The organism is Pseudomonas sp. P9_2 (assembly GCF_034008255.1).
In the GTDB taxonomy this organism is placed as follows: domain Bacteria; phylum Pseudomonadota; class Gammaproteobacteria; order Pseudomonadales; family Pseudomonadaceae; genus Aquipseudomonas; species Aquipseudomonas synxantha_A.
The window spans coordinates 57,672-173,014 of the sequence record NZ_CP125376.1; the positions used below are offsets into that span (position 1 = coordinate 57,672).

103 protein-coding genes (1 of these 103 only partly in view) are annotated in these 115,343 nt (G+C 60.0%); 44 read left to right on the plus strand and 59 right to left on the minus strand.

What is annotated here, in order from left to right; all coding sequences use genetic code 11:
* From QMK52_RS00280 to QMK52_RS00300, 5 genes are all read left to right on the plus strand, one after another.
* Positions 1-1,266, plus strand: the final stretch of a protein-coding gene (locus QMK52_RS00280) for an efflux RND transporter permease subunit (protein WP_005785899.1). The gene continues 1,896 nt to the left of window position 1, outside the view; 1,266 of the gene's 3,162 nt are visible here — the last part of the coding sequence; the start codon falls outside the window, past its left edge; the stop codon is at positions 1,264-1,266.
* A complete protein-coding gene (adeC, locus tag QMK52_RS00285; protein ID WP_032877316.1) occupies positions 1,263-2,720 on the plus strand; it encodes an AdeC/AdeK/OprM family multidrug efflux complex outer membrane factor in 1,458 nt (485 codons plus the stop codon). The genes QMK52_RS00280 and adeC overlap by 4 nt, the downstream gene beginning before the upstream one ends.
* Positions 2,721-2,903: 183 nt before the next feature.
* Positions 2,904-4,154 carry an OprD family porin gene (locus QMK52_RS00290; RefSeq protein WP_194440272.1) on the plus strand — a complete coding sequence of 417 codons (1,251 nt, stop codon included), beginning with the start codon at positions 2,904-2,906 and terminating at the stop codon, positions 4,152-4,154.
* Positions 4,155-4,236: 82 nt separating this feature from the next.
* Positions 4,237-5,136, plus strand: a complete 900-nt coding sequence (locus QMK52_RS00295; RefSeq protein WP_005785886.1) for a polysaccharide deacetylase family protein — start codon at positions 4,237-4,239, stop codon at positions 5,134-5,136.
* A gap of 450 nt (positions 5,137-5,586) precedes the next feature.
* The gene (locus QMK52_RS00300; protein ID WP_194440271.1) at positions 5,587-6,510 is read left to right on the plus strand and encodes a hypothetical protein; all 924 of its coding nucleotides are present in this window, start codon (positions 5,587-5,589) and stop codon (positions 6,508-6,510) included.
* A gap of 66 nt (positions 6,511-6,576) precedes the next feature.
* Here QMK52_RS00300 and pcaC read toward each other — a convergent pair whose 3' ends face one another.
* The 11 genes from pcaC to pcaR form a co-directional block, all read right to left on the minus strand.
* Positions 6,577-6,969: a 4-carboxymuconolactone decarboxylase gene (gene pcaC / locus QMK52_RS00305; protein ID WP_005785883.1), complete on the minus strand. Its 393-nt coding sequence runs from the start codon at positions 6,967-6,969 to the stop codon at positions 6,577-6,579.
* Positions 6,970-6,979: 10 nt separating this feature from the next.
* Positions 6,980-7,771 carry a 3-oxoadipate enol-lactonase gene (gene pcaD / locus QMK52_RS00310; protein ID WP_194440270.1) on the minus strand — a complete coding sequence of 264 codons (792 nt, stop codon included), beginning with the start codon at positions 7,769-7,771 and terminating at the stop codon, positions 6,980-6,982.
* A 10-nt stretch (positions 7,772-7,781) separates the two neighbouring features.
* Entirely contained in the window at positions 7,782-9,146 is a 1,365-nt protein-coding gene (locus QMK52_RS00315; RefSeq protein ID WP_320403708.1) for a 3-carboxy-cis,cis-muconate cycloisomerase, read from the minus strand.
* A 10-nt stretch (positions 9,147-9,156) separates the two neighbouring features.
* Positions 9,157-10,452: an MFS family transporter gene (locus tag QMK52_RS00320; protein ID WP_122735419.1), complete on the minus strand. Its 1,296-nt coding sequence runs from the start codon at positions 10,450-10,452 to the stop codon at positions 9,157-9,159.
* A 211-nt stretch (positions 10,453-10,663) separates the two neighbouring features.
* Positions 10,664-11,230 carry a protocatechuate 3,4-dioxygenase subunit alpha gene (gene pcaG, locus QMK52_RS00325; protein WP_005785876.1) on the minus strand — a complete coding sequence of 189 codons (567 nt, stop codon included), beginning with the start codon at positions 11,228-11,230 and terminating at the stop codon, positions 10,664-10,666.
* Position 11,231: 1 nt separating this feature from the next.
* Positions 11,232-11,936, minus strand: a complete 705-nt coding sequence (gene pcaH, locus QMK52_RS00330) for a protocatechuate 3,4-dioxygenase subunit beta (protein ID WP_320403709.1) — start codon at positions 11,934-11,936, stop codon at positions 11,232-11,234.
* Between the two features lie 17 nt (positions 11,937-11,953).
* Positions 11,954-13,156, minus strand: coding sequence for a 3-oxoadipyl-CoA thiolase (pcaF, locus tag QMK52_RS00335; RefSeq protein WP_194440661.1), 1,203 nt, complete (start codon positions 13,154-13,156; stop codon positions 11,954-11,956).
* Complete coding sequence (locus QMK52_RS00340; RefSeq protein ID WP_005785870.1) at positions 13,153-13,932, minus strand: CoA-transferase subunit beta; 780 nt, start codon at positions 13,930-13,932, stop codon at positions 13,153-13,155. Before QMK52_RS00340 ends, pcaF begins: the two co-directional genes overlap by 4 nt.
* Positions 13,932-14,789, minus strand: coding sequence for a CoA transferase subunit A (locus QMK52_RS00345; protein WP_005785868.1), 858 nt, complete (start codon positions 14,787-14,789; stop codon positions 13,932-13,934). Before QMK52_RS00345 ends, QMK52_RS00340 begins: the two co-directional genes overlap by 1 nt.
* 270 nt (positions 14,790-15,059) lie before the next feature.
* Entirely contained in the window at positions 15,060-16,400 is a 1,341-nt protein-coding gene (locus QMK52_RS00350) for an MFS transporter (RefSeq protein WP_005785866.1), read from the minus strand.
* Between the two features lie 145 nt (positions 16,401-16,545).
* Positions 16,546-17,388, minus strand: a complete 843-nt coding sequence (pcaR, locus tag QMK52_RS00355; RefSeq protein WP_005785864.1) for a pca regulon transcriptional regulator PcaR — start codon at positions 17,386-17,388, stop codon at positions 16,546-16,548.
* Positions 17,389-17,954: 566 nt separating this feature from the next.
* Between pcaR and QMK52_RS00360 the strand changes: the two genes are divergently transcribed.
* Positions 17,955-18,155 (plus strand): hypothetical protein, encoded by a 201-nt coding sequence (locus QMK52_RS00360; protein WP_003189295.1) that lies wholly within the window; start codon positions 17,955-17,957, stop codon positions 18,153-18,155.
* Between the two features lie 333 nt (positions 18,156-18,488).
* Positions 18,489-19,964, plus strand: coding sequence for an inorganic phosphate transporter (locus tag QMK52_RS00365; protein ID WP_003189291.1), 1,476 nt, complete (start codon positions 18,489-18,491; stop codon positions 19,962-19,964).
* 254 nt (positions 19,965-20,218) lie between these two features.
* On the opposite strand, the gene ccoM is transcribed toward QMK52_RS00365, so the two are convergent.
* Positions 20,219-20,335: a cytochrome c oxidase subunit CcoM gene (gene ccoM, locus QMK52_RS00370; protein WP_019817835.1), complete on the minus strand. Its 117-nt coding sequence runs from the start codon at positions 20,333-20,335 to the stop codon at positions 20,219-20,221.
* A 143-nt stretch (positions 20,336-20,478) separates the two neighbouring features.
* Positions 20,479-20,640: a hypothetical protein gene (locus QMK52_RS00375; protein WP_005785860.1), complete on the minus strand. Its 162-nt coding sequence runs from the start codon at positions 20,638-20,640 to the stop codon at positions 20,479-20,481.
* Positions 20,641-20,773: 133 nt separating this feature from the next.
* Here QMK52_RS00375 and QMK52_RS00380 point away from each other — a divergent pair, with 133 nt between their 5' ends.
* From QMK52_RS00380 to QMK52_RS00390, 3 genes are all read left to right on the plus strand, one after another.
* Complete coding sequence (locus QMK52_RS00380; protein ID WP_005785858.1) at positions 20,774-21,646, plus strand: LysR substrate-binding domain-containing protein; 873 nt, start codon at positions 20,774-20,776, stop codon at positions 21,644-21,646.
* A gap of 91 nt (positions 21,647-21,737) precedes the next feature.
* Positions 21,738-22,208, plus strand: a complete 471-nt coding sequence (locus QMK52_RS00385) for a RidA family protein (RefSeq protein WP_005785856.1) — start codon at positions 21,738-21,740, stop codon at positions 22,206-22,208.
* The gene (locus QMK52_RS00390) at positions 22,205-23,386 is read left to right on the plus strand and encodes an aminotransferase class V-fold PLP-dependent enzyme (RefSeq protein ID WP_320403710.1); all 1,182 of its coding nucleotides are present in this window, start codon (positions 22,205-22,207) and stop codon (positions 23,384-23,386) included. Before QMK52_RS00385 ends, QMK52_RS00390 begins: the two co-directional genes overlap by 4 nt.
* Here the strand turns inward: QMK52_RS00390 and QMK52_RS00395 are convergent.
* Positions 23,383-23,724: a hypothetical protein gene (locus tag QMK52_RS00395; protein ID WP_005785853.1), complete on the minus strand. Its 342-nt coding sequence runs from the start codon at positions 23,722-23,724 to the stop codon at positions 23,383-23,385. The genes QMK52_RS00390 and QMK52_RS00395 overlap by 4 nt on opposite strands.
* 219 nt (positions 23,725-23,943) lie before the next feature.
* Between QMK52_RS00395 and rapA the strand changes: the two genes are divergently transcribed.
* Positions 23,944-26,790, plus strand: coding sequence for an RNA polymerase-associated protein RapA (gene rapA / locus QMK52_RS00400; RefSeq protein WP_320403711.1), 2,847 nt, complete (start codon positions 23,944-23,946; stop codon positions 26,788-26,790).
* A gap of 186 nt (positions 26,791-26,976) precedes the next feature.
* On the opposite strand, the gene QMK52_RS00405 is transcribed toward rapA, so the two are convergent.
* On the minus strand, positions 26,977-28,356 hold the full coding sequence (locus QMK52_RS00405; protein ID WP_320403712.1) for an MFS transporter: 1,380 nt from the start codon (positions 28,354-28,356) through the stop codon (positions 26,977-26,979).
* Between the two features lie 252 nt (positions 28,357-28,608).
* On the opposite strand from QMK52_RS00405, the gene QMK52_RS00410 reads away from it, so the two are divergent.
* Both QMK52_RS00410 and QMK52_RS00415 read left to right on the plus strand, forming a co-directional pair.
* Positions 28,609-28,977, plus strand: a complete 369-nt coding sequence (locus QMK52_RS00410) for a YkgJ family cysteine cluster protein (protein ID WP_032803342.1) — start codon at positions 28,609-28,611, stop codon at positions 28,975-28,977.
* Positions 28,978-29,115: 138 nt separating this feature from the next.
* Positions 29,116-31,380 carry a putative bifunctional diguanylate cyclase/phosphodiesterase gene (locus tag QMK52_RS00415; protein ID WP_005785845.1) on the plus strand — a complete coding sequence of 755 codons (2,265 nt, stop codon included), beginning with the start codon at positions 29,116-29,118 and terminating at the stop codon, positions 31,378-31,380.
* A gap of 280 nt (positions 31,381-31,660) precedes the next feature.
* On the opposite strand, the gene QMK52_RS00420 is transcribed toward QMK52_RS00415, so the two are convergent.
* Both QMK52_RS00420 and QMK52_RS00425 read right to left on the minus strand, forming a co-directional pair.
* Positions 31,661-35,857, minus strand: a complete 4,197-nt coding sequence (locus tag QMK52_RS00420; protein WP_320403713.1) for a dermonecrotic toxin domain-containing protein — start codon at positions 35,855-35,857, stop codon at positions 31,661-31,663.
* A 259-nt stretch (positions 35,858-36,116) separates the two neighbouring features.
* The gene (locus QMK52_RS00425; protein ID WP_005785840.1) at positions 36,117-36,422 is read right to left on the minus strand and encodes a DUF2288 domain-containing protein; all 306 of its coding nucleotides are present in this window, start codon (positions 36,420-36,422) and stop codon (positions 36,117-36,119) included.
* Between the two features lie 341 nt (positions 36,423-36,763).
* Here QMK52_RS00425 and QMK52_RS00430 point away from each other — a divergent pair, with 341 nt between their 5' ends.
* The 9 genes from QMK52_RS00430 to QMK52_RS00470 all read left to right on the plus strand — a co-directional run bounded on the left by QMK52_RS00430 (position 36,764) and on the right by QMK52_RS00470 (position 44,453).
* Complete coding sequence (locus tag QMK52_RS00430) at positions 36,764-37,891, plus strand: branched-chain amino acid ABC transporter substrate-binding protein (protein ID WP_032877333.1); 1,128 nt, start codon at positions 36,764-36,766, stop codon at positions 37,889-37,891.
* A 227-nt stretch (positions 37,892-38,118) separates the two neighbouring features.
* A complete protein-coding gene (gene livH / locus QMK52_RS00435) occupies positions 38,119-39,042 on the plus strand; it encodes a high-affinity branched-chain amino acid ABC transporter permease LivH (protein ID WP_003193535.1) in 924 nt (307 codons plus the stop codon).
* On the plus strand, positions 39,039-40,292 hold the full coding sequence (locus QMK52_RS00440) for a high-affinity branched-chain amino acid ABC transporter permease LivM (RefSeq protein ID WP_320403714.1): 1,254 nt from the start codon (positions 39,039-39,041) through the stop codon (positions 40,290-40,292). Before livH ends, QMK52_RS00440 begins: the two co-directional genes overlap by 4 nt.
* Positions 40,289-41,056 (plus strand): high-affinity branched-chain amino acid ABC transporter ATP-binding protein LivG, encoded by a 768-nt coding sequence (livG, locus tag QMK52_RS00445; protein WP_005785832.1) that lies wholly within the window; start codon positions 40,289-40,291, stop codon positions 41,054-41,056. The genes QMK52_RS00440 and livG overlap by 4 nt, the downstream gene beginning before the upstream one ends.
* Before the next feature lies 1 nt (position 41,057).
* Complete coding sequence (locus QMK52_RS00450; RefSeq protein WP_005785830.1) at positions 41,058-41,759, plus strand: ABC transporter ATP-binding protein; 702 nt, start codon at positions 41,058-41,060, stop codon at positions 41,757-41,759.
* Between the two features lie 240 nt (positions 41,760-41,999).
* Positions 42,000-42,296: a DUF2282 domain-containing protein gene (locus tag QMK52_RS00455; RefSeq protein WP_194440263.1), complete on the plus strand. Its 297-nt coding sequence runs from the start codon at positions 42,000-42,002 to the stop codon at positions 42,294-42,296.
* A gap of 23 nt (positions 42,297-42,319) precedes the next feature.
* The gene (locus QMK52_RS00460) at positions 42,320-43,198 is read left to right on the plus strand and encodes a DUF692 domain-containing protein (protein WP_148852407.1); all 879 of its coding nucleotides are present in this window, start codon (positions 42,320-42,322) and stop codon (positions 43,196-43,198) included.
* Complete coding sequence (locus QMK52_RS00465) at positions 43,195-43,971, plus strand: DNA-binding domain-containing protein (RefSeq protein ID WP_320403715.1); 777 nt, start codon at positions 43,195-43,197, stop codon at positions 43,969-43,971. The genes QMK52_RS00460 and QMK52_RS00465 overlap by 4 nt, the downstream gene beginning before the upstream one ends.
* Complete coding sequence (locus QMK52_RS00470; protein ID WP_320403716.1) at positions 43,968-44,453, plus strand: DoxX family protein; 486 nt, start codon at positions 43,968-43,970, stop codon at positions 44,451-44,453. Before QMK52_RS00465 ends, QMK52_RS00470 begins: the two co-directional genes overlap by 4 nt.
* On the opposite strand, the gene QMK52_RS00475 is transcribed toward QMK52_RS00470, so the two are convergent.
* Positions 44,450-45,358 (minus strand): LysR family transcriptional regulator, encoded by a 909-nt coding sequence (locus QMK52_RS00475; RefSeq protein WP_005785822.1) that lies wholly within the window; start codon positions 45,356-45,358, stop codon positions 44,450-44,452. The genes QMK52_RS00470 and QMK52_RS00475 overlap by 4 nt on opposite strands.
* Positions 45,359-45,463: 105 nt before the next feature.
* Here QMK52_RS00475 and QMK52_RS00480 point away from each other — a divergent pair, with 105 nt between their 5' ends.
* Positions 45,464-46,063 carry a short chain dehydrogenase gene (locus QMK52_RS00480; protein ID WP_005785820.1) on the plus strand — a complete coding sequence of 200 codons (600 nt, stop codon included), beginning with the start codon at positions 45,464-45,466 and terminating at the stop codon, positions 46,061-46,063.
* 33 nt (positions 46,064-46,096) lie between these two features.
* Here QMK52_RS00480 and QMK52_RS00485 read toward each other — a convergent pair whose 3' ends face one another.
* Positions 46,097-46,486, minus strand: a complete 390-nt coding sequence (locus QMK52_RS00485; protein WP_050989030.1) for a hypothetical protein — start codon at positions 46,484-46,486, stop codon at positions 46,097-46,099.
* Positions 46,487-46,621: 135 nt separating this feature from the next.
* Here QMK52_RS00485 and QMK52_RS00490 point away from each other — a divergent pair, with 135 nt between their 5' ends.
* Both QMK52_RS00490 and QMK52_RS00495 read left to right on the plus strand, forming a co-directional pair.
* The gene (locus QMK52_RS00490) at positions 46,622-47,293 is read left to right on the plus strand and encodes a COG3650 family protein (protein ID WP_005785817.1); all 672 of its coding nucleotides are present in this window, start codon (positions 46,622-46,624) and stop codon (positions 47,291-47,293) included.
* Positions 47,294-47,399: 106 nt separating this feature from the next.
* Entirely contained in the window at positions 47,400-49,013 is a 1,614-nt protein-coding gene (locus QMK52_RS00495; RefSeq protein WP_005785816.1) for an NAD(P)/FAD-dependent oxidoreductase, read from the plus strand.
* Positions 49,014-49,090: 77 nt separating this feature from the next.
* On the opposite strand, the gene QMK52_RS00500 is transcribed toward QMK52_RS00495, so the two are convergent.
* Entirely contained in the window at positions 49,091-50,185 is a 1,095-nt protein-coding gene (locus QMK52_RS00500) for a PLP-dependent cysteine synthase family protein (RefSeq protein ID WP_005785814.1), read from the minus strand.
* A 215-nt stretch (positions 50,186-50,400) separates the two neighbouring features.
* Between QMK52_RS00500 and nhaA the strand changes: the two genes are divergently transcribed.
* The gene (nhaA, locus tag QMK52_RS00505; protein ID WP_005785813.1) at positions 50,401-51,576 is read left to right on the plus strand and encodes a Na+/H+ antiporter NhaA; all 1,176 of its coding nucleotides are present in this window, start codon (positions 50,401-50,403) and stop codon (positions 51,574-51,576) included.
* 75 nt (positions 51,577-51,651) lie between these two features.
* On the opposite strand, the gene QMK52_RS00510 is transcribed toward nhaA, so the two are convergent.
* The 6 genes from QMK52_RS00510 to dinG all read right to left on the minus strand — a co-directional run bounded on the left by QMK52_RS00510 (position 51,652) and on the right by dinG (position 60,102).
* Positions 51,652-52,116: a glycine zipper 2TM domain-containing protein gene (locus QMK52_RS00510; RefSeq protein ID WP_003189251.1), complete on the minus strand. Its 465-nt coding sequence runs from the start codon at positions 52,114-52,116 to the stop codon at positions 51,652-51,654.
* 264 nt (positions 52,117-52,380) lie between these two features.
* Entirely contained in the window at positions 52,381-53,028 is a 648-nt protein-coding gene (gene pdxH / locus QMK52_RS00515; RefSeq protein WP_005785810.1) for a pyridoxamine 5'-phosphate oxidase, read from the minus strand.
* Positions 53,029-53,055: 27 nt separating this feature from the next.
* The gene (locus QMK52_RS00520; protein ID WP_005785808.1) at positions 53,056-54,201 is read right to left on the minus strand and encodes an OmpA family protein; all 1,146 of its coding nucleotides are present in this window, start codon (positions 54,199-54,201) and stop codon (positions 53,056-53,058) included.
* Between the two features lie 142 nt (positions 54,202-54,343).
* Positions 54,344-55,489, minus strand: coding sequence for an EstA family serine hydrolase (locus tag QMK52_RS00525; RefSeq protein ID WP_032881067.1), 1,146 nt, complete (start codon positions 55,487-55,489; stop codon positions 54,344-54,346).
* An 82-nt stretch (positions 55,490-55,571) separates the two neighbouring features.
* A complete protein-coding gene (locus QMK52_RS00530) occupies positions 55,572-57,869 on the minus strand; it encodes a beta-galactosidase (RefSeq protein ID WP_194440258.1) in 2,298 nt (765 codons plus the stop codon).
* Between the two features lie 88 nt (positions 57,870-57,957).
* Complete coding sequence (dinG, locus tag QMK52_RS00535; protein ID WP_005785803.1) at positions 57,958-60,102, minus strand: ATP-dependent DNA helicase DinG; 2,145 nt, start codon at positions 60,100-60,102, stop codon at positions 57,958-57,960.
* Between the two features lie 99 nt (positions 60,103-60,201).
* Between dinG and QMK52_RS00540 the strand changes: the two genes are divergently transcribed.
* Positions 60,202-60,666, plus strand: a complete 465-nt coding sequence (locus tag QMK52_RS00540) for a CopD family protein (RefSeq protein WP_005785801.1) — start codon at positions 60,202-60,204, stop codon at positions 60,664-60,666.
* A gap of 531 nt (positions 60,667-61,197) precedes the next feature.
* Here the strand turns inward: QMK52_RS00540 and QMK52_RS00545 are convergent.
* Positions 61,198-61,956, minus strand: coding sequence for a collagen-like protein (locus QMK52_RS00545; protein ID WP_078820485.1), 759 nt, complete (start codon positions 61,954-61,956; stop codon positions 61,198-61,200).
* A 188-nt stretch (positions 61,957-62,144) separates the two neighbouring features.
* Here QMK52_RS00545 and QMK52_RS00550 point away from each other — a divergent pair, with 188 nt between their 5' ends.
* The 14 genes from QMK52_RS00550 to pdeM all read left to right on the plus strand — a co-directional run bounded on the left by QMK52_RS00550 (position 62,145) and on the right by pdeM (position 77,100).
* Positions 62,145-62,642 carry a DUF6231 family protein gene (locus QMK52_RS00550; RefSeq protein WP_005785798.1) on the plus strand — a complete coding sequence of 166 codons (498 nt, stop codon included), beginning with the start codon at positions 62,145-62,147 and terminating at the stop codon, positions 62,640-62,642.
* 4 nt (positions 62,643-62,646) lie between these two features.
* A complete protein-coding gene (locus tag QMK52_RS00555; protein WP_320403717.1) occupies positions 62,647-63,117 on the plus strand; it encodes a YchJ family protein in 471 nt (156 codons plus the stop codon).
* Positions 63,118-63,138: 21 nt separating this feature from the next.
* Complete coding sequence (locus QMK52_RS00560; protein WP_005785795.1) at positions 63,139-63,621, plus strand: LEA type 2 family protein; 483 nt, start codon at positions 63,139-63,141, stop codon at positions 63,619-63,621.
* Positions 63,618-63,818 (plus strand): SEC-C metal-binding domain-containing protein, encoded by a 201-nt coding sequence (locus QMK52_RS00565; RefSeq protein ID WP_003189235.1) that lies wholly within the window; start codon positions 63,618-63,620, stop codon positions 63,816-63,818. Before QMK52_RS00560 ends, QMK52_RS00565 begins: the two co-directional genes overlap by 4 nt.
* A gap of 162 nt (positions 63,819-63,980) precedes the next feature.
* The gene (locus QMK52_RS00570) at positions 63,981-66,422 is read left to right on the plus strand and encodes a penicillin acylase family protein (RefSeq protein WP_320403718.1); all 2,442 of its coding nucleotides are present in this window, start codon (positions 63,981-63,983) and stop codon (positions 66,420-66,422) included.
* Positions 66,423-66,878: 456 nt separating this feature from the next.
* Positions 66,879-67,883, plus strand: a complete 1,005-nt coding sequence (locus tag QMK52_RS00575; RefSeq protein WP_320403719.1) for a ligase-associated DNA damage response exonuclease — start codon at positions 66,879-66,881, stop codon at positions 67,881-67,883.
* Positions 67,880-69,514, plus strand: coding sequence for an ATP-dependent DNA ligase (locus QMK52_RS00580; protein WP_320403720.1), 1,635 nt, complete (start codon positions 67,880-67,882; stop codon positions 69,512-69,514). Before QMK52_RS00575 ends, QMK52_RS00580 begins: the two co-directional genes overlap by 4 nt.
* Positions 69,515-69,734: 220 nt before the next feature.
* Entirely contained in the window at positions 69,735-70,514 is a 780-nt protein-coding gene (locus QMK52_RS00585; RefSeq protein ID WP_005785784.1) for a transporter substrate-binding domain-containing protein, read from the plus strand.
* Between the two features lie 56 nt (positions 70,515-70,570).
* The gene (locus tag QMK52_RS00590) at positions 70,571-71,299 is read left to right on the plus strand and encodes an ABC transporter permease (RefSeq protein WP_122735350.1); all 729 of its coding nucleotides are present in this window, start codon (positions 70,571-70,573) and stop codon (positions 71,297-71,299) included.
* On the plus strand, positions 71,296-72,006 hold the full coding sequence (locus tag QMK52_RS00595) for an ABC transporter permease (RefSeq protein WP_122735349.1): 711 nt from the start codon (positions 71,296-71,298) through the stop codon (positions 72,004-72,006). Before QMK52_RS00590 ends, QMK52_RS00595 begins: the two co-directional genes overlap by 4 nt.
* Positions 72,007-72,015: 9 nt before the next feature.
* Positions 72,016-73,134, plus strand: a complete 1,119-nt coding sequence (locus QMK52_RS00600) for a M14 family metallopeptidase (RefSeq protein ID WP_320403721.1) — start codon at positions 72,016-72,018, stop codon at positions 73,132-73,134.
* 13 nt (positions 73,135-73,147) lie between these two features.
* Positions 73,148-73,912 (plus strand): ABC transporter ATP-binding protein, encoded by a 765-nt coding sequence (locus tag QMK52_RS00605; protein ID WP_046071308.1) that lies wholly within the window; start codon positions 73,148-73,150, stop codon positions 73,910-73,912.
* Between the two features lie 57 nt (positions 73,913-73,969).
* Positions 73,970-76,450, plus strand: coding sequence for a ligase-associated DNA damage response DEXH box helicase (locus tag QMK52_RS00610; protein WP_320403722.1), 2,481 nt, complete (start codon positions 73,970-73,972; stop codon positions 76,448-76,450).
* Entirely contained in the window at positions 76,450-77,100 is a 651-nt protein-coding gene (gene pdeM / locus QMK52_RS00615; protein ID WP_005785771.1) for a ligase-associated DNA damage response endonuclease PdeM, read from the plus strand. The genes QMK52_RS00610 and pdeM overlap by 1 nt, the downstream gene beginning before the upstream one ends.
* 24 nt (positions 77,101-77,124) lie before the next feature.
* Here the strand turns inward: pdeM and QMK52_RS00620 are convergent, their stop codons facing one another.
* Complete coding sequence (locus QMK52_RS00620; RefSeq protein ID WP_005785769.1) at positions 77,125-77,322, minus strand: hypothetical protein; 198 nt, start codon at positions 77,320-77,322, stop codon at positions 77,125-77,127.
* A gap of 108 nt (positions 77,323-77,430) precedes the next feature.
* A complete protein-coding gene (dcd, locus tag QMK52_RS00625) occupies positions 77,431-77,997 on the minus strand; it encodes a dCTP deaminase (RefSeq protein ID WP_320403723.1) in 567 nt (188 codons plus the stop codon).
* Positions 77,998-78,385: 388 nt separating this feature from the next.
* Between dcd and QMK52_RS00630 the strand changes: the two genes are divergently transcribed.
* Positions 78,386-78,595: a cold-shock protein gene (locus QMK52_RS00630; RefSeq protein WP_002554837.1), complete on the plus strand. Its 210-nt coding sequence runs from the start codon at positions 78,386-78,388 to the stop codon at positions 78,593-78,595.
* Between the two features lie 148 nt (positions 78,596-78,743).
* On the opposite strand, the gene rpoS is transcribed toward QMK52_RS00630, so the two are convergent.
* The 8 genes from rpoS to QMK52_RS00670 form a co-directional block, all read right to left on the minus strand.
* Entirely contained in the window at positions 78,744-79,670 is a 927-nt protein-coding gene (rpoS, locus tag QMK52_RS00635; protein WP_413817856.1) for an RNA polymerase sigma factor RpoS, read from the minus strand.
* Between the two features lie 187 nt (positions 79,671-79,857).
* Positions 79,858-80,694, minus strand: coding sequence for a peptidoglycan DD-metalloendopeptidase family protein (locus tag QMK52_RS00640; RefSeq protein ID WP_005785763.1), 837 nt, complete (start codon positions 80,692-80,694; stop codon positions 79,858-79,860).
* A gap of 209 nt (positions 80,695-80,903) precedes the next feature.
* Positions 80,904-81,539, minus strand: coding sequence for a protein-L-isoaspartate(D-aspartate) O-methyltransferase (locus QMK52_RS00645; protein ID WP_010176736.1), 636 nt, complete (start codon positions 81,537-81,539; stop codon positions 80,904-80,906).
* Positions 81,540-81,580: 41 nt separating this feature from the next.
* Complete coding sequence (surE, locus tag QMK52_RS00650; protein WP_005785760.1) at positions 81,581-82,330, minus strand: 5'/3'-nucleotidase SurE; 750 nt, start codon at positions 82,328-82,330, stop codon at positions 81,581-81,583.
* Entirely contained in the window at positions 82,318-83,376 is a 1,059-nt protein-coding gene (gene truD / locus QMK52_RS00655; RefSeq protein ID WP_005785757.1) for a tRNA pseudouridine(13) synthase TruD, read from the minus strand. The genes surE and truD overlap by 13 nt, the downstream gene beginning before the upstream one ends.
* On the minus strand, positions 83,373-83,846 hold the full coding sequence (gene ispF / locus QMK52_RS00660; RefSeq protein ID WP_005785755.1) for a 2-C-methyl-D-erythritol 2,4-cyclodiphosphate synthase: 474 nt from the start codon (positions 83,844-83,846) through the stop codon (positions 83,373-83,375). Before ispF ends, truD begins: the two co-directional genes overlap by 4 nt.
* A gap of 54 nt (positions 83,847-83,900) precedes the next feature.
* On the minus strand, positions 83,901-84,746 hold the full coding sequence (gene fghA, locus QMK52_RS00665) for an S-formylglutathione hydrolase (RefSeq protein WP_320403724.1): 846 nt from the start codon (positions 84,744-84,746) through the stop codon (positions 83,901-83,903).
* 8 nt (positions 84,747-84,754) lie between these two features.
* Positions 84,755-85,867, minus strand: coding sequence for an S-(hydroxymethyl)glutathione dehydrogenase/class III alcohol dehydrogenase (locus QMK52_RS00670; protein WP_005785751.1), 1,113 nt, complete (start codon positions 85,865-85,867; stop codon positions 84,755-84,757).
* A 109-nt stretch (positions 85,868-85,976) separates the two neighbouring features.
* Here QMK52_RS00670 and QMK52_RS00675 point away from each other — a divergent pair, with 109 nt between their 5' ends.
* Together QMK52_RS00675 and QMK52_RS00680 are read left to right on the plus strand one after the other, a co-directional pair.
* A complete protein-coding gene (locus tag QMK52_RS00675) occupies positions 85,977-86,873 on the plus strand; it encodes a LysR substrate-binding domain-containing protein (RefSeq protein WP_005785749.1) in 897 nt (298 codons plus the stop codon).
* A 69-nt stretch (positions 86,874-86,942) separates the two neighbouring features.
* On the plus strand, positions 86,943-89,963 hold the full coding sequence (locus QMK52_RS00680) for a membrane-targeted effector domain-containing toxin (protein ID WP_005785747.1): 3,021 nt from the start codon (positions 86,943-86,945) through the stop codon (positions 89,961-89,963).
* Positions 89,964-89,966: 3 nt separating this feature from the next.
* On the opposite strand, the gene ispD is transcribed toward QMK52_RS00680, so the two are convergent.
* From ispD to tsf, 22 genes are all read right to left on the minus strand, one after another.
* Positions 89,967-90,677 (minus strand): 2-C-methyl-D-erythritol 4-phosphate cytidylyltransferase, encoded by a 711-nt coding sequence (gene ispD / locus QMK52_RS00685; protein ID WP_005785745.1) that lies wholly within the window; start codon positions 90,675-90,677, stop codon positions 89,967-89,969.
* Entirely contained in the window at positions 90,674-90,952 is a 279-nt protein-coding gene (gene ftsB / locus QMK52_RS00690) for a cell division protein FtsB (RefSeq protein WP_003189195.1), read from the minus strand. The genes ispD and ftsB overlap by 4 nt, the downstream gene beginning before the upstream one ends.
* Positions 90,953-91,123: 171 nt before the next feature.
* The gene (gene eno / locus QMK52_RS00695; protein WP_003189193.1) at positions 91,124-92,413 is read right to left on the minus strand and encodes a phosphopyruvate hydratase; all 1,290 of its coding nucleotides are present in this window, start codon (positions 92,411-92,413) and stop codon (positions 91,124-91,126) included.
* A 157-nt stretch (positions 92,414-92,570) separates the two neighbouring features.
* The gene (kdsA, locus tag QMK52_RS00700; protein WP_003189190.1) at positions 92,571-93,416 is read right to left on the minus strand and encodes a 3-deoxy-8-phosphooctulonate synthase; all 846 of its coding nucleotides are present in this window, start codon (positions 93,414-93,416) and stop codon (positions 92,571-92,573) included.
* A gap of 5 nt (positions 93,417-93,421) precedes the next feature.
* Positions 93,422-95,053 (minus strand): CTP synthase, encoded by a 1,632-nt coding sequence (locus QMK52_RS00705; protein WP_005785740.1) that lies wholly within the window; start codon positions 95,051-95,053, stop codon positions 93,422-93,424.
* Between the two features lie 273 nt (positions 95,054-95,326).
* A complete protein-coding gene (tilS, locus tag QMK52_RS00710; protein WP_194440222.1) occupies positions 95,327-96,646 on the minus strand; it encodes a tRNA lysidine(34) synthetase TilS in 1,320 nt (439 codons plus the stop codon).
* Positions 96,647-96,809: 163 nt separating this feature from the next.
* A complete protein-coding gene (locus tag QMK52_RS00715; protein WP_003189182.1) occupies positions 96,810-97,757 on the minus strand; it encodes an acetyl-CoA carboxylase carboxyltransferase subunit alpha in 948 nt (315 codons plus the stop codon).
* A gap of 128 nt (positions 97,758-97,885) precedes the next feature.
* Positions 97,886-101,407, minus strand: a complete 3,522-nt coding sequence (dnaE, locus tag QMK52_RS00720; RefSeq protein WP_032877369.1) for a DNA polymerase III subunit alpha — start codon at positions 101,405-101,407, stop codon at positions 97,886-97,888.
* 76 nt (positions 101,408-101,483) lie between these two features.
* A complete protein-coding gene (gene rnhB / locus QMK52_RS00725) occupies positions 101,484-102,116 on the minus strand; it encodes a ribonuclease HII (RefSeq protein WP_122735326.1) in 633 nt (210 codons plus the stop codon).
* Positions 102,113-103,252 (minus strand): lipid-A-disaccharide synthase, encoded by a 1,140-nt coding sequence (gene lpxB / locus QMK52_RS00730; protein WP_032877371.1) that lies wholly within the window; start codon positions 103,250-103,252, stop codon positions 102,113-102,115. Before lpxB ends, rnhB begins: the two co-directional genes overlap by 4 nt.
* Before the next feature lie 2 nt (positions 103,253-103,254).
* Positions 103,255-104,031: an acyl-ACP--UDP-N-acetylglucosamine O-acyltransferase gene (gene lpxA / locus QMK52_RS00735; RefSeq protein WP_005785728.1), complete on the minus strand. Its 777-nt coding sequence runs from the start codon at positions 104,029-104,031 to the stop codon at positions 103,255-103,257.
* Complete coding sequence (gene fabZ, locus QMK52_RS00740; protein ID WP_005785726.1) at positions 104,028-104,468, minus strand: 3-hydroxyacyl-ACP dehydratase FabZ; 441 nt, start codon at positions 104,466-104,468, stop codon at positions 104,028-104,030. Before fabZ ends, lpxA begins: the two co-directional genes overlap by 4 nt.
* A 111-nt stretch (positions 104,469-104,579) precedes the next feature.
* Entirely contained in the window at positions 104,580-105,635 is a 1,056-nt protein-coding gene (gene lpxD / locus QMK52_RS00745; protein WP_005785724.1) for a UDP-3-O-(3-hydroxymyristoyl)glucosamine N-acyltransferase, read from the minus strand.
* A 3-nt stretch (positions 105,636-105,638) separates the two neighbouring features.
* The gene (locus tag QMK52_RS00750) at positions 105,639-106,142 is read right to left on the minus strand and encodes an OmpH family outer membrane protein (protein ID WP_003172279.1); all 504 of its coding nucleotides are present in this window, start codon (positions 106,140-106,142) and stop codon (positions 105,639-105,641) included.
* Positions 106,143-106,187: 45 nt separating this feature from the next.
* Positions 106,188-108,575: an outer membrane protein assembly factor BamA gene (bamA, locus tag QMK52_RS00755; protein WP_005785722.1), complete on the minus strand. Its 2,388-nt coding sequence runs from the start codon at positions 108,573-108,575 to the stop codon at positions 106,188-106,190.
* A 74-nt stretch (positions 108,576-108,649) separates the two neighbouring features.
* The gene (rseP, locus tag QMK52_RS00760; RefSeq protein WP_005785720.1) at positions 108,650-110,002 is read right to left on the minus strand and encodes a sigma E protease regulator RseP; all 1,353 of its coding nucleotides are present in this window, start codon (positions 110,000-110,002) and stop codon (positions 108,650-108,652) included.
* 51 nt (positions 110,003-110,053) lie between these two features.
* Complete coding sequence (ispC, locus tag QMK52_RS00765) at positions 110,054-111,244, minus strand: 1-deoxy-D-xylulose-5-phosphate reductoisomerase (RefSeq protein ID WP_005785718.1); 1,191 nt, start codon at positions 111,242-111,244, stop codon at positions 110,054-110,056.
* On the minus strand, positions 111,241-112,047 hold the full coding sequence (locus QMK52_RS00770) for a phosphatidate cytidylyltransferase (RefSeq protein WP_005785716.1): 807 nt from the start codon (positions 112,045-112,047) through the stop codon (positions 111,241-111,243). The genes ispC and QMK52_RS00770 overlap by 4 nt, the downstream gene beginning before the upstream one ends.
* The gene (uppS, locus tag QMK52_RS00775; protein ID WP_005785713.1) at positions 112,048-112,803 is read right to left on the minus strand and encodes a polyprenyl diphosphate synthase; all 756 of its coding nucleotides are present in this window, start codon (positions 112,801-112,803) and stop codon (positions 112,048-112,050) included. It lies immediately after the preceding gene.
* A 17-nt stretch (positions 112,804-112,820) separates the two neighbouring features.
* The gene (frr, locus tag QMK52_RS00780; RefSeq protein WP_003189163.1) at positions 112,821-113,378 is read right to left on the minus strand and encodes a ribosome recycling factor; all 558 of its coding nucleotides are present in this window, start codon (positions 113,376-113,378) and stop codon (positions 112,821-112,823) included.
* Entirely contained in the window at positions 113,375-114,118 is a 744-nt protein-coding gene (gene pyrH / locus QMK52_RS00785; protein ID WP_003189161.1) for a UMP kinase, read from the minus strand. Before pyrH ends, frr begins: the two co-directional genes overlap by 4 nt.
* 210 nt (positions 114,119-114,328) lie before the next feature.
* Positions 114,329-115,192, minus strand: a complete 864-nt coding sequence (tsf, locus tag QMK52_RS00790) for a translation elongation factor Ts (RefSeq protein ID WP_005785711.1) — start codon at positions 115,190-115,192, stop codon at positions 114,329-114,331.
* Positions 115,193-115,343 lie beyond the last annotated feature (151 nt).

Below are 115,343 nucleotides of genomic sequence, written 5' to 3' on the forward strand. Positions count from 1 at the left end.
GCGTTCGTGATGCTCAAACCGTGGGATGAGCGTGATTCGACCCAATCGGTATTCGAAGTGGCCAAGCGTGCCCAGGGTTACTTCTTCGGGGCCTTCAAGGACGCCATGGTATTTGCCATCGTGCCGCCTTCGGTGCTGGAATTGGGTAACGCCACCGGTTTCGACGTGTTCCTGCAAGACCAGGGTGGCGTCGGCCACGACAAGCTGATGGCTGCACGTAACCAGTTCCTGGGCGCGGCGGCACAAAGCAAGGTGTTGGCGGGCGTACGTCCTAACGGCGTGAACGATGAGCCGCAGTACGAGCTGACCGTTGACGACGAGAAGGCCAGTGCCCAGGGCATCAGCCTCGCGGACATCCAGCAGACCCTGGCCATCGCCTTGGGTGGCAGCTACATCAACGACTTCATCGACCGTGGTCGCGTGAAGAAGGTGTATGTACAAGGTGACGCCGCCAGCCGCATGTCGCCGGAAGACCTGGACAAATGGTACGTGCGCAGCGACTCCGGGAAGATGGTGCCGTTGTCGGCCATCTCGTCGGGCCAGTGGATCTACGGTTCGCCCAAGCTTTCGCGATACAACGGTGTAGCGGCGATGGAAATCCTCGGTACCCCGGCACCAGGCTACAGTACCGGTGATGCGATGGCCGAAGTCGAACGCATTGCCAAAGAACTGCCGGCCGGTGTCGGCTATGCCTGGACAGGCCTGTCGTACGAAGAACGCCTGTCCGGCTCCCAGGCGCCTGCGCTGTACGCGCTGTCGCTGCTGGTGGTGTTCCTGTGCCTGGCGGCACTGTACGAAAGCTGGTCGATCCCGATCGCGGTGATTCTGGTTGTGCCACTGGGTGTGATCGGTGCACTGATCGCTACCAGTATGCGGGGCTTGTCCAACGACGTGTTCTTCCAGGTGGGCTTGCTGGTGACAGTGGGTCTGGCGGCGAAAAACGCCATCCTGATCGTGGAATTCGCCAAAGAGCTGCACGAGCAAGGCAAAGGCATTGTCGAGGCGGCTATCGAAGCGTCCCGGATGCGTCTGCGCCCGATCATCATGACGTCCATGGCGTTCGTGCTCGGCGTACTGCCGCTGGCAATTTCCAGCGGTGCCGGCTCAGGCAGCCAGCACGCGATCGGTACCGGCGTGATCGGCGGTATGATCACCGCCACTGTGCTTGCCATTTTCTGGGTGCCACTGTTCTACGCAACCGTGTCCTCGGCCGGCGAACGCAAAAAGAAAGACACTACTGAAACTCCTAAAGAGGCTGGCCAATGAGCAAGTCGCTACTTTCCCTAGCCGTCACGGCATTCGTGCTCAGTGGCTGCTCGCTGATACCTGACTATCAGCGCCCCGATGCGCCGGTGGCCGCACAGTTCCCGCAGGGGCCGGCGTATTCGTCGGCCCAGGCGCCGAACCAGGCCGCTGCCGAGCAGGGCTGGAAGCAGTTTTTCCATGACCCTGCCCTGCAACAGCTGATCCAGACCGCGTTGGTGAACAACCGTGACCTGCGTGTCGCGGCCCTGAACATCGACGCCTATGCAGCGCAGTACCAGATCCAGCGTGCCGACCTGTTCCCGGCGGTATCGGCCACCGGTAACGGCAGCCGTTCGCGCACCCCGGCCAAGCTGTCACAGACCGGCGAATCGTCTATCGCCAGCCAGTACTCGGCTGGCCTGGGGATCAGCTCTTATGAGCTGGACCTGTTCGGTCGCGTGCGCAGCCTGAGTGAAGAAGCACTGCAGAAGTACTTCGCCACTGAAGAAGCACGGCGCAGTACCCAGATCAGCCTGGTGGCGAGCGTGGCGAATGCCTACCTGACCTGGCAGGCCGACAAGGAACTGCTCAAGCTGACCCAGGACACTCTGGGTGCGTTCGAGCAGAGCTTCAAGCTCACCTCGCGCAGCAACGAAGTCGGCGTGGCCTCGGCGCTGGACCTCAGCCAGGCACGCACCTCGGTGGAAAACGCCCGGGTGCAACTGGCACGTTATACGCGCCAGGTGGCTCAGGACGAAAACAGCCTGACCCTGTTGCTGGGTACTGGCCTGCCGGCGAATATCGCCAGCAAGCCGCTATCCGATGACCTGCTCAGCGAAGTGCCTGCCGGCTTGCCGTCAGACCTGCTGCAACGTCGTCCCGACATTGTGCAGGCCGAGTACAACCTCAAGGCTGCCAATGCCAATATCGGCGCGGCCCGTGCGGCGTTCTTCCCCAGCATCAGCCTGACGGCCAGTGCCGGTACCGCCAGCCCAACCCTGGGCGGCCTGTTCAAAGGCGGTTCGGGTACCTGGGCGTTTGCCCCGCAGATCAACATCCCGATCTTCAACGCCGGTAGCCTGCGCGCAAGCCTGGACTACTCGAAGATCCAGAAAGAGATCAACGTGGCCAACTACGAGAAAGCCATCCAGACCGGCTTCCAGGAAGTCTCCGACGGCCTCGCGGCGCGTCAGACCTACAAGCAGCAACTGGATGCCCAACGTGGCTTCGTCGAGGCTAACCAGGATTACTACCGCCTGGCCGAGCGTCGCTACCGCATTGGTGTCGACAGCAACCTGACCTTCCTCGACGCCCAGCGCCAACTGTTCAGTGCCCAGCAATCGCTGATCACCGACCGCCTGGCGCAGCTGACCAGCGAGGTCAACCTGTACAAGGCCCTCGGCGGTGGCTGGAATGAGCAGACCGCCAAGAATGAGCCGTTGAAAGAACAAGCACCGCCATTGAAGTTGTTCTGATAGCGCGTGTGTAAGAAAACCGCTTCCCTTACCGGAAGCGGTTTTTTTATGCCTGGTTTTTTACCTCGCCAACTTGCGTTCGATCACCGCCCACAACCCGCCCTCCCCCACTTTCATCGCCCCTATACCGCCGCGCACCATGGCCGCCACCTGCATAAACCCAATAACAACAGGTCCAACGCCATGAGCACTTTTCACCCGCGCCAGCTGTTGCTGGCTGCCGCTGTCGGCAGTCTTGCCGTTCCTGCAATCGCCGAAGAACACGGTTTTCTTGAAGATGCCAGCGCCAACCTCAACCTGCGTAACTTCTTCTTCAACCGCAATTACACCAACCCGACCAAGGCCCAGGGTGGCGCACAGGAGTGGACGCAGAGTTTCATCCTCGACGCCAAGTCCGGCTTTACCCAAGGCACCGTGGGTTTTGGTGTGGATGTGCTGGGCCTGTACTCGCTCAAGCTTGATGGCGGGCGCGGCACGGGCGGCACTCAGTTGCTGCCGCTGGACCATGATGGCCGTCCGGCGGATGAGTTCGGGCGCCTGGGCGTGGCGTTCAAGGCGCGGTTTTCCAAGACCGAGGTCAAGGTGGGCGAATGGATGCCGGTGCTGCCGATCTTGCGTTCCGACGACGGCCGCTCCCTGCCGCAGACCCTGCGCGGCGGGCAGATTACCTCGAAGGAAATCGACGGCCTGACCCTGTATGGCGGCCAGTTCCGCGCCAACAGCCCGCGTGACGACGGCAGCATGAGCGACATGTCGATGTTCGGCAAAGCCGCCTTCACCTCCGACCGCTTCAACTTTCAGGGCGCCGAATACGCGTTCAATGACAAGCGTACCCAGGTTGGTGTGTGGAACGCCCAGCTCAAGGACATCTACAGCCAGCAGTATCTCAACCTGATCCACAGCCAGCCTGTCGGCGCCTGGACTCTGGGCGCCAACCTGGGGTTCTTCTACGGCAAGGACGACGGCAGCGCACGCGCCGGTAGCCTGGACAACAAAACCTGGTCCGGTTTGTTCTCGGCCAGGTATGGCGGCAACACCTTCTACGTTGGCCTGCAAAAACTCACCGGCAACAGCGCCTGGATGCGCGTCAACGGCACCAGCGGCGGCACCCTGGCCAACGACAGCTATAACTCGAGTTACGACAACGCCGAGGAAAAATCCTGGCAAGTGCGCCACGACTACAACTTCGCCGCCCTCGGCGTACCGGGCCTGACCTTGATGAACCGCTACATCAGCGGCAGCAACGTACACACCGGCACCGTCACGGACGGCAAGGAGTGGGGCCGCGAAAGTGAAGTGGGCTACACCGTGCAGAGCGGCGGCCTGAAAAACCTCACGGTGCGGTGGCGTAATTCGAGCATGCGCCGCGACTACAGCAACAACGAATTCGATGAAAACCGGTTGATCGTCAGCTACCCGATAAGTCTGCTGTGAACCGGCGCCGGACTTACTGTATGGTGCGCGCCTGCCGCTGCTGATCCCCCCAGCAGCGGCCTTTATCGAGCCTGCGTACCTGATGAAACCCTTTGCCGCAGCGAGCGTAGTGTTTGCCTTGGCCCTGAGCCTGAGCGGCTGCATCGGCGCGCCCATTGCCCTGACACCGGCAACCCAGCAACGCTTGCAAGCCCAGGCACCGATCCGCTTCCTGTTGACCTTCGATGACGGCCCAAGCGCCTCGGGCTACAACAACCCGAGCCGTTCGGTAGTGGCCGACCTGGCCAATAACCCGGTGTTGCCGGGGATCAAGGCGGTGTTCTTCCTGCAGACCGAAGCGGCCCGCTCAGGTGGCAGTTCTCGGGGGCGCAAGACCATGGAACGTGAATTCGCCGCTGGCCATGTCCTGGCCTTTCACACGGCGACGGCGTTTCATACCAATCACCGCTGGCTGAACGATGCAGAGCTGGAACGCACCCTTTCCGAAGGTACGGCAGACATTGCCGCCATCACCGGCACGCCGCCCATGCTGGTACGCCCACCGTTCTGGAACTACGACCGCCGTACCTTCGCCGCCTACCAGCGGCATGGCATGCACGTACTGCTGACGGACCTCAGCGCCAATGACGGCAAGATCTGGGGCTTCAACGCCAGCCCGCGCCGGCGGGCCAATTTGTATCGGCAGCTGTCGGTCGTGCGTGAGCGCATCGCGCTGGGTGAACTGCCGATGGTTGAAGGCGTGATACCGGTGGTAGTGACCTTCCATGACATCAACCGCTACACCGCCCGGCATATGCAGGAGTATTTGCAGATCCTGATGGACAGCGCGCGGATCAACGGTTTGAAGACCGGTGTCGAGCCGTTCTACACCGACCACGCCATGCTGGAACGCGCAGCACTGGCACGTACCGTGAAGGATGTGAATGAAGAGGTCCATCTGCCGGGTGTATGGAACTGGATATGGGATGCGGACTCACACTGAAAGCTACAAACAATTACAACAGTAAGATATTTAAGTCAGACAGGTAGTCCCATCCTGCCCCACCACGCCCACCTCATTAACCACCCACAGACCATAAGCCTTTTAAATACGTAGGAAAGTGAAACAAGTGGCGTTGGAACTCAGTACTCCTTCCCGCCCACTATCGGATCAGTAGTTCGCAAGACTTACCGCGCACTGCCCAACCTTCTCACGCTTGCCAACCTTTAAAAGGACTTAGTCATGTTGACAACTCCCTTACAGAACAACTATTCGCACAGCCTTTACAACCCTAACGAAAAATCCATTCACTGAGATAAAAAACACTCAGACTCCCCCCACCCACTGCACCGTAAAGAAAATAACTTTCTACCGGCGAACACCGCCAAATCTGCGCGCTTCGCGAAGGATCAGGTTGCTACCTCGCTGGCCGGCCAGCGTGTTAACTCCTCGATGGATAAACCCGTCAATTCCGCAGCCACTGCTCCAGCACAACAGCCCATGGAATCAAGCCCCATCACCGAAATGCCACGCGCCCTCACCAGTACCCCGACCACTCACACGTACGATAACGGTAACGTCAAGATCACCTCGGCAACGGCTCATGAAGGCAGTTTTCACGGCGTTCCCATGCTGCGCAACAAAGTCACCATCGAAACCGGTAATAGTGCAGACAAGGTTCACCTCAAGAGTCTTCCGGACATTGGGGTCGTCGCAGAAATAAACGGCAGGCGATACCTGTTACCGGTTCAGAATGCTGGCGGCATGACCGAGACCGTGGAAATAAAAACCAAGGGTGGCGATGACCACGTCACGATTGCAGACGACATCTGGTTCCAAACCACTGTGAGTCTTAACGACAACCACACGGTTTCCGGGACCAATGGCTATACCTCCGCCCCCGAGTCAGCGGGCGTGAAAACATTCTCGCAACCCGGAATCATCGCCATTGCACCTCACCTGCAAAAAGGCGCCGAGTTCAAACATGACGAGACCACATTCAAGTTCTCGCCAAACGCCAACCCAAGGCAGTTCGGCGACGGCGTCATGCAAATCACCGCCGGCAGCGGCAATGACACTATTCGTATCAGCGCAGCAGAAGACAATTCATTGTTAGCTGAAGTGAATGGGCAACAATTCCTCCTGCCTATTAAAAACGATCCAGCAGGTGGTTCCAGGCTGTTCATTCAAGCCGGAGACGGAGACGATAAAGTCACCATCGACTCTAATGTAAAGAACTATGCCTTTATCAACATGGGCGAGGGTAAGGCAGGCACTTTATACAGTGGCGGCGGGTTCGTTTCGGGTGAAGAAGAGCCCAATTTGAGGCAGCGCTATACCACGCAAAACTACAAACCTGTCGGGACCAGTGCCTGAACCCCACGCGAGCGTAATGTCATGAATACTGCCCGCCCGATGATCACAGGCGGGTCTTCTCGCCAATTACGCGCGCGATTCAACCCCGAGTTCATCCCACACCGACTCGGCCAAGTGAAACGTCGCATTCGCCGCCGGTATTCCGCAATAGATCGCACTCTGCATCAGCACTTCCTTGATCTCGGCGCGGGTCACACCATTGCTGGCGGCCGCACGCAGGTGCAGCTTGAGCTCTTCACTGCGGTTCATGCCGATCAACATGGCGATGGTGATCAGGCTGCGGGTATGCCGAGGCAGCCCGGGGCGCGTCCAGATATCGCCCCAGGCATGGCGCGTGATCATTTCCTGGAACTCGCTGTTGAACTCGGTCAAGGCATTGAGGCTGCGGTCGACATGGGCATCGCCCAGCACTTCGCGGCGCACCTGCAGGCCATCGGCGTAACGTTGTTTCTCGTCCACAAAACGCTCCTCAGCGAGCCAGCAGAAAGTTGATCACACGGTCGCTGAAGGCAGCGCCGGCTTGCACGTTGGACAGGTGCGCCGCATAGAACTCGGCGTACTCGGCGCCCTGCACATGGTGCTGGATAAAGTGGCTGCCAGCCGGCGGTGTCACCGCGTCTTCAGTGCCGGCAATCACCAGGGTCGGCACCTTGATCGACGACAGTTGCTCACGAAAATCCGCGTCGCGCACGGCGCCGCAATTGGCGGCGTAGCCCTCGGGCGATGTGGCCGCGAGCATGTCGGTGATCTGCTTGGCCTGGTGCGGGTTGGCCGCAGCGAAATCCGCGGTAAACCAGCGCGCAATCGAAGCATCGCGCAGCGCCACCATCGCAGCGGCGCCGTCACGCAGGACCATTTCGATGCGGGGGTTCCAGACCTCAGGCGTGCCGATCTTGGCGGCGGTATTGCACACCACCAGGCGCTGCAAACGCTCGCCGGCGTGGATGCCCAGCCATTGGCCGATCAAGCCGCCCATAGACAGGCCGCAAAAGTGCGCACGCTGGATATCCAGCGCATCCAGCAACGCAAGCACGTCGCGCCCCAGTTGTTCGATGCTGTAGGGCCCCTCGGTCACCAGGGACTTGCCGTGACCGCGGGTATCGAAACGCAACACGCGAAAATGCTCGGTGAACGCCGGGATCTGCACGTCCCACATGTGCAGGTCGGTGCCCAGGGAGTTGGACAGTACCAGCACCGGTGCATCCACCGGCCCATCCAATTGGTAATGCAGTTCGCCCTCGGCGAGTTGTACAAAAGCCACAGCGGTCTCCTCAGGCAGTCAACGCAAAGTGTTCAGTCACGGCACGCGTGACCCAGGTCTGGGCTTGGCCCAGGTAATGGGCCGGGTCGAGCAGGTGGTCCAGTTCAGCCGCTGACAACTCGGCAGTCACCTGGGGCTCATCCGCCAGCACGGCGCGCAAGTGACGCTGCTCGGCTACGGCGCGTTTGCAGCATTGCTCCAGCAGGTGGTGTGCGGTATCGCGGCCCAGGCGTTGGGCAAGCACGATGCTGACTGCTTCAGCCAACACCAGGCCCTGGGTCAGGTCGAGATTCTGCGCCATGCGCGCGGTATCGACCTCCAGCCCTTCACTCACCAGCAGCGCCTGTTGCAAGGCGCCGGACACCTGGCGGCAAATCTCTGGCAAGGTTTCCCATTCGGCGTGCCACAGGCCAAGGCTGCGTTCGTGCTCCTGGGGCATGGCGCTGAACATCGTCGCCACCAGGCCCGGCACGCGGGTGGCAGCGCTGATCAATACGGCGGCGCCTACGGGGTTGCGTTTGTGCGGCATGGTCGATGAACCGCCCTTGCCCGGCGCGGCGGGCTCAAACACTTCTGCCGCCTCGGTTTGCATCAACAGGCTGATGTCGCGTCCCAGTTTGCCGAGGCTGCCGGCGATCAGACCGAGTACGCTGGCAAATTCCACCAGCCGATCGCGCTGGGTGTGCCAGGGCTGTTCCGGCAAGCCCAGTTGCAACTCGGCGGCCAAGGCTTCGGCAACAGGCATGGCGTGTTCGCCGAGCGCCGCCAAGGTGCCGGACGCACCGCCAAATTGCAGCACCAACAGGCGCGGTTTCAATTCGGCAAGGCGCTGGCGACTGCGTGTCACCGCACCCAGCCAACCGGCGATTTTCATGCCCAGGGTGACCGGCGTCGCGTGCTGCAGCCAGGTGCGTCCGGCCAGGGGCACAGCGGCGTAACGCTGCGCCTGGGCAGCCAGCACGTCCCCCAGGCGCGCCAAATCCGCCTCGATCAACACCAGCGCCTGGCGCACTTGCAGCACCAGGCCGGTGTCCATCACATCCTGGCTGGTCGCGCCCAGGTGCACATAACGCTCGGCGTCGGCCTCTTCACTGGCGATCAACTTGCCCAGCGCCTTTACCACTGGAATCGCCGAATTACCCGCCGTGGCAATGGCCGCGCCAAGCGCATCGACGTCATACAGCGAAGCCAGGCACGCCTGGGCAATCGGCGCGACGGCAGCCTGGGGAATCAGCCCGACCCGAGCCTGGGCCCGGGCCAGCGCCGCCTCGAAATCCAGCATGCCCTGCAAGCGTCCCTGGTCACAGAACACTTCGGCCATGCTGGCGGCGGTGAAGTAAGCGTCGAACAGTTGATTGCTCGTGCGCAGCGTCATAACTCATCCCTTACAAATCGTGATGCAGGTACGCCGCCTGTTTAGGCAGGCGCAAGCTGAACAGGAAGGCCACCGCCATCATCGCAGTGACGTACCAATAGAAGGTGTTTTCCATACCGATGGATTTCAGGCTCAGTGCGACCACTTCCGCCGAACCGCCAAACACCGCGTTAGCCACGGCATATGCCAGGCCCACACCCAAGGCACGCACCTGGGGCGGGAACATCTCGGCTTTGACCAGGCCGCTGATGGAGGTGTAGAAGCTGACAATCGCCAGGGCCAGGGTGATCAGTACAAACGCCAGGAACGGGCTGGTCACGGTTTTCAGGGTCAACAGGATCGGCACGGTGAACAAGGTGCCAAGGCCGGCGAACCAGAGCATGGAGTTACGGCGTCCGATCTTGTCGGCCAACATGCCAAACAGCGGTTGCATGCACATGTACAGGAACAGCGCGCCGGTCATGATGTAGCTGGACGTCTTGGCGTGCATACCCACGGTGTTCACCAGGTACTTCTGCATGTAGGTGGTGAACGTGTAGAAAATCAGCGAGCCGCCGGCGGTGTAGCCAAGCACGGTGATGAAGGCTTTGCCGTGGTCACGGAACAGCGCGACGATACTGCCGGCGTCCTTGTCTTCGCGCATTTCCTTGCTGGTGGTTTCTTTCAGGGTGCGCCGCAGCAGCAGGGAGATCACCGCAGCAATGGCGCCGATCACAAACGGAATACGCCAGCCCCAGGCGCGCAGTTCTTCTTCGGTGAGGATCTGTTGCAGGATCACCACCACCAGCACCGCCAGCAACTGGCCGCCGATCAGGGTCACGTATTGGAACGAGGCAAAGAAACCGCGCTGGCCCTTGAGCGCAACTTCACTCATGTAGGTTGCCGTGGTGCCGTATTCGCCCCCCACCGATAAGCCCTGGAACAGCCGCGCCACCAGCAGCAGCGCCGGGGCCCAGGCACCGATGTCGTTATAGGTGGGCAGGAAAGCGATAACCAGTGAACCGGCGCACATCATCAGCACCGAGATCATCATCGAATTTTTGCGCCCGTGCTTGTCGGCCACCCGGCCAAACAGCCAGCCGCCGATCGGCCGCATCAGGAACCCGGCGGCGAACACACCGGCGGTGTTGAGCAGTTGCACCGTGGGGTCGTCCGAGGGGAAAAACGCCGGGGCGAAATAGATTGCGCAGAAGGCGTAGACGTAGAAGTCGAACCATTCGACCAGGTTGCCGGAGGAAGCCCCGACAATCGCAAAAATCCGTTTGCGGCGTTCTTCTCCGGTGTAGTGACTCGTTGTTGTTGTCATGGTTTTTTACTCAGTGGGAACGGTTATAGCCTAGACATACTTTGCAACAACCATGTTCCGCAGCAGACTTTTGGGTATGTAGTGACTGGGAGGGCCTCATCGGGAGCAAGACCCCTCCCACATTTGACCGAGTTGTCTGAACTCTACTCGGTCAGTGTGGGAGGGGCGGTGCGACGATTCGACTTGCCCCCGATGAGGCCCTACAGCCAACTCAGTAATCGAAGAACACCGTTTCCTTGTCTGTCCCCTGCAAAATCACATTCCACTGATACACACCCTGCGCATCCGCCTTGGCAATCAAGGTGCTACGACGCTCAGCCGGTACACACGCCAACAGCGGGTCATCGCCGTTGAGTGCCTCACCGTCAAAATAAATCCGCGTGAGCAAGTGCTTTACCAACCCACGGGCAAACACCAGTACCACCAGATGCGGCGCCTGAGTCGTGCCTTTCAATCCCGGCACACTGCCTGGCTTGATGGTGGTAAAGCGGAAGCGCCCCTCGGCATCCACCGGCACCCGGCCAAAACCTTCAAAGTGCGGATCGACCGCCTTGTCTTGCTCGTCCTCAGGGTGGTCATATTTACCGGCAGCATTGGCCTGCCAGACTTCCAGCATGGCGTCGTTGACGACATCACCGTTGCCGTCCACTACCTGGCCGCTGATCGCCACGCGCTCGCCGAGTGTGGCGGCTACGGTCATGTCTTCACGGTTCAGCCAGGTCAGGCCGATGTGGTAATACGGCCCGACGGTGTGGGACGTGGTCGCGTTGAGTGTCATCTCATTTCTCCATCGGCGTGGCGTCGCGGCCGCGCAGGACGATGTCCCAGCGGTAACCGAGGGCGTAGGAAGGGACGGTTTTTTCCAGGTCGAAACGCGCGATCAGGCGTTCCTTGGCGCGGGTATCCGGAACGCAGTTGTAGATCGGGTCGTATTCGAGCAATGGGTCGCCAGGGAAATACATCTGCGTCACCAAGCGCGTCAGCACACTGGGGCCGAACAGCGAAAAGTGGATATGCGCCGGGCGCCATGCATTGTGATGGTTGCCCCACGGGTAGGCGCCGGGCTTGATGGTCTGGAACTGGTACCAGCCATCGGTGTCGGTAACGGTACGCCCGGTGCCGGTGAAGTTCGGGTCCAGCGGCGCGTCGTGCAGGTCACGCTTGTGGTTGTAGCGCCCGGCGGCGTTGGCCTGCCAGATCTCCACGAGAATGCCCGGCACCGGCAAGCCATTCTCGTCCAGCACACGGCCATGAATGATGATGCGCTCGCCTTGGGGCTCGCCTTCATGCTGGGCGGTCAGGTCGTTGTCCTTGTCATTGATGCGCTCGGCGCCGATCGTCGGGCCGGTGATTTCCGACAATGAATGGGGCAGGAACACCAACGGCTGGGACGGCGAACGCAGGTTCGTCGACTGATACGCCGGGTGCAGGTAATCAGGTTGAGTGCCCGCTTGCGGGCGCCGGTAACCAGGCTTGTCACTCATGGAGCCATCCTCTTTTATTAGACGCGTTCAATCGCCAGGGCCAGGCCTTGGCCGACGCCCACGCACATGGTCGCCAGGCCTTTGCTGCCGCCGGTTTTTTCCAACTGGTGCAGGGCCGTCAACACCAGCCGTGCACCGCTCATGCCCAGTGGATGACCCAGCGCAATGGCACCGCCGTTCGGGTTGACCTGGGGTGCATCGTCGGCAATACCCAGTTCGCGCAGCACCGCCAGACCCTGGCTGGCGAAGGCTTCGTTAAGCTCGATCACGTCGAAGTCGGTGACCGCCAACCCCAGGCGTTCCACCAGCTTGCGCACCGCCGGCACCGGGCCGATACCCATTACGCGCGGTGCGACACCGGCACTGGCCATGCCCAACACCCGGGCGCGGGCTGTGAGGCCGTGCTTCTTGACGGCATCGGCGGATGCCAGAATCAGCGCAGCAGCACCGTCATTGACCCCCGAAGCGTTGCCGGCGGTGACGGTCTTGTCCGGGCCGTTGACCGGCTTGAGTTTGGCCAGGGCTTGCAGGCTGGTGTCCCGCGGGTGTTCATCGTGTTCCACCAGGGTTTCGCCTTTTTTATGGGCGACCCGTACCGGCACGATTTCCTCGGCGAAGAAACCGGCGGCTTGCGCAGCGGCGGTACGCTGTTGGCTGCGCAAGGCGAAAGCGTCCTGGTCGGCGCGGGAAACCTGGTAGTCGTCGGCGACGTTATCGGCGGTCTGCGGCATGGCATCCACACCGTACTGGGCCTTCATCAACGGGTTGATGAAACGCCAGCCGATGGTAGTGTCTTCCAGCTTCATGCTGCGCGAAAACGCTGCATCGGCCTTGCCCATCACGAACGGAGCACGGGACATCGACTCGACGCCGCCAGCAATCGCCAGCTCCATTTCGCCACTGGCAATAGCGCGAAAGGCCGTGCCGATGGCATCCATGCCCGAGGCGCACAGACGGTTGAGGGTCACGCCCGGAATGCTCTCCGGCAGCCCCGCCAGCAACAGTGCCATGCGCGCCACGTTACGGTTGTCTTCGCCGGCCTGGTTGGCGCAGCCCAGGAAGACTTCGTCCACCGCGTCCCAGTTCACCGAAGGGTTGCGCTCGATCAGGGCCTTGATCGGCAGCGCCGCCAGGTCATCGGCACGCACCGTGGACAGCCCACCGCCGAAACGACCGATCGGTGTGCGAATGGCATCACAGATAAATACCTCGCGCATCAGGCTTCTCCCGGTGCTTGGCCATGGGCGGCGGCGGTGCGGGCTTCAAGCTCGCGCAGCGCGGTCAGCTCTGTCTCGGTCGGTTCAGCCGTGGTGCTGACCTGGTCGGCAAAGCGAATCGCCCAGCCGGTGGCAGCGACCACTTGCTCACGGGTCACGCCGGGGTGCAGCGCGGTGACCACGAACTCATGGCTGCCCTCCTCCGGTTCCATGATGCACAGGTCGGTAATGATGCCGACGGGGCCGGCACCGGGCAGGCCAAGACGCTTGCGCGAGTCGCCACCTTCGCCGTGACCGACGGAGGTGATGAAGTCCAGTTTGTCGACAAACGAACGGGACGACTGTTTAAGGATGATCAGCACGCTCTTGGCGGAACCGGCGATCTCCGGCGCCCCACCGGCACCCGGCAAACGCACTTTGGGCTGGTGATAATCACCGACCACGGTGGTGTTGATATTGCCGAAACGGTCGACCTGGGCCGCACCGAGAAAGCCCACGTCAATGCGCCCGCCCTGCAGCCAATAGCGAAAGATCTCACCGGTGGGCACCACAGTGTCGGCGGTCTCGGCCAGTTCGCCATCGCCGATCGACAGTGGCAACACGCTGGGCTTGGCACCAATCGGGCCAGACTCGTAGATCAACACCACATCGGGTGAGGACGTCAGCCGCGCCAGGTTGGCGGCCTTGGACGGCAGGCCGATACCGACGAAGCACACCGAGCCGTTCTTCAAACGGCGTGCAGCGGCGACGGTCATCATTTCATTAGTGGAGTAGGTCATTACTTGGCCTCCTGCGCGGTGGCCAGCTTGGCCTGGAACTCGCTGAAATCAGCAGTGCCGTGGATAAATTCATCAATCCAGGCGGTAAAGGTCCCACGGTCGCGAGCAATCGGATCCCACGCCTGGTAGAAGCGGTTATCCCGCTCGTTGTAGCCGTGAGCGTAGGAAGGATGTGCGCCACCCGGCACATGGCACACCGCAGTCAGTGCCCAGGTCGGCAACACGCAACTGTTCATCGGCGCATTGAGGTCATCGACGATTTCTTCCACGGTGACAATGCAACGCTGAGCCGCAAGGGCCGCTTCCTTCTGTACCCCGAGAATGCCCCAGAGCAACACGTTGCCCTTGCGATCGGCTTTCTGCGCGTGAATCACGGTGACATCCGGACGTACCGACGGCACCGCCGCCAGCACTTCGCCGGTGAATGGGCACGTAACGGTCTTGATCAGTGGGTTGACCTTGGGCAAGTCGGAACCAGCGTAGGCACGCAGCACCGCGAACGGCAGGCCCGAGGCACCGGCGACGTAGGCATTGGCCAAGTCGGCGTGGCTGTGTTCTTCGATCTCCAGCGGTTGCGGCCATTGCTTCTCCACCGCGTCGCGCAAACGATGCAGGGAGCCCACGCCCGGGTTGCCGCCCCAGGAAAAAATCAACTTGCGCGCGCAGCCAGCACCGATCAATTGGTCGTAGATCAGGTCGGGCGTCATACGCACCAGCGTCAGGTCTTTCTTACCCTGACGAATGATTTCATGACCTGCGGCCGTAGGGATCAGGTGGGTAAAACCTTCGAGAGCGACGGTATCGCCGTCGTTCACAAAGCGCTTGACCGCATCACGCAGGGTGAGGATTTCAGCCATGGGGTTGGGCTCCCGGTGTTGATCGAAAAAGGCGCTGAGGTGGCGCCGAAGTGCTTGAAGATTAAGCCGGGTAAATGGGCCGAACAATCCGATAATCGACTCAGCGTTCGATTATCGAACGGATTGTTGTCTAGCTAATCGTCTAAGCGAACGCAATTCAAATGTGGGAGGGGGCTTGCTCCCGATAGCGGTGGATCAGCCAACAAATTTTTTGACTGACACCCCGCAATCGGGAGCAAGCCCCCTCCCACATTTGAGTCCCATCAAGGCTTAAGTGGCGTCGGCATGGCTGACCATGCCCTTGATCAACACGGCTGCAGTGGCGAGTGCCGCCGGAATCACCAGTGCCGTGAGCACCTGCTCGAAATTCCAGCCCAGGCCCAGCAAGGTGGCCCCCATCCACGCGCCCAGGATCGCGCCGAAGCGGCCAATGCCAAGCATCCACGACACACCGGTAGCACGCCCCTGGGTGGGGTAGAAACGTGCGGCCAGGGACGGCATCGCCGACTGCGCACCGTTGACGCACATCCCGGCGATCAGCACTAACGTTGCCAATAAAGTGATATTGCCAAGGCTTTGCCCTACCGCGTAGGCAAACACCCCGGCCAGCAGGTAGAAAGTACCGATCACTTTGTGCGGGTTGAACCGGTCCATCGCCCAGCCCACGCCCACTGCGCTCAACACCCCGCCAAACTGGAACAACGCGCCGATAAATGCCGCCTGCTCCATGCTGGCGCCACTGTCGCGCATCAAGGTGGGCAGCCAACTGGTCAGCAGGTAAACAATCACCAGGCCCATGAAGTAAGTGAGCCACAGCAGCAAGGTGCCGGTGCTGTAGGTGCCCGAGAAAATCACCGCGAACACGTTGCGAGCCTTGACGGTTGTTTGCTCCGGCACGCTGAAGCTGCCGGCCTGGGCCACGATATTGGGCTCAATGGGTGCCAGGGCCTTGCGTACCTTGTCGGTACCGCGATTACGCACTACCAGGTAACGCGCCGACTCCGGCAGCCACACCAACAGCACCCCCGCCAGGATCAATGGCAGGATGCCGCCGATCAGCAACAAGCTGTGCCAGCCAAACGCCGGGATCAACTTGGCCGAGATAAACCCACCACCGGCCATGCCCAGGTTGAAACCGCAGAACATGCTGGTGACCAACAACGACTTATGACGCTCGGGGGTGTATTCGGAGAGCAAGGTCGTGGCATTGGGCATACCCGCGCCCAGACCCAGCCCGGTCAGAAAGCGCAGCACTAGCAACTGGTCGACATTAGTGCTGTAGGCCGAGGCCAGGCTGAACGCGCCAAATACCAGTACCGCACCGACCAACACGACTTTGCGACCAAAGCGGTCGGCCAGCGGGCCGGACCCGAGTGCGCCGAACACCATGCCGATCAACGCGGCGCTCATCACCGGGCCAAGGCTGGCGCGGTCGATGCCCCAGTCCTGGGACAGGGCCGGCGCAATAAAACCCATCGCCGCCGTATCGAGGCCGTCAAGAAAGACAATCAGGAAACACAGGATCACCACGCGCCACTGGTAGCGTGACAATGGCTGGGTGTTGATGAAGGACTGCACGTCCAGGGTGGTACCGACAGAAGGCTGATTCATTATTTTTATTCCACACCGATGGCGGGCCGATGACCTCAGGTCATCATTATTGTTAGGCGGCGCTTTGAAGCGCTGCCGCACATTAATAAGCCAGGGGAAACACCGTCAATCGAGCCGACCGGGATCTGTGCGGTCACCGAACAGCTTAGGCAAACAGTTGCGCGCTCAACTCACGGCTGGCGGTGAGCATACTCGGCAGGAAACGCTGTTCCAGCTCGCTGCGGCTGACGCGCCCGGCATGGGTGCTGACGTTCAGTGCGGCCAACACCTGGCCGGATGCGTCATACACCGGCACCGCGATGGAACGCAGGCCCTGCTCCAATTCCTGATCGACGATGCACCAGCCTTGCTGACGTACCTGTTGCAAGCACTCGAACAAGGCTTCGGGAGTCGTGAGCGTGCGGCTGGTCTTGGTTTGCAGGTCTGCGTGGTCGAGGTAATCCTGCAGCGAGGCATCATCCAGGGCCGCCAGGAGGATGCGCCCCATGGACGTGCAATAGGCCGGCAGCCGACCACCGACTGAAAGGTCCACGGAAATCAGACGCTGAGTCGTGGCCGAACGTGCGATGTAGAGAATATCGTCGCCTTCAAGGGTGGCCATGTTGCAGGCTTCATGGAGCTGCTCGCTCATGCGGTCCAGATAAGGCTGGGCCGAGACGGCCAACGGTGTGGACGACAAATAGGCATGACCGAGCGTCAGCACTTTAGGCAATAGCGAGTAGGTACGCCCATCCGTGGTGGCGTAGCCGAGTTTGATCAAGGTATGCAGGCAACGGCGCACAGCGGCGCGGGGGATTTCCGTGCGGTGGCTGATCTGGGCGATGGTCAGGTGACGCTTGCGCTCCTGGAACGCTTGCACCACGGCCAGGCCACGGGCCAGGGACGTCATGAAGTCCGGATCACCGGTGAACGCCTGGATGCGCTTGGCCGGTGAAGCCACGATCGGCGGCGCCACTGATGCGAAGGAGTTGCGCAATTGATCGTTCATTTCCAGGGTCCTGTCTCTTGTTCTTACCACGGGAGGGTTGGCCGCTATTACAAGCCGGGCCGGTCGCGATGCACAAGCCAGCGCCAGCAACATTGGGCGATTATCGGACGATCATGCGATTATCGCAATTTGTCAGGCCAGGGCAGCCGCCGCCGCGGCCAAGTTTCAGATTTGCCTGATGAACCTGGGAAGTGCGGACATTTACGCTTTTATTTAGAACCGGTGGCGACAATATGATGACGCTGTTCACAAATAGTGATGCCCACCCATAACACCCTCCCCTGCACCGTTGACGCTTTTTAACTTTATGATGATAGTGTTATTCAAATGCGCCGCTATAATGCAACCTGTGCAGAGGTCGGCCCGGTATCACTATCGGGATGGGAGCTCGCCAGGCGCTGGAGGACGTAAGCCGCGCCGGCCACAAGTAGACGCTTAAAAGAACTGCCCTCAGGCCTGCTTTTCAACTTGAACGGTTTTCTACTGTTTTATTTGGAATCGCCCGAGGACGACTGTTGAAGCGCGACACTGCGCAATCAATAAACTTCACACAATTAGGTAATACTGTGACGAAAGATGAACTGCGCGCCGAACTTGAGCGCCAGGAGCAACGTTACAAGGACGTCTACGGCGGAGAAGTCACCACCTACGCCGCGCAACCTGAGCCGGAACGCAAGCCATGGCGCAAACGCGCCAGCCTGCTGGATCAGGCATTTGCCCAGGAAATCCAGAAGATCGAACAGGAACTCAAAACCGAAGAGCCATAAGCGCTTCGGTGCGAGTAGGCAGGGCCCTGCTGTCTCTGCCGGTCCGCCACCGGCAGGGAGCCCCTTGCGTCAGCGCCCGTTGGTCAGTCGCTTACAGCCGCGCACGAAATTTCATACAAATGTTTCAGGCATGACGTTTTCATGACAAATGCCGGCCTTTTGCGGCCTGCGCTTTATAAATCAAAGACTTGCCAAAGCCCCGAAAACCCTGGGATGCGTCCGTTTTGCCCGGGCTTGTGCGACGAAGATTGTTACCGATGAGCAGCTAATGCATCGATTACCGATGTTTTCTGGCATAATCGCGCCCCCTTACGACCGGGTCAGAAAACCTTCATGATCGATTTATTCAGCGGACTGGATGCTTGGGTTCTAGTGAGCCTGCTGCTCGCCCTGGCCTTTGTCCTCGCCTTCGAGTTCATCAATGGCTTTCATGACACCGCTAACGCGGTGGCCACAGTCATCTATACCAAAGCCATGCCGCCACACCTGGCCGTGTTCTTCTCCGGGGTCTTCAATTTCCTCGGCGTGTTGCTCGGTGGTGTCGGTGTCGCCTACGCCATCGTGCATTTGCTGCCGGTGGAGTTGCTGATCAATGTGAACACCGGCCATGGCCTGGCGATGGTCTTCTCGTTATTGGCGGCGGCGATCACCTGGAACCTGGGCACCTGGTACTTCGGTATTCCCGCCTCCAGCTCCCACACCCTGATCGGCTCGATCCTCGGTGTCGGCCTGGCCAACGCCCTGATCAACGACATCCCCCTGGCTGACGGTGTGAACTGGCAGAAGGCTGTGGATATCGGTGCATCCCTGGTGTTCTCGCCGATGGCCGGCTTCCTGGTCGCAGCCCTGGTGCTGATCGGCCTGAAGTGGTGGCGCCCGCTGTCGAAGATGCACAAGACCCCGGACCAGCGCCGCAAGCTCGACGACAAGAAGCACCCGCCGTTCTGGAACCGCCTGGTTCTGGTGATCTCGGCCATGGCCGTGAGCTTCGTGCACGGCTCCAACGATGGTCAGAAAGGCATCGGCCTGATCATGCTGGTGCTGATCGGTATCGTGCCGGCGCAGTTCGTATTGGACCTGGGCAGCACCACCTACCAGATCGAGCGTACCCGTGACGCAACCCTGCACCTGAACCAGTTCTACCAGCGCAATCACGAGACCCTCGGCGAGTTCCTGGCCCTGGGCAAAAGCGTGAAGGATGATCTGCCGGGCAAATTCCGCTGCAACCCGCAGCAGACCGAGCCGACGATCAACGCGCTGCTGGGCACCCTCAAGGGCGTCTCGGACTACCACTCGCTGACCGCAGATCATCGCATCGAAGTGCGTCGCTACCTGCTCTGCCTGGACGACACCGCGAAGAAAGTCGGCAAGCTGCCTGGGCTGGATTCCCGTGAGAAATCCGACCTCGACAAGCTGCGCAAAGACCTGACCGCCACCACCGAGTACGCCCCGTTCTGGGTGATCCTCGCGGTTGCACTGGCCCTGGGCCTGGGCACCATGGTGGGTTGGAAGCGCGTGGTACTGACCATTGGCGAGAAGATCGGCAAGCAGGGCATGACCTATGCCCAGGGCATGTCGGCGCAAATCACCACCGCGACCATGATCGGCTTCGCCAACATCTTCGCCCTGCCGGTGTCCACCACGCACGTGCTGTCTTCCGGTGTGGCAGGTACCATGGTTGCCAACAAGAGCGGCCTGCAAGGCGGCACCGTCAAGACCATCCTGATGGCCTGGGTATTGACCCTGCCAGCAACCGTCGGCCTGTCGGCCGGGTTGTTCTGGCTGGCGTCCAAGGCATTGGGCAACTGATAGCCGGCCGGCCATAAAAAAGGTGCGATCCGCGAGGGTCGCACCTTTTTTTATATCCAAGCGCACCGCCGTCCACCTGTGGGAGCTGGCTTGCCTGCGATTGCGCAGTAACAGTTGATGAATATATGAGCTGACCCACCGCGATCGCAGGCACGCCTCCCACATTTTTCACCTTCTGCCATCAATTGACAGCCAAAAAAAGGGCGACCGAAGTCGCCCAAAATGCCTTGCGTGCCCATGTAACCCGGAAAGACTTAAGGTTTTTTACGCTTGTTCGCGTCTTTCCAGATAAAAAATCCAAACCCTACAAAAAACAGCACCATGAGGCTGACAGTCAGCACTCCGGCAAAAACCACATTATCGAAAAACATGACCGGCCTCCTGCACGTGCCCTGTTGCGATAGGGCTAAGTTAAGGGAGAAGGCGCAGTGGGAAATTGACCAGGATCAATGTCGCCCGCAACGGGGCGTAAAGAAGGGTAATAACTGACCTGCATCAACAGATGCAGGCGGTTTCAACGCTTTTTCGGTTTGTTCTTCGACTTCTTCTTGGGTTTGCCCAAGGGCATGGCTTGTTCAAAGGCTTGGCGCACTTCATTCAAGCGTTTGTCATTGAGGTCGTGCACGCGCTTGGCGCGTTCGGCATTCAGGTCGATCAGCTTGTCGTCATCACTCATGGCTTGGCTTACGTCGTGGCGGGAATGGCCCAATAATGCGGCCTGCCCCGCCCAACGGCAAATCAGCGGGCGACAAAATGCAGGTCATCGACCAAAATCGGCACTTTCCCCCTTACCCAGGAGGCGCCATCCGGTGGCCTTGCACAACGACCTTCCACCGCTATTGGCCCTGCGCGCCTTCGAGGCCGTGGCGCGGCACTTGAGCTTTATCAAGGCAGCGGGCGAATTGTCGGTGACCCAAAGTGCGCTGAGCCACCAGGTGCATAAGCTTGAACAGCATTTGGGCAAGCCGCTGTTTATCCGGCGTACCCGTGCGATTGATCTGACCTTGGCCGGGCAACATTACTACGACCAAATCCGCCCAGCCCTAGACGCCATCGCTACAGCGACACGCAGCCAACGGGGTGTACCCAGCACCAGCGTGTTGCGCATCGGCGTATTGGCGTCTTTCGCCACGCTATGGCTGGCACCGCGTCTGGCCGAGTTTCTACAGCGCTACCCGCACATCCAGGTGGAGTTGCTGCCCGCGATTCAACTGGCCAATGTCGCCACGGCCGAAGTTGACCTGGCCATCCGTTACGGCAAGGGCGATTGGCCCGACGTGCAGGCCACGCGCCTGATGGCCGAAACCTTGTCACCCGTGTGCAGCCCCGCGTTCAAGGCCAGCCAGGTAACCAAAGCCCCCCTACTGATGGCGACCTCGCACCGTCCTTTCGAGTGGACGGATTGGGCCGCCCATTACCAGGTCAACCTCGATCACCACCCCAGGGTGATGCTGCATGACTACAACATCGTGGTCGAGGCTACCGTGGCCGGCCAAGGTATCGCCATGGGCCGCCATCGCCTGATCGAACGCAGGCTTCAGGACGGCAGCCTGGTGGAGGCCTTTGACTGGCCGCCCTATCACAGCGAAATCGGCTATTGGCTGATCACTCCCCAGGGCCCACTCGGCGAAGCAGCCGAATGCTTCAGCCAGTGGTTGAAGCACCTGTGTGCGGATGGGTGAGTTTTTTCGATACGTCGATTGAGATCTATCCGTTTGTCGTCCATCGCAACAGCCAACATGCTCAAACCTCCTGAACCCAGAGGTTTTCAGCATGACCGATTCCATTCGCCAACGCGTACACACACTCGGCCTGACACTGCCCACACCCAGTCAACCGGCTGCCAATTACATCAACCATGTCGTCAGCCAACACCAGCTGTTCATTTCCGGGCAAATTCCCATACTCGATGGCAAACCCGCCTACATAGGCCGGCTGGGCGATTCCCTCAGCGATGAAGAAGGCGCCCAGGCGGCGGAACTGGCGGCGCTGGGCCTGCTGGGGCAATTGAGCGACGCGCTGGGCGATGACCTGTCGCGCGTGGTGCGCATCCTGCGTCTGGGCGTCTTCATCGCCAGCAACGCTGATTTCCAACGCCAGAGCGTGGTCGCCAATGGCGCCTCGAACCTGCTGGTCAACGCCCTCGGCGACAAAGGCCGGCACGTACGCACCGCCGTAGGCGTCAGCAGCTTGCCGGCTGGCGTCGCCGTGGAGGTGGATGCCATTTTCGAGCTGCAGCCATGAGCCCGCTGGACGTCCAACAATTGCGGGAGGCCACGCCCGGTTGCCAGTCGGGCCTTGTGCACTTCAACCATGCCGGGGCGTCCTTGCCCAGCCAGGCGACGCTGGACGCCATCATCGAACAGTTGCAACACGAAGCCCGCAACGGCCCGATGGAAGCTGGCGAACAGGGCGCCGTGCTGGTGGAAAACGCCCGCCGCGCCGCCGGGCAACTGCTCAATGCACCGCCCTCCTCGATCGCCTTCGCCAGCAGTGGCTCAACGGCCTGGAGCATGGCGTTCCAGGCGCTGGGGCCTTGGCGGCCGGGCGACCGCATCCTGGTGGGGCGCCATGAATGGGGCGGCAACCTGGCGAGCATGGAGTTGGCCGTGCAAGCGGGCGCGCGCGTGGAAGTCATCCCCTGTGATGCCACCGGCGCGGTTTGCCCGGTAGCCCTGGAAGCGATGCTCGACGCCCACGTGAAGCTGATCGACCTTGCGTGGCTGCCGGCCAACGGCGGCCTGATCAACCCGGCCCAGGCCATCGGCGAAGTGGCTCGTCGGCACGCCATCCCCTACTTTATCGACGCAGGCCAAGCCGTCGGCCAATTACCGGTGGATGTGCAAGCGTTGCAGTGCGACGTGCTCAAATCCGCCGGCCGCAAACACCTGCGCGGCCCGCGCGGTACTGCACTGCTGTATGTCAGGCCGGATTTTCCTGGGCAACTGAACCCGGCGCAACGCGACGTGTTTTCGGCGCCCTGGACCACCGACGGCTTCGACCTGCGCAACGACGCCCGGCGCTTCGAAACCAGCGAAGTGTCCGTCGCCCTGCTGGCGGGCTTGGGCAATGCACTGCAAGAGATCAATCGACTGGGGATCGAGCGGGTGTGGGAAAGGATCTCGCAGACCAGCGCCCGAATCCGCGAAGCGCTGCATCAGATACCTGGGATTAGCCTGCATGACCTGGGCAATGAACATTCGGGCTTGATCGCTTTCAACCTGGCCGGCTGGGATAGTTTTGAACTCAAGCGGCGCTTGGGGTTAAAGCGCATCAACATCGGTGCCAACGGCGTGGCCTATACGCCGCTGGATATGCAAGCACGTGGGTTGCGCAGCATTGCGCGCCTCTCCGTCAGCCCACTCAACACCGATGACGATATCGAACTGTTGATCAAGGCCCTGCATGAATTGAACGCTTAAACCTCGATGTCCACCCACAAGCCCTGGCGCGGCGCGTCTTCGATCAGCGGCGCCACGGGCACCGTGTTGTCAGCATTGAGCAAGTCGCCGGGGATAGGCAAATGCTGCTCGACGTCATCGTCGGCTTCGCGCCGACGCTTGTGCTGCTCCTGCTGACGACGCTGCTCTTCGCGCAACAGAAAGGTCGATTGCTCGGCATCGCCTTTTTTCAGGTCGATCGTGCTCTCGCTGGAGCCCGGTTGAACGGGCACCACCGGCGGAATATCCGGCTTCTGGCGTGCCGGATCGAGTTGCGACGTGACCGGCACAACACTGACGGGCAGCATGGGTGGCAGCATGATAGTTATTCTCCTGATCAACAGGCTGTCGGCGGGTTGCAGGGCGACTTGAGCGCAGGCTCGCCAAGCTGTGACTCAGTCGACACTCGCAAGTGCCCGCCACCCGTCGATTCAGCACTCTGCCCGCCGGCCAAACGGAGTAGTTTTTGTCAGAGTCCTTGGGCGCAAGGGCTTGTTCCGTTAAGATAGTCGGCTTTTTCACGGCGGGAGTCAGGCAGCATGGCGCAGCAGTATCAACCGGGGCAACGCTGGATTAGTGACAGCGAAGCAGAGCTGGGGTTAGGCACCGTTCTGGCACAGGACGGGCGCTTGTTGACCGTGCTCTATCCGGCCACTGGCGACACCCGCCAGTATGCGCTACGGAATGCGCCCCTCACTCGCGTGAGGTTTTCGCCGGGTGACACCATCACCCATTTCGAAGGCTGGAAAATGACCGTACAGGAAGTCGACGACGTCGACGGCCTGCTGGTCTACCACGGCCTTAATGGGCAGAACGAGCAGGTCACCCTGCCGGAAACCCAACTGTCCAACTTCATCCAGTTCCGCCTGGCCAGCGACCGTCTGTTCGCCGGGCAGATCGACCCGCTGGCGTGGTTCTCGCTGCGCTACCACACGCTGGAACACACCAGCCGCCAGTTGCAGTCCTCGTTGTGGGGCCTGGGTGGCGTGCGTGCACAACCTATTGCGCACCAACTGCACATCGCCCGTGAAGTCGCTGACCGTATCGCGCCGCGGGTCTTGCTGGCTGATGAAGTGGGCCTGGGCAAGACCATCGAAGCGGGCCTTGTGATCCATCGCCAACTGCTCTCGGGCCGCGCCAGCCGCGTGCTGATCCTGGTCCCGGAAAACCTGCAGCACCAGTGGCTGGTGGAAATGCGCCGCCGCTTCAACCTGCAGGTCGCGCTGTTCGACGAAGAACGCTTCATCGAAAGCGATGCCACCAACCCGTTCGAAGACACCCAGCTTGCACTCGTTGCACTGGAATGGCTGGTGGACGACGAGAAGGCCCAGGACGCGTTGTTCGCCGCCGGCTGGGACTTGCTGGTGGTCGACGAAGCGCACCACCTGGTGTGGCATGAAGACAAGGCCAGCGCCGAATACTCGCTGGTCGAACAACTGGCTGAAGTGATCCCAGGCGTGCTGTTGCTCACCGCCACCCCGGAACAACTGGGCCAGGACAGCCACTTTGCGCGCCTGCGCCTGCTGGACCCGAACCGTTTCCACGACCTGCAAGCCTTCCGCGCCGAGAGCGAAAACTATCGCCCGGTGGCCGAAGCCGTGCAGGAGCTGCTGGACAAGGGCCGCCTGTCACCGGCCGCGCACAAGACCATCCAGGGTTTCCTCGGTAACGAAGGCGAAGCCCTGCTCACCGCCGTCAACGATGGCGACACCGAGGCCAGTGCACGCCTGGTACGTGAACTGCTGGACCGCCACGGCACCGGTCGCGTGCTGTTCCGCAACACCCGCGCTGCCGTGCAAGGCTTCCCCGAGCGCAAGCTGCACGCCTACCCGCTGCCGAACCCGGATGAATACCTCGAACTGCCTTTGGGCGAACACGCCGAGCTGTACCCGGAAGTCAGCTTCCAGGCACAACCGGATATCGAGGAAGAACACCGCTGGTGGCGCTTCGACCCGCGTGTCGAGTGGCTGATCGACCAGCTGAAAATGCTCAAGCGCACCAAGGTCCTGGTGATCTGCGCCCACGCCGAAACCGCCATGGACCTGGAAGACGCCCTGCGCGTGCGCTCCGGCATCCCGGCCACGGTGTTCCACGAGGGCATGAATATTCTGGAGCGTGACCGCGCCGCGGCTTATTTTGCCGATGAAGAATTCGGCGCCCAGGTGCTGATCTGCTCGGAAATCGGCAGTGAGGGTCGCAACTTCCAGTTCTCCCACCACCTGGTGCTCTTCGATCTGCCGTCCCACCCCGACCTGCTGGAACAGCGTATCGGCCGTCTGGACCGGATCGGCCAGAAACACGTGATCGAACTGCACGTACCCTACCTGGAAACCAGCCCGCAACAGCGCCTGTTCCAGTGGTACCACGAAGCGCTCAACGCCTTCCTCAACACCTGCCCGACCGGCAACGCCTTGCAGCATCAGTTCGGCCCGCGCCTGCTGCCATTGCTCGAAGCCGCCGACGACGGCGAGTGGCAAGCCCTGATCGACGAAGCCCGTGCCGAGCGCGAGCGCCTGGAGCAGGAGCTGCACACCGGTCGTGACCGCTTGCTGGAACTCAACTCCGGCGGCGCCGGTGAAGGCGATGCGCTGGTCGAAGACATCCTCGAACAAGACGACCAGTTCGCCCTGCCGATCTATATGGAAACCCTGTTCGACGCCTTCGGCATCGACAGCGAAGACCATTCGGAAAACGCGCTGATCTTGAAGCCCAGCGAAAAAATGCTCGACGCCAGCTTCCCCCTGGGCGACGACGAAGGCGTGACCATCACCTACGACCGTAACCAGGCGCTGTCGCGTGAAGACATGCAGTTCATCACCTGGGAACACCCGATGGTGCAAGGCGGCATGGACCTGGTGCTGTCCGGTTCCATGGGCAACACCGCCGTGGCACTGATCAAGAACAAGGCGCTCAAGCCGGGCACTGTGCTGCTGGAACTGCTCTATGTCAGCGAAGTGGTCGCCCCGCGCTCGCTGCAACTGGGCCGTTACCTGCCACCGGCCGCCCTGCGCTGCCTGCTGGATGCCAATGGCAACGACCTGTCGGGCCGCGTGTCGTTCGTGACCTTGAACGACCAACTGGAAAGCGTACCGCGAGCCAGCGCCAACAAGTTCGTGCAGGCCCAGCGCGACCAGCTCACACCGCGCATCAACGCCGGTGAAGAGAAGATCGCCCCGCGTCACGCCGAGCGTGTGGCCGAGGCCAAGCGTCGTCTGGCCGCAGACACCGATGAAGAACTGGCGCGCCTGACCGCGTTGCAAGCGGTCAACCCCACCGTGCGTGACAGCGAGCTGGTTGCCTTGCGCAATCAACGCGAGCAAGGCCTGGCCATGCTCGACAAAGCGGCGCTGCGACTGGAAGCGATTCGGGTGTTGGTGGCGGGCTGATCATTCGCTGTCAGTAGAAGGCCCGCGCAATGCGGTAATGCTGTTCAGTTAAGGCTTTTTGTAGGAGCGAGCTTGCTCGCGAAAAACCACAGGCGCCGCGTTCAATCAGGAAACACGCGTATCGTTGACGTTTTTCGCGAGCAAGCTCGCTCCTACAGAGGGCGATGTACGCTTAACTGAACAGCATTACGCGCAATGCGGGCCTTTTTTATTTGCCTTCAGGGCCGTTGCCGCAGAAACCGGCACCTCAACCGCACTCAACCCCTCCTTCATCTTCTTGGCATCACGTACAAAACTGCGCGAGGCCTGGAACAGAAACAGCATGGTCAGGAACAACGCCACCGGAATCAGGTACATGGCGTCATGCAGCCCCACGGCTTTATACGCCTCAGTCATTTGCTCTGCCCCGGCCGCATACATTGCCGAATGGGCAAAGTGATCGGACAGCGCCCCGACTACCACCGGCCCCATGCCACCGCCGAGCAAATACAGGCCTGCAAAGAATAGCGCCATCGCCGTAGCGCGCAGGCGCGGTTCGACCACATCCTGGATCGCCGTATAAACGCAGGTGTAGAAGTTGTAAGCAAACAACCAGCCCACACTGAACAGCGCGACAAACACGCCAATCTCGATACGCCCGGCATGCAAGGCCCAGGCGGTAGTCACCGTGGAGATGATCAAGCTGCACGCGGCAAACAGCAGACGGCCGTTGGCGACTCGCTGATGGATCTTGTCAGCAATCCAGCCACCCAGGGTCAACCCCACCAGGCCGGTCAAGCCGACGATCACACCGGTGGCGACGGCCGCGTCCTGCAACGGCAGGAGGAAATAGCGTTGCAGCATCGGCACCAGGAACGAGTTGCACGCATACGTGGCAAAGTTAAAGCACAGCCCGGCCAGCACCAGCCACAGGAAGGTCGGCACCGCCAGTACGCGGCGGATCGGGCGGTCGACACGCTCCTGGGACACTTGCACGGTTTCCGCCGCGCCGCGCTTAGGCTCTTTGATATAGAACATGAACACCGCCAGGATCATTCCGGGCACGGCGGCGATAAAGAACGGGGCACGCCAGCTATCAAACGCCTTGACCATCGCGCCAATGGTGAAAAACGCCAGCAGCAGCCCCAACGGCAGGCCGAGCATGAAAATCCCCATGGCCCGGGCGCGGCGATGGGCGGGGAACAGGTCGCCGATCAGTGAATTGGCGGCCGGCGCATAGCTGGCTTCCCCGATGCCGATGCCCATGCGCACCAGCAGGAAGGTCCAGAAACTCCCGACCATGCCATTGACCGCCGTCAGCCCGCTCCAGGCGAACAGGCCCCAGCCCATCAATTTGCTGCGCGAGCCGGTGTCGGCCAGTCGCCCGAGCGGCAGGCCGGCAAGGGCGTAGACGATGGTAAAGGCGGTGCCGATGATACCGAGCTGAAAGTCGCTCAGGTGCCATTCCATGCGGATCGGCTCGATGATGATCGCGGGGATGGTGCGATCGAAGAAGTTGAACAGGTTGGCCAGGAACAGCAGGAACAGAATGCGCCAGGCATTCGCCGCTTGGGTCGAGTTCTGCATGGGTCCGTCTCTTTTATTGTTATGAGCGCTACGATGCCCGATGCATCCTGCCCGGTACCTGCAACATAGTCAGCTGAGGCGCGGTTGTCTGTAATGATTCGTAAAGCTGATAGGGCATGATTTCACCCGGTAACACGGGGATTTGTCCCACAAAAATATAAGTGCGCCTCCCCCTTCCCAACGGCCATGGCACGGATAGAATGGCGAGCCTTCCTGTAACACCCCCAACCTACTTTCTTATTGATGACGCCCATGTCCGAAGCCAGTCCGTGTCTGAATTGCGGTGCCTGCTGTTCACACTTTCGCGTGTCTTTCTTTTGGGGTGAGTGCGCCTCATCCGGGGGCACGGTGCCCGATGATCTGGTGGTGCAGATCAACCCGACCCGGGTGGCAATGATCGGTACCGATCAAAAGCCTGCGCGCTGTTGCAGCCTTGAGGGCGAAGTGGGCAAAAGCACCAGTTGCTCGATCTATGCACAGCGTTCGAGCCCGTGTCGCGAGTTCGATGCTTCCTGGAGCCAGGGTGTACAGAACGTTGATTGCGATGCTGCCCGTGCTGCCTTCGGCCTGGCCCCTTTGCAAGCTCCGCCGTTTGAACTGGACCTGCCCATCAGCGCTTAGCACCAAACGCTATGCACAGCATGACAAATTAATTGAGATCAAAATGCCATTACCCATGGCAAATTCCATGAGGCTTCTATACTCGACATGGTAGGTCATCGCCTCTGGCAGTGACGTGGCTCTATGACGGGATACGCTATGGAATGGCTGGGCCAGCATTTTTTCACCGACCTTCCAGACACCGGGCATTTATTGCTCAATTGCAGCCATAACCCCTTTCTGGTGCTACTGGCGTATCTGGTTGCCTGCGCAGCGGGGTTCGGCACGCTGGACATGGCCGAACGCGTCGGCCATGTAGAAGACCCCACCGCTCGCCGCCACTGGCGCTGGCTGGGAGCGGGCTGCCTGGCGGGCGGGATCTGGTCGACCCACTTCATCAGTATGCTGGCGTTCCAGGCCCCGATCGCCATTCATTACGAATTACTCACGACGTTTGCCTCGCTGTTGATCGCCCTGATCGCCTCGCTGTTCGCCATGAAAACCCTCAGTCATGCCCATCTGCGTGTGCACCAATACCTGCTGGCTTCGATATGGATGGGGCTGGGCATCGCGCTGATGCATTACGTGGGCATGGCGGCGATGCGCTCCCAGGCGCAGGTGTACTTTGAATCGCAGTTGTTCATGGCCTCGGTGGCGATTGCCATCGTTGCCAGCCTTGCGGCGTTGCTGCTGTCCAGTTACCTGCGCAACGGTGCCGGGGTGTTTCACCAACTGCTCAAGTACGCCGCCAGCCTGGTTCTTGGCGCGGGGATCCTGAGCATGCACTTCACCGGCATGGCGGCCATGCAAATGCTGGTACCCAGCGGCGCGGACCTGTCGTTGCCGGTGGACAACAATCCGATTCAACTGGGCCTGTCGGTGGCGGTGATTACCCTCTTGGTGATCGGCAGCGGTGTCAGCGCAGCCCTGGCAGACAAAAAACTGCAGCACAAGGAGCGTGACCTGCGCCGCGTCAATGCGCTGCTCAGCGAACTCGACCAGGCCCGCGCCTCACTGCAACAAGTGGCCCATTTTGACGCGTTGACCAACTTGCTCAACCGCCGTGGTTTCAATCAGATCTTCGCGGAGAAAGTTGCAGAAAAAACCCGAAGCCAAGGCATGATGGCGGTGATCTTCCTCGACATTGACCACTTCAAGCGTATCAATGACAGCCTCGGCCATGACGCTGGCGACCAGTTGCTCACGGTGCTGGCCGGGCATATCAAGGGCTCGATACGTAGCCGTGAGGATGTGGTCGCACGGTTTGGCGGCGATGAGTTCTGCATCCTGATCAATATCCATCACCGCGACGAAGCGCGGCACATGGCCCAGCGCATCATGCAGAAAATGAAAGAACCCATCGAACTGGCCGGCCGCCGCATGGTGATGACTACCAGCATCGGTATCAGCCTGTTCCCCGACGATGGCCAAACCTGCGAAGAACTGCTGAAGACCGCCGACCTGGCGCTGTACCAATCCAAGGACACCGGGCGCAACAGCCTGAACTTCTTCAGCTCCAACCTGAAAACCCGTGCCTCCCTGGAACTGCAACTGGAAGAGGAGCTTCGTGCCGCATTGCGCGCACGCACCGAACTGGTGCTGTTCTATCAACCAATCTTCGACATGAAACTGGGCAAGGTCACGCGCCTTGAGGCACTGGTGCGCTGGCAACACCCCCAGCATGGGTTGCTGGCCCCGGACCGGTTTATCGGCATCGCCGAGAACAATGGGCTGATCGCCGAGTTGGACCACTGGGTATTGCGCCAGGCCTGTCACGACCTGAGCCTGTTGTCTGACCGGGGCTACACCGAGTTGACCATGGCCGTGAACTGCTCGGCCCTGAACCTGGCGCGGGACGAGCTGGCCGATGAAATCGAAGACGCCCTGCGCTTTGCCGGCGTGGCGGCCAACCGCCTGGAACTGGAAGTCACCGAAAATGCGCTGATGGGCAATATCAGCAGCACCCTGGCGCTGTTGCGGCAAATCCGTGCCCTGGGGGTCTCCCTGGCGATCGATGATTTCGGCACCGGCTACTCATCCCTGGCCTATCTCAAGCGCCTGCCGCTTAACACCTTGAAGATTGATCGCTCGTTTATCCAGGACATCCCCAAATCCACCGCAGACAGCGAAATCGTCCAGGCGATTATCGGCATGGCCCACACCCTGCACTTGCAGGTGGTGACCGAAGGCGTGGAAACACAGGCGCAGTTTGAGCTATTGCTCAAGCACGACTGTGACTTCATCCAGGGTTACCTGCTCAGCCCGGCGGTGCCGTTCAACGACATCATCGGTGTGATGCAAGGCATTGCGATGCGCAATCCGCTCTACCCCTTCAGCGTGGAAGGCAATAAAGAGGCCGCTGCCCCCAAAGAACCCGCCGCAGGCCGTATCGGCCCGCCGGCCATCGTCAGGCCAATTCGCTGACGCCGAAGCTTTGGCCTTAGCCATCATTTGACGAAAAGCCCCCGACGAACGGCCGACTCACCAGAGTCCGACGAGGGGTCCTTTTAAAAAACAGGGTTAGAACCGAGCGTCCCGGCACATCGCGCCCAACGACCTCCAAAAATAGCGCTGCCTCCTAGACCTGCGACGTCTTGTCGCCCCATGAGCAGCGCCCGCTGGCCATCCAGCCCCGACTGGAAGATGATTCATCTCGTATCTGTTTGACCCTCGCGGCATCAAGACCAAACAGTCGCGCCGTTATTCAGTAGAGAGAAACGTCCAACTTTATAATGAACAGCTGAGGAGGCTGTACCCCGTGCCGATTGTGCTGAACCCCTCCGACCAAGTTTATCAATTTGTTCTCTCTCAGCGCTGAACCGACGAGTCCGCTCCTGTTAGGGAAGCTGAAGTAATCTTGAGGTACGCTGAATCTCTCCACCTGTCCTGTGATGAAAGGCTCTGTCACGTCCACGGGATGCAGACAATACAGCGTATCGTCCCCGACCCGCCTGAACAAAAGCGCAGTACCATCTTCTGTCGAATCAAGAAACTCAGCACGTGCGACCCTGCTCATGACTTCGACCATAAGCGCCCGGAGTGTGACCGGTCCCTGGCGAGTGACGGCTTGATGGTAATAAGGATGAAAACTGTCAGGCTCGAAATCCAAGCGGCGCCAGACTTTTGGTTGAGTCCCCTTATGAGCTCGACTGATAGGCAATCTGCGATTCGCACCTCTCGTAGGGTGAGTCAGCCCAAGCAGTGACAGAGGGTCACTTACTTGCGATTGGCCCGTGCGCCATACACGTAGCATGTCCACGAACTTGAAATCCTTCTGGTAGAGATTGAACACAGCCCTGGCAACTTGAGTTTGGCTGGTAGATGTCATTTCTGGAAACGCGTCCTGAACGTAAGCAGCAATTGTCTTTTCAAAAGGCCGCCGCTCCAGGACGTGCCAGGCCCGCGTACTGGTGTTGTAGGTTGCGATCATAGGCTGTTCGCCAGGATTGTTTCGCAACATCAACTCGAAACTATCAAAATCGTTATACGAAATGTTCGGGTTTCGAACACCGACTACCGTCTCGTACACGCGCCCATCAAAGGTGGTCCGATAAAAACGATCATCTAACTTAATGAAGGTACCTTCAACCTGAGACCAACCTGCCCCCTCCGTGAAAACGGGTTTGTACTCAAAAACATCGTAGGTGTCGTGCACTTGTTTCAACAACCCGGCTTGAATTTGCTGGCCCCAGGATTTCCACTGGTGGGTCACAATGACACTCGGACGCGCCACAGGCATGGCAACAGGAACCGAGTGCGCCGCTTGATCAATACCTTGCAACCGTAGCCTGACCTGATCAAGGGTCGTTACCGAATTAAGGTACTGACGAAACTCATGGGGAATATCCCGCAAACCGATGGAGTCCCACTGCGTCGAGCCGTCTCCCAAATCCCGGACGAAACGAAGTTCCATAGCCCTTTCACGGCCAGCGGGGAAATCAAATGAGTCCAACACCCTGGCAGCCTGTTGCGCATCCAGGTCGGGGTAGAGCCTGATCAGGTCATCTCGCGCCATGCGTGAGTGATAGCCGCCTCTCAAACCATACTCTGGCGAGCGTATGACCCACTCATTCAAAGTGTTCTGAGCAAGGGGCGGCAGGTGATACTGATATTCAGCCGTTTGACGAGGCCTTTGCAGGCGCCAGGTGCCGGTCCCCGAGGTTTCGTCAAAGGTGACCTTGTACCAGTGGTCCTTCTCCTTGAGAAAATGCTGCCCTGGCGTCGAGCCTTTTCCCGGGCGGGTGTAGATCCCTTTGCTTTCCCATCCGGACAGAGGAGTCACATCTTTCGGCGCAGCCTTGAGGGCCATGCTGTGGGGTAATCGCGGGCGTACAGGCGGGGTGAGACGTATCGGAGCAAAGCCCACGGCGCCATCAACCAAGGCTCCGACTGCATACGTGAAAGCCCTCACAAACTCATGTGTCGCTCCGACAGAGTCATCATTTTGCAAAGCATCCAGGGCCGCACTCAACGACATTGCGCTGCGCACCAGGCCGATGACAAAGGTGATTTTGATCGGAAAAACTGCCAGTGCCAGTTCCACCAGCCCTTCAACAACGGTCCAGACGCTACGTACATTCGACTCATGGGTGCTGGTGGTCTTGCGATCCGCGTGGGCGATAGCGGCACGAGCTTCGACGTCATAAGACCACTCGAGAAAGTTCAGTCTGATGGGCGATAACGAGACCTCGCTGCGAAAAATCCCTCTTTTGAGCGTGTTGCGCAGCCTGGGTAGCGCATCGCCGTCCATCCTTTCAAACAGGTAGTCACGCCATGCCTCGTCATTGATAAATTGCTCAAGCAGTTGCGTCATACCGGTGAATTCACGAAATGCCCGTCCGTCTTTCGCTCGCGGGGTGTAAAGCACCACGGTATAGACCTTTGGTTTTTTCGAGATGAAAGCCAACACCCCCCTCACGAGAATGTCACGTACATATAGCGCGGCGACCACGACGTTATAACCCTCGACCTTTGCCCGCTGACCGTTGTCGGTGGGTTGATCGAGCACGCTTTTAACCAACAGATAACTAAGGTCCTGCGGGTGCGCTAAATAATCCTTGGCGATCTTGGCTTCAATGGCATCAACCCTGAGCTGTTTGTGCATCACATTGACAAAATCCTGCTTGAGCGTGCGAGCCTCGCTGGACGTCAGCAAACGCGTTTTGAGAAACTCAATGTAGGAGCCGCCGATATCCACGTCCCGCACCAGGTCCTTGACTTGCTGCGTGGTCAACTCCGTATAGGGCTCGCCGTAGAGGCTTAAGCGGGACTTGGCTACGAACACCTCGTCGAAATAATCGACATTGACCAACGCCAACTCGGCCAGGCTTTTTGTTTGAATGGAATAGTGGGACTGGCCGTCTTGCGGATTAGGCCTGGCACCGGGAAAGTAGATGCCCGGTGCAGGGTTTGGCCGACGAATAGTGACCTTGATATCGGAGGGGTCCGTGTTGATGCCATATTGTTCCTCCAGCGCCTGCGCCAGTTGTTCATTGCTGTAGGCCAGTAATGCTTTGTGGTCACCAAACTGTAAAACCGAGGGCGCGCCCTCCCCTGTATCGGTACGTTGCAGCTCATTCAAGTAGTCGCGCACGGCCGTCGCCCAGGCCTGCTTGTCCGTTTCCGATGCTGTACTTAAAAATTGATCGAGTTCAGCCTTGGAGCGCTTTGTTTCACGAGCGAGCAGCACATCACTTACGCCAAACAGCCGCTGCATGTCCGTGGCCAAATTCAAGCTGGCCGGCAATTGGCTGAAGTCGTCGTCTACACCGCGCTGCTGATAACGGCTTACCTCGAATGCGAAGTCTTCGATCAGCTTTTCGTATTGCGACGCTACACTGGTGCTGAAGACCGACTCGAAAATCTCCTCATAGGCAAAGCACCCTGCGGCGGGCACTGTGTCACGCAGGGTTGTAGCAGGTTCACAATCTTTGTTTGCCAGCAGTGTGAACAGGCTATCGAACTCGTAGTCGGTGTTTAAACGACGATGCAGTTCCTGATCCAGAAGCGCCAGAGAAGGGAATGCCTCCAGCCCTCGATTGGGTGTGAACAACACCACAATGCCCACGCTGGCACTGGGCTCGACACGGCGAACGACAGGGGCCGCGGGTGAGGTGTCGTTAGCTGATGGCGGATCAGACGGGTCCCGGGACGTCAGCACCAACGCCCCATGCAAGGGCATGTCCGCAGTTGTGCCCTTCAGCGCCAGGGAGTAGCCGACAGGCCGGTTGGGTCTTGTTTGTCGCGCCACAGCATCGGGATACGCCACAAACGCCTCAACCAGCAGCAAGCCATTAGAGTTCAGCGTTCCGTCCCCCCTGAGCAACGTCGATTCCAGGCTGATTTGCGAACTGCGCGCCAAACCCACGTATTGCTTGTGCGAACGCGGGTTTTCTGTGGTCACTGCCTTATTCCAGAACGCATCCAGGCAAGTCTTGTAGGCGGTCTTCAGTGAACCCGCAAGATCATCCAGGAAAGCGTCAAATGCAGCTGGGGTAAGCGACGATGGCAACCCCTGGTCGGCCGCCTCGTCTCGATCGAAGGTAAAGCGGGTACGGCGATTGGCATACGCGGTGGGTTGATTATCGACAATTCGCCTCACCACGGCATCCATCAAGCTGGGGAGTAGCCGGGTCACCTGATCGGCATCCTGCTCGACCGCCGCGTCGCTCGAATCGCTTTTAATGAACACCCGAGAGGCGTCCAAAGGCTTGGCGGTCGAGGGGAATATGGCATTCACTCGCTCGTTTACAAACGATGAAAAGCTCGGCCGCGCACGCAGAACCTGAAGCTTTTTATCGATGCCTTCGAGTTGATTCCGGTAGTGCGCCTTGTAGTCATTATCCTGCGTAGCCCAAAGACTTGCAGAGGGGGTGGAAGACAATCGTGATGCCAGTTGCATAGTTGAGCCCTTGCTGAAAATTGAATAGTTCAGGGCTCAAAATTACGTTGCTGTCAGTTCGAGTAGGCAGCACATACTTACGACGGCGATTCAGTTGTACTCAGTAACAATTAAACTGAGCTGGCGACAGTCACACAACTGTGCCCATGACGTTAACGTCACCCTTACGTGTGACGTTTCTCTACGGCAAAGAGCCATCACGCTACTCGGCTACACACTTTATGTGGCGCCAATTAGCGCCCCGATGTGGTGCGCAGCATCATAACGGCGCCCTTTCCTGGATCAGTATCCACGGCGAAACCACCACCGCCCACAGGCTCGGATCACGCTCAACAAGGTCCAACGCCCGCGTCGCAGACACTTCGCCAAGGCTCCCTGAAGCCAGCCAGGCAGCGACTTTGTCACGGTTGTCTTCGGCCATTCCCTCGGCCGCCTCGATCAAATCCAGGGCAGCGTCGACCCACAATAGGGCGCCCTTGGCAAAGAACGGCTCTAGCTCCTTCCAGGAAATTTCAGCGGTTTCACCGAGCAGCTTGGCATAGAGGGTGCTAGGTTCTTGCGTCATGGGAGTTCACCTGAGTAAAAAATCGGCGCAATCATAGCCTTCTGACTCAGGCAGAAAAACCCAGTAGCAAATGAGGTAGCGATTGAAAGGGCCGGGAAAGCCAGGGAACACCTTGAAGACGGGTGTAAGCCCGCCGCAATTCTGTCTTTTTCTTTCATTTAAGCGACACGCTCAGGTTTTGCCCCCCGTTGCCAGCTTTTCAATTGATCAACCGGCGCTCTACACTGTACCGGTACAGTTGCCAGGGCAATACCGGGGGGATATCCGCGATATCTGATCCGGTTCTGCAGCTCACAAGGCCGCTAGAACTATAAAAAATACAACAGTAAGAGTGGAGCACTATGAATAAGGCTACTAAGCAGATTTCCAAACTGTTTGCCGCTATGGTCCTGGCTGGGGTTGCCGGCCATTCGTTCGCAGCTGACACCATCAAGATCGGCATCGCCGGTCCCAAGACCGGTCCGGTAACGCAATACGGCGACATGCAATTCATGGGTGCCAAGCAAGCCATCAAGGACATCAACGCCAAGGGCGGCGTGGATGGCAAAATGCTTGAAGCCAAGGAATACGACGACGCTTGCGATCCCAAACAAGCCGTGGCCGTCGCCAACAAAGTGGTCAACGACGGCGTCAAGTTCGTAGTCGGTCACCTCTGCTCCAGCTCCACTCAGCCAGCGTCGGATATTTATGAAGACGAAGGCGTCATCATGATTACCCCGGCTGCCACCAGCCCTGAAATCACTTCCCGTGGCTACAAGCTGATTTTCCGCACCATTGGTCTGGACAGCGCACAAGGCCCGGCAGCCGGCAACTACATCGCCGACCACGTGAAACCGAAAATCGTTGCGGTACTGCACGACAAGCAGCAGTACGGTGAAGGCATCGCCACCGCCGTGAAAAAGACCCTCGAAGAAAAAGGCACCAAGGTTGCCGTCTTCGAAGGATTGAACGCCGGCGACAAGGACTTCTCCTCGATCATCCAGAAACTCAAGCAAGCCAACGTCGACTTCGTCTACTACGGCGGCTACCACCCTGAGCTGGGCCTGATCCTGCGCCAGGCCAAGGAAAAAGGCCTGAACGCCAAGTTCATGGGCCCGGAAGGCGTCGGTAACGACTCCATCTCGCAAATCGCCCAGGGCGCTTCCGAAGGCCTGCTGGTGACCCTGCCGAAATCCTTCGACACCGACCCTGCCAACAAAGCCATCGTTGAAGAGTTCACCAAGAACAAGCAGGACCCGACCGGTCCGTTCGTGTTCCCGGCGTACTCGGCGGTTGAAGTCATCGCCGGCGGTATCGCTGCCGCGAAAAGCGAAGACACCGCCAAAGTGGCTGAAGCCATCCACGCCGGCACCTTCAAGACCCCTACCGGCGACCTGAGCTTCGACGCCAAGGGCGACCTGAAGGACTTCAAGTTCGTGGTCTACGAATGGCACTTCGGTAAACCAAAAACCGAAGTTTCCCCTCAGTAAGCCAGGCGTTACTGGTCAACAAGCCCACTGTGCAAGCAGTGGGCTTTGTTTTACGAGGTTTATGGGCCATGTCACCCGCGATCCGGGCGCTGGCTCACCTGAAAATCTTAAAACCGTCACCAGCGGTTCGCTGGCAAACGCTTCGTGCAACCTGGTCACAGAACAGGGCACCGAGCCGGAAATGACTCCACCAGTGAAATGCGTATCGGGTTTTTAGGAGCGCTGTAATGCCTGAGATCTATCATTTTTTCCAACAGCTGGTTAATGGCCTGACCATTGGCAGCACCTATGCCTTGATAGCCATTGGCTACACAATGGTTTACGGCATCATTGGAATGATCAACTTCGCCCATGGCGAGGTGTACATGATTGGTTCCTATGTGGCCTTCATCGCCCTTGCCGGGCTGGCCATGATGGGGATCCACTCCCTGCCGCTGTTGATGACCGCTGCGTTCCTGGCATCGATCATCGTGACCAGTGCCTATGGCTACAGTATCGAGCGGGTTGCCTACCGTCCCTTGCGTGGCAGCAACCGTTTGATCCCGCTGATTTCCGCCATCGGCATGTCGATTTTCCTGCAGAACACCGTACTGCTGTCCCAGGACTCCAAGGACAAGTCCATTCCCAACCTGATCCCGGGGAGCATCTCCTTCGGCCCAGGTGGCGCACAAGAAGTGCTGATTTCGTACATGCAGATTCTGGTTTTCGTGGTCACCCTGGTGGCCATGCTGGGCCTGACCCTGTTCATTTCCCGCTCCCGTCTGGGGCGCGCCTGCCGGGCCTGTGCCGAAGACATCAAGATGGCCAACCTGCTGGGCATCAACACCAACAACATCATCGCCCTGACCTTCGTCATTGGTGCTGCGCTGGCGGCCGTGGCGGCCGTGTTGCTGAGCATGCAATACGGCGTGATCAACCCCAACGCCGGTTTCCTGGTGGGCCTCAAGGCCTTTACCGCAGCGGTATTGGGCGGCATCGGCAGCATTCCGGGCGCCATGCTCGGCGGGCTGGTGCTGGGTGTGGCCGAAGCCTTTGGCGCCGATATCTTCGGCGACCAGTACAAGGACGTCGTCGCGTTCGGCCTGTTGGTTCTGGTGCTGTTGTTCCGTCCGACCGGCATCCTGGGCCGTCCGGAGGTTGAGAAAGTATGAGCAGATATCTTAAATCGGCGTTTTTCAGCGCCTTGCTGGTGTGGGCTGTGGCCTTCCCGGTACTCGGCCTCAAGCTGAGCATTGTCGGCATCAACCTGGAAGTGCATGGCACCGGGCCCGTGACCCTGACCGTCATCGCCTTGTGTTCGGTGCTGATGTTTCTGCGCGTGCTGTTCACCCAGCAGGTCGGTGCCTTGTTCAAGGGCAACCGTGGCCCGCTGGTGTCGCCCAAGGTCAGCCAATTCCTGACCCTGCCGCGCACCCAGCGCTACATCATCATCGGCCTGATCGTGGCCGCGCTGATCTGGCCGTTCTTCGGCTCACGCGGTGCGGTCGACATTGCGACGCTGATCCTGATCTACGTGTTACTGGGCCTGGGCCTGAACATCGTGGTGGGCCTGGCCGGCCTGCTCGACCTGGGTTATGTGGGCTTTTACGCCGTGGGTGCCTACACCTACGCGCTGCTCTCGCACTACCTGGGTTGGAGCTTCTGGATCTGCCTGCCACTGGCCGGTATGGCAGCGGCCACGTTCGGCTTCCTGCTGGGCTTCCCGGTGCTGCGCCTGCGCGGTGACTACCTGGCCATCGTGACCCTGGGCTTCGGGGAAATCATTCGCCTGTTCCTGCGTAACCTCACCGATATCACCGGTGGCCCCAACGGTATCAGCAGCATTCCCAAGCCAACGTTCTTCGGGCTGTCGTTCGACCGCACCGCCGCCGAAGGCTTGCAGACCTTCCACGAGTACTTCGGGATCGCCTACAACCCGGTCAGCAAAGTGGTGTTCCTGTACCTGGTGGCGCTGCTATTGGCGTTGGCGGCACTGTTCGTGATCAACCGTTTGCTGCGCATGCCCATCGGCCGTGCGTGGGAAGCGTTGCGCGAAGATGAAATCGCCTGCCGTGCCCTGGGCCTTAACCCGACCATCATCAAGCTCTCCGCGTTCACCCTGGGCGCCGCGTTCGCCGGTTTCGCCGGCAGCTTCTTCGCCGCGCGCCAGGGCCTGGTGACCCCGGAGTCGTTCACCTTCATCGAGTCGGCGATCATTCTCGCCATCGTGGTATTGGGTGGCATGGGCTCGCAACTGGGCGTGATCCTGGCGGCGATCGTGATGATCCTGCTGCCGGAAATGATGCGTGAGTTCAGCGAATACCGCATGTTGATGTTCGGCGCCATGATGGTGCTGATGATGATCTGGCGTCCTCAAGGCCTGCTGCCCATGCAACGTCCACACATGGAGCTGCGCAAATGAGCCGCGAGATCCTGAAAGTTGAAAACTTGAGCATGCGCTTCGGCGGCTTGCTGGCGGTCAATGGCGTGGCCCTGACCGTGAAAGAGAAACAGGTCGTGGCGCTGATCGGCCCCAACGGTGCCGGCAAGACCACGGTGTTCAACTGCCTCACCGGCTTCTACAAGCCGAGCGGCGGCAGCATCCTGCTGGACGGCCAACCGATCCAGGGCCTGGCGGGTCACGAGATCGCTCGCAAGGGCGTGGTGCGTACCTTCCAGAACGTGCGGTTGTTCAAGGACATGACCGCAGTCGAGAACCTGTTGATCGCCCAGCATCGTCACTTGAACACCAACTTCTTCGCGGGCCTGTTCAAGACCCCGGCGTTCCGCAAGAGCGAGCGCGAGGCCATGGAATACGCGGCGTACTGGCTGGACAAGGTCAACCTGACCGAGTTTGCCAACCGCCCGGCAGGCACCCTCGCCTACGGCCAGCAGCGTCGCCTGGAAATCGCCCGCTGCATGATGACCCGCCCGCGGATCCTCATGCTCGACGAACCTGCCGCGGGCCTGAACCCCAAGGAAACCGAAGACCTCAAGGCGCTGATCAGCGTGCTGCGTGAGGAAAACAACGCCACGGTGCTGTTGATCGAACACGACATGAAACTGGTCATGAGCATTTCCGACCATATTGTAGTGATCAACCAGGGCACGCCGCTGGCCGACGGCACGCCGGAGCAGATCCGCGACAATCCTGAAGTGATCAAAGCCTATCTGGGGGAAGCGTAAAATGTTGCAGTTCGAAAACGTTTCCACGTTCTACGGCAAGATCCAGGCCCTGCACGACGTCAATGTCGAAGTGCGCCAGGGTGAGATCGTCACCCTGATCGGCGCCAACGGTGCCGGCAAATCGACATTGCTGATGACCCTGTGCGGTTCGCCGCAAGCCTACAGCGGCAGCATCCGCTACATGGGTGAAGAGCTGGTGGGCAGGCACTGCGCCGAAATCATGCGCAAGAGCATTGCGGTGGTACCGGAAGGCCGCCGCGTGTTCTCGCGCCTGACCGTGGAAGAGAACCTGGCCATGGGCGGGTTCTTTACCGACAAGGGCGACTACCAGGAGCAGATGGACAAGGTGCTGCACCTGTTCCCCCGCCTCAAGGAACGCTTCAGCCAGCGCGGCGGCACCATGTCGGGCGGCGAGCAGCAAATGCTCGCCATCGGCCGGGCGCTGATGAGCAAGCCCAAGCTGTTGCTGCTGGACGAGCCCTCCCTGGGCCTGGCACCGATCATCATCCAGCAGATCTTCGATATCATTGAACAGCTGCGCAAAGATGGGGTGACGGTGTTTTTGGTGGAGCAAAACGCCAACCAGGCATTGAAAATCGCTGACCGGGCCTACGTGCTGGAAAACGGCCGGGTGGTGATGCAGGGCACTGGCGAGCAACTGCTGACCGATCCGAAAGTGCGCGAGGCATATCTGGGAGGTTAAGACCCGGTTACTGAGTAAACTGGATCTAAATGTGGGAGGGGGCTTGCCCCCGATAACGGTATATCAGTCACATGTCCTGTGCCTGACACACTGTCATCGGGAGCAAGCCCCCTCCCACATTTTGTTTTGCATAAATTTGAAGTTTTTTCGACTGATTTTGTAACGAACTCAATCCCCCTCCCTCTAGTGGTGCAAGCAGGCAATCAAGCCTGCGCATTCAACCACTGCTGGAGACACACCATGACCACCAAACTGTCCGCCGCCACCCTCGTCCTCGCCCTGGGTTCGGCCCTGAGCCTGTCCGCCCTGAGCACCACTGCCCACGCAGCCGATGACATGCAGAAATGCTTCGGCGTGGCTGAAGCCGGCAAGAACGATTGCGCCGCAGGCGCTGGCACCTCTTGCGCCGGCACCTCCAAAACCCAGGACCAGGCCAATGCCTGGAAGCTGGTCCCCGCCGGTACCTGCACCAAGACCCCAAGCACCACCTCGCCGACCGGCTTCGGCCAGGAAACCGAATTCACTGCCAAATCCTGAAACCTCGTGCAGCCTGAGTACTGATGATGACGCCTACATCCCCTTATACGGTCTCACCGACTCAGGTGCCCGGCCTGCCCTTGCGGGCTGGGCTGGGGTTGAAGACCGAGCACTTTACCCAAGTGCTTGAGACCGGCCCCGATATCGGTTTTTTTGAAGTACACGCCGAAAACTACATGGTGGCCGGCGGCCCGTTTCATCACTACCTGGGATTGATCCGCGAGCAGTACCCGCTGTCGTTGCATGGCGTGGGCCTGTCCATCGGCGGCGAAGGTGCCCTGGATCGCGAACACCTGGCACGCTTGGCGACGTTGATCGAGCGCTATCAACCCCAGTCTTTTTCCGAACACCTGGCCTGGTCCAGCCACGGCCCGGTGTTTCTCAACGACTTGCTGCCGCTGGCTTACGACGCCACCACCCTGAGCCGAGTGTGTGCGCATGTTGACCAGGTGCAGAGCACGCTCAAGCGGCCGATGCTGCTGGAGAATCCCTCGACCTACCTGCAGTTCCAGCGCTCTACCCTGGATGAAACCGACTTCATCAGCGAAGTCATCCGCCGTACCGGTTGCGGCCTGCTGCTCGACGTCAACAACGTCTACGTATCCTGCATCAATCACCAGCGCGATCCATCGGCCTACATCGACGCCCTGCCCTTGCACGCAGTGGGGGAGATTCATCTGGCCGGCTTTGCCGAAGACACAGACAGCCTGGGCGACCGCCTGCTGATCGATGACCACGGCGCGCCTATCGATAACGCCGTGTGGCAACTGTACGAGCACGTGCTGGCGCGGACCGGTCCGGTGGCCACGTTGATCGAGCGGGATAACCAGGTGCCGCCCTTCAGCGTATTGCAGGCCGAAGCCCGGCAGGCTGAAAGCTATTTGTCGCAGGTGGCCCGATGAGCCTTCAACAGGCATTCGCCCACGCGCTGCTGACGCCGGACGCAACCTGCCCCGAGGAGGTGTTCAGCAGCAACGGGGCCGACCCGGCGAGTCGCTTCGCGGTGTATCGCAATAATGTCCACAGCGCGTTGATAAATGCGCTCGTCGCCGCCTATCCGGTGACGCGGCAACTGGTTGGCGATGAGTTTTTCCACGCCATGGCCAGCCTGTATGTCCAGGCTCACCCGCCCACCAGCCCTTTGATCAGCGAATACGGCAGCACGTTGGCAGCGTTTATCCAGCGCTTCGAACCGGCCTCAAGCGTGCCATACCTGGCAGATATCGCTCGGCTGGAGCGCCTGCGGGTTCGGGCTTATCACGCGGCGGATCGCCAGGCGCTGGATCAGCACAGCGTGCTCCAGCAACTGCAAGGCTGCGCGCAGCTGGGGCAATTGCGGGTGCGACTGCATCCATCCCTCGAAACATTGGAATCTCCCTACGCGATCGTGTCTGTTTGGGCTGCGCACCAGGCCGACGGGGTTATCGCCACCTTGAACCCCTGGTACGCCCAAGGCGCGCTGGTCCTGCGCCACGGGTTGGCGGTCAAGGTGTTCGCCATCGACAGCGGCTCGGTGACGTTTATCAACCGCCTCAACCAAGGCGCCGGGCTGGAGTTGGCCATCGCTGACGCCCTTGAAGCCTCAGCCGAATTCGACTTGCACCAATGTCTCACGCTGCTGATCAGCCACGACGCCATTACTCATTTGCATCTGCCACCCAAGGTATCGCCATGAACACTCCCGCTCCGTGCCTGGTAAAGCGAACCATCGCACTGTTTGAAAAAATCCCCTACAGCCTGATCGCGTTTATTGCGCGCTTCTCCATTGCCGCAGTGTTCTGGAAATCCGGGCAGACCAAGTTCGAAGGCTTTGCCATTGATGTGATCAGCGGCACATTCCAAGTCGGTGAACCCAAGCTCGCCGCCTCGACACTCTGGCTGTTTCGCAGCGAATATCGGTTGCCCCTGGTGCCACCGGAGGTGGCCGCGTACCTGGCAACCTTTGCCGAGCACTTTTTCCCGGTATTGATCCTGCTGGGGTTTGCCACACGCTTTTCGGCCCTGGCCCTGATCGGCATGACCTTGACCATTCAGTTGTTCGTCTACCCTGACGCCTACCCCACGCACGGCACCTGGCTCGCGCTGTTGTTGCTGTTGCTCGCCAAGGGGCCGGGCTGCTTGTCCATCGACCACCTGATTGCCCGTCGCTTGCGTTAAAGCCGATCCAGCGCCTCGCCGCTGCGCCGGAACCAATCCACCAGGTAATCGGCCAGCACCTGGGTGCGCCTCGGCAGGCCACCCTGGTAGGGATGGACCAGGTACATCGGCATTCGGCGTGTCTGATAGTCGCGCAGGATCCAGCGCAATCGCCCCTCGGCCAACTCCGTCGGCAACACGTAGGACGGCAGGCGGGCGATTCCGGCGCCCACCAGGGCGGCTTTTTTCAGCAGGTTGTAATGGTTGGAGGCAAACGTGCCGCTCACCCGCACTCGCAGTAATTCATGCTGCTGGTGATACAACCACTCCTCACGACCGCTGTAGTGACTGTTGAGCAAGCAGCTGTGCGTCGACAGGTCCGCCGGGGTCAGCGGTTCGCCATGCTGCTCCAGATACGCCGGGCTGGCGCAGGTCACCTCGTGCCAGGCCAGTAAAGGCTTGGCGACCAGGCGTTCATTTTCGATGGCAGCCGCGCGCACGCCCAAGTCAAAGCCATCGCGCGCCAAGTCTCGGTAGCTGTTGTTAAGCTCCAGCTCGATCTGCACCTGCGGATATTGCCGGGAAAACTCCAGCAACAAGCCATCGAAGAAGGTTTCGCCCAGCGACACCGGAACGGTCATACGCACAGGGCCGGCCAAATCATCTTTGAGCCGCGCCAACGCCTGCCGCGCGCGTTCTACCTGTACCACCAGCGCTTGTGCCTGGGGCAGCAACGCCGCGCCGGCCGCGGTGAGGCTGAGCTTGCGGGTGGTGCGGTGCAACAGCACCACGGCAAACTGCGCTTCCAACTGGCTGATGCGCTTGGACAACTGCCCTTTGCTGCAGCCCAGCTGTTCGGCCGCCACGGTGAAACTGCCCGCTTCGATCAGCACAGCAAAGGCTGCCAGATCATCCATTTCGCTCATGGATTGTTTCCATTTGAAAACCAAAGGTTGCCTATTAGCGCGTTTATTCGCCTGAAAAGCCACACTAGACTGGACCTTCAGTTAACCCCCTGGAGGAACAGCACGATGAAAATCCTATTGATTGGTGCCAGCGGCACCATAGGTTCAGCGGTCAAGGCAGAGTTGGCGCAACGCCACGAAGTGATCAGCATCGGCCGTACCAGCGGCGACTTCCAGGTGGACATCAGCGATAGCGCCTCGATACGCAGGCTGTTCAAGCAGACCGGCAAGTTCGACGCCCTGATCTGCGCCGCAGGCAGTGTGAACTTCGTGGCTCTGGGAGAGATGAGCGACAGCGATTTCGAACTGGGTCTGCGTGACAAGCTGATGGGCCAGGTCAATCTGCTGCTGATCGGGCGCGAATACGCCAATGACGGTGCCTCGTTTACGTTCACCAGCGGCATTCTCAACCGCGACCCGATCCGTACCGGTGCCTCGGCCGCGCTGGTCAACGGCGCGCTGGATGCCTTTGTCAAAGCCGCGGCAATCGAGTTGCCACGGGGCTTGCGTGTCAATTCGGTGAGCCCGACAGTGCTGCTGGAAGCCATGGGCAGCTACGCTCCATACTTTCGTGGGTACAAACCGGTGCCTGGTGCAGATGTGGCGTTGGCCTACGCGAAGAGTGTCGAGGGCTTGCAGACAGGGCAGACCTTTATCGTGGGCTGACCTGCCAAAGAAGGTTCTCGGTACCTGCCACCTTTAGTGCAGGTACCGAGTTGCCCACTGCGCAGCCAAGTCTTTGGGCACGGCTACTCTTAAGCTGCCCCCCATAATCCCTTGAACGTGGCTGGTGTATAAACGGCGACCATCGATATAAAGCGTCATCTGCTTTCCGTAGGTCAGCGTGGTAATGGCTGTGGTACGCGCCTTGGCCTCTTCGCTTAACGTAATGCTGGCCGATACGGTATCCGCATTCAGATTGTGGATACTCTTGAGTTCAAGCGAGATCTCGGTGAAGTCATTAGCCGACGAATACTCCAACCTCGCGGCGTCCTCAGCAAACACCGAAACGCTGGCAAACAGCAGTCCATACGCGCTCCATTTATTTGTCATCGCAACTCTCCCAGGCAAAGTCATCAACCCTTGCATACCGCTCCCGTCCTTGCATCAGTAAAGGCTTAAAGGCTGACGTATGCCGCAGGTATTGGTTTCGAGCCGTTTACAGACTTGTGGTGCGACGCGAGGCTGCGTAACGTGGCGGCACTTGTTTTGGAGACCCGATCAATGCGCGCCGCTCGTACTCTTGCACTGCTTGCCCTGCTGCCCCTGTTCACCGCTTGCCAGATGTTCGAGAGCGAGCCGGCCAAACCGTCTACTGCCGGGCTGACCCGTATGCAGGGTGAGTTGACCGCTGTGGAGGGCAAATTGTTGTTCCAACCGTGCGGCGACAAACGCAACTATGTGGTCAACGACACCGGCGGCACCAGCATCCTGCAGGAAGCCGCGTCCCTGGCCGGCCAGCAAGGCGCTTTGTTTGCCGACCTGCGCGGCAAGTTTTCCGGGGTTGCCAGCGGCACCCAGGGTTCGCTCGACCTGCAACAACTCTATCGCGTAGAGCGCTCGACCTCAGCCTGCGACGATCCGGACTTCAAGCGCATGATCCTGCGCGCCAACGGCCATAAGCCGGCCTGGGCAATGAATGTCACAGCCAAGGGCATGGTGCTGGAACGCGAAGGCCAGCCACCGCTGGCGGTGCCCTACGTCGAAGAACAACTGGGCGATGGGCGCTTCAACCTGATGACCGAAGCCAATAACCAGCACATCGAACTGTGGGTGGCGCCCCAGCGCTGCGTCGACAGCGTGAGCGGCAGCCTGCAACACATGAGCGCCGAGTTGCGGGTGAACGGCCAGGTGCAGCGTGGCTGCGCGGCGTTTGGCGGCTCCCGGGACGACTGATTGTGCCTTGGGCTGTTTTAACCTGACGGAAAACCGCCTTTGGGGCTTATAATCGCCGGTTTGCAAAACAGCCGGCCTCCTTGCCCGCCGCCTACCGGATCCTGTCATGTTACGAATCACCGAACTCAAGCTGCCCATCGACCATCCCGAAGAAGACCTGCGGCCTGCCATCGTGCAGCGCCTGGGCATCGCCAGTGATGACCTGCTCGATTTCACCCTGTTCAAACGCAGCTACGACGCCCGTAAAAAGTCGTCGGAGCTGTGCTTCATCTACACCGTCGACCTGAACGTCAAGGGCGAAGCCGCCCTGCTGCTCAAGTTTGCCGATGACCGCAACGTCAATCCCGCGCCGGATGTCAGCTACAAGGTCGTGGGCCAGGCGCCGGCTGGCTTGGTTGAACGGCCGATCGTGGTGGGGTTTGGTCCCTGCGGGATCTTCGCCGGGCTGCTGCTGGCGCAGATGGGCTTCAAGCCGATCATCCTCGAACGCGGCAAGGAAGTGCGCCAACGCACCAAGGACACCTGGGGCCTGTGGCGTAAAAGCGTGCTCAACCCCGAGTCCAACGTGCAGTTCGGTGAAGGCGGTGCCGGGACCTTCTCCGACGGCAAGCTGTACAGCCAGATCAAGGACCCGAAATTCCACGGACGCAAAGTGCTGCACGAGTTCGTCAAGGCCGGTGCACCGGAAGAGATCCTCTATGTCAGCAAGCCGCATATCGGCACTTTCCGCCTGACCGGCGTCGTGGAGAACATGCGCGAGCAAATCATCGCCCTGGGCGGTGAAGTGCGCTTTGAACAACGCGTCACGGATGTGTTGATCGAAGACGGGCAGTTGAACGGCGTGGTCATCGACGGCGGCGAGCAGATCCTTTCCAGGCACGTGATTCTTGCCCTGGGCCACAGCGCCCGTGACACCTTCCGTATGCTCCATGAGCGCGGCGTGTACATGGAGGCCAAGCCGTTCTCGGTGGGTTTCCGTATCGAACACCCGCAGTCGCTGATCGACGCCGCACGTCTGGGCAAATACGCAGGCCATCCGAAACTGGGCGCAGCGGACTACAAGCTGGTGCACCACGCCAAGAATGGCCGCTCGGTCTACAGTTTCTGCATGTGCCCTGGCGGTACCGTGGTGGCTGCGACCTCAGAACCGAACCGCGTCGTGACAAACGGCATGAGTCAGTATTCGCGTAACGAACGCAACGCCAACTCCGGCATCGTGGTCGGCATCACCCCCGAGGTGGATTACCCGGGCGGCCCGCTGGCCGGTATCGAGTTGCAGGAGCGCCTGGAGTCCCACGCCTACATCCTCGGCGGCAGCAACTACGAGGCGCCCGCGCAACTGGTGGGTGACTTTATCGCCGGCAAACCTTCCACCGCCATCGGCAGTGTGGAGCCGTCCTACAAGCCCGGCGTGTCCCTGGGCGACCTGGCCCTGGCCTTGCCGGACTTCGCCATCGAAGCCATCCGCGAAGCGTTGCCGGCGTTCGAAAAGCAGATCAAAGGCTATTCGCTGCACGATGCAGTGTTGACCGGCATCGAGACTCGCACTTCGTCACCCTTGCGCATTACCCGCAATGAGTCGATGCAGAGCCTGAACGTCAAAGGCCTGTTCCCGGCCGGGGAAGGCGCGGGTTACGCCGGTGGGATTCTGTCGGCAGGTGTCGACGGGATTCGGATTGCCGAGGCGTTGGCGCGGGATATGTTGGGTATCGAAGCCTGAGAACACTGCAGTAAAAATGTCGGAGGGGCGGTGCGACGATTCGACTTGCTCCCTCCCACATTTTGATTTGCGCCCGGTCAGATGTTGGCGCGCAGGATACTGGTCGGTAGAGACTCGCCCTGCTCTACGCTCGCAGCCACTGCCGCAACCAACCCATCCAGCTCATACCCCTGCCCCGCCAACCACGCCTGATCGTAATAGGTGGTGGCATAACGCTCGCCGCCATCACACAAGATCGCTACGATCGAGCCTGACTCTCCCGCCGCTTTCATCTGGTGCGCAGCCACCAACGCGCCGATCAGGTTGGTCCCGCTGGAACCGCCGACCCGTCGTCCCAAACGCCCAGCCAGGTAATGCATGGCCGCCAATGACAAGGCGTCTGGCACCTTGACCATCGCATCAATCACCGCCGGCAGAAACGACGCCTCGACACGCGGGCGACCAATCCCTTCGATTCGCGAACCACACTCCAGGCGCAGGCTGGCGTCGCCGCTCTGGTAGAAGTCGAAAAACACCGAGCGCTCGGCATCGGCACACAGCACGCGGGTGCAATGCTGGCGATAACGTACGTAGCGGCCCAGTGTCGCGGTGGTGCCGCCAGTGCCGGGGCTGGAAATCAACCAACTGGGCTCCGGGTGCTCCTCAAAGCGCATCTGCTGGAAGATCGATTCGGCAATGTTGTTGTTTGCGCGCCAGTCGGTAGCACGCTCGGCGTAGGTGAACTGGTCCATGAAGTGACCACCACTTTCCTGGGCCAGGCGTTCGGATTCGGCGTAGATCTGCGTCGGATCCTGAACCAGATGGCTCTTGCCACCGTAGAAGGCGATCTGGGCGATCTTTTCCTGGGAGGTGGTGGCCGGCATGACGGCAATGAACGGCAACCCCAACAGGCGAGCGAAGTAGGCTTCAGAGATGGCTGTGGAACCGCTGGACGCTTCGATCACCGGGGCGCCCGGCTTGAGCCAGCCATTGCACAGCGCGTACAAAAACAGCGAGCGGGCCAGCCGGTGTTTCAGGCTGCCTGTGGGGTGGCTGGACTCGTCCTTGAAGTACAACTCGATGCCGGGCAACCCCGGTAACGGCAACGGGATCAGGTGGGTGTCGGCGCTCCGCTGGAAGTCCGCTTCAATGATGCGAATGGCTTCGCGGGCCCAGGTACAGTGGTCGCTCATGGTAGGTTCTCTAAGGTTTTCAGCCTTGATCTTAAGATGTTTCCTACACTTGACACAGATACAGTGCCGACTCAATTGGACACACAATTGCTAGTCTTTGACGCATTGGTAACCCGGCTCATCTCTTATAACAAATAAGAATATAACTTTTGTTTTAACAACTAACTGTACGGGTTAGGGTACCCACCTATTGAACCTCAAATGGAGAGCATCCCTTGCCTCTGCGTAGCACTTTTACTCGTTTCTTCCAGCTGGAAGCCGCCAGTGGTCTGTTGTTGATCGCCGCTGCCGCGTTGGCGCTGATCATCAACAACTCACCGTTGTCGCACCTGTACAACGCGTTTCTCGATACACCGGTGGTTGCCCAGGTCGGCGCGTTGAAAATCGCCAAGCCGGCACTGCTGTGGATAAACGACGGCCTGATGGCTCTGTTTTTCCTGCTGATCGGCCTGGAGGTCAAACGCGAACTGCTCGATGGTCACCTCTCCAAGCCTTCCCAGGTTGTGCTGCCCGGCGCAGCGGCCATCGGCGGCATGGTGGTGCCGGCGCTGATCTACTGGGCGCTGAACAAGGACAACCCGGCCGCCCTCGCCGGCTGGGCGATCCCGATGGCCACGGATATCGCGTTCGCTCTGGGCGTGCTGGCACTGCTGGGCAAGCGCGTACCGGTGTCGCTGAAGTTGTTCCTGATGACCCTCGCAATCATTGATGACCTCGGTGCCATCATCGTCATCGCACTGTTCTATTCCGCTGACTTGTCCGGCGCGTCCCTGGCGGGCGCGGGGGCTTGCTTGATTGCCTTGATTGCGATGAATCGCCTGGGCGTGATCAAGCTTGGGCCTTACCTGATCATCGGCCTGATCCTGTGGGTGTGCGTACTCAAGAGCGGTGTGCATGCCACACTGGCCGGTGTGACCCTGGCATTCTGCATTCCACTGCGCACCCGGAACGCCGAAACCTCACCGCTGCTGACCCTGGAGCACGCCCTGCACCCGTGGGTGGCCTACGCCATCCTGCCGTTGTTCGCGTTCGCCAATGCCGGGGTTTCCCTCACCGGCGTGAGCCTGGAGAGCTTCACCCATTCCGTGCCCATGGGCATCGCCGCCGGCCTGTTGATCGGCAAGACCATCGGTGTGTTCGGCCTCACTTGGCTGGCGATCAAGACTGGTATCGCGTCCCTGCCCAGCGGCGCCAACTGGGGCCAGGTGCTTGGCGTGGCTGTTCTGTGCGGTATCGGCTTCACCATGAGCCTGTTTGTAGGCTCCCTGGCATTTGTGCCGGGTGCCAGCGAGTTTGCCGGTGAAGACCGCATGGGGATTCTGACCGGGTCGATCCTGGCAGCCTTTATCGGGTATGCGGTGACGGCGATGGCGAGTCGCAAAAAAGCCTGAGCCCCTGGGAAAGCAGCATAAAAAAACCCCAACCGGTCACCCGGCTGGGGTTTTCTTTGCCCGATTACTTACCGCTTAGCGAGTAACGCGGCTGGTACCGTCAACAGTCATGATGCGTACGCGGTCGCCAATGCGGAAGATTTCATTTTCCTGCACGGCTTGTACGTAGGCGCGCATACTGCCGTCGTCTTCGCGCACGGTGATTTCCACGCCCTGGGTGCGGGTCAGGCCTTCTTCGGTGGCCGAGCCCAGCAGGCCGCCCGCGACCGCGCCGATTACAGCGGTGACGATGCTGCCACGGCCGCCACCGATGGCGCTGCCGCCAACACCGCCGATGACTGCGCCCGCAGCGCCGCCGATTGGGGTCTTGGTGCCTTCGATTTTCACCGGACGCAGGGATTCGATGGTACCCATGCGCACGGTCTGAACGCGACGCGCCTCATCACGGGAGTACGAGTCGCCGGTCAGACTCGAGGCGCAGCCACCCAACAGCAATGACAGGGTGGTAAAGCAGGCAACTAGTAAAACGGACTTACGCATAGCATCAACTCCAAAGGACAGGTATTCATTAAACGCTGTGGCTTGGCGCCTGTCACGGCAAGCCGGGCAGAAAATTGCTTTCATTCAGCCTGAGTACAGACTGCCAGCACCAGAAAACACGACCAACGGTAGCCTAACTGTGGTGCGCAACGGTGCCATCAGCTGCTTGATCATTGTAGCCGCACAATCAAAAGCGCCGAAGTCTCCTGAATAGAGACGTCGGCGCAATGGGCATGATTCAGGCGCAATGACGAAAGGTGACGCTCAGGGCGCCAGACGCTCGCGGATCCATTGAGCGTCTTGTACACGATAGTTGAGACGATCATGCAGGCGGCTGGCGCGGCCCTGCCAGAACTCGATGCGCTCGGGCAGCAAACGGTACCCACCCCAATGCTCGGGGCAATCGGGCTGGGTATCGCTGAAACGCTGTTCGGTGGCCTTGAGCAGATCGTGCAGCTCTTCACGGTCACGAATGACCCTGCTCTGCGGGGATGCCCAGGCGCCGAGGCGGCTGCCCAACGGGCGCACCTGGTAATAGGCATCCGACTCTTCAGGGGTGACCTTGACCACGCGCCCTTCAATACGCACCTGGCGTTCCAGGGTCGGCCAGAAGAACGTCATGGCCGCAAACGGCCGCGCCGCAAGTTGCTCACCCTTGGCGCTCTGGTAGTTGGTGAAGAAGGTAAAGCCCTGTGCATCCAGGCCCTTGAGCAGCAGGATGCGACAGTGCGGGCGACCGTCCTGGTCGACCGTCGCCAGGGTCATGGCATTGGCCTCCACCGGCGGCTGTTCGGTTTTCACCGCGTCGCCAAACCATTGGTGGAACAACGCAAACGGCTCGTCGGGGGCCTGGGCCTCGCTCAAACCGTCCCGTGTGTAGTCACGGCGCATATCAGCCAGTGCCTGGGTCATGCGGCTTTATCCTTGTGGTTCAACGGCTCAGTTTTTCGCCTGGTCGTTCGAAGCGGGTGCAGCAGCCTTGGCTTTGGTTGCAGCCGGCTTCTTCGCAGCAGGTTTGGCCGCGGCCTTTTTAGCCGCTGGCTTGGCGGCCGCTTTCTTGGCCGGAGCCTTCTTGGCTGGTGCTTTTGCCGCCGGTGCCGGGGCTGGAGCATTCTGCACGGCAACCATTTCAGCAACCGGTGGCGTCTTGCCCGAATTGTACTGGCTCAGCAGTGCAAGCATCGTTGTACGCTGAGTGAACATGATTTCCATGCGACGATTCAGCGCACGCCCCTGGTTGCTGTCGTTGGCGGCACGCGGCATAAGGTCGCCCATGCCACGCAGCATCAAGCGGTCCTGCTTCAAACCACTGAGGCTGAAGATCGAAGCAATGGACTGCGCACGCTCCTTGCTCAACGCCTGGCTCGCAGGAGCGCTGCCGGTGGCATCGACGTGGCCCAGAACCAGTACGGCGGTCTTGGGATCAGCCTCAACGGCCTTGGCCACACGAGTGAACGGGCCCAAAGTCACCGGCAGCAGCATCGCCGGACGCTTCGGGTTGTAGGAACCGTCTACCGGGGCAATCACGACCAGCACGTTGTCGCGACGCTCCAGTTGCAGCGAACTGCCCTTGATGGCCTCGCGCAGGCGTGGCTCGTAGTCGTCCAGCCAGGCTTGGGTGATTTTCGGGTCAGGCATTGGCACATTGGTCACGTCGACCTTGGCCAACGGCTTTGGCTTGCTTTCGAACGGCCACCACCAGCGGGGTTCGGCGTCGGTCTTGGCGACGACAGGTGCCGCGTCGGAAGTCGGGGTTGCGGCCTTCAGGTCGGCTTTCAGGTCGGCCTTGGCATCGGCGGCTTTTTCTTCGGCACTCTTGGTGGAGAACGGCCACCAGCTGTAGCCGGTATCAGCCTTGGCGGGCGAAGCAGGTGCAGCAGCAGCGGCGACAGGTTCAACAGGCTTGGCGCCGGCAGCTGGTTTGGCATCCGGCTTGGCGTCGGTTTGGGTCACTGCGTCCTTGGTCGCAGCCTTGTCCGATCCAAATGACCACCAATGCCCACCTTCGGCATCATTTTGTGGAGTTTGTGCGCAACCTGTAATAGTGAGGCACAGCGCCAGTGCCAAGGACTTGTTCGATAACATGAGATATCCACAAAATGAGAAAAAACCAGGGGGCCTGATGACCCGTTAAACAGACGCTTAAAGAACATTCAAGTTACAACATGTCGTTCAGCATCTTTTTATACTTGCCTTTGTAACAAAAAATTGTGAAACAGCAAGGGGTTTATAGACAACCGGCCAATATTCCGACCAACTTCTGCGCACGCGGGTCCATAAGTACGTAAGGGCCCAGGGTATTAGTCACAAAACCGAACGCTACATCATGTTCAGGGTCGGCAAACCCGACCGAGCCCCCTGCGCCGGGATGCCCGAAAGCGCGTGGCCCGAGGCCGAACGTGGCATTGGGCAGCTGCGGTTGATCCAACATGCAGCCCAGGCCGAAACGGGTTTGGGTCAATAAGGTTTTATCCGGCCCAATACTGTGTTCGCGGGTCAATTGTTCGAGCATGTCGCTTTCCAGCAAACTACCGTCCAACAAACCGCTATAAAACCCGGCCAGGCTGCGCGCATTACCGTGACCATTTGCCGCGGGTTGCTGCATGCGCCGCCATTCGGGCTTATTAGTGCTGGTCAGAATAGACGGTGGATTGGCAAATGCCCGTGTGGTCATCGCCGCCGGTTCGCGCATCATTACTTGAAGTAACCGTTGCGCGGCTTCATCCCCCATATTGCCCTTGCTGCGCGCTATATGGGCCACCCGATAAAACTCTGCATCCGCCAGGCCAACGTGGAAGTCCAGCCCCAGCGGCCGTGCGACCCGTGCCACGATCGACTCACCCGGCCCGCGCCCATCGGCGCGGCGCAACAGTTCGCCGACCAGCCAGCCGTAGGTAATCGCCTCGTAGCCATGACCCTCGCCCGGGGTCCACCACGGCGCCTCGGCCGCCAGGGTGTCAACCATCAGTTGCCAGTCATACAGGGCTTCGGTAGGCAGCATTTCGCGGATGGCCGGCAGCCCGGCCTGGTGGCAGAGCAACTGGCGCAATGTGATCGCCTCCTTGCCCGCCGCAGCGAATTCCGGCCAGTAGTCAGCCACCGGTGCATCAAGCTTGAGCTTGCCTTCGGCCACCAGTTGCAAGGCAGTGACAGCCGTGAAGGTCTTGGTGCAGGAGAACAGGTTGACGATGGTATCGCTGTGCCAGGCTTCGGCTCCGTCCTTGTCGGCAGTACCGGCCCATAGATCGACGACGGTTTGCCCGCCTACCTGGATGCACAGCCCGGCACCACGCTCCTGGGGATCATCGAACAATGCGGCAAAGGCTTCGCGTACCGCTTCGAACTGCAGCTCGTAATGACCCTGAATCTGCACCTGATTCCCCTCGCAAAGCACCATGAAAAGTGGCCGCCATTCTTTCAGCCATTGTGGGTTTTGTGAACCCGTCAACGACGAATCAATGACCGTTGCCGGAGTGCCCACCTGCATGTCCAGCGCCCTGCCCTGCGCCTTTGCCGCCCTGCCCCTGCTTGGCGCCTTCACTTTCACGCGCCGTGCGGGTCGCCTTGGCTTTTTGCGCCTCACGGCCCAACTGGTCGACCGCCGCCAGGTTGCTCTTGCGCACACTGTCAACGAAGCCCTGGAAAGGTACATCGGTGATGCCAACAAGGCCGAAATGGCCATTTTCGCCATCCAGAAGACGCCCGGTGACCGGCTGGTCCAGGTACTGGAACCAGTGCACGCCAACAATCGATGGCTCGGCCATGGCCTGCTTGAGGAACGTGGCGTACGCCGTACCGCGATCTTCTTCGCGGGCCAATTGCGTCACGCCGCCCCAGAACGGGCCACGGTCGGCCGAGCCGAAGTTGAATTCGGTGATCAACACCGGTTTGTCCAACTCACGCAGGGCGGCGAAGTCATAACCGTCCTGGGGTTTTAGGGTGTACATGTTGAAGCTCAACACATCGCAATACTGCGCGCACGACGCCACTGCTTCCGGGGTGCTCACGGCAAAACGGCCGCCCAGCAACAGTTGGTTCGGCGCGTGCCACTTCAGCGAGTCGGAAATGGTCTTGAAGTAAGCGTCGGCGAAGGTCTTCTGGAAGTACTTGAAGTCAGCTTCGATTTCCGGGTGTTCAGGGCTGGGCATCGGTGGCTCGAAGCCTGGGTCTTCCATCAGTTCCCAACCCGCCAGTTGAATACCCCAGGCTTTGGACAGACCTTCCTCGTTGCGATATTTGTCACGCAGCTGCTTGAGGAACGCGCGCTTGGCCGGGACATCGGTGGTCATGCGCAGGGTGCCGTAAGCCAAGGCGTAGCGGGATTTTGCATCGTCGCCAGGACCGGCCCAGGCCAGTTCGTTGTCGGCAAAAAAGCCGATCAACCACGGATCGTCGCGGTGATCACGAGCGGCGATGGCCACGGCGCGTTCGGTGGCCATCGCGAAACGTGGATCGAACGGATCGGGCATACCGCCCCACCAGTCGGTACCGGTGCTGATGCTCGCGTAGTCCCCCACAATCGACAGCGGCAGGGTATAAGGCACGCGGTCGGCAGTGGCCAGGTCCTCGTCGCTCCAGTTGCCCACGGTATTGAAACCCCAGGCTTGCAGACGGTCCAGGGTGTGCGTCACCCAGCGCTTCTGGTCCAAACTCTCGCCGCCGTAGGTGCGCTGCAGGTTGGCGCCATAAAAGTCATACCAACGCCCCGAACCAAAGCCGCGACCTTCGCCGGCACCGTTGCCGGTGCGGTTATCGCTGCTGCCGTAGTACTTGTCGAAGGATTCGCCGGCCTTGGGCAACGCCGCGAACATCCACTCACGCCCTGCCACGTAGGTCTGGCTGTTGTCCGCAGCCACGGTGTTGACCCCCAGTGAATAGAACGGATGACCTTCAGGCGTCACCAGATACCAGCGGCCGTCGCGCTTCTCTGTGCGGAAAAAGCCGCTGGAATCGAACGCCGGGCCTTTGTTCCAGCCGCCGTATTGGTCCAGGGAGGATTTGTCTCGCTCAGCCAACCAGGTTTTGAGCTGCTGCTGCTCTTTGGCAGCCGACGCCTTGAGCTGCTCGTCGCTGCTGACCTTTTCCGGCCAGCGCGCTCGGGTGGATTGGCCAAAAGCATCGACCAGTTCGCTGTAGGCGGCCGTCATTACCGGCTCGCTGTCCTGCACGCCAAAGCGCTCCAGCAGGATGCTTTGGGCGGCATTGGGCTTGATCATCGACAGGGTCACCGACACCACCTGGCTGCGGTCGATTTCGCCGGCACTGCCGGCCAGTAATACGCGCTGCCCATCCACGGTCATCGGCATCGGCGGGCCAGCCTTCATGCCCTGGCTCAGTGGCGAGTTGGCTTGCAATGGTACCAGCAGGGTCTGCGCAGGCCCGGCCGGCAAGTCGATGCGGCTGACCAGGGTCTTGCCGTCGGCGCTCTGCACCTTGACGTAGAGGGTCAGTGCCCAGTTCATCGCGCTCTGGATACGCAGGCTCATGGCGCTCGATTGCGACCAGTCCCACACACCGGATTGCGGGCTGAGCACCAGGCTTGGCTCGGCCGCCGGGTTGAAGGTGATACGGCGCAGCACCTCGCCTTCGGGAGTTTGTTCGGCGTTGTATTGGGGCAGGCTGGCGTCCTGAGTCGCCACCTTGACCACATCGGCAGGCCGGACGAAGTTGAACAGCGTTTGTTGCCCGGCAGGCGCGGCCATCAACGGCGCAGCGAACAGCAAGGCAAAAAGAGCGGGCAGCGTGCGAATCATACGAACAAGGTTCTCCCAAACGGCCGGTGAATGGCCTGGTGATAGTGATGAGATAGACCACAAAGTGGGCGAATTCGCCCACGGGGGTTTAAGAAATTTCGCGCCTGAACGGCGGCAACGCATTGAGGATAGCTTTGCCATAGCGTTGGGTGACCAGGCGGCGGTCAAGCAAGGTGATGGTGCCGCGGTCTTGCTCGGTGCGCAGCAAGCGCCCGCAGGCCTGCACCAGCTTCAATGAGGCATCCGGCACCGAGATTTCCATGAACGGGTTGCCGCCACGGGCTTCGATCCATTCGGCCAGTGCGGCCTCGACCGGATCATCGGGCACCGAGAACGGGATCTTGGCGATCACCACGTGTTCGCAATAAGCGCCAGGCAAGTCCACGCCCTCGGCAAAACTTGCCAGGCCGAACAATACGCTGGAATCACCGCCGTCGACCCGCGCCTTGTGCTTGTTCAGGGTTTCCTGCTTGGACAGGTTGCCCTGGATAAACACCTGTTTGCGCCAGTCGCGGTCGAGGCCATCGAACACGTCCTGCATCTGTTTGCGCGACGAGAACAGCACCAGGGTGCCGCGCGAACCTTCCACCAGTGACGGCAGATCGCGAATGATCGCCGCCGTGTGGGCAGCCGCATCCCGAGGGTCAGCCTTGAGGTCCGGTACGCGCAGCACACCGGCATCGGCATGATGAAACGGGCTCGGTACCACAGCGGTAACGGCCTTTTTCGGCAGGCCGGCGCGCATACGGAAGCGATCAAAGGTGCCCAGGGCGGTCAGCGTGGCCGACGTTACCAGGCAGCCGTAGGCCACGTTCCAGAGGTTGCGGCGCAGCATTTCAGCGGCGAGGATCGGGCTGGCGTTGACCTCGATATCAAACAGCGCACCGCTTTCCGACAGGGTAAGCCAACGGGCCATGGGCGGGTTGTCTTCCGGATCTTCCACGGTGAACGCGGTCCACAGCTCCCAGTTACCCTGTGAGCGGGACAACAGGCTGCCGAACAGCGGATACCACTCCTCGGCCTGGTTGCTGGCAATGCCGATATTGACCTCGCCGTCCATGCCTTCCTTGAGCAAATCCGTAAGGCGGGTGAACAAGTCGGTCAGGCGTGAAAAGCCTTTCTTCAGCTCGATGCCCATTTCGCGCATGTGCTCGGGGATCATGCCGCCGACAAAACGGTGGCGCGGGCGCTCACGGCCCTCGACGTCTTCGCCGGGCTTGAAGTCGGCCACCTGTTCGCAGGCGCTGAACATGAATTGCTGTTGGGTCTTGATCTCCCGCGCCAGCTCCGGCACCTGCTCGATCAGCTTTCCCAGGTCGCCGGGCAGCGGATGCTGGGCCAGCAACTTGGTGAGGTTCTTGGCAGTGGTTTCCAGCCAGTCGGCAGTGGAACGCAGGCGCGTGTAATGGGCGAAGTGGCCGATGGCTTTGTCCGGCAGGTGGTGACCTTCGTCGAACACATAAAGCGTGTCGCGTGGGTCGGGCAGCACCGCGCCGCCGCCCAGTGCCAGGTCGGCCAGCACCATGTCGTGGTTGGTGACGATGACATCCACCTTGCCCATGCCTTCGCGGGCCTTGTAGAAGGCGCACTGGCCGAAATTGGGGCAATGGCGATTGGTGCACTGGCTGTGGTCGGTGGTCAGGCGCGCCCAGTCGGAATCCTCCAGGGCGGTGGGCCAGCTGTCGCGGTCGCCGTCCCATTTGTTGCCGGCCAGTTTCTCGATCATGCTGGTAAACAGCTTCTGGCTGGCCTCGTCGACCTCGATCTTGAAGCCTTCTTCTTCGAACAGCGATGCGGTGGCGGTTTGCGCATGGCCTTCCTGCAGCAACACGTCGAGCTTGGACAGACACATGTAGCGGCCACGGCCCTTGGCCAGGGCGAAGGTAAAGCTCAGGCCGCTGTTGCGCATCAGGTCGGGCAAGTCTTTGTAGACAATCTGCTCTTGCAGGGCGACGGTGGCGGTGGCGATCACCAGGCGCTTGCCGGCGGCCTTGGCGGTGGGGATCGCGGCCAGGCTGTAGGCCACAGTCTTGCCAGTACCGGTGCCGGCCTCGACGGCCACAACCGCGGGTTCGCCCTCGCGGCGACCTTCGTCATCGGTGTCGATATCCCCGAGGACTTTCGCCACTTCGGCGATCATCAGGCGTTGGCCGTAGCGCGGTTTCAAGCTCTTGGCTTCGAGAAAACGCGAATAGGCGCCCTGGATCGTGGTTTTGAGTTCAGTGCTGATCATGGATAGTCGGGCGCAAAAAACGCTGGATAAATTTTCAGTGGTTCGGATCGGCCGCTATCATACCCCGCTAATTAATCCCGCGCAGAACGGAGTACCACAATGACCGCGTTTAGCCTCGCTTACACCCTGCATGTACTGGCCGCCCTGATTTGGGTCGGCGGTATGTTTTTCGCCTGGATGATCCTGCGACCCGCCGCCATGGCGGCCCTTGAGGGCCCTGCCCGGCTCAAGTTGTGGGCAAATGTGCTTCAACGTTTTTTTGTGTGGGTGTGGGTCGCGGTCGTGATTTTGCCGATCAGCGGCGTTGGTTTGCTGCAACTGCGCTTCAACGGTTTTGAAACCGCGCCGCGCTATGTGCAGGTGATGATGGGGTTGTATCTGGTGATGACTGCGCTGTTTATCCGCATCCAGGCGTTGAAGTTCCCGGAACTGCGCAAGGCGGTGGCGGCTGAGGACTGGCCGGCGGGCGCGGCTGCGCTGGGGCAGATTCGCAAATTGGTGGGGATTAATCTGATCGTAGGGTTGGTGGTGGTGGCGATTGCTTCGGCTCGACCGATGTTCTGAGGCGAGGCTTGCATCGCCATCGGGGTGTGGATATCTACACAACTACAGTTCGCCGTACCCAACGGTAACCACGATGCGAAGCGAGCCGCTCTTGATCTTGATCTGCTTTTGATCTTAAGCGCCCCGTCAAACCACGCTGGCCGGAATTCGACAGGGATTTGGGGGGTAAACCGGCAGGGATGCCGGTTTAGCCGCCCCGCGCCATGGATGGCGCGTGGCGGCGGCCCCCCAAATCACTGGCGGATTACGGGCACACCGAGCCTAGGCGAGGTGCCAAGTGGTGGGGCAAGAGCGTTTTGCTTACTTTTGTCTGGGCCGGCATTCCGGCTTTTCAAAAGTGAGCCGCTGTAAGAGCGGAGCCAATAGCAGCCGTTACCCAAATAACGGATATGTACTCGGTCTGATCCAGCATCCTGGTCGGCCCTGAGGCCGCCATCGGGGGCAAGCCCCCTCCCACCTGAAATGCATTCCAACATGTGGAAGGGGCGATGCGACGACTCGCCTTGCCCCGGTAGCATCGGAACAGTCGACTCAAAGCCGCTGAATGGTCACCGCCCCCGCAGGCCCGGCCGGCCCCGGCTGCCCTTCAAGCCCCGGCCGACCCTTGTCGCCACCATCGGCGCGGTACACCAGGCAGCCCTTGGACTGCCCACCCTTGCCAGGTTTACCCGCCACGCCAGGCAACCCACCGGCACCGCCGTCCACCCAGACCTTGATTTGCTCAATCGGGAAGTCCTGCGGCAACTCCAGACGTACCTGCGCACCCGCCGCACCCGGCAGGCCGTCACCGCCGTTGTCACCGTTAAACCCGCGCCCGGCCGAACCCCAGGTGCAGCCTGGGTCCACACCGTTGGCGCCATCCAGGCCCGCGTACCCTTGGGCACCGGCACCGCCGCGGGCGTCTACCGACAACGCTTCAGCAGTGAGGGAATTGATCCGCAAGGTCAGGTCACGCCCAGCCTTGGCAGGTTTTTCATGGGTGCCGGGGGCGCCGCGCGACGTGATCTGGCTACCCTGCTCCAGTTGCGCCTGGCGCACTTGCATTTGCAGCGCGCTAGCGCCGGGAACAATGGTGATGCGTGCGTCACGCCCCAGGTGCAACTCATCCACAGTGACCTGACTGATAGTGGCCGGAATCAGCAAAGTGCCATAGTCCGCCACGTCCAGGCGCTCAAGCTGCAACACGCTGGTGCTGCTGGGCAGGCGCATCAACGAGTTGGTTTCGACACTGACGCTCTGGGCCAGGGCAATGGGGCTGACCAGCAGGGCCAACAGAAAAACCTTACGCATCATGGGGCTCCTGAGTGTTTTCAAATTTTTCTTTGAGCGCACAGTAACGACTTCTACCGGCGATTTGCCAGTGAAGGATCAAAAAACTTCCGCTGGTACGGTACAAGCCGCCGTGGCCCTGACCGCAATGTCCTAGGCTGGCACGCCCAGCCGCGCTAGTCTCTACCGTCCTGATGTGAGGATCTGCAATGACCGCTGGAATTTCTTCCCGTACACCCCAGCAAGCCCTGGCTGCCCTGCTTGAGTTGCACCAGCCCAAACGCCTGCTGTTATTGGGCGCCAGCCAGTTTCCGGCGCTGGAGGCGTTTAAAACAGCGCACCCGGATGTGAACGTCTGTGTCGCCGCACCTGGGCCACTGCCTGCCGAACTGGCAGCGCAGCGTTTTGATTTGGCGCTGGTAGTCGATTGCCTTGAACACTTGCCCAAGCCTCAAGGTCTGACGCTTCTGGGCGGCATTCGAAACCTCAATGCCAGCCGGATCGCGGTGCTGGTCGACCTGCGTGCCTGCGACTGGAAGGACACCGACTTCTTTTCCCTGGCCTTGCAAGCCGGCGAGCGCTTCCAGCGCGATGAGCAAGTTCTGACGCTGTTTACCTATGATCTGCTTGACTATAAACAAGTGCCCGACTGGCTCAACGCACGCTTCTGGGCCAACCCGGAGAATTTTGGAAAGTATTGGTGGTAACCCGATGAGTACATCCATTTGCCCGTGCGGCAGCGGCAATCTGCTGGATGCCTGCTGCGGCCATTATCACGCCGGCCACCCGGCGCCCTGTGCCAGTGCGTTGATGCGCTCGCGCTACAGCGCCTATGTGCTGGGCCTGGTCGATTACCTGGTGGCCACCACCCTGCCCGCGCAACAGGCCGGTCTGGACCGCGACGCCATCGCCGCCTGGAGTGCGCAGAGCACCTGGCTGGGCCTTGAGGTGGAAAGCTCCGAGGTCTTCGGCGGCCAGCCGGAACACGCGTTCGTCACCTTTACTGCGCGCTGGCATGACAGCACCGGCGAACATAGCCACCGCGAGCAGTCTTCTTTCGTACAGAATGAGGGGTGCTGGTACTTCATCGACCCTACGGTGGAACTGAAGGCCGGGCGTAATGACGCGTGCCTGTGCGGCAGTGGGCAGAAGTTCAAGAAGTGCTGTTCCAGCTACCTTTAATTCACTCACAGGGATAACGCCATGCTTCGGATTTATAGCTTGATGCTGGCGTTAACCCTGGGCCTGACCGGCTGCGCCTCGTGGTTCGAAGATGACTCGCCGCCGCCTCACGTATCGCTGGTGAAGGTCGAAGTCGTGCGCGCCAAGCTGCTGGAGCAGAAATTCAAACTCTACTTTCGCGTGGACAACCGCGACGATGCCGACCTGACCGTGCGCGGCCTGATCTACAAGGTCACCCTTGGCGATCTGGTGTTGACCGAAGGCGAATCCAATGAATGGCTGACCGTGCCGCCGCGCGGTCATAAAGTCTTCCGGGTCTCGGTACGCACCAACCTCTGGCCACGCGTACGCGATGTGGTGCAGATGCTGAAAAATCCCGAGCGCCCCGTGCCCTATCGCCTGGAGGGCGAGCTGAAAACCGGATTATTCATCGGTAATGACGTGCAGGTGGCTCACAATGGCGAGATAATCCCCGGCGATTTTATTCCGGAGCAACATCGATGACTCAGCAACCCCATGTCCATGGTCCTGACTGCAACCACGATCACGATCACCATGATCACGACCACGGCCATGTCCACGGGCCGAACTGCGGCCACGCTCACCAGGAACCGGTGCGCAACGCCTTGAAGGATGTTGGCCGCAACGATCCTTGCCCGTGCGGCAGCGAGAAGAAATTCAAGAAGTGCCATGGCGCATAAGCCGCACTGATGATCAAAATGTGGGAGGGGGCTTTCTCCCTCCTACATTGATTTGCACATAGCTTGAGCACTCACGCAATTACACAACTCCCGCTTGCGTCGTTTCGCCGCGCTCACTAACGTAGCGCCTTTACTGACGCTACCCCCCGCAGGAGCTTTGCCATGGCCTCGCCAGCCCTCTTACACTTTCTTCCCCGGTTCGGCGTTGCCGCGGCAGTGGCCAGTGCCTTGGGCCTGGCGGGTTGCCAGCTCCAGAACACCCAGGACACCCTGCCACCTGTGGCTGGCGTACAGCCAATCAAGGGCCTGGCACAGAATGTATCGATACGCCGCAATGCCCAAGGCATGCCGCTGATCGAAAGCAACACCTTCCACGACGCGCTGTTCAGCCTTGGTTATGTGCACGCCAGCGACCGCATTGCCCAGATGGTCACCTTGCGCCTGCTGGCACAGGGCCGCCTGGCGGAAATGTCCGGGCCTCAAGTGCTGGATGTCGACCGTTTCATGCGTGCGGTCAACCTCAAGAAAAGCGCGGGCGAGCTGTACAACGCCTCGTCGCCGCGCCTCAAGCGCTTCTTTGAAGTGTATGCCCGGGGCGTCAATGCCTACCTGTTCCGCTATCGCGACAAGCTGCCGGCGGACCTGGCACAAAGCGGTTACACACCCGAATACTGGAAGCCGGAAGACTCGGCGCTACTGTTCTGCCTGCTCAATTTCAGTGAGTCGAGCAACCTGCAGGAAGAGATTTCGTCCTTGGTGCTGGCGCAAAAGGTCGGCGTCGACAAACTCGCCTGGCTCATCCCAAGCGCGCCGGACGAAGCCGTGCCGCTGGCCGAGGCCGACAAGCTCAAGGGCGTGAACCTGGGGCAGATCAGCGGCCTCGCCGCCCTGGACACCGTAAGCCAGCAGTTGAGCGGCCTCAACACGCTCGGGGTCACCACCTCAAGCAACTGGGCCATCGCCCCGCAACGCAGCCGCAGCGGCAAAAGCCTGCTCGCCAACGATATCGCCGCCACGCCACAAGCCCCGTCGCCATGGAGCTACGTGCAGATTCGCGCGCCTAAATATCAGGCCGTGGGTACTTCGATCGCTGGCCTGCCGACCCTGCTGTCCGGTTTCAACGGCAAGGTGGCGTGGAGCATGAGCGCGGTCAAGGGCGACACCCAGGACCTGTTCCTGGAGAAGGTCAAGCGCCAGGGCAACGCGTTGTACTACGAGAACAACGGCAAATGGCTGCCGGCTGGCGTGCGCAACGAAACCTTCTTTATCAAGGGCCAGCGCTCGATTCGCGAAACGGTGTACGAAACCCGTCACGGTGCGTTGCTCAATAGCAGCCAGGCCCTCACCAGCGGTCTCGGCCTGGCCCTGCAGACTGCTGCTTTCAAGGACGACAAGAGCCTGGACGCGTTCTTCGACCTGTCCCGTGCGCAAAACGCCGGCAAGGCCTCGGACGCCACTCGCGAGATTCGCGCCATCGCGTTGAACATGATCTTTGCCGACGCCAGCAATATCGGCTGGCAAGTCACCGGCCGCTTCCCCAACCGCCGCGAGGGCGAGGGCCTGTTGCCATCGCCGGGTTGGGACACGCGCTTTGACTGGGACGGTTATGCCGATGCGATGCTGCACCCCTACGACCAGGACCCGGCCCAGGGCTGGATCGGCACGGCCAACCAGCGCACCGCACCGCGTGGCTACGGGATGCAACTGTCCAACTCCTGGGATGCACCGGAGCGCAGCGAACGCCTCGCGCAACTGGCCGGTGCCGGCAAGCATGACAGCCGCAGCCTGATCGCCATGCAATACGACCAGACCACGACCTTCGCCGCCAAGCTCAAGAGCATGTTCCAGGCCCCGGGCATGGCCCAGCCGCTCAAGCAGGCAATCGACGCCCTGCCGCCAGCGGAGCGCGTCAAGGCTCGCGAAGCACTGGAGCGCCTGATGGCATTCGATGGTCGCCTTGCGCCAACCTCGGCTGACGCGGCGATCTACGAGCTGTTCCTGCAGGAAAGCGCCAGGCAGATTTTCCTCGACAAACTCGGCCCGCAAGACAGCGCCAGCTGGAAAGCCTTTGTCAGCAACGCCAGCCTGTCCTACTCAGCCATCGCCGACCACCTGCTGGGCCGCGAAGACAGTCCGTTCTGGGATGACACGCGTACACCGCAAAAAGAAGACAAACCGGCGATCCTGGCCCGCACGCTTGCCGCCGCTATCACTGCCGGTGACAGCCAACTGGGTGCCGATCACAAAGCCTGGCAGTGGGGCAAGCTGCACAGCACCACCTGGAAAAACGCCAGTGGCCAGGTGATTCGCGGCCCCTTCGCCAGCGGTGGCGACCACAACACCTTGAACCCGGCGCCGTATAACTGGGGTGAGGATTTCACCACCACCCAGGTGTCGGCGCTGCGCATGATCATCGACTTCGGCCTGGCCGAACCCATGCTGGGCCAGGGCGGTATCGGCCAGTCCGGCAACCCGGCCAGCCCGAACTATGCCAACGGCATCGACCCGGCGCTCAAGGCGCAATACCTGAGCTTCCCGATGCAGCCGCAGAACTTTGAAAAGGTGTATGGCAAGACCAGATTGACCCTGACGCCCGGTAAGTAACCGGGCTTCCCTGACAAAACCGGATAACGCTGTGGGAGCCGGCTTGCCTGCGATAGCAGCCGAGTAACCACGATGCGAAGCGGCCGCTCTTGATCTTGCTCTTGCTCTTGCTCTTGATCTGAAGCGCCCCGTCAAACCACGCTGGCCGGAATTCGACAGGGATTTGGGGGGTAAACCGGCAGGGATGCCGGTTTAGCCGCCGTCAGGGCGGAACCCTAAGTGGCCGTTACCGCAGAAATGGATATGTACTCGTTATAACAGCGTCGACTGTCAGGCCGCCATCGCAGGCAAGCCAGCTCCCACATTTAGATCGTGGGGTGTCAGGTAGATAGGCGTCGGCTGTCAGGCCGTCATCGCAGGTAAGCCAACTCCCACCTTTGCATTACGTGCATTCAGATAGAACTTCTGCAACCAGCCCCGCCTCATAAGTAACAAGCCCCCAGCCCCGGTCACCCCATGGACCTCGTCATCGCCCGCCCCGAAGGCCTCTACTGCCCTGCCGGTGATTTTTATATCGACCCCTGGCGCCCAGTGGAACGTGCGGTCATCACCCACGCCCACGGCGATCATGCGCGCACCGGCAACCAACATTACCTGGCCGCCGCCCCCGGCGAAGGTATCCTGCGCTGGCGCCTGGGCCAGGACATCAACCTGCAAACCCTGGCCTACGGTGAGCAGTTGCTGCATCACGGCGTGACCTTGAGTTTTCATCCGGCCGGGCACGTGCTCGGTTCGGCTCAGGTGCGCCTGGAATATCAGGGTGAAGTCTGGGTCGCGTCCGGCGACTATAAGGTCGAACCCGATGGCACCTGTGCGCCTTTCGAGCCGGTGCGTTGCCACACCTTTATCACCGAATCCACTTTTGGCCTGCCGATCTACCGATGGCAGCCCCAAGCGCAGATCTTTGCCGGGATCAATGACTGGTGGCAGGCCAATATCGCCACGGGCAAGGCCAGCGTGCTGTTCTGCTATTCCTTCGGCAAGGCCCAGCGCATTCTGCATGGCCTCGACGCCAGCATCGGTCCGATCCTCAGCCATGGCGCCGTCGAGCCGTTGAACCGGGTCTACCGCGAGGCCGGCATCTACATTCCCGAAACCCTGTATGCCGCGGATTTCAAGAAGACCGACCCGTTACTGCGCCAAGCCTTGATCATCGCCCCGCCCTCCGCCGGCGGCAGCACCTGGATGCGCCGTTTTGGCGACTACAGCGACGCCTTCGCCAGCGGCTGGATGCGCCTGCGCGGTACACGACGCCGGCGCGGGGTGGATCGCGGCTTTGTGCTGTCGGACCACGCCGATTGGCCCGGGCTGTTGTGGGCCATCGAACAAACCGGCGCCGAACGGGTGATGGTTACCCACGGTTCGGTCGGCGTGCTGGTACGCCACCTGCGAGAAAAGGGCCTGGACGCCCAGGGCTTCAGCACCGAATACGGTGATGACGAAGAAGAGGCCACGGCATGAAAGCCTTCGCCGAGCTGTACGCCAACCTCGACGCCACCACCTCCAGCAATGCCAAGCTCGCAGCCCTGCAAGCCTACTTCCTGCAAGCGCCGCCGGAAGATGCGGCATGGGCGGTGTACTTCCTCTCCGGGGGGCGACCACGACAACTGGTGCCCACACGCTTGCTCAGGGATATGGCGACTGAGGCGGCGAGCATCGAGCCGTGGCTGTTTGAAGAGAGCTACCAGTCCGTAGGCGACCTGGCCGAAACCATCTCCCTGCTGCTCCCCGAATCGACCTACAGCTCTGAAGACGGGCTTGCCGTGTGGCTGGAAGAAAAACTGCTGCCTCTGCGCGGCCTCTCACCCATGGACCTTGCCGAGCGCCTGCCTGCGTTATGGGCGCAACTGGATCAACCGAGCCTGATGGTGTGCATCAAGTTGATCACCGGCAGCTTTCGCGTAGGCGTCTCCAAACTCCTGGTTACCCGTGCCCTTGCCGCCATGGCCAATCTGGATAGCAAGCGCGTGGCGCAGCGGTTGGTGGGCTATACCGACCTGTCCAACCGTCCTACAGCCGAGGGTTATCTCAAGCTGATCGCTGCCGAATCATCCGACGAACATGCACAACGTGGCGGGCAGCCATATCCGTTTTTTCTCGCCCACGGGCTGGCGCAACCCGTCGAGCAATTCGACACCCTGCTCGGCTCCCCCGCCGACTGGCAGGTGGAATGGAAGTTCGATGGCATCCGTGCGCAGTTGGTCAAGCGCGAGGGGCGCCTGTGGATCTGGTCACGAGGTGAAGAGTTGGTGACCGAGCGTTTCCCCGAGCTTCACAGCCTGGTCAGTGGCCTGCCCGACGGCACGGTGATCGATGGCGAAATCGTGGTGTGGAAAGACGCGGTGCAACCCTTCGCGCTGCTGCAACAGCGGATCGGTCGCAAAACCCTGAGTAAAAAGGTACTTGAGGATGCGCCCGTCGCCGTGCTCGCTTACGACCTGCTGGAGTATCAGGGCGACGACTGGCGCAACCACATCCAGGCCGAGCGCCGCACGCAATTGGAACAGGTGATTGCCGCGTGCAACCAACCGGTGCTGTTGCCTTCGCCGCTGATCGAGGGGCCAACCTGGGCAGCGCTGGCGACCCAGCGCGAAGCCTCTCGCAGCCTTGGTGTTGAAGGCATGATGCTCAAGGATCGCAAGGGCCTGTACGGTGTGGGCCGCACCAAGGACATGGGCCTGTGGTTCAAATGGAAGGTCGACCCCTTCAGCGTCGACGCCGTGTTGATCTACGCCCAGCGCGGCCATGGCCGGCGCGCCAGCCTGTACAGCGACTACACCTTTGCGGTATGGGACGGCCCGCCGGGCAGCGAGCGCACGCTGGTGCCGTTCGCCAAGGCCTATTCCGGGCTGACCGACGAGGAAATGCGCAAGGTCGATGCGATTGTGCGCAAAACTACCGTGGAGAAGTTCGGCCCGGTCAGCAGCGTGACGCCAAGCATGGTGTTTGAGTTGGGGTTTGAGGGTATCGCCCTGTCCAAGCGGCACAAGAGCGGGATTGCGGTGCGGTTTCCGCGCATGTTGCGCTGGCGTCAGGACAAGACGGTGGAAGAGGCTGACAACCTCGCAACACTGCAGGACCTACTGACTTGACCTAAATTCCTGTGGGATCTCCACAGACCTGCAATGGTGCGCTCATTTTCAGATGCCCATTTTCGGGCATCTCCTACACTCAGCCTTGCCTTATCCCGCCTTTTAAAAAGCCCGTCCGGAACTATGGTGCAGAAATTGCTACTTGTGCTGCGTCTGACACCGTTCAGTAACAGTCCTAAACGCGCCACAAGCGCATATCTTGGTTTCCAGGGAATACATAATGAAAAAAGCATTGCTGACCCTTTCTGCACTGGCTCTGTGCATGGCCGCTGGTGTCGCCACCGCCAAGGAATACAAGGAATTGCGTTTTGGTGTCGACCCGTCCTACGCACCGTTCGAATCCAAAGCCGCCGACGGCAGCCTGGTAGGCTTCGATATCGACCTGGGCAATGCGATCTGCGCGGAGCTGAAGGTCAAGTGCAAGTGGGTTGAAAGTGACTTCGACGGCATGATCCCGGGCCTCAAAGCCAACAAGTTCGATGGCGTGATTTCATCCATGACCGTAACGCCGGTGCGCGAAAAGGCAATCGACTTCTCCACCGAGCTGTTCTCCGGCCCCACGTCGCTGGTGTTCAAGAAAGGGGCTGGCTACTCGACACCTGAGTCCCTCAAGGGCAAGTCCGTGGGCTACGAGCAAGGCACCATCCAGGAAGCCTACGCCAAGGCCGTGCTGGACAAAGCCGGGGTAACCACCAAGGCCTACGCCAACCAGGATCAGGTGTATGCCGACCTGACCTCCGGCCGCCTCGACGCGTCGGTGCAGGACATGCTGCAAGCCGAACTGGGCTTTCTCAAGTCGCCGGCCGGTGCCGGTTATGAAGTCAGCGCCGCCATTGACGACCCGCTGCTGCCGTCGAAAACCGCGGTCGGTATCAAAAAAGGTAACACTGAACTGAAGGCGCTTTTGGATAAAGGTATCAAAGCGTTACACGATGATGGCACCTACGCCACCATCCAGAAGAAACACTTTGGCGATTTGAACCTGTACAGCGGCAAATAATGCCTGGAGCGCCCCTCCCTGCAGGGGCGCTTTTCCATCGCCATAGGTCCTGATTTATGTTCGAAGAACTGTTGCAAACCCTCGGGTTGAGCGCGCTCAGCTTGAAGGGTTTCGGCCCGCTGTTGCTGCAAGGCACCTGGATGACCATCAAGTTGTCGGTGCTGTCCCTGGCCGTCAGCGTAGTGCTGGGCCTGCTCGGCGCCAGCGCCAAACTGTCCAGCCTGCCGTTCCTGCGCATTCCCGCCCAGCTCTACACCACGCTGATTCGCGGGGTGCCCGACCTGGTGCTGATGCTGCTGATTTTCTACAGCCTGCAAACCTGGCTCAGCAGCTTTACCGACTTCATGGAATGGGAATACATCGAGATCGACCCGTTCAGCGCCGGGGTGATCACCCTGGGCTTTATCTACGGTGCCTATTTCACCGAAACGTTTCGCGGCGCTATCCTCGCCGTGCCCCGCGGCCAACTGGAAGCCGCCACTGCTTACGGGCTCAAGCGCGGGCAGCGGTTTCGCTACGTGACCTTCCCGCAGATGATGCGCTTCGCCCTGCCGGGCATAGGCAATAACTGGATGGTGATGCTCAAGGCCACCGCGCTGGTATCGATCATCGGCCTGGCAGACCTGGTGAAAGCCGCCCAGGATGCGGGCAAAAGTACCTATCAACTGTTCTACTTCCTGGTACTCGCCGCGCTGATCTACCTGTTGATCACCAGCGCCTCCAACTTTGTCTTGCGCCGTCTGGAACGTCGCTACTCCGCCGGCGCCCGGGAGGCAGTGCGATGATCGAGCTATTGCAGGAATACTGGCGCCCCTTCCTTTATAGCGACGGCCAGCACATCACCGGCCTTGCCATGACGATGTGGTTGCTGACGGCAGCACTGGTCATCGGCTTTCTGGTGTCGATCCCGCTGTCCATCGCCCGCGTCTCGCGCAAACGCCTGGTACGTTGGCCGGTGCAGTTCTACACCTACCTGTTTCGCGGTACGCCGCTCTATATCCAGTTGCTGATCTGCTACACCGGTATCTACAGCATTGCCGCCGTACGCGAACAACCGCTGCTGGATGCGTTTTTTCGCGACGCGATGAACTGCACCATCCTGGCCTTTGCGCTCAACACTTGCGCCTACACCACGGAGATTTTCGCCGGGGCGATCCGCAGCATGGCCCATGGCGAAGTCGAGGCGGCCAGGGCATACGGCCTCAGCGGCTGGAAGTTGTACGCCTACGTGATCATGCCGTCAGCGCTGCGCCGTGCGTTGCCCTACTACAGCAACGAAGTGATCCTGATGCTGCACTCGACCACGGTGGCGTTTACCGCAACGATCCCGGACATCCTCAAAGTGGCACGGGACGCCAACTCCGCCACCTTCATGACCTTTCAATCATTTGGCATCGCCGCGTTGATCTACCTGGCGGTGACCTTTGCCCTGGTCGGCCTGTTCCGCCTGGCGGAGCGCCGCTGGCTGGCCTTCCTCGGGCCGAGCCATTAAGGAGCCTTCATGCGCCATCAGCGACATGACCTGATCGCGCCGGTGCCCGGCACAGCGCGGCAGATACACAGTTTTCACTTCGGCCCGCAGCAGGCCGCAGGCAAGGTCTATATCCAGTCGTCGCTGCACGCCGATGAATTGCCGGGCATGTTGGTGGCCTGGCATTTGAAAGTACGCCTGGCCGAGCTGGCTGCGGCCGGGCGCTTGCGCAGCGAAATCGTGCTGGTGCCGGTCGCCAACCCGGTGGGCCTCGAACAAGTGTTGATGGATATCCCCTTGGGCCGCTATGAACTGGAAAGCGGGCAGAACTTCAATCGCCTGTTCGTCGACCTTGGCGAAGAGGTCGGCAACCAGGTCGAAGAGCTGCTAGGCGATGATCCCCAGCACAATGCCCGCTTGATCCGCAGCGCATTGTCCAGCGCCCTGGCCGCACACACCGCCCAGACCCAACTGCAATCCCAACGTCTGGTACTGCAACGCCTGGCCTGTGATGCCGACATGGTGCTCGACCTGCATTGCGACTTCGAAGCCGTGGCGCACCTGTACACCACACCTGAAGCCTGGCCACAGGTAGAGCCATTGGCGCGGTACCTCGGCTCCGAGGCCAACCTGCTGGCCACCGACTCCGACGGGCAGTCCTTTGATGAGTGTTTCACCCTGGTGTGGTGGCAGTTGCAGCAACGTTTCGGCGAGCGCTTCCCGATTCCCATGGGCAGTTTTTCGGTGACCGTCGAACTGCGCGGCCAGGGCGATGTAAACCATGGTCTTGCCGCGCTGGACTGCCAGGCCATCATCGATTACCTGATCCACTTCGGCGCCATTACCGGCGATGTGACGCCCCTGCCCGCCCTGGCTTACCCGGCCACGCCATTGGCGGGTGTGGAGCCCGTCACCAGCCCGGTCGGCGGCTTGCTGGTGTTCAGTACCTTGCCGGGTCAATACCTGGAGGCCGGGCAACTGGTCGCCGAAATCATCGATCCCATTACCGACCGCGTAACGCCGGTGCGCTGCGAGCACGCCGGCCTGCTGTACGCCCGTTCGCTACGCCGCATGGCCACTGCCGGGATGGTCATCGGCCATATCGCCGGCACGCAGGCCTACCGCAGCGGCTATCTACTTTCGCCTTGAGGATGCACGCCCCATGTACAAACTGACCGTTGAAGGCCTGCATAAAAGCTATGGTGACAATGAAGTGCTCAAAGGTGTTTCGCTCAAGGCCAGGACCGGTGACGTGATCAGCCTGATCGGCGCCAGCGGCTCCGGCAAGAGCACGTTCCTGCGCTGTATCAACTTCCTGGAAACCCCCAACGATGGCGCCATGACCCTGGACGGCCAGACGATCCGCATGGTCAGCGACCGCCACGGTATGCGTGTGGCCGACGACGCCGAACTGCAACGCTTGCGCACACGGTTGGCGATGGTGTTCCAACACTTCAACCTGTGGAGCCACATGAGCGTGCTGGAAAACATCACCATGGCCCCGCGCCGCGTGTTGGGTTGCAGCAAGAAAGACGCCGAAGACCGTGCCCGCCGTTACCTGGACAAGGTCGGGCTGCCGGCACGCGTGGCGGACCAATACCCGGCGTTCCTGTCCGGCGGTCAGCAGCAACGGGTGGCCATTGCCCGCGCCCTGGCCATGGAGCCGGAGGTGATGCTGTTCGATGAACCCACATCGGCTCTGGACCCGGAGCTGGTCGGTGAAGTGTTGAAGGTCATCCAGGGCCTGGCCGAGGAAGGCCGCACCATGATCATGGTGACCCACGAAATGAGCTTCGCGCGCAAGGTTTCAAGCCAGGTGCTGTTCCTGCACAAGGGCCTGGTGGAAGAGCAAGGCACACCAGAGGATGTGCTAGGCAATCCGAAAAGCGAACGCCTGCAGCAGTTTCTGAGTGGCAATTTGAAATAAACCTTTGCGACGTCTGGAGGGTCTCTGCAATAGAGCCTCCAGAGCGTCAGCTGCCGCATGGCAAAAACCCACGATTTCGCCAAACAATGGTTCGCCGCCAAAGGCTGGAAACCGTTCGCCTTTCAGAAAGACGTCTGGGCAGCGGTCAAGGCGGGCCAATCAGGGTTACTGCATGCCAGCACCGGCGCGGGTAAAACCTATGCCCTGTGGTTTGCCGCCCTCAACCGTTTCGCCATCACTCGCCCGCCCGCCACTGGCAAGCGCAAACCACCTGCTGAGCCGCTGACCGTGTTGTGGATCACGCCCATGCGCGCCTTGGCCGCCGACTCCGCACGCGCCCTACAGGCACCGCTGGACGCCCTGCAGATTCCCTGGAGCGTGGGCCTGCGCACCGGCGACACCAGCAGCAGCGAACGCGCACGCCAGACCCGTCGTCAACCCACCGCATTGGTCACCACTCCGGAAAGCCTGACGTTGATGCTGGCGCGGGCCGACAGTGAAACGAGCCTGGCGCACCTGCGCATGGTGATCGTGGATGAATGGCATGAGTTGATCGGCAATAAGCGTGGCGTGCAGTTGCAACTGGCGCTGGCGCGCTTGCGGCGCTGGCATCCTGAGTTGATGGTGTGGGGCATTTCCGCGACCCTGGGTAATCAGGCCCACGCTTTGGAGGTTCTGGTCCCACAGGGCGGTGGGATCAATGTACAGGGGCAGACAGCCAAGGCACTACAGGTCGACACCTTGCTGCCGCCCGTCACCGAGCGCTTTCCCTGGGCCGGGCATATCGGCTTGAAGATGTTGCCGCAAGTGGTCGCCGAGGTAGAGTCCAGCAGCAGTTGCCTGATATTTACCAACACCCGGGCGCAATCGGAGATCTGGTATCAGGCGATTCTCGATGCCCGCCCGGACTGGGCCGGATTGATTGCCCTGCACCACGGCTCGTTATCGCGGGAGACCCGGGATTGGGTGGAACGAGCATTGAAAGATGGGCAGCTCAAGGCGGTGGTGTGCACCTCCAGCCTCGACTTGGGTGTGGACTTCCTGCCGGTGGAGCGAGTGTTGCAGATCGGCTCCGCAAAAGGTGTGGCGCGGCTGATGCAACGCGCCGGGCGCTCCGGCCATGCACCGGGTCGGCCGTCACGGGTGACGCTGGTGCCGACCCATAGTCTGGAACTGGTGGAGGCGGCTGCCGCCCAGGATGCAATTGCGCAACGGCGCATCGAAGCGCGCGAATCGCCACACAAGCCGCTGGACGTCCTGGTGCAGCACTTGGTCAGCATGGCCCTGGGGGGTGGGTTTACCCCGGATGCGCTGCTGGCGGAGGTGCGCGGCGCCTGGGCCTATCGCGATCTCACCGAAGCGGATTGGGCCTGGGCCCTGGGGTTTGTACGCCATGGCGGCCTGTCACTTACCGCCTATCCGGATTACCGCCGTGTGGAGCCCGATGAGCATGGCATCTGGCGTGTACCGGATGCCCGCCTGGCACGCCGTCACCGCATGAGCGTCGGTACCATCGTCAGTGATGCCAGTATCCAGTTGAAATTCTGGAGCAAGGGCGGCGGCGGCAAGAACCTGGGCAGTGTCGAAGAGGGTTTTATTGCGCGGCTCAAGCCGGGGGATGGGTTTCTGTTCGCCGGGCGTTTGCTGGAATTGGTGCGCGTGGAAAACATGACCGCCTACGTGCGCCGCAGCAGTGCGAAAAAAGCCGCGGTGCCACGCTGGAATGGCGGGCGTATGCCGCTTTCCAACGAGCTGGCCCAAGCGGTAGTCGAACGTTTTGACGCGGCGGCGCATGGGCGTTTCGACGGGCCGGAAATGCAGGCGGTACAGCCACTGCTGCAAACCCAACTGCGTTGGTCTGGCCTGCCGACGCGCGACAACCTGCTCGCCGAAACCCTGCAATCGCGAGAAGGCTGGCACCTGTTTCTGTACCCCTTCGCCGGCCGTCAGGTGCACCTGGGCCTGGCGAGCTTATTGGCGTGGCGGGTCAGTCAGCAGCAGCCGGTGACCTTCTCCATAGCTGTGAATGATTATGGCCTGGAACTGTTGAGCGCCACGCCAGTGAACTGGTCGTTGTTGTTGAATACGGCGTTGCTGAGCCCCCAGCGCTTGCTGGAGGATGTGGCCGCCAGCCTTAACGCAGGAGAACTGGCCCTGCGCCGCTTTCGCGAAATCGCGCGGATCGCCGGGCTGGTGTTTGCCGGGCATCCCGGTGCGCCGAAAAGCACGCGGCAGGTGCAGGCTTCCAGCGGATTATTCTTTGAAGTGTTCAAGCAATATGACCCGCTGAACCTGCTGCTGGCCCAGGCCGGGGAAGAAGTCTTGCGCGATGAGTTGGATATTCGTCGACTGGAAGAGACATTAAGTCATCTATCGGCACTGAAACTGGACATGCACACGATTCAGCGGCCCACGCCCCTGGCCTTCCCGCTGTTGGTGGAACGGATGCGCGAAAGCATGAGTTCGGAGAAGTTGTCGGAGCGCATCGCCCGGATGGTCAAGGACCTGGAAAAAGTCGCGGACAAAGGAAAAGCTTGATGCATTGTGCACTGACGCTTGCAGGCGAAGAACTGTGGTTATTGGCGGACAAGGCCGTGTACTGGCCCGCTCGCCGGTGCCTGCTGATAGCCGATGCGCATTTCGGCAAGGCATCAGCCTATCGCAGCCTCGGGCAACCGGTGCCGCAGGGCACCACAACGGCCAACCTGGAACGCCTGGACAAGCTGCTCTCGGCCGTGCCTTGCACGCAGGTCATCTTTCTCGGTGACTTCCTGCATGGCCCAGGCTCTCACGCCAGCGGCACCCTCGGCGCGATCCGGGCCTGGCGTGAACGTAACGATGCCCTAGCGATGACCCTGATTCGCGGCAATCACGATAAACGGGCAGGCGACCCGCCTGCTGACCTGAGGATCGAGGTGGTGCCAGAGCCGCTGCTGATGGGCCCTTTCGCCCTGCAACATGAGCCTGACGCCCATGCCAGCCACCACGTATTGGCGGGGCATGTGCATCCGGTGTACCACCTGCGCGGCAAGGGCCGCGAGCGCTTGCGCTTGCCGTGCTTCCAGATCGGCGAACGGGTCAGCCTGCTGCCGGCGTTTGGCGCCTTTACCGGGGGCTATGCCGTGCAGCAGGACGATGAGCACCGAATCTTTGTCATCGGCGAACACAAGGTATGGCCCATTCAGTAATGTGACTGATTGGACGTCCAGGTATCAGGCGACAGGCGCGGGCGGTGGCTCGTCTGGCAGGGTCGGCTCACCGGGTTCGGTAGGCTGGGGGTAATCGGGTTCGGGTTGGCCTGGAATGCCGCCTGCATGGGCAGGGTTGGCCATCAGGGACCAGGCCAGAACACCAATCTGGTTGGGTTCAAGCCGGGCGAGTTCTGCGCTGATTCGCGGGTCGATCTTCATAAGGTACTCCTCAAGCGTGGCCCGACGCGTTTTGCACGCGCCGAGGCAGTACACCTGAATAGAGTCACTTTGTGCAGACTAATTCCCTTTAACCGTAGGAGCTTTCGATCAAGCGCGTGGGAGAGTGACGCCACGCTGGCCCTGGTACTTGCCGGCACGGTCTTTGTAGGACACTTCACAAGCCTCGTCCGACTGCAGGAACAGCATCTGTGCCACGCCCTCATTGGCATAGATCTTTGCCGGCAAGGTGGTGGTGTTGGAGAACTCCAGGGTCACATGGCCTTCCCACTCCGGCTCAAGCGGGGTGACGTTGACGATAATGCCGCAACGAGCGTAAGTGCTTTTACCCAGGCAGATGGTCAATACGTCGCGGGGAATGCGGAAGAATTCCACGGTACGCGCCAGGGCAAAGGAGTTGGGCGGGATGATGCACACGTTACTCTTGACGTCGACGAAGCTTTTTTCATCGAAGTTCTTCGGATCGACAATCGCCGAATTGATGTTGGTGAACACCTTGAATTCATCGGCGCAACGCACGTCATAGCCATAGCTGGAGACCCCGTACGAAATCACCCGCTCGTCGCCCGAGCCACGAATCTGGCGCTCGACGAACGGCTCGATCATGCCGTGTTCCTGCGCCATGCGGCGAATCCACTTGTCCGATTTGATGCTCATGGCGGTGTCCTGAATAGCGAGGTGGAAAAAATCTGTGGGCCATCTTACCGGGGCCAGCCTTGGGGTTCAAAGGCCGCAAGGGTTTTCTTGATCAAAGCCCTGCCCGCTATAAGCCTCAGCCAACATGGCCGGGGCCGGGACTGCTGTCAGGGAGGGCTGTAAATACCACCGCCAGTCACGAAAATAGAGAAACCTTCGGAAATACCATTGGCACGTTCCGGAAAAAGGGTTAAGGTGGCGCCACTGTGCTGCTTGTGTCACTGAGAATCTCTACACGATATGTTGAATTTCGATCCAACCATCTCCAAGAATTTTTCCTGCTCTTTGCACTCAGTCTCGGCCAGGGCTTTTCCTGAGTCGCAGTTAACTTTGTCCAAGGAGTTACACCATGTCTAATCGCCAAACTGGTACCGTTAAGTGGTTCAACGATGAAAAAGGCTTCGGCTTCATCACTCCACAATCCGGTGACGACCTGTTCGTTCACTTCAAAGCTATCCAATCCGACGGCTTCAAAAGCCTGAAAGAAGGCCAACAGGTTTCTTTCATCGCTACCCGCGGTCAGAAAGGCATGCAAGCTGAAGAAGTTCAAGTTATCTAACTTGTACTGACTCAGTCGAAAAAACCCCGCCCTTAAAAGCGGGGTTTTTTTATGCCTGGATTTTGGGGGAGACCTGAACAAAAGCCGGGCATAAAAAATGTGGGAGGGGCTTGCCCCCTCCCACATCCAAGCTTTCAAGCGGCGTGGCTTACTGGAACAACGACTCACTCGACAAGCCATTCTTCTCAAGGATCTCACGCAAGCGCTTGAGGCCCTCCACCTGGATCTGCCGCACCCGCTCACGGGTCAGGCCAATCTCCAGGCCTACGTCTTCCAGGGTGCTGCTCTCGTGACCACGCAGGCCGAAGCGGCGAATCACCACCTCACGCTGCTTGTCCGTAAGCTCTGACAGCCACTGGTCAATACTTTGGGAAAGATCATCGTCCTGCAACAGCTCGCAGGGATCGGTCGGGCGATCATCCGTCAGGGTGTCCAGCAGGGTTTTATCCGAATCCGGCCCCAGCGAGACGTCGACCGACGATACACGCTCGTTAAGGCCCAGCATGCGCTTGACCTCCCCTACCGGTTTTTCCAGCAGGTTGGCGATCTCTTCAGGCGAAGGTTCATGATCGAGTTTTTGCGTCAGCTCACGCGCCGCCCGCAGGTAGACGTTGAGCTCCTTGACCACATGGATCGGCAGCCGGATCGTACGGGTCTGATTCATGATCGCCCGTTCGATGGTCTGGCGAATCCACCAGGTAGCATACGTCGAGAAGCGGAAGCCCCGCTCGGGGTCGAACTTTTCCACCGCCCGGATCAAGCCCAGGTTGCCCTCTTCGATCAAGTCCAGCAGCGACAGCCCACGATTGACGTAGCGTCGGGCGATTTTCACCACCAGGCGCAGGTTGCTTTCAATCATGCGTTTGCGCCCAGCCGGATCGCCCTTCTGCGACAAGCGCGCAAAATGGACTTCTTCTTCGGGAGTGAGCAGAGGGGAAAAGCCGATTTCATTGAGGTACAACTGAGTCGCATCGAGCGCCCGGGTGTAGTCAATGTACTTGTGTTGCTTTAACGCGGAGGCGCTCCTGGATTTGGTACGAACTGAAGGTGGTGCCGCTCCTTCATTCTCTGACATCGGTTCCGTAGCGATTTCGGCCCCCATAAGGAGAACCTCATCGTCGATGTCAAACTCCGGCGCTTCTTTACTGAGAGCCATTGTTATAGTCCTTTGGTGAGTTCGACCTCAAGCTCAAGCGACGCCTTTATCCTTGGCAACGCTGGAGCCTGTTCCTTCTACGTGAGGGAACAGGCTGTGCAACACATCAACGACGGGGCAGGAATTGCAGCGGATCTACAGGCTTCCCTTGGCGGCGAATCTCAAAGTGCAGTTTCACCCGGTCTGTGCCCGTTGAACCCATTTCGGCAATTGTCTGTCCGACTTTGACCTGCTGCCCCTCCCGAACCAACAGCCTGCGGTTATGACCGTAGGCACTGACGTAGGTATCGCTGTGTTTGATGATGACCAGCTCGCCGTAGCCCCGTAGACCACTCCCGGCGTACACCACTGTCCCATCAGACGCAGCCAAAACAGGCTGTCCCAAATCCCCGGCGATATCAATGCCTTTATTCAAACTACCGTTTGAAGAGAATTTTCCAATCAGTACGCCATTTGAAGGCCAACCCCAGCCGGTCGGCGCCGGCCCTGCAGGTGGCAACGGCGCGGGAGCGGGCTTACTTGCAACGCTAGGCGCAGCACTGCCTGCAGGCCGGGTGATGATGGTGGTTTTGCTCGAAGACGATGGCGAAGATCCCGACTTTGTCACAACTGCCGTAGCCGCCGAACCTGTGCGGCCATCGAAACGAATGGTCTGCCCTGGATGAATGGTATAGGGCACGGGAATGTTGTTACGAGCAGCCAGCGCCTTGTAGTCCCAGCCATAACGGAAGGCAATGGAGAACAGTGTGTCGCCTTTGCGCACCACATACTGGCCCGTGGTCACCGTGGGCCGCTGCGGTGCTGCGTTGGTGCGGTCAACGACACGCGCACCGCCCGATGGCGTGCTCGAGCAGGCGGCCAATAAGGAACTCAAGACAAGGCCAAGCACCAGTCGCTGAAAGCTTGTTTTACTCATTCGCTGCGCAGGACCTGTGAGACTCACCCGCCGCTCCCTTTGTGGTGGCTGAACGTTAACGCCTGGATCAGGCTTGAAATATGACGCAAGTATAACTGGGCATTGGCTTTTTACTGGCACCCGACTGAAACGAAAAATTCATCTTGTTCAATTGCGGCTGCCAAGCCTGTTGATTCAATAGACCCCGGCGTAAGACACATCCTCGCCAGCAGAATTCACTGCCAGGGAATAAATGCTCAGGCCAAGGGGCCATTCAACAGCGGCACGAAGCGCACTGCGCCCAGCACGTGCCGGGAAAAACCTTCTTCCTCGCGGATAATAAGCATCAACTGTTGCACTTCGCCGGAGCCCACCGGGATGACCAGCCGCCCGCCAGGCGCCAACTGATCCAACAGGGCTTGAGGCACATCGGTGGCCACGGCGGTGACAATAATGCCGTTGTACGGCGCCAGCGCCGGCCAGCCTTCCCAGCCATCGCCCCAGCGAAACACCACGTTGCGCAGGTTCAGTTCTACCAGACGCTCCTTGGCACGGTCCTGCAGCACCTTGATGCGCTCTACCGAAAACACTCGCTCTACCAACTGCGACAGCACGGCTGTCTGGTAACCGGAGCCGGTGCCGATCTCCAGCACCTTGTCCAGGGGCCCGGCCGCCAGCAACAGCTCGCTCATGCGCGCAACCATATAGGGCTGGGAGATGGTCTGGTTGTGGCCGATAGGCAACGCCGTGTCTTCATAGGCGCGGTGCGCCAGGGCCTCATCGACAAACAGGTGCCGCGGCGTACGCCGAATCACTTCCAGCACCTGGGCGTTGGACAAGCCTTCTTCGTACAGACGCTGGATCAACCGCTCCCGGGTGCGCTGGGAAGTCATCCCGATGCCACGGCGCAACAAGTCGTCTTGTTCACGAGCCATCAACGCAGTCCCTCCAGCCAGCCATCGAGGCCACTGAAGGCATCACTGAAGGTGCGATCCAATTGCAACGGGGTAATTGACACATAGCCTTGCATCACCGCATGAAAATCCGTGCCCTCCCCGCCATCCTCGGCATCACCGGCCGCGGCGATCCAATAGCCTTCCTTGCCGCGCGGGTCGACCACCTTCAGGGGCGCCGCCGCTCGGGCGCGATGGCCCAGGCGCGTCAGCTGGATACCGCGGATACGGTCGAGGGGCAGATTGGGAATATTCACGTTGAGTACCGTACGCGGCGGCAGGTCCAGTGACTCATGGGCCTGCACCAGCTTGCGCGCGAAATACGCCGCGGTTGCCAGGTTATCCAGTTGCCGCGAAGCAAAGGAAAAGGCGAACGCGGTGCGCCCCAGGAAGCGCCCTTCAAGGGCCGCCGCCACAGTGCCGGAATACAGCACGTCATCACCCAGGTTGGCGCCCAGGTTGATTCCCGAGACCACCAGGTCCGGCTCATGCTCCAGCAAACTGTTGATTGCCAGGTGCACGCAGTCGGTGGGGGTGCCGTTTACGCTGATAAAGCCATTGGCCAGAACCTGCGGGTGCAGCGGACGGTCGAGCGTCAGCGAACTGCTGGCGCCGCTCTTGTCCTGGTCGGGGGCAACCACCACGCACTCGGCGTAATCCTGCAGCGCAGCATAGAGCGCGGCAAGACCGGGTGCGGTGGCACCGTCATCGTTTGATATCAGAATACGCATGGGCTGTCCGTCTGCCCCACCGGCACCAGATCAACAAGCTCGCGCACCAAGACAGTGGCGAAGCATCCGGCCGGCAGGACGAATTCCAATTGCAGAATGTCAGGCCCGGGATAATGCCACGTCAACCCGCCAATGGGCAGTCGCAGAATGCGACGTTCCTGGCTCATTCCTGCATTCACCAGCCAATCACGTAGGTCGGATTCGCTGGCAGCGACAGATTGTTCCAGATCATGCGTAAGACCTTTCGCCGGCGAGTCGCCTTCGCCCCATTGTGGGCCCGTCGGGTGCAAGTCCAGGATCGCCAAACGCGGGTCGCTGCATTCAGCCTCCCCTGCAGGGAAAAAACTGCGGCTGTCGGTAAAGGCCAGCAGGTCACCCACCTGGGCGCGCTGCCAGGAGCCGTCGGCGACACGCGCTGCCAGCACTTTGTTGAACAAGTAGCTACGAGCGGTGGACAGCAATCGCGAACGCACGTTGCGTTGCTCCGGCAGGGCCTTGCGAGCCGCCCATTCACGGGCATCCACCACGTTGCCACCGTTGTGGCCAAAGCGCTGGGCGCCGAAATAATTGGGAATGCCATGCCGGGCAATCAACTGCAAACGCGCGTCGATGGCGGCGGTATCGCCGGCCAGTTGGGTCAGGCGCAAGGTAAAGCCGTTGGCCGAATGCGCACCACGTTGCAACTTGCGCTTGTGGCGGGTGGTTTTCAGGATCTTGAGGGTGTCGTTTTCCGCACCGCTCAGGTCCGGGTCGGCCTTGCCGGGCAACTGTACGCTGAACCATTGGCGGGTCAGGGCCTGACGGTCCTTGAGCCCGGCATAGCTGACGGTGCGCAGCGACACACCGGCGGCCTTGGCGATACGCCGTGCGGCCTCTTCAGTATTCAAGCCGCGCTTTTCCACCCACAGCCACAGGTGCTCACCGTCACCAGTCAACGGGATGTCCAGCACCTCATCAACCTGGAAGTCTTCTGCCGTCGCCTTCAGCACCGCGCTGCCCAGGGCCTCGCCGTAGGCCCGCGGGCCCAGCAGTTGCAAGTCGTTCATGCGCGCAGCAACAAGGCAACGGAGTGCACGGCGATGCCCTCTTCACGACCGGTAAACCCGAGCTTTTCGGTGGTGGTGGCTTTCACGTTGACTTGATCCAGTTCAATTTGCAGGTCTGCGGCAATCAGCGCACGCATCGTTTCAATATGGGGGGCCATCTTCGGCGCCTGGGCCACGATGGTGTTGTCGACGTTGCCGACCTTCCAGCCCTTGGCATGGATCAACCCGACCACATGGCGCAACAACGCACGGCTGTCCGCACCCTTGAAGGTCGGATCGGTGTCCGGAAAGTGCTTGCCGATATCGCCCAATGCCGCCGCGCCGAGCAAGGCATCGCTCAAGGCATGCAAGACAACGTCGCCGTCGGAATGAGCCAGCAACCCATGGTGATGTGCAATGCGCACGCCGCCCAAGGTGATGAAATCGCCCTCAGCGAAACGGTGCACATCGTAGCCGTGGCCAATACGCATAAAAAAACGCCCCGATTTAATTCAGGGCGTGATTCTACCTACTTTTGCCTCACATTAACCGAGCAAAGCACGACCATGATGGCGCAAATGGTCTTCGATGAAGCTGGCGATGAAAAAGTAGCTGTGGTCGTAGCCAGGTTGCAGGCGCAGTTCCAACGGATGGTTGGCCGCCTTGGACGCTTGCAGCAGGGCCTCGGGCTTGAGCTGAACCGCAAGGAAATCGTCACGATCGCCCTGGTCCACCAGTAGCGGCAGTTTTTCCGAGGCTTCGCTGATCAGCACGCAGGCATCCCATTCTCGCCACTTGGAACGCTCTTCGCCCAGGTAACGGGAAAAAGCTTTCTGCCCCCAGGGGCAGTCCATCGGATTGTTGATTGGCGAAAACGCCGACACCGATTGGTAGCGTCCCGGGTTACGCAGCGCGCATACCAATGCGCCATGTCCGCCCATGGAATGACCGCTGATGCCGCGTTTAGCCGACGCCGGGAAATGCGCCTCCACCAAGGCCGGTAACTCCTGCACCACGTAGTCATGCATCCGATAGTGCTTGGCCCAGGGCTCCTGCGTGGCGTTCAGATAGAAACCAGCGCCGAGGCCGAAGTCCCAGGCGTTGTCCGGATCGTCCGGCACACCGGGGCCGCGGGGGCTGGTGTCCGGTGCGACGATAATCAAACCCAGCTCGGCGGCGATGCGCTGGGCACCAGCCTTCTGCATGAAGTTCTCATCGGTGCAGGTCAAGCCGGACAGCCAGTACAGTACCGGCAACTTACCGCCCTGCTCTGCTTGCGGCGGCAGATAGACGGCGAAGGTCATGTCGCAACCGAGCATATCGGAATGATGCTTGTAGCGTTTATGCCAGCCGCCGAAGCTCTTCTGGCATGACAGGTTTTCCAGACTCATGGCCGACCTCAGAAGTGAATGACGGTACGAATGCTCTTGCCTTCATGCATCAGGTCAAACGCTTTGTTGATATCTTCAAGGCCCATGGTGTGGGTGATGAAGGTGTCCAGCGGGATCTCACCGGTCTGGGCCATTTCCACGTAGCTTGGCAGCTCTGTGCGCCCACGTACGCCACCGAATGCCGAACCGCGCCAGACGCGCCCGGTGACCAGTTGGAACGGACGCGTAGCGATTTCCTGGCCGGCACCGGCCACGCCGATGATCACCGACTCGCCCCAGCCTTTATGGCAGCACTCAAGCGCCGCACGCATCAGTTGCACATTGCCGATGCACTCGAAGGAAAAGTCCACGCCGCCGTCGGTCAAATCGACAATTACGTCCTGGATTGGGCGGTCGTAATCTTTCGGGTTAATGCAGTCGGTAGCCCCCAGTTGCTTGGCGATTTCGAATTTGGCCGGGTTGATGTCGATGGCGATGATGCGACCGGCCTTGGCCTTGACCGCGCCGATCACAGCCGACAGGCCGATACCGCCCAGCCCGAAGATAGCCACGGTGTCGCCCGGTTTGACCTTGGCGGTGTTGAGCACCGCGCCGATGCCTGTGGTGACGCCGCAACCAAGCAGGCAGACTTTTTCCAGCGGCGCTTCCTTAGGAATCTTGGCCACGGAGATTTCCGGCAACACGGTGTACTCGGAGAACGTCGACGTGCCCATGTAGTGGAAAATCGGCTGGCCTTTGTAGGAGAAACGCGTGGTGCCATCCGGCATCAGGCCTTTGCCTTGGGTAGAGCGGATGGCCTGGCACAGGTTGGTCTTGCCCGACAGGCAGAATTTGCACTTGCCACATTCCGGGGTGTACAGCGGGATCACATGATCGCCGACAGCGACTGAAGTTACGCCCTCGCCGATGGCTTCGACCACTGCGCCGCCTTCGTGGCCCAGGATCGACGGAAAAATGCCTTCCGGGTCCGCACCCGACAACGTATAGGCGTCGGTGTGGCACACGCCGGAGGCAACCACCCGCAACAACACCTCGCCAGCCTTGGGCATGGCGACGTCCACTTCCACGATCTCAAGGGGCTTCTTGGCTTCGAAGGCTACGGCGGCGCGGGACTTGATCATCCGGGTTTCTCCAGGGGGTTAAAAATTGATTGCAGCAGTGTAAAACATGGCTGCTTGATTAATAATCCAGACAAAAGCAAAACTTTATTGCTGTACAGGGATAATGACCATGCTGGAAAACCGCTGGGAAGGCATCGACGAATTCGTCGCAGTGGCCGAGTGCAGCCAATTCACGGCGGCGGCCGAGCGCCTGGGAGTATCGTCGTCCCATATAAGCCGCCAGGTGGCACGCCTGGAGGAGCGCCTGCAAACGCGCCTGTTGTATCGCAGTACACGCAAGGTGACGCTGACCGAAGCGGGTCAGACGTTTCTGCAGCATTGCCAGCGTTTGCAGGACGGTCGCGAAGAAGCCCTGCGGGCGGTAGGCGACCTCACCAGCGAACCCAAGGGCATGTTGCGCATGACCTGCGCAGTCGCCTATGGCGAGCGCTTTATCGTGCCACTGGTGACCCGGTTCATGGCGCTCTATCCGCAACTGCGGGTGGATATCGAACTGAGCAACCGTCAATTGGATCTGGTGCACGAGGGCCTGGATTTGGCCATCCGCCTGGGTCGCCTGCAAGACTCGCGCATGGTCGCCAGCCGCCTGGCACCGCGGCGCATGTACCTGTGCGCCTCCCCTTCCTACCTGGAACGCTATGGTCGGCCACATAGCTTGTCGGAACTGAGTCGGCATAACTGCCTGATCGGCAGCTCGGATATCTGGCAACTGGCCCAGGACGGGCGGGAATTTTCCCAAAGGGTTCAGGGAAACTGGCGCTGTAACAGTGGGCAGGCGGTGCTGGATGCGGCGCTGCAAGGTGTAGGGCTGTGTCAGTTGCCGGATTATTACGTGCTGGAGCACTTGCACAGTGGTGCGCTGGTGTCGTTGCTGGAGGCGCATCAGCCACCGAATACGGCGGTGTGGGCGCTGTACCCGCAGCAGCGGCATTTGTCGCCGAAGGTCAGGAAGCTGGTGGACTTTCTCAAAGAAGGCTTGGGTGACAATTCGGTCTATCGAACATAAACAGCTACCGTTCGTGCATTGCCTGGACACCGGTTAATAACCGCTTTCATTAGAAAACCAGGCAAGCCCATGACGTCCAACACTCGGCAACTCCAGCACATCAATCATTTTGTCCGAAAGGTTCTGGCCGACTTTCCGGTGCCCAGCGCTATCGCAGCCCAATTGCTTTGCGAGCATCTACAACCATTCACTCAGGAACAACTGGACCCGGATACTACGTTCCTGACCACTCTGGAATACAACCTCGACAACCCCGATGCCCCCTACACCGCAGTGATCGTCCAATCCATGAGCCTGACCGAGGCCATGATCTGCAATGCGCCCCATGCCCCTGGCGGCATGATCAACAACACGGGCTTTTCCACTATCGCGCCGTACTTCAATATCGTTGATGAACTGCCGCGCCTGATGGATAACCGCATACCGCAAATGTTCAACGAAGAGTTCATCACTTCCGGCTGGATTCCGCCCAGACGGTATGAGGCGCTTTACCGGCAAAGCGAACCTCAGGTCTACGACCCGACCACCCAACTGGAGATCGCGCCTGCTGTTCTCAGAAAGGTGATTGACTCAAGCAACTTTGAACAAACCTATGACAAGGCCATCACCCAATTCTGGGAGGAACATCGGGACAATTACACCACCCTGATGCGCATCGCCTTCGCCAAGGCTTACCTCAATCAGTACGAAGAATTCACGCTCACCGAAGCAGAACGGCAACTGGCTGCACGAGCGGCAGGTATCGGCGTCGACAGGGACGCCAGCAACCTGACTCTTGAGGATTTTCAGGCGCCCTACTCACCGGATAAAAACTTATCCGTGCGCGTGCTGCGCATTCATCAGTTCGACGCCACCGACATTCTTACGATTACCGACACCCAGAGCCAGATCACCCTGCTGTACGTCCCCGGCAACTCCTCCCCTATCCATGGTTTCAACAGCCCAACGGACATGCGCAATGCGCTGGTAAAAGTGGCCAAGGACCCGACCCAGCGCAAAGCGCTGACCAACCACTTTGAACCCGACTCGATTGACTCCGGCCTGATCTACAGTGGTGTCGAGGAAGCACTGATCGGTATGGCGATGTACCCGGAATCTTCCAGCCCCCCCGGTTTTTTCAATAGCTTGTTGCGCAACGGTTATTGGGACCCCGAGCAATACATTAATAACCCAATGTATCCGGCGCTCAGAAGCAACCCATTTGCGTTTATCGCACGACAGATCCGCAGTCGGATTGCAAAATTGGCAGCCAAAACCGTTGTCTCGCCCTTGGACACATTCAAGGCCGACACCCTCGACGCCTTGGATAAAGCCTGCCTGCTGGCGATCCCCGTGGCGCTGACCATGGGCACGGCGTTGCTGGCGGAGTTTTGTTTCATTACCTCAGGCTTGACTGGCATGGCGATCGGCGCCGATGACGTGCTCAAGGACAAACCCCACGCCGTTGAGCGCATGGTGTTCGGCGCCCTGAACGCGCTCCCGGTGGTTATCCACGGCATCAGCAAAGGCGCGAGCAGTCTTGAGGCGTTACGCCCCGTGCTTGGCCCGGCTACGCGGGCAGAGGAGGGCCAGATCAGCGTCAAGGTGATCACTCAGGCCTCCGCCCAAACCGAGACTCGCCCCCTGGTCGCTGCAACATCCCCCAGCGGCTTGCAGACCGTCAGGATTCAGGGCGAGACCTTCCTGACCTACAAAAGCCCGAATGACTGGGGTTCTTTTGAGCTGTTCGTGAATAATCCAGAAGCCCCCGAGAAGATTCAATCCACGGGTCTCTATGCTATTCAGAGCGCCGACCTGCAATGGCGACGTGCCGGATTGACCGGAGGGGGGGCATTTCGCAATGCCTGGCAACGGGTTTACAAACTGTTTGGTAGCACCCAGCAGTTGAGTTTCTTCAGCGCCTACCAGATGCCAGCGCCCGTGCGCGAGACCGTCGTGCAGATGCTCACCGACACCAGCTCATTTTCGGAAGACTTCGAACCCTTCGGAATGGATGCACAGTCGATCAGCAACGCCCGGAGACTGTTCTTTGAGAAAAGGAGCCAATTAAACCAGGATTCGGCGATCTTCTTTCACCACCTGCCCTACTCGCCCCTGCAGCCGGTCCTCCCCCGCTTGAGCTTGAACGAATCACAGCGAAGCATTATCGAGAAACTGCTACGTGCCAGTGACGGCCTCGTGATCGGCGAAAGCCACAGCGCCGAATCGAGCAAAGCCTTTCTGATCGACAACATGCAGATACTCGCCAGCCAAGGTGTCAAACGCATCTACTTCGAACATCTGCTGACGGATGTGCATATTCCGATGCTGAAGGCTTTTTACCGGTCGAAGAACGCCCCCATGGCCGAGGCGCTGACAAACTTCCTGAACGGGATCTACCCACTGCCTCGAAACCACTATTACTCATTCACAAACGTCGTGACCAAAGCCCGAGAGGCCGGAATCAAGATCCAGCCGATCGACTGCACCGTGAGCTACATACTTCGCGATATGCGCGACAGTGCAGGAACCCTGCGCCAGCGGATGATGAACTATTACGCCACCGAGGTGATTCAGTGGATCCAGACCTCCAAGCGCCAACCCGGTAAATGGGTCGCACTGGTGGGCGATACCCATACCAATACCTTCAAGGACATCCCTGGGCTGGCCGAACTCACCGGCAGCATCGGCCTGCGGATAGAAGATAGAACGGGCACCCACCCGTTGGGCATCGAAGTCGATCCGGGGCGCACCGCCAGCCTGGGCCTGAACAAAGGGGAAGGCACGGTCAAAGCCAACCTGGTCTTGCGCGTTGATCCTGCCGCGTTGCAGCACTCAATGGAATCACAACCCGGCCCTTCGCACAGTCGAGTAGTGAAGTCGGCCCAGGCACTGCTGACACGGCCAGGCCAATTCATGCTCACCGAGGCCACCCACATTGACTATCGATCCCGACGCGGGGACCTGCGCAGTTTCAGGATCAACAGCCAGGAAGGCCGGAACTCCATCAACGTGGTCGGCTGGCCTATTGATGAGAAGCCATTCGACAGCATTGAGGCATTGGTGAGCGAGCTGAAAACCCTGCCCGGGTTGGAGCAAGTCTACGGCTGAGGGTCAGGACGCCTGATAAGCCCGGCGCTGACGCAGCCATTCAAGGTCTTCGGGGCGGGTGACCTTGATATTGTCCGCACGCCCTTCGACCAGCCGTGGCGCCTGGCCGGACCATTCCATGGCCGACGCTTCGTCGGTGATCACGGCGTCCGCCACCAGGCTGTCGGCCAAGGCGCGGTGCAAGGCCCCCAGGCGGAACATCTGCGGCGTATAAGCCTGCCAGATCAGGCTGCGGTCAACGGTTTCCACCACGCGGCCATGCTTGTCGACGCGCTTGAGCGTGTCGCGAGCCGGCACCGCCAGCAGACCGCCCACCGGGTCATCCGCCAGTTCAGCCAGGAGTTTATCGAGGTCATCACGGCTCAAGTTAGGCCGCGCCGCGTCATGCACCAGCACCCAGTCATCATCGCTGGCACCCAGGGCATTAAGGTGCAGCAGCGCATTAAGCACCGAGCCCGAGCGTTCCGAGCCACCGTCCGCACGCTGGATGCGCGGGTCTGTGGCGCACGCCAGGGTGGGCCAATAAGGATCATCAACAGCAAGACTGACCACCAGCCCCTTGAGCGAGGGGTGGTCGAGAAAACAGCCGAGGCTGTGTTCGAGAATAGTGCGCCCGCCCAATTGCAGGTATTGCTTGGGACGGTCCGCGGCCATACGGGCACCGACGCCCGCGGCAGGAATCACGGCCCAGAAGGCCGGTAGATCGTTGTTCATTGGGCCAACTGGTAGAGGGTCTCGCCCTCCTTGACCATGCCCAACTCATGGCGAGCCCGCTCTTCAACGGTCTCCGTACCTTTTTTCAGCTCAAGCACTTCGGCGTCCAGGACACGGTTGCGCTCCAGCAGGCGTTCGTTTTCGGCACGCTGGTCGGCAATTTGCTGGGTCAGTTCTTCCACCTGCGCAAAGCTGCCATTACCGACCCATAGGCGGTACTGCAGGCCAGCCAGCAACAAGAGCAAGACGAGGAACAACCAATTGGGACTGCGCATCGAAATCCGGATATCCAGTGAAAAAAGACAGTCATGCAAACCTTTTGCAGCAACTGATAGCACAAAGCCTGGAAAAACCAGGCTTGCGCTTGTCAGTCAGCAGATTAGCGCCGAAATTCACACTTTCGTGAAATTTCTGACGCAACCCGCCGACTTTTTACCATTTACTGCTTAGCCGCGAAACTCGCCGCGACCGTTGTACTTGGCTTTACCTGCCAATTGCTCTTCGATGCGCAGCAATTGGTTGTACTTGGAAACGCGATCGGAACGGCACAGGGAGCCGGTCTTGATCTGGCCCGCCGAAGTGCCCACGGCCAGGTCGGCAATGGTGGAATCTTCGGTTTCGCCGGAGCGGTGGGAGATCACGGCGGTGTAGCCCGCAGCCTTGGCCATCTGGATGGCTTCCAGGGTTTCGGTCAAGGTGCCGATCTGGTTGAACTTGATCAGGATCGAGTTGGCGATCTTCTTGTCGATGCCTTCTTTCAGGATCTTGGTGTTGGTCACGAACAAGTCGTCGCCCACCAGCTGGATTTTCTCGCCGATCTTGTCGGTGAGGATTTTCCAGCCATCCCAATCGGACTCGTCCAGGCCGTCTTCGATCGAGATGATCGGGTAGCGCTGGGTCAAGCCCTTGAGGTATTCAGCGAAACCTTCGGAGTTGAACACCTGGCCTTCGCCGGACAGGTTGTACTTGCCATCTTCATAGAATTCGCTGGCCGCACAGTCCAGGGCCAGGGTCACGTCTGTGCCCAGTTTGTAGCCGGCGTTGGCCACGGCTTCGGAGATCACTTTCAGTGCATCTTCGTTGGAGGCCAGGTTCGGTGCAAAACCACCTTCGTCACCCACAGCGGTGCTCAGGCCACGGGCCTTCAGTACAGCCTTGAGGTGATGGAAAATCTCGGTGCCCATGCGCAGGCCTTCGGAGAAGGACTTGGCGCCCACCGGCTGCACCATGAATTCCTGGATGTCGACGTTGTTATCCGCGTGCTCGCCACCGTTGATGATGTTCATCATCGGTACCGGCATCGAGTAGACGCCCGGGGTGCCGTTCAGGTTGGCGATGTGCGCGTACAACGGCAGGTCCTGGTCCTGAGCTGCTGCCTTGGCGGCAGCCAGGGACACGGCGAGGATTGCGTTGGCGCCGAGGCTGCCTTTGTTTTCAGTGCCGTCGAGCTTGATCATCGCGTGGTCCAGGGCTTTCTGGTCCAGCGGGTCCTTGCCCAGCAACAGGTCACGAATCGGACCATTGATGTTGGCTACAGCCTTGAGTACACCCTTGCCCAGGTAACGGCTCTTGTCGCCATCACGCAGTTCCAGCGCTTCGCGCGAACCGGTGGAAGCACCGGACGGCGCGCAGGCGCTGCCGATGATGCCGTTATCGAGAAGCACGTCGGCTTCGACGGTGGGGTTGCCACGGGAGTCGAGAACTTCACGACCTTTGATGTCGACGATTTTTGCCATTGTTGTAAACACTCCAAAGTTGACGAAAACGACGCAGCTGAAGGAAATCTTTTGACCGACCGCAAGGGTGGAACAACGGGGCAGGCTTGCAGACGACAAGGCTCAGGCCCAAGGGCCTGAGCATTTAGCGTGGGAAATTCTACCGGAGAAATGGCAGTTACGCGGTCTCTACCGTCGGAAAACTCTTGACCAGCTCGTCCAACTGCTTGAGTTGGGCCAGGAATGGCTCCAGCTTGTCCAGGCGCAGGGCGCATGGGCCATCACATTTGGCGTTGTCCGGGTCTGGGTGGGCTTCAAGGAACAGGCCCGCCAGCGACTGGCTCATGCCCGCCTTGGCCAGGTCGGTGACCTGGGCACGGCGACCGCCGGCGGAGTCCGAGCGACCACCGGGCATTTGCAGCGCGTGGGTCACGTCGAAGAACACCGGGTATTCGAACTGTTTCATGATGCCGAAACCGAGCATGTCCACCACGAGGTTGTTGTAGCCGAAGCTCGAACCACGCTCGCAGAGGATCAACTGGTCGTTACCCGCTTCCACGCACTTGCTCAGGATGTGTTTCATCTCCTGAGGGGCGAGGAACTGGGCTTTCTTGATGTTGATCACAGCGCCGGTCTTGGCCATGGCGACCACGAGGTCGGTCTGGCGCGACAGGAAGGCCGGCAACTGGATGATGTCGCACACCTCCGCGACCACGGCAGCCTGCTCAGGCTCGTGGACGTCGGTGATGATCGGCACGCCGAAGGCTTGCTTGATGTCCTGGAAGATCCGCATGCCCTCTTCAAGGCCCGGGCCGCGATAGGAGGTCACGGACGAACGGTTGGCCTTGTCGAAACTGGCCTTGAACACGTATGGAATACCCAGCTTCTGGGTAACTCGCACGTATTCTTCACAGACCTGCATCGCCATGTCGCGGCTTTCCAGCACGTTCATGCCGCCGAACAGCACCATGGGCTTGTCGTTGGCAATCTCGATATCGCCTACGCGAATGATCTTCTGGGCCATCAGGGTTACGCCTTCTTCTGATGTTGCGTCAGTGCTGCTTTGACGAAACCGCTGAACAACGGGTGACCGTCGCGCGGCGTCGAGGTGAACTCCGGGTGGAACTGGCAGGCCACGAACCACGGATGATCCGGCGCTTCGACCACTTCAACCAGCTTGCCGTCACCGGAGCGACCGGAAATCTTCAGGCCAGCCTCTTTGATCTGCGGCAGCAGATTGTTGTTCACTTCATAGCGGTGACGGTGACGCTCGACGATTACGTCCTTGCCGTAGCAGTCGTGTACCAGCGAGCCGGCTTCCAGCAGGCAGTCCTGCGCACCAAGGCGCATGGTGCCGCCCAGGTCGGACGTTTCGGTACGGGTTTCAACGGCGCCGGTGGCGTCTTCCCACTCGGTGATCAGGCCGACGACCGGGTGGCCGCTGCTGTGATCGAACTCGGTGGAGTTGGCGTCTTTCCAGCCCAGCACGTTACGGGCGAACTCGATAACGGCCACTTGCATGCCCAGGCAGATACCCAGGTAGGGCACCTTGTTCTCGCGAGCGTATTGCACCGCGGTGATCTTGCCTTCCACGCCACGCAGGCCGAAACCGCCCGGCACGAGGATGGCGTCAACGCCTTCGAGCAGCGCAGTGCCCTGGTTCTCGATGTCTTCGGAATCGATGTAGCGCAGGTTGACCTTGGTACGGTTGCTGATGCCGGCGTGGCTCATCGCTTCGATCAGCGACTTGTACGCGTCCAGCAGCTCCATGTACTTGCCGACCATGGCGATGGTGACTTCATGCTCAGGGTTGAGCTTGGCGTCGACCACGGCTTCCCACTCGGACAGGTCCGCGCCATTGCACTGCAGGCCGAAACGCTCGACCACAAAATCATCCAGCCCCTGCGAATGCAGGATGCCCGGGATCTTGTAGATGGTGTCGGCGTCTTCCAGCGCGATCACCGCACGTTCTTCAACGTTGGTGAATTGCGCGATCTTGCGGCGCGAGGAAATGTCGATCGGATGATCGGAGCGGCACACCAGTACATCCGGCTGCAGGCCGATGGAACGCAGCTCCTTGACCGAGTGCTGGGTAGGCTTGGTTTTGGTTTCGCCGGCGGTGGCGATGTACGGCACCAACGTGAGGTGCATCAGCATCGCGCGCTTGGCGCCGACTTCGAAGCGCAGCTGGCGGATGGCTTCAAGGAACGGTTGGGATTCGATGTCACCCACGGTGCCACCGATCTCGACCATCGCCACGTCGGCATCGCCTGCACCCTTGATGATGCGGCGCTTGATTTCGTCGGTAATGTGCGGGATCACCTGGATGGTTGCACCCAGGTAGTCACCACGGCGCTCTTTGCGCAGCACGTGCTCGTAGACACGGCCAGTGGTGAAGTTGTTGTTCTGGGTCATGGTCGTGCGGATGAACCGCTCGTAGTGGCCCAGGTCCAGGTCGGTCTCGGCGCCGTCGTGAGTGACGAACACTTCACCGTGCTGGAACGGGCTCATGGTGCCCGGGTCGACGTTGATGTACGGGTCCAGCTTCAGCATGGTGACTTTAAGCCCCCGCGCCTCCAGGATGGCCGCCAATGAAGCGGAGGCAATGCCTTTCCCCAATGAAGAAACAACACCGCCCGTGACGAATATGTAGCGCGTCATGAAAAACCCTAGAAGTCTGCGTTAAAGCGGTCCGAGCCGCCGGGGAAAGCGAAGGAAGGCCGAAGCCCCCGATCACCTGCATTAATCACAGTGCACCTTTCAAAAAAACCGCCGCGTTGTGACAGACCAGCAAGGAAACACCGGTACGTTGATCGCTACACATTTTTTGGAATCGCCCAGCAAAGACTGCTTGGTAATCGGCAACTGCTGCGATTCAGTCGAATCCACAGAAGTTGTATCAAGAAGGGAGCGTAGTCTACCGGAAAGGCGCTATCAGCTCAAACCTTGATCGCAGGTCTGTGGCAACCAATGTAATTGCCAGTCATCCAGCGGACTGGCCCTCAGCCCCGCAAGCGTTGGTACAGCCAGCAATTGCTCGCCCCGATAGACCAGCGGCAATCTGCCACGGACGAAGCCCGGCATACCACTTTCATTCAACAGGCGCTTGAGATCACGCCGGCCTCGACCTGGCACTTCGACGATTTCGCCACCCTGGCGATAACGAATCGACAAGGGTCCCTCGGGAGCCTTGCCGGCAAACATCAGTTGGCCGTTCCCGGGCAACTCTAGTGGATTTCGCGGATCGGGCCAGCTCACCGACTCGTCGGAAAATTCCGACCACGTGGAAGGCAGCCACCAAATGCGTTCGCCGCAACGATGAAGCTGACCGTCTGCCAGGCGCCATAACGGCTGTGCGTCCCCCTTGGCATCGCGCAGGGCGTACCAACTGGCCCAGTGGTCACTGTCGGGCATACGAGTCAGGGGATTCAGCCAATGACGCAAGGCATTGCGCTGGCGCGCATCGGAAAGATCGCGCAACGGAGCAAGGACCAGGGAAGGCAAAGGCAACCAGCGAAACGCTGAAGGCTGATCGGCGGCGGTCAGATCCATGTGCGCCAGTTCGTCGAGCAGGCCCTGGGCTTCACTCAGGTGCTCGGCAGTGCGGGCCAGGCTCAAGATTGCCTGGGGCCAGCGTTGAGTCAGCGCTGGAAAGACTTGGCGGCGCAGGTAATTGCGCGAGAACCGTGGATCGGCGTTCGAAGGGTCTTCAATCCACTTCAATTGGTGTTCGTGGGCGTAGGCTTCCAATGCTCCCCGGGAAACCGCCAGCAATGGCCGCACCAAGTGCCCCGTCGCCAACGGGCGACGCTCGGGCATTGCCGCCAACCCACGCACTCCGGCTCCGCGTAACAGGCGGAACAGCAGGGTCTCGGCTTGATCGTCGCGATGCTGGGCGGTGAGCAGCACCTCCCCTGCCCCGATCACCTCGGTAAACGCCTGGTAACGTGCGTTACGCGCGGCACGCTCCAGGCTGGCACCGGGTTGCACCTGCACACGCAAGACCTGCAAAGGTATGCCCAAGCTGTCACATAACGCTTGGCAATGACTGGGCCAGGCGTCAGCGGCCGCTTGCAGCCCATGATGGACATGCACAGCGCTGATGGGCGGCAGGGTTTCGGTGTTTGCCAGGGAAGCCAGAAGGTGCAGCAGGACGGTGGAATCGAGGCCACCGGAGAATGCAATGCGCCAGGCCGGAGCATTGCGCCAGGGGGCCAGGGTTTTCAGGAGTCTGGCGGGTAGAGCCGGTTTCATCAGATGTCCCCGCCGCAAATCTGGAATACATAAGCCGAGCATACACAAAGCAAATGTGGGAGGGGGCCTGCTCCCGATTGCTGAGTGTCAGTCACTGCATCTGGTGACTGATCCACCGCTATCGGGAGCAAGCCCCCTCCCACATTGAGTTACGGCGCCGACTTTAGAGACCGTAGCTCATCAGGCGCTCGTAACGACGGGCCAGCAGCGCTTCGTTATCCAGCTTCTTGAGCATCGCCAGTTGCGAGCCCAGTTCAGCACGGATGGTCGCGGCAGCCGCGGCCGGGTCACGGTGGGCGCCGCCCAGTGGTTCGGCGATCACTTTGTCGACGATACCCAGGCCTTTGAGGCGATCGGCGGTGATGCCCATGGCTTCAGCCGCATCCGGCGCCTTCTCTGCGGTTTTCCACAGGATCGAGGCACACCCTTCCGGCGAAATCACCGCGTAGGTCGAATATTGCAGCATGTTCAACTGATCGCACACGCCAATGGCCAGCGCACCGCCGGAACCACCTTCACCGATCACAGTGGCGATGATCGGGGTTTTCAGGCGAGCCATGACGCGCAGGTTCCAGGCAATCGCTTCACTCTGGTTGCGCTCTTCGGCGTCAATACCCGGGTATGCGCCCGGAGTGTCGATGAAGGTCAGGATCGGCATCTTGAAGCGCTCGGCCATTTCCATCAGGCGGCAAGCCTTGCGGTAGCCTTCCGGACGCGGCATACCGAAGTTGCGACGGACTTTCTCGCGCACTTCACGGCCTTTCTGATGGCCGATCACCATCACCGGCTGGTCGTCCAGGCGAGCGATACCGCCCACAATGGCCGCGTCGTCGGAGAAGTGGCGGTCGCCGTGCAGCTCATCGAACTCGGTGAAGATGTGTTCGATGTAGTCCAGGGTGTACGGACGGCGCGGGTGGCGAGCCAGGCGCGCGATCTGCCAACTGGTCAGCTTGCCGAAGATGTCTTCGGTGAGCGTGCTGCTTTTGTCTTGCAGGCGAGCGATTTCGTCGCCGATATTCAGCGAATTGTCATTGCCGACCAGGCGCAGCTCTTCGATCTTGGCTTGCAGGTCAGCGATCGGCTGTTCGAAATCAAGAAAATTCGGGTTCATAAGCGTCCGTCTTGGGTCGACGGCCAGGGAGTGCCTGGCCAGCCGGTTGTCTATTCGCGCCCTACCTTAAGGGAGAGGCGCGTTTAGGTCGAGATTAAATGTTCAGCCGAGGTCAGGGGTACTGACCGTCAACGGTATTGGAGGAAGACGTTGTCTCGCCCGAACTGGTCACGCAAAGCTTGAATCAAGCCATCAGCCGGATCAATCCGCCACGTCTCACCAAACTGCAACATGGCCTTGGCGTCGCTGCCGGTGTACTCCATGGTTACCGGGCACGCGCCGCGGTGGCGCTTGAGCAGGTCACCCAACCAGCGTAGCTGATCGCCCTTGAGCGCTTCGGTCTTGACCTTCAAGCGCAGGCTTTCGGCCAGGTTGGTGCGCGCATCTTCCATGCTCATCACCCGTTTGATACGCAGGCGCAGGCCGCCGGAGAAGTCATCATTGCTGACCTCCCCTTCCACCACCACCATGGCATCGGTCTGTAAAAGCGATTGGGCGGAGTGGAACGCATCGGCAAACAGTGACGCTTCGATCCGGCCCGAGCGGTCATCCAGGGTGATGAAGCCCATTTTGTCGCCCTTTTTATTTTTCATCACCCGCAGGGCGATGATCATGCCGGCGACGGTCTGGGTATCCCGCGCGGGCTTGAGGTCGATGATGCGCTGGCGGGCGAAACGGCGGATTTCGCCTTCGTACTCGTCAATCGGGTGGCCGGTGAGGTACAGGCCCAAGGTGTCTTTCTCACCTTTGAGGCGTTCCTTGAGGGTCAGCTCCTTGGCCTTGCGATGATTGGCGTAGACATCCGCGTCTTCTTCGACGAACAGCCCGCCAAACAGATCGGCGTGGCCGCTGTCATGGGTGCGGGCAGTCTGTTCGGCAGCCTTGATCGCCTCTTCCATGGCGGTAAGCAGCACCGCACGGTTACGGTCGATATTGGCCTGGTAAGCCTTCGGCTCATCATGGAAATACGGACCGAGACGGTCGAGCGCGCCGCTGCGGATCAAGCCATCGAGGGTACGCTTGTTGATGCGCTTGAGGTCAACACGCGCGCAGAAGTCGAACAGGTCCTTGAATGGCCCATCCTGGCGCGCTTCGGTGATGGCCTCCACCGGACCTTCGCCCACGCCCTTGATCGCGCCGAGGCCATAGATGATGCGGCCTTCGTCGTTCACCGTGAACTTGAACTCAGAGGCGTTCACGTCCGGCGCATCGAGGCGCAGCTTCATGGTGCGCACTTCCTCGATCAAGGTCACGACCTTGTCGGTGTTGTGCATATCGGCCGACAGCACCGCTGCCATGAACGGCGCCGGGTAGTGGGCTTTCAGCCAGGCAGTCTGGTACGACACCAGGCCATAGGCGGCGGAGTGAGATTTGTTGAAACCATAACCGGCGAATTTTTCTACCAGGTCGAAGATGTTACCGGCCAGATCGGCGTCGATGTTGTTGGTGGCGCAACCCTCAATGAAACCGCCGCGCTGCTTGGCCATTTCCTCGGGTTTCTTTTTACCCATTGCGCGACGCAGCATGTCCGCACCACCGAGGGTGTAGCCGGCCATTACCTGGGCGATCTGCATCACCTGTTCCTGATACAGGATGATGCCGTACGTCGGCGCCAATACAGGCTTGAGGCCCTCGTATTGATAGTCGGAGTGCGGGTAAGCCAGCTCGGCGCGACCGTGCTTGCGGTTGATGAAGTCATCCACCATGCCCGACTGCAGCGGGCCCGGACGGAACAGCGCCACCAGTGCGATCAAGTCTTCCAGGCAGTCGGGCTTGAGCTTTTTGATCAGCTCCTTCATGCCCCGGGATTCAAGCTGGAACACCGCCGTGGTTTCGGCTTTTTGCAGCAGGCTGTAGGTCGGTTTGTCGTCCAGCGGGATAAACGCGATATCCAGCGGTTCTTCGCCGACCTTGGCGCGGTCGCGGTTGATGGTCTTGAGTGCCCAGTCGATGATCGTCAGGGTACGCAGGCCGAGGAAGTCGAACTTCACCAGGCCGGCCGCCTCCACGTCGTCCTTGTCGAACTGGGTGACCAGGCCGTCGCCTTCTTCATCGCAGTAGATCGGCGAAAAGTCGGTGAGCTTGGTCGGCGCAATAACCACACCACCGGCGTGTTTACCGACGTTACGCACCACGCCTTCGAGCTTGCGCGCCATGTCCCAGATTTCGGCGGCTTCTTCATCGACCTTGATAAAGTCGCGCAGGATTTCTTCCTGCTCGTAGGCTTTTTCCAGGGTCATGCCGACTTCGAACGGGATCATCTTCGACAGGCGGTCGGCCAGGCCGTAGGACTTGCCCTGCACCCGCGCCACGTCGCGGATTACCGCCTTCGCCGCCATGGAACCGAAGGTGATGATCTGACTTACCGCGTTGCGGCCGTATTTCTCGGCCACGTACTCAATCACGCGATCACGACCATCCATGCAGAAGTCGACGTCGAAGTCGGGCATCGACACCCGTTCCGGGTTCAGGAACCGTTCGAACAGCAGGTCATATTCCAGCGGGTCGAGGTCGGTGATCTTCTGAACATAGGCCACCAGCGAGCCAGCACCTGACCCCCGGCCGGGACCTACCGGTACGCCGTTGTTTTTGGCCCACTGGATAAAGTCCATTACGATCAGGAAGTAGCCGGGGAATCCCATCTGGATGATGATATCCAGCTCGAAATTCAACCGGTCGACATACACCTGACGCTTGGCTTCGTAGTCTTCAGTGGTGTCCTTGGGCAGCAGGACGCTGAGGCGTTCTTCCAGGCCATCGAACGACACTTTGCGAAAGTATTCGTCGATGGTCATGCCATCGGGTATCGGGAAGTTGGGCAAAAAGTGCTTGCCCAGCTTCACTTCGATGTTGCAACGCTTGGCGATCTCGACGGAGTTTTCCAGGGCCTCGGGCAAATCGCTGAACAGCTGCGCCATTTCATCGGCGCTTTTGAGGTATTGCTCTTCGCTGTAATTCTTCGAGCGGCGCGGGTCATCCAGGGCCCGGCCTTCGCCGATGCACACGCGGGTTTCATGGGCCTCGAAATCTTCTTTCTTGATAAACCGCACATCGTTGGTCGCCACCAGCGGCGCACCCAGCTTATCGGCCAGGGCTACGGCAGCATGCAGATGTTCTTCATCGTTGGGGCGGTTGGTACGCTGGACTTCCAGGTAGAAACGGTCCGGGAATACCTGCATCCACTCACGTGCCAGCACCTCGGCTTCCTGGGGATTACCGCCCAGCAACGCGATACCGATCTCGCCCTCTTTAGCCGCCGAGAGCATGATCAGGCCTTCGCTGGCTTCGGCCACCCACTCGCGCTCGATGATGATCGAGCCGTTGCGCTGGCCATCAATAAAGCCACGGGAAATCAGTTCGGTGAGGTTGCGATAACCCACGCCGTTCATCGCCAGCAGGCTGATGCGGCTCAGTGGGTTATCCGGGTCCTTGTTGGACAGCCACAGGTCGGCGCCGCAGATCGGCTTGATGCCGGCGCCCATGGCGTTCTTGTAGAACTTGACCAGGGAACACATGTTGTTCTGATCGGTTACCGCCACCGCAGGCATATTCATGCCCACCAGGGTTTTGACCAGCGGTTTGATCCGTACCAGGCCGTCGACCAGGGAATATTCAGTGTGCAGGCGCAGGTGAACGAATGAAGCCGGCATAGTGATCCTGTCTTGATACATGAAAACAACAAGGCCCGGATTGTACCGGGCCTTGGTAAAAACATCAGCCTTGCTGCTAAACCACGATCAGACTTTCGCGGGCCTCATAAGCCAGGCGTACCGGGGCAAACGAGCGGCGATGGATCGGGGTCGGGCCCAGCCGAGCCAGGGCTTCCAGATGAACGGGCGTCGGGTAGCCTTTATGGCCGCCAATCCCGTAGCCGGGGTAGATCAATTCGAACGCAGCCATTTCACGGTCACGGCTGACCTTGGCCAGGATCGAGGCAGCGGCAATGGCCGGAACCTTGCTATCGCCCTTGACCACCGCTTCCGACGGCATCGCAAGCTTCGGGCAACGGTTGCCATCGATCATCGCCATTTTCGGGGTGATATGCAGCCCTTCAACAGCACGCTGCATGGCTAACATGGTTGCATGGAGGATATTAAGTTCGTCGATTTCCTCGACTTCAGCGCGAGCGATATGCCAACTCAGGGCCTTCTCGCAGATCTCGTCATAGAGCTTTTCGCGACGGGCCTCGGTAAGCTTTTTCGAATCATTGAGGCCCAGGATCGGGCGGTTCGGATCAAGGATTACCGCCGCCGTGACCACTGCGCCACACAGCGGGCCGCGCCCTACTTCGTCAACACCGGCCACCAGTTCGTGAGCTTGGGCAACCAGGCTGAAATCCAGGCCCATTTGCGTGGTCATAAGGCTTCCTGTTTATGGCCGATCAAGGTCAGCACGGCGTCGGCCGCCTGGTTCGAGGCATCACGACGCAACGTGCGATGAATGTCGTCGAAACCACGGGTCTGCTCTTCGCCGCCGTCAATCAAGGGCAGTAAGGTTTGCGCAAGCGCTTCAGGCGTTGCATCGTCCTGCAACAACTCCGGCACCAGCAGGCGCTGGGCCAGCAGGTTGGGCAGGGAGATGTAAGGGCTCTTGACCATGCGCTTGAGAATCCAGAAGGTCAGCGGCGCCAGGCGGTAGGCTACAACCATTGGCCGCTTGTACAGCAAGGCTTCAAGGGTGGCAGTGCCCGACGCAATCAATACCGCATCGCAGGCTGCCAGAGCCAGATGGGACTGGCCGTCAAGCAGGGTCAGCGGCAGGTTGCGACCTTCCAGCAGGGTCTCGATCTGTGCGCGGCGTTGCGGGCTGGCACACGGCAGCACGAAACGAACCCCCGGCTTTTGTGCCTGCAGACGTTCGGCGGCATCAAAAAACAGCGCACCCAGACGCCCTACCTCTCCGCCACGACTGCCCGGCATCAACGCCACCAACGGGCCGTCAGGCAAGCCCAGTTCGGCACGCGCGGCGGCACGATCGGCCTGCAATGGAATGGCATCGGCCAGGGTATGGCCGACAAACCGTACCGGTACGCCCTTCTCTTCGTAGAACCTGGCTTCGAACGGCAACAGGGTCAACATCAGGTCGCAGCCTTCGCGGATCTTCAACACGCGCTTCTGCCGCCACGCCCATACGGATGGGCTGACGTAGTGAACGGTCTTGATCCCGGCCTGACGCAATTTGAGTTCGATATTGAGGGTGAAATCCGGCGCATCGATGCCGATAAAGACGTCAGGCTTTTCATCGATCAGCGTCTTGATCAACAGCTTGCGGCGAGCGAGCAGCTCACGCAGGCGCCCCAACACCTCCACCAACCCCATGACCGACAGCCGCTCCATGGGGAAGTAGGAGGCAAGCCCTTCGGCCTGCATCAACGGCCCACCCACGCCGATAAACTCCACCGCAGGATGCTGGGCCTTGAGGGCTCGCATCAGGCCAGCACCCAGAATGTCGCCGGACGCTTCACCGGCCACCAGCGCAATACGCAGATTGGCCATGATCAGCGGGTGATGCCGCGAGTCGACGCCTGGATCGAGTCACGGAACACCGCGACTTCCGGAAACAGGGTTGCCGGCTCGGTCAGTTCGGTCAGCGCCTGCTCAACCGTCAGCCCCTGACGGTAAACCGTCTTGTAGGCACGGCGCAGAGCGTGGATCGCCTCTTCGCTGAATCCGCGACGGCGCATGCCTTCGAAGTTCATGCTGCGAGCCTCGGCAGGGTTGCCGAACACCGTCACGAATGCAGGGACATCCTTGCCAATGGCGGTACCCATGCCGGAAAAGCTGTGGGCGCCGATATGGCAGTACTGATGCACCAGGGTGAAACCGGACAGAATCGCCCAGTCGTCAACGTGCACATGGCCTGCCAGCGCAGTGTTGTTGACCAGGATGCAATGGTTGCCGATCACGCTGTCATGGCCGATGTGCGCATAGGCCATGACCAGGTTGTGATCACCCAAAGTGGTTTCAGCGCGATCCTGTACGGTGCCGCGGTGAATGGTGACGCCTTCACGGATGATGTTGTGGTCACCGATTACCAGGCGTGTTTCTTCACCCTTGTACTTCATGTCCGGGGTGTCTTCGCCTACCGAGGAAAACTGGTAGATACGATTGTGTTTGCCAATACGGGTCGGACCTTTAAGGATCACGTGTGGCCCGATGACAGTCCCCTCGCCGATTTCCACACCTGCGCCGACGATCGACCAAGGGCCGACCTCAACGTCGGCGGCCAGTACGGCCGACGGATCGATGATTGCGCGAGGGTCAATCAAACTCATAGTTTGCGTTCCGCACAGATGATCTCGGCAGAGCATACCGGCTTGCCATCTACCGAGGCCTGGCATTCGAACTTCCAGATCTGGCGCTTGCAGCTGATGAACCTGGCTTCCAGGATCAACTGGTCACCCGGGGTGACCGGGTTGCGAAAACGCAGCTTGTCGGAGCCCACGAAATAGTAAAGCGTGCCGTCGGCAGGCTTGAGGTCGAGCATTTTGAAACCAAGGATACCGGCAGCCTGGGCCATCGCTTCGATGATCAACACGCCCGGCATGATGGGATGCGCTGGGAAGTGACCGTTGAAGAATGGTTCGTTGATGCTGACATTCTTGTAGGCACGAATGCGCTTTTCCTCGACATTGAGGTCCACTACGCGGTCCACCAGCAGGAACGGGTAACGGTGAGGCAGGTATTCGCGAATCTCGTTGATGTCCATCATTTCGGGGGGAAGCCTGTAATAAAGATTGGGGGCGGGCGAACTAAGCGCACGCCCCGCTAGCAAATCAAGGAGGCAGTCTAGCGGCTGTGCACACTTGATATGGAAATGGTATCAGCCTTCAGATGAAGCATTACCGCCAGGGGTCACGTCCCCAACACGCTTTTCCAGCTGTTTGATACGTCGTGCCATGTCGTCGATCTTCCTCAAACGCGCCGCGCTCTTGCGCCATTCAGCCGCAGGTTGCATGGCGGTACCGGAAGAATAGGCCCCCGGCTCGGTAATCGAGTGAGTCACCATGGTCATGCCGGTGATAAAGACGTTGTCGCAAATATCGATATGCCCCACCAGCCCGACGCCGCCGGCGAGCATGCAATGCTTGCCGATTTTGGTGCTGCCGGAAATACCCACGCACGCAGCCATGGCGGTGTGATCGCCAATCTGTACGTTGTGGGCGATCTGGATCTGGTTGTCGAGCTTCACGCCGTTACCGATCACCGTATCGGCCAAAGCCCCGCGATCCACCGCAGTGTTTACACCGATCTCCACATCGTCGCCGATCAATACGCCGCCGACCTGGGCAATCTTGTGCCAGACACCTTTGGCGTTGGCAAAGCCAAAGCCTTCGCCGCCGATAACAGCGCCGGACTGAATGACCACACGCTGACCAATACGCACATCGTGGTAGAGGGTTACACGTGGGGCCAGCCAACCATTGGCACCGATTTCACAGCGTGCGCCGATAAAGCAGTGGGCGCCCACGGTGACACCTGCGCCAATACGCGCCCCGCTTTCGATCACTGCAAACGCACCGATGCTGGCCGCAGGGTCAACCTGGGCATCATCGGCAATTACCGCAGATGGGTGAATACCACCGGCCGCTTTCGGCTTGGGATCGAACAGGTGTGACGCCTTGGCGTACGACAGGTACGGGTCGGCCACCACCAGCGCATCCCCGATAAACCCTTCAGCGTCAGCGGCCTTCAGCAACACGGCTGCGGCCTGGCAATCAACCAGGTATTTACGGTATTGGGGATTTGCGAGGAAGCTCAACTGAGCTGGGCCAGCCTCCTGCAAGGTGGCTAGCCCAGTGATTTCTTTCTCCGGGGAGCCACGCAAGGTGGCTCCCAGGAACTCGGCCAACTCGCCGAGTTTGATAGTCGCGGTCATGGCTTACTTCAGCTGGTTCATGCGCTCGATCACCTGACGGGTGATGTCGTATTGAGGCTTGACGTCAATCACGGCGCCGCGCTCGAACACCAGGTCGAAAGCACCCTTCTTGATGACTTCTTCCACGGCGCTGTCGAGCTTGGGCTTGAGCTGCTTGAGCATTTCACGGTCGGCAACAGCCTTGGCTTCGTTCAACTCCTTGGACTGGAACTGGTAGTCACGGGCCTTTTGCTTGAATTCAAGCTCCAGACGCTCGCGCTCGCCTTGCTGCATCTTGTCGCCACCGGCTACCAGACGATCCTGGATGCCCTTGGCGCTGCTTTCCAAGGTTTTGAGCTTGGTCAGTTGCGGACCGAATTTCTTCTCGGCATCCACGGCGTACTTCTTGGCCGCGTCGGATTCCAGCAGAGCCATCTGATAGTTCAGGACGGCGATTTTCATTTCGGCGAAGGCCGGGGTGGTTACCAGCACAGTGGCCAGCAGGACCAATTGAGTCAACTTACGCACGATGTACTCCTACAGAATCCGTTGTCGTTATCTTGGGTCAGACGCTTAGAACGTCTGGCCGAGGGAGAATTGGAAAATCTGGGTTTCAGCGTTATCCGGTTTCTTGATCGGCATGGCCAGAGCAAAGCTCAACGGGCCCAGCGCAGTCACCCAGGTCACACCCACACCCACGGAGCTCGCCAGGTTGCTGAGGCTCACGTCGTTGCACTGGGTGTTGGACTTCAGACCGCTTGGGTTCTTGATCTGCTCGCACTTGGAGTCGAACACGTTACCCACGTCCCAGAAGACCGAAGTCCGCAGGGAACGCTGGTCCTTGACGAACGGCAGCGGGAACAGGATCTCGGCACCACCCTGGATCAGCACGTTACCACCGAACGGCAGTGGATCATCGTCATCATCGCGGCGAGTGCCGACGTTACCGGTTTGGTCAACACCGCGGCTTGGGGTACCACGTGGGCCCAGAGTGCTGTCCTTGAAGCCACGCACCGAGTTGAAACCACCTGCGTAGTAGTTCTCGTAGAACGGCAAGCCATCGGTCGAACCATAACCGTCGCCATAGCCCAGCTCTGTGTGCAGGCGCATGGTGTAGTTATCGCTCAACGGCTGGAACAACTGGCCGCGGTAGTCGAGCTTGAAGAACGACAGGTCGCTGCCCGGTGTGGTGACTTCCGCAGTCAGGCTTTGAGAGTGACCACGGGTTGCCAGTACACCTTTGTTCAAGGTCGACTCGGACCAGCCGGCAGATGCCTTGAAGTTCAGGAACTTGTCACCTTCACGACGAGTGAAGTCGAAGATCTCGTCCACGGTATATACACCGGTCTTGATCTCGTCCTGTTGCGCGGTGATGCCGAAGGTCAGGCGCGAGGTTTCGCTGATCGGGTAACCGATGTTTGCGCCCACACCCAGGCTGTCGATCGCATAGCTTGCAACGTCGACGTCGAGGTCTTTGTAGTCGGTGGTGCGGTAGAAGGCGTTGTAGCCCAGGCTCACACCGTCAGCTGTCCAGTAGGGGTCGACATAACCGAAGTTATAGCGGCTCTGGTATTCGCTTCGGGTCAGGCCGATGGACACCTTGTTACCGGTACCGAGGAAGTTGTTCTGGGTGATCGAGCCACCCAGGATCAGGCCGGCGCTCTGTGCAAAACCGACGCTGGCGGTGATCGAGCCCGAAGCTTGCTCTTCAACGGCGTAGTTCACGTCAACCTGGTCATCCACACCCGGTACGGCCGGGGTTTCGACGTTGACCTCCTTGAAGAAGCCCAGACGCTCAAGACGGGTCTTGGACTGGTCGATCAGGTAGGTCGAAGCCCAGCCACCTTCCATCTGACGCATTTCACGACGCAGCACTTCGTCCGCAGACTTGGTGTTGCCACGGAAGTTGATGCGGTTTACGTAGGCACGCTTGCCAGGATCGACGACGAAGGTGATGTCTACCGTGTGATCTTCATCATTCGGGGTCGGCACGCCGTTGACGTTGGCGAAGGTATAGCCTTCGTTACCCAGGCGGCGGGTGATCAGTTCGGAGGTAGTGGTCATCAGCTTGCGCGAGAACACCTGGTCCTTCTGCACCAGCAGCAGGGACTTGACCTGGTCTTCTGGGACTTTCAGGTCGCCGCTGAGCTTGACGTCACGAACCTTGTATTTCTCGCCTTCATTGACGTTCACGGTGATATAGACGTGCTTCTTGTCCGGGGTGATGGACACCTGGGTCGAAGCGATGTCCATGTTGATGTAGCCACGGTCCAGGTAGTAGGAGCGCAGGCGTTCAAGGTCACCGGAAAGCTTTTCACGGGCATATTTGTCATCGTTCTTGAAGAACGACAGCCAGTTGGTGGTCTTGAGTTCGAACAGGTCGATCAGGTCGTCATCAGCGAACTTGGTGTTGCCCACCACGTTGATGTGCTGAATGGCAGCGACGGTACCTTCGTTGATGTTGACCTTGAGGCCAACACGGTTACGAGGCTGCGGGATCACTTCGGTTTCCACGGTCGCAGAATAGCGGCCCTGGGCAACGTACTGGCGTTGCAGTTCGTTACGCACACCCTCAAGGGTCGCGCGCTGGAAGATCTCGCCCTCGGCCAGGCCGGATTGCTTGAGGCCCTTCATCAGGTCTTCAGTGGAGATGGCCTTGTTACCTTCAATCGCGATACTGGCGACAGAAGGTCGTTCGACGACCGTGATGACCAGGACGTTGCCTTCGCGACCCAGTTGGATATCTTGAAAGAACCCGGTTTTGAACAGCGCACGAGTGGATTCCACCAGGCGACGATCATCCGCCTGTTCCCCGACGTTCAACGGCAAGGCACCAAAGACGCTACCCGCGGAAACCCGCTGGAGGCCGTTGACGCGAATATCGGAGATGGTGAAGGACTCGGCGTGAACTTCGGCGATCATCAATACGGTGAGAACCGCAGTTAGCAGCAGACGTTTCATGAAGTCCTTTCTTATTCCAACTGGCAATAAACAAACTGCCGCAAAATGCGGCAGATTCGCAATTCAGCGAAGCGTTACAGTCGTCCCAGATCGTTGACCAGAGCTAACAACATCACCCCGACCACCAAACTGATACCGATCTGTATCCCCCAACCCTGCACCCGATCCGACAAGGGGCGACCACGCACCCACTCGACCAGATAAAACAGCAGATGCCCCCCATCCAATACTGGAATGGGCAGCAAATTCAGAACCCCAAGGCTAATACTCAGATAAGCCAGGAAATTCAGGAAATCCGCGACACCCGACTGGGCAGAAGCGCCCGCCACTTTAGCAATGGTTATCGGTCCACTCAAGTTTTTTACCGAGAGCTCACCGAACAACATTTTCTTGAGGGATTCGAGGGTCAGTACGCTCATGGTCCAGGTGCGGTTCGCACCCTCGCCAATCGCGGCCAAAGGCCCGAAGCTGACCTCTCGGACCATCGATGGCGGCCATTCGACACCTTTGACCCCGGCCCCCAGGTAACCCCCGGCCGCCTTCGCCTCCCCGCGAACCGACAAGGTCACGGGAACGTCGATTTGAGCACCCTCGCGCTCAACTTTCAGCACAATTCTGGTATCAGGACGCACGCGTACCAGGTCGACCACTTGCTGCCAGTCACCCAGCGCCTGGCCATCGAGGGCCAGCAGGCGATCACCGGTTTTCAGGCCTGCGGCCTGGGCCGGACCTTTCGGATCCAGCTCAGCGAGTACCGGCGGCAAGGCCGGACGCCAAGGACGAATCCCCAGGGATTTGATCGGATCAGGCTCATCGGCGCCCTTGAGCCAGTGGTCCAGAGCCAACGCCCGCGGGGTTTCGGCACTGGAATCCTGGTCACGCACCACCACATTGACGGTGCCGCTTTCACCCAGGCGGCGCACCAACTGCAAATTGACCGCGCCCCAACCGGTGGTCGGCTCGCCATCAATGGAAACAATTTCCTGCCCTGCCACCAAGCCGGCCCTGGACGCGATGCTGTCCGCCTCGATTGCACCGATGACCGGGCGCACCTGCTGGCTGCCCATCATGGCCAGAACCCAGAAGAACACCATTGCCAACAGGAAGTTGGCGATCGGGCCCGCTGCAACAATTGCGATACGCTGACGAACGGTCTTGCGATTGAAAGACTGATCCAATTGATCAGCCGGCACTTCACCTTCGCGCTCATCGAGCATCTTGACGTAGCCACCCAACGGGATAGCGGCAATCACGAACTCGGTGCCACGACGATCATGCCAGCGCAACAATGGCATGCCGAAACCAACGGAAAAGCGCAATACCTTGACGCCGCAACGACGCGCCACCCAGAAGTGGCCGAATTCGTGGAAGGTAACCAGCACACCCAGAGCAACCAGGGTGCCGACAATCATGTAGAGCGCACTCATCTAATTTCTCCGCATTTCAATCCGATGCCTGAAGGCTCAAACGCGCCCACCCTAACGTGTGTCGCGATCCAGCCATTGCTGGGCCAAGGCACGGGCCTTGGTATCAGCCTCAAATACCGCTCCCAGGTCATTTACAGCCACGACTGGCTCAAGATTCAGGACGTCCTCGATGATACTCGCGATCTGCGGAAAGCGGATGCGCCGTTCGAGAAACGCCGCCACCGCCACTTCATTGGCCGCATTGAGCATGGCCGGCGCGCTGTTACCCGCCTCGGCCGCTTGCCGCGCCAGACGCAGGCACGGAAAACGCTGCTCGTCCGGGGCTTCGAAGTCCAGGCGCGCAATCGCAAACAGATCCAGGGGCGCCACGCCGGAATCGATCCGCTCCGGCCAGGCCAAGGCATTGGCGATCGGCGTGCGCATATCCGGGTTGCCCAACTGCGCCAACACCGAACCGTCCACGTAATCGACCAAAGAGTGGATCACACTTTGCGGATGGATCACCACCTCGACCTGATCAGGCCGTGCATCGAACAACCAGCACGCCTCGATCAGCTCCAGGCCTTTGTTCATCATGCTCGCCGAATCCACGGAAATCTTGCGCCCCATGGACCAGTTCGGATGAGCGCAGGCCTGATCGGGAGACACATGCTCAAGCTCAGCCAGCGGAGTCTGCCGGAAGGGGCCACCGGACGCCGTCAGCAGAATCCGGCGCACACCGACCTGGCTCAAGCCGCGGGCGAAATCCCCGGGCATGCACTGGAAGATTGCGTTGTGCTCGCTGTCCAGCGGCAGCAGGACCGCCCCACTCTTGCGCACGGCTTGCATGAAGAGCGCGCCAGACATGACCAGGGCTTCTTTATTGGCCAGCAGAATTTTCTTGCCGGCATCGACTGCCGCCAGGGTCGGACGCAACCCCGCCGCGCCGACAATCGCCGCCACCACGGTATCCACATCGGCGTCGGCCGCCACCTGGCACAACCCCGCTTCCCCGACCAGCACCTGGGTGGTCAACCCCGCAGCCCGCAGATCATCCTGCAGCCCACGGGCCGCCGCAGCCTCAGGCACTACGGCAAAGCGCGGTGAGTGGCGCACGCACAAGGCCAGTAATTCGCGCAAACGCGTGAAGCCGGTCAGGGCGAAAACCTGGTAACGATCCGGGTGACGAGCGATGACATCCAGGGTACTCAGCCCGACGGAGCCGGTCGCGCCCAGCACGGTAACCTGCTGCAGGCCGCTCACGAAGCGATCATCCACAGCAACACCGCGAAGATCGGCAGCGCGGCAGTCAGACTGTCGATGCGATCCAGCACGCCACCATGACCCGGCAGCAGGTTACTACTGTCCTTGATCCCGGCCTGGCGCTTGAACATGCTCTCGGTGAGGTCACCCACCACCGAGATAAACACGACGATAGCGGTGCCCAGCAAGGCCAGCAGAATCTCTTTCACCGACCAGTCACGCACCAAACCGACCACCAGCGTGATCAGTAACGTCAAGGCCAGGCCACCGTATACGCCTTCCCAGCTCTTGCCCGGGCTGACGGCCGGAGCCAGCTTGCGCTTGCCAAATGCGCGACCAGAGAAGTAGGCGCCGATATCGGCCCCCCACACCAGCACCATCACGGCCAGGATCAATTCATTACCCATGGGGTAGCGCTTGATTTCCACCAGCCCTTGCCAGGCCGGTAGCAGGATCAGCAAGCCGATCACCAGCTTGCAGGCCACGCTGGACCATTGACCGCTGGTGCGTGGGTAAGTCAGCACCAGGAATGTTGCCAACGCCCACCACAGCACCGCCGCCCCCAATACCCAGGGTGCGATGTCCGGCAGGATGTACATCAGGAACAACAACACCGCGACCACTGCGGCGTACGCCACGCGCGGCAACTGGTTGCCGAAGCCTGCCAGGCGCGCCCATTCCCAGGCACCCAGACTCACGACCAGGCCGATGAACAGCGCAAAGCCGGAGCCTTCAAGCAGGAAAAAACCGCACAAGGCAATCGGCAGCAGGATCAGCGCCGTGATGATTCGTTGTTTAAGCATTTAAACCCGGGCTCCAGCTTCGATCTGCTCGCTCGTTTTACCGAAACGACGCTGACGGGAAGCGAAATCGGCCAGCGCATTGCGCATGGCATCGTGTTTGAAGTCCGGCCAGAACAGGTCGGAGAAGTACAACTCGGTATAGGCTAGCTGCCACAGCAGGAAATTGCTGATGCGATGCTCGCCACCGGTACGGATACACAAGTCCGGCAACGGCAGGTCGCCGGTCACCAGGCAGGTTTGCAACAGTTCGGGCGTGATGTCGTCGGGGCGCAGATGGCCGGCCTGCACTTCGCGGGCAAGCCGTTGCGCAGCCTGGGCGATATCCCACTGGCCGCCGTAATTGGCTGCGATCTGCAGCACAAAACGATTACTGCCTGCGGTGATAGCCTCGGCTTCGCGCATGGCCGCTTGCAGCTCCGGGTGGAACCGCGAGCGATCACCAATGATGCGCAGACTGATGTTGTTGTCGTTGAGGCGCTTGGCCTCACGACGCAGGGCCTTGAAAAACAGGTCCATCAAGGCACTGACTTCGTCCGCGGGCCGCTGCCAGTTCTCACTGGAAAAGGCGAACAAGGTCAACACCTCGACCTTGGCCTCGGCACACACCTCAATCACTGCCCTTACCGCGTCAACACCCGCTTTATGCCCGGCAACACCCGGCATAAAGCGTTTTTTCGCCCAGCGATTATTCCCATCCATGATGATCGCGACATGGCGCGGCACCACGGAGGGCACAGTCTGCTTGGTCTTTTCCATAAAGGCGTCCTGACCCCTTATACGGCCATCAGGTCCTTTTCTTTTTCTTCGGTAGCCTTGGTGATCTGGGCTTCGGCGTCCTTGGTCAGCTTGTCGATATCAGCAACGGCACGACGCTCTTCGTCTTCGCTGATTTCCTTGTCCTTGACCAGCTTCTTCAGGTCACCCAACGCATCGCGACGGATGTTACGCACCGCAACGCGCGCATCTTCAGCGGCACTGCGCGCCTGCTTGGTGAAGCCCTTGCGGGTTTCTTCGGTCAAAGCTGGCATGGAGATCAACAACAACTCGCCGAGGTTGGTCGGGTTGAGGTTCAGGCCGGCGCTCTGGATCGCCTTGTCGACTGCCGCGAGCATATTGCGCTCGAAGGCCACGACTTGCAGGGTGCGCGAGTCCTTCACGGTCACGTTGGCCACGCCGCTGAGCGGGGTGTCGGAACCGTAGTAAGGCACCATCACGCTGCCCAGGATGCTCGGGTGCGCCTTGCCGGTACGGATCTGACCAAATGCATGGCTCAGGGATTCCAGGGATTTCTGCATACGCGCCTGGGCGTCTTTCTTGATTTCATTGATCATTGTTGGCCTTCCTCGATCAGAGTCCCTTCCGCGCCGCCGTGTACGATATTCAGCAGGGCGCCGGGCTTGTTCATGTTAAATACGCGCAGCGGCATCTTGTGGTCGCGGCACAGGCAGATAGCAGTCAGGTCCATCACACCCAGCTTGCGATCCAGCACTTCATCGTAGGTCAGATGATCGAACTTCTCGGCATGCGGGTCTTTGAATGGGTCTGCAGTGTATACGCCATCCACCTTGGTGGCTTTGAGCACCACGTCGGCATCGATTTCGATAGCACGCAGGCACGCCGCCGAATCCGTGGTGAAGAACGGGTTGCCTGTGCCGGCGGCAAAGATCACCACTTCCTTGGAGTTCAGGTGGCGCATGGCTTTGCGGCGATCGTAGTGATCGGTCACGCCAACCATGGAGATAGCCGACATCACGATGGCCGAGATATTGGCACGCTCCAGGGCGTCGCGCATGGCCAGGGCGTTCATCACAGTGGCCAGCATGCCCATGTGGTCGCCAGTGACCCGATCCATACCGGCCGCACTCAGTGCCGCGCCGCGGAACAGGTTGCCGCCGCCGATCACCAGGCCGACCTGCACACCGATACCGACCAATTGGCCGACTTCCAGCGCCATGCGGTCAAGCACCTTGGGGTCGATCCCGAACTCTTCCGAGCCCATCAGGGCCTCGCCGCTGAGCTTGAGTAGAATGCGTTTATAGCGAGCCTGATAACCACTGCCCTGCTGAGCCATTGCGAATCTCTCCTGCGGCGTATTTTTTAAAAATTCTTGGCGAGCCGTTTACGGCTTGCGTTCACTCTAGCTGGACGCTGTCACAGCGCCATCGGAACACGGCTTTGTAAGCCAGTTCCGAGAGGAAACCAAATAAAATTGGCCTTCCCATTTGAAAAGAGGCTGCGCGCGTGAGCGGGCAGCCTCTTTCGGCGACAGTTTGGGACTGTCTTATTGCTTGGCGGCAGCCAGCTGGGCAGCAACTTCTTCAGCGAAGTTGTCGACCGGCTTCTCGATGCCTTCGCCTACTTTGAAGTAAGTGAAGGAAACGATTTCAGCACCGGCTTTCTTGGCCAGTTCGCCAACCTTGATTTCAGGGTTCTTGACGAACGCCTGCTCAACCAGGCTTGCTTCGGCCAGGAACTTGCTGATACGGCCTTTGACCATGTTCTCAACAATGTTTTCTGGCTTGCCTTTGATTTTTTCTTCGTTCAGCTGCAGGAACACAGCTTTTTCGCGCTCGATCGCTTCGGCAGACACTTCCGAAGGCAGCAGGAACTCAGGGTTGCTTGCAGCAACGTGCATAGCGATGTCTTTGGCCAGCTCAACGTCGCCGCCTTTCAGAACAACTGCTACACCGATCTTGTTGCCGTGCAGGTAACCACCGACAACATCACCTTCAACGCGAACCAGGCGACGGATGTTGACGTTTTCGCCAACCTTGCCGACCAGTACCAGGCGAGCTGCTTCTTGAGCTTCGATCAGAGGCTCAACAGTGGTCAGCTTGTCAGCGAAGGCTTTTTCGACGCTGGCAGCAACGAATGCCTTGAAGTCATCCTGCAGAGCCAGGAAGTCGGTCTGCGAGTTGACTTCCAGCAGAACGGCGGATTTGCCGTCTTCTTTCAGGGCGATAGCGCCTTCAGCAGCGACGTTGCCTGCTTTCTTGGCAGCCTTGATGGCGCCGGAAGCACGCATGTCATCAATGGCTTTTTCGATGTCGCCGCCGGCCTTGGTCAAGGCCTTTTTGCAATCCATCATGCCTTCGCCGGTACGCTCACGCAGTTCTTTAACCAACGCTGCAGTAATCTCTGCCATTTCAAAATCCTCTTGGATAGGTTTTCAACCATTCCACCCGATCAAACGGGCGATCAATTCTTCCCGAATTTCCGTTGTAGGCCGCTGCACGTTACAAATGATGTAGCTGCGCTGCCGACAAATGGTTTTCGAGGTGGCAAAAAGGGGGCCA

Coding starts and splice junctions, on each gene's coding strand:
- QMK52_RS00345 (WP_005785868.1), bottom strand. CDS start 14,789: ATGGCTGAAATCCTCACCCTGCGTGATGCGGTCAAGCGCTTTGTGAAC.
- QMK52_RS00315 (WP_320403708.1), bottom strand. CDS start 9,146: ATGACGCTGCGCACGAGCAATCAACTGTTCGACGCTTACTTCACCGCC.
- fghA (WP_320403724.1), bottom strand. CDS start 84,746: ATGAGTCTGGAAAACCTGTCATGCCAGAAGAGCTTCGGCGGCTGGCAT.
- QMK52_RS00705 (WP_005785740.1), bottom strand. CDS start 95,053: ATGACGCGCTACATATTCGTCACGGGCGGTGTTGTTTCTTCATTGGGG.
- fabZ (WP_005785726.1), bottom strand. CDS start 104,468: ATGATGGACATCAACGAGATTCGCGAATACCTGCCTCACCGTTACCCG.
- QMK52_RS00540 (WP_005785801.1), top strand. CDS start 60,202: ATGACCGCGTTTAGCCTCGCTTACACCCTGCATGTACTGGCCGCCCTG.
- QMK52_RS00585 (WP_005785784.1), top strand. CDS start 69,735: ATGAAAAAAGCATTGCTGACCCTTTCTGCACTGGCTCTGTGCATGGCC.
- lpxB (WP_032877371.1), bottom strand. CDS start 103,252: ATGGCCAATCTGCGTATTGCGCTGGTGGCCGGTGAAGCGTCCGGCGAC.
- QMK52_RS00320 (WP_122735419.1), bottom strand. CDS start 10,452: ATGACAACAACAACGAGTCACTACACCGGAGAAGAACGCCGCAAACGG.
- adeC (WP_032877316.1), top strand. CDS start 1,263: ATGAGCAAGTCGCTACTTTCCCTAGCCGTCACGGCATTCGTGCTCAGT.
- QMK52_RS00530 (WP_194440258.1), bottom strand. CDS start 57,869: ATGATTCGCACGCTGCCCGCTCTTTTTGCCTTGCTGTTCGCTGCGCCG.
- pdxH (WP_005785810.1), bottom strand. CDS start 53,028: ATGACCCAGGCACTGGCTGATATGCGCCGTGACTACACACGGGACGGT.
- rapA (WP_320403711.1), top strand. CDS start 23,944: ATGGCGCAGCAGTATCAACCGGGGCAACGCTGGATTAGTGACAGCGAA.
- QMK52_RS00425 (WP_005785840.1), bottom strand. CDS start 36,422: ATGACGCAAGAACCTAGCACCCTCTATGCCAAGCTGCTCGGTGAAACC.
- QMK52_RS00485 (WP_050989030.1), bottom strand. CDS start 46,486: ATGCAAGGGTTGATGACTTTGCCTGGGAGAGTTGCGATGACAAATAAA.
- QMK52_RS00715 (WP_003189182.1), bottom strand. CDS start 97,757: ATGAACCCGAATTTTCTTGATTTCGAACAGCCGATCGCTGACCTGCAA.
- QMK52_RS00610 (WP_320403722.1), top strand. CDS start 73,970: ATGGCAAAAACCCACGATTTCGCCAAACAATGGTTCGCCGCCAAAGGC.
- QMK52_RS00440 (WP_320403714.1), top strand. CDS start 39,039: ATGAGCAGATATCTTAAATCGGCGTTTTTCAGCGCCTTGCTGGTGTGG.
- QMK52_RS00675 (WP_005785749.1), top strand. CDS start 85,977: ATGCTGGAAAACCGCTGGGAAGGCATCGACGAATTCGTCGCAGTGGCC.
- ispD (WP_005785745.1), bottom strand. CDS start 90,677: ATGAACAACGATCTACCGGCCTTCTGGGCCGTGATTCCTGCCGCGGGC.
- lpxA (WP_005785728.1), bottom strand. CDS start 104,031: ATGAGTTTGATTGACCCTCGCGCAATCATCGATCCGTCGGCCGTACTG.
- QMK52_RS00385 (WP_005785856.1), top strand. CDS start 21,738: ATGACCGATTCCATTCGCCAACGCGTACACACACTCGGCCTGACACTG.
- tilS (WP_194440222.1), bottom strand. CDS start 96,646: ATGAAACCGGCTCTACCCGCCAGACTCCTGAAAACCCTGGCCCCCTGG.
- QMK52_RS00590 (WP_122735350.1), top strand. CDS start 70,571: ATGTTCGAAGAACTGTTGCAAACCCTCGGGTTGAGCGCGCTCAGCTTG.
- QMK52_RS00300 (WP_194440271.1), top strand. CDS start 5,587: ATGGATAAACCCGTCAATTCCGCAGCCACTGCTCCAGCACAACAGCCC.
- rnhB (WP_122735326.1), bottom strand. CDS start 102,116: ATGACCACGCAAATGGGCCTGGATTTCAGCCTGGTTGCCCAAGCTCAC.
- QMK52_RS00490 (WP_005785817.1), top strand. CDS start 46,622: ATGCGCGCCGCTCGTACTCTTGCACTGCTTGCCCTGCTGCCCCTGTTC.
- frr (WP_003189163.1), bottom strand. CDS start 113,378: ATGATCAATGAAATCAAGAAAGACGCCCAGGCGCGTATGCAGAAATCC.
- QMK52_RS00450 (WP_005785830.1), top strand. CDS start 41,058: ATGTTGCAGTTCGAAAACGTTTCCACGTTCTACGGCAAGATCCAGGCC.
- QMK52_RS00560 (WP_005785795.1), top strand. CDS start 63,139: ATGCTTCGGATTTATAGCTTGATGCTGGCGTTAACCCTGGGCCTGACC.
- pyrH (WP_003189161.1), bottom strand. CDS start 114,118: ATGGCTCAGCAGGGCAGTGGTTATCAGGCTCGCTATAAACGCATTCTA.
- QMK52_RS00405 (WP_320403712.1), bottom strand. CDS start 28,356: ATGCAGAACTCGACCCAAGCGGCGAATGCCTGGCGCATTCTGTTCCTG.
- tsf (WP_005785711.1), bottom strand. CDS start 115,192: ATGGCAGAGATTACTGCAGCGTTGGTTAAAGAACTGCGTGAGCGTACC.
- QMK52_RS00395 (WP_005785853.1), bottom strand. CDS start 23,724: ATGCTGCCACCCATGCTGCCCGTCAGTGTTGTGCCGGTCACGTCGCAA.
- eno (WP_003189193.1), bottom strand. CDS start 92,413: ATGGCAAAAATCGTCGACATCAAAGGTCGTGAAGTTCTCGACTCCCGT.
- lpxD (WP_005785724.1), bottom strand. CDS start 105,635: ATGACCGCGACTATCAAACTCGGCGAGTTGGCCGAGTTCCTGGGAGCC.
- QMK52_RS00475 (WP_005785822.1), bottom strand. CDS start 45,358: ATGAGCGAAATGGATGATCTGGCAGCCTTTGCTGTGCTGATCGAAGCG.
- ccoM (WP_019817835.1), bottom strand. CDS start 20,335: ATGTTTTTCGATAATGTGGTTTTTGCCGGAGTGCTGACTGTCAGCCTC.
- QMK52_RS00545 (WP_078820485.1), bottom strand. CDS start 61,956: ATGCGTAAGGTTTTTCTGTTGGCCCTGCTGGTCAGCCCCATTGCCCTG.
- QMK52_RS00620 (WP_005785769.1), bottom strand. CDS start 77,322: ATGAAGATCGACCCGCGAATCAGCGCAGAACTCGCCCGGCTTGAACCC.
- QMK52_RS00565 (WP_003189235.1), top strand. CDS start 63,618: ATGACTCAGCAACCCCATGTCCATGGTCCTGACTGCAACCACGATCAC.
- uppS (WP_005785713.1), bottom strand. CDS start 112,803: ATGGAAAAGACCAAGCAGACTGTGCCCTCCGTGGTGCCGCGCCATGTC.
- QMK52_RS00465 (WP_320403715.1), top strand. CDS start 43,195: ATGAGCCTTCAACAGGCATTCGCCCACGCGCTGCTGACGCCGGACGCA.
- QMK52_RS00580 (WP_320403720.1), top strand. CDS start 67,880: ATGAAAGCCTTCGCCGAGCTGTACGCCAACCTCGACGCCACCACCTCC.
- truD (WP_005785757.1), bottom strand. CDS start 83,376: ATGAACGACTTGCAACTGCTGGGCCCGCGGGCCTACGGCGAGGCCCTG.
- QMK52_RS00420 (WP_320403713.1), bottom strand. CDS start 35,857: ATGCAACTGGCATCACGATTGTCTTCCACCCCCTCTGCAAGTCTTTGG.
- QMK52_RS00500 (WP_005785814.1), bottom strand. CDS start 50,185: ATGAGCGACCACTGTACCTGGGCCCGCGAAGCCATTCGCATCATTGAA.
- livH (WP_003193535.1), top strand. CDS start 38,119: ATGCCTGAGATCTATCATTTTTTCCAACAGCTGGTTAATGGCCTGACC.
- pcaG (WP_005785876.1), bottom strand. CDS start 11,230: ATGACACTCAACGCGACCACGTCCCACACCGTCGGGCCGTATTACCAC.
- QMK52_RS00430 (WP_032877333.1), top strand. CDS start 36,764: ATGAATAAGGCTACTAAGCAGATTTCCAAACTGTTTGCCGCTATGGTC.
- QMK52_RS00365 (WP_003189291.1), top strand. CDS start 18,489: ATGATCGATTTATTCAGCGGACTGGATGCTTGGGTTCTAGTGAGCCTG.
- ftsB (WP_003189195.1), bottom strand. CDS start 90,952: ATGCGCAGTCCCAATTGGTTGTTCCTCGTCTTGCTCTTGTTGCTGGCT.
- QMK52_RS00595 (WP_122735349.1), top strand. CDS start 71,296: ATGATCGAGCTATTGCAGGAATACTGGCGCCCCTTCCTTTATAGCGAC.
- QMK52_RS00770 (WP_005785716.1), bottom strand. CDS start 112,047: ATGCTTAAACAACGAATCATCACGGCGCTGATCCTGCTGCCGATTGCC.
- QMK52_RS00290 (WP_194440272.1), top strand. CDS start 2,904: ATGAGCACTTTTCACCCGCGCCAGCTGTTGCTGGCTGCCGCTGTCGGC.
- QMK52_RS00340 (WP_005785870.1), bottom strand. CDS start 13,932: ATGACCTACTCCACTAATGAAATGATGACCGTCGCCGCTGCACGCCGT.
- dnaE (WP_032877369.1), bottom strand. CDS start 101,407: ATGCCGGCTTCATTCGTTCACCTGCGCCTGCACACTGAATATTCCCTG.
- QMK52_RS00460 (WP_148852407.1), top strand. CDS start 42,320: ATGATGACGCCTACATCCCCTTATACGGTCTCACCGACTCAGGTGCCC.
- pdeM (WP_005785771.1), top strand. CDS start 76,450: ATGCATTGTGCACTGACGCTTGCAGGCGAAGAACTGTGGTTATTGGCG.
- bamA (WP_005785722.1), bottom strand. CDS start 108,575: ATGAAACGTCTGCTGCTAACTGCGGTTCTCACCGTATTGATGATCGCC.
- dcd (WP_320403723.1), bottom strand. CDS start 77,997: ATGAGCATCAAATCGGACAAGTGGATTCGCCGCATGGCGCAGGAACAC.
- QMK52_RS00410 (WP_032803342.1), top strand. CDS start 28,609: ATGTCCGAAGCCAGTCCGTGTCTGAATTGCGGTGCCTGCTGTTCACAC.
- QMK52_RS00605 (WP_046071308.1), top strand. CDS start 73,148: ATGTACAAACTGACCGTTGAAGGCCTGCATAAAAGCTATGGTGACAAT.
- QMK52_RS00415 (WP_005785845.1), top strand. CDS start 29,116: ATGGAATGGCTGGGCCAGCATTTTTTCACCGACCTTCCAGACACCGGG.
- QMK52_RS00520 (WP_005785808.1), bottom strand. CDS start 54,201: ATGTTATCGAACAAGTCCTTGGCACTGGCGCTGTGCCTCACTATTACA.
- QMK52_RS00600 (WP_320403721.1), top strand. CDS start 72,016: ATGCGCCATCAGCGACATGACCTGATCGCGCCGGTGCCCGGCACAGCG.
- QMK52_RS00680 (WP_005785747.1), top strand. CDS start 86,943: ATGACGTCCAACACTCGGCAACTCCAGCACATCAATCATTTTGTCCGA.
- pcaH (WP_320403709.1), bottom strand. CDS start 11,936: ATGAGTGACAAGCCTGGTTACCGGCGCCCGCAAGCGGGCACTCAACCT.
- QMK52_RS00550 (WP_005785798.1), top strand. CDS start 62,145: ATGACCGCTGGAATTTCTTCCCGTACACCCCAGCAAGCCCTGGCTGCC.
- QMK52_RS00510 (WP_003189251.1), bottom strand. CDS start 52,116: ATGCGTAAGTCCGTTTTACTAGTTGCCTGCTTTACCACCCTGTCATTG.
- QMK52_RS00645 (WP_010176736.1), bottom strand. CDS start 81,539: ATGACTTCCCAGCGCACCCGGGAGCGGTTGATCCAGCGTCTGTACGAA.
- QMK52_RS00480 (WP_005785820.1), top strand. CDS start 45,464: ATGAAAATCCTATTGATTGGTGCCAGCGGCACCATAGGTTCAGCGGTC.
- QMK52_RS00470 (WP_320403716.1), top strand. CDS start 43,968: ATGAACACTCCCGCTCCGTGCCTGGTAAAGCGAACCATCGCACTGTTT.
- rseP (WP_005785720.1), bottom strand. CDS start 110,002: ATGAGTGCGCTCTACATGATTGTCGGCACCCTGGTTGCTCTGGGTGTG.
- rpoS (WP_413817856.1), bottom strand. CDS start 79,670: ATGTCAGAGAATGAAGGAGCGGCACCACCTTCAGTTCGTACCAAATCC.
- QMK52_RS00455 (WP_194440263.1), top strand. CDS start 42,000: ATGACCACCAAACTGTCCGCCGCCACCCTCGTCCTCGCCCTGGGTTCG.
- pcaR (WP_005785864.1), bottom strand. CDS start 17,388: ATGAACGATCAATTGCGCAACTCCTTCGCATCAGTGGCGCCGCCGATC.
- surE (WP_005785760.1), bottom strand. CDS start 82,330: ATGCGTATTCTGATATCAAACGATGACGGTGCCACCGCACCCGGTCTT.
- QMK52_RS00295 (WP_005785886.1), top strand. CDS start 4,237: ATGAAACCCTTTGCCGCAGCGAGCGTAGTGTTTGCCTTGGCCCTGAGC.
- QMK52_RS00575 (WP_320403719.1), top strand. CDS start 66,879: ATGGACCTCGTCATCGCCCGCCCCGAAGGCCTCTACTGCCCTGCCGGT.
- ispF (WP_005785755.1), bottom strand. CDS start 83,846: ATGCGTATTGGCCACGGCTACGATGTGCACCGTTTCGCTGAGGGCGAT.
- dinG (WP_005785803.1), bottom strand. CDS start 60,102: ATGATCAGCACTGAACTCAAAACCACGATCCAGGGCGCCTATTCGCGT.
- QMK52_RS00630 (WP_002554837.1), top strand. CDS start 78,386: ATGTCTAATCGCCAAACTGGTACCGTTAAGTGGTTCAACGATGAAAAA.
- QMK52_RS00350 (WP_005785866.1), bottom strand. CDS start 16,400: ATGAATCAGCCTTCTGTCGGTACCACCCTGGACGTGCAGTCCTTCATC.
- kdsA (WP_003189190.1), bottom strand. CDS start 93,416: ATGGCCCAGAAGATCATTCGCGTAGGCGATATCGAGATTGCCAACGAC.
- QMK52_RS00555 (WP_320403717.1), top strand. CDS start 62,647: ATGAGTACATCCATTTGCCCGTGCGGCAGCGGCAATCTGCTGGATGCC.
- livG (WP_005785832.1), top strand. CDS start 40,289: ATGAGCCGCGAGATCCTGAAAGTTGAAAACTTGAGCATGCGCTTCGGC.
- QMK52_RS00495 (WP_005785816.1), top strand. CDS start 47,400: ATGTTACGAATCACCGAACTCAAGCTGCCCATCGACCATCCCGAAGAA.
- QMK52_RS00570 (WP_320403718.1), top strand. CDS start 63,981: ATGGCCTCGCCAGCCCTCTTACACTTTCTTCCCCGGTTCGGCGTTGCC.
- QMK52_RS00375 (WP_005785860.1), bottom strand. CDS start 20,640: ATGAGTGATGACGACAAGCTGATCGACCTGAATGCCGAACGCGCCAAG.
- QMK52_RS00390 (WP_320403710.1), top strand. CDS start 22,205: ATGAGCCCGCTGGACGTCCAACAATTGCGGGAGGCCACGCCCGGTTGC.
- QMK52_RS00670 (WP_005785751.1), bottom strand. CDS start 85,867: ATGATCAAGTCCCGCGCCGCCGTAGCCTTCGAAGCCAAGAAGCCCCTT.